Origin of the sequence: Streptomyces antnestii (genome assembly GCF_004005495.1) — a bacterium.
Lineage (GTDB): Bacteria > Actinomycetota > Actinomycetes > Streptomycetales > Streptomycetaceae > Streptomyces > Streptomyces antnestii.
The window spans coordinates 228575-343917 of the sequence record NZ_RZYA01000003.1 but is presented as its reverse complement, the minus strand read 5'-3'; the positions used below and the strand labels follow the sequence as shown (position 1 = coordinate 343917).

General features: G+C 71.0%; 100 protein-coding genes and 3 tRNA genes (2 of these 103 running past the window's edge). 53 read left to right on the top strand and 50 right to left on the bottom strand.

All coding sequences use genetic code 11. From position 1 onward, the window contains the following. Positions 1–556, bottom strand: partial view of an SDR family NAD(P)-dependent oxidoreductase gene (locus EOT10_RS09455; RefSeq protein WP_127827640.1) — the 5' portion only. 215 nt of this gene lie to the left of the window's left edge; only the first 556 of its 771 coding nucleotides appear in the window; the start codon lies at positions 554–556; its stop codon lies beyond the left edge, outside the window. Positions 557–690: 134 nt separating this feature from the next. On the opposite strand from EOT10_RS09455, the gene EOT10_RS09450 reads away from it, so the two are divergent. The 3 genes from EOT10_RS09450 (at position 691) to EOT10_RS09440 (ending at position 3604) form a co-directional block, all read left to right on the top strand. Further along, positions 691–1293 carry a TetR/AcrR family transcriptional regulator gene (locus EOT10_RS09450; RefSeq protein WP_127827639.1) on the top strand — a complete coding sequence of 201 codons (603 nt, stop codon included), beginning with the start codon at positions 691–693 and terminating at the stop codon, positions 1291–1293. 276 nt (positions 1294–1569) lie between these two features. Further along, on the top strand, positions 1570–2706 hold the full coding sequence (locus EOT10_RS09445) for an IS701 family transposase (protein WP_127827638.1): 1137 nt from the start codon (positions 1570–1572) through the stop codon (positions 2704–2706). Positions 2707–2803: 97 nt separating this feature from the next. Then, a complete protein-coding gene (locus tag EOT10_RS09440) occupies positions 2804–3604 on the top strand; it encodes an AfsR/SARP family transcriptional regulator (protein ID WP_127827637.1) in 801 nt (266 codons plus the stop codon). Between the two features lie 34 nt (positions 3605–3638). Here EOT10_RS09440 and EOT10_RS09435 read toward each other — a convergent pair whose 3' ends face one another. After that, on the bottom strand, positions 3639–4631 hold the full coding sequence (locus EOT10_RS09435; protein WP_223280892.1) for a LysR family transcriptional regulator: 993 nt from the start codon (positions 4629–4631) through the stop codon (positions 3639–3641). Positions 4632–4752: 121 nt separating this feature from the next. Between EOT10_RS09435 and EOT10_RS09430 the strand changes: the two genes are divergently transcribed. From EOT10_RS09430 to EOT10_RS09405, 6 genes are all read left to right on the top strand, one after another. Next, positions 4753–6252, top strand: coding sequence for an MFS transporter (locus EOT10_RS09430; RefSeq protein ID WP_127827636.1), 1500 nt, complete (start codon positions 4753–4755; stop codon positions 6250–6252). Between the two features lie 198 nt (positions 6253–6450). Further along, positions 6451–7239, top strand: a complete 789-nt coding sequence (locus EOT10_RS09425) for an MBL fold metallo-hydrolase (RefSeq protein WP_127827635.1) — start codon at positions 6451–6453, stop codon at positions 7237–7239. A 254-nt stretch (positions 7240–7493) separates the two neighbouring features. Next, the gene (locus EOT10_RS09420) at positions 7494–9029 is read left to right on the top strand and encodes an AMP-binding protein (RefSeq protein WP_127827634.1); all 1536 of its coding nucleotides are present in this window, start codon (positions 7494–7496) and stop codon (positions 9027–9029) included. 44 nt (positions 9030–9073) lie between these two features. After that, positions 9074–9811 carry a maltokinase N-terminal cap-like domain-containing protein gene (locus EOT10_RS09415; protein ID WP_127827633.1) on the top strand — a complete coding sequence of 246 codons (738 nt, stop codon included), beginning with the start codon at positions 9074–9076 and terminating at the stop codon, positions 9809–9811. Positions 9812–9882: 71 nt separating this feature from the next. After that, positions 9883–10680, top strand: a complete 798-nt coding sequence (locus EOT10_RS09410) for a DUF4389 domain-containing protein (RefSeq protein WP_127827632.1) — start codon at positions 9883–9885, stop codon at positions 10678–10680. A gap of 99 nt (positions 10681–10779) precedes the next feature. Beyond that, positions 10780–11076, top strand: a complete 297-nt coding sequence (locus EOT10_RS09405) for a DUF6401 family natural product biosynthesis protein (RefSeq protein ID WP_127827631.1) — start codon at positions 10780–10782, stop codon at positions 11074–11076. Between the two features lie 15 nt (positions 11077–11091). Here EOT10_RS09405 and EOT10_RS09400 read toward each other — a convergent pair whose 3' ends face one another. Continuing rightward, complete coding sequence (locus tag EOT10_RS09400) at positions 11092–11874, bottom strand: mechanosensitive ion channel family protein (protein WP_127827630.1); 783 nt, start codon at positions 11872–11874, stop codon at positions 11092–11094. Between the two features lie 355 nt (positions 11875–12229). Between EOT10_RS09400 and EOT10_RS09395 the strand changes: the two genes are divergently transcribed. The 3 genes from EOT10_RS09395 (at position 12230) to EOT10_RS09385 (ending at position 16129) form a co-directional block, all read left to right on the top strand. Then, positions 12230–13024, top strand: coding sequence for a ParA family protein (locus EOT10_RS09395; protein ID WP_127827629.1), 795 nt, complete (start codon positions 12230–12232; stop codon positions 13022–13024). Continuing rightward, complete coding sequence (locus tag EOT10_RS09390) at positions 13024–13878, top strand: ParB/RepB/Spo0J family partition protein (RefSeq protein ID WP_127827628.1); 855 nt, start codon at positions 13024–13026, stop codon at positions 13876–13878. The genes EOT10_RS09395 and EOT10_RS09390 overlap by 1 nt, the downstream gene beginning before the upstream one ends. A gap of 73 nt (positions 13879–13951) precedes the next feature. Then, entirely contained in the window at positions 13952–16129 is a 2178-nt protein-coding gene (locus EOT10_RS09385) for an IclR family transcriptional regulator domain-containing protein (protein WP_127827627.1), read from the top strand. A gap of 71 nt (positions 16130–16200) precedes the next feature. Here the strand turns inward: EOT10_RS09385 and EOT10_RS09380 are convergent, their stop codons facing one another. Then, a complete protein-coding gene (locus EOT10_RS09380; RefSeq protein ID WP_127827626.1) occupies positions 16201–16839 on the bottom strand; it encodes an NAD(P)-dependent oxidoreductase in 639 nt (212 codons plus the stop codon). Between the two features lie 119 nt (positions 16840–16958). Here EOT10_RS09380 and EOT10_RS09375 point away from each other — a divergent pair, with 119 nt between their 5' ends. The 8 genes from EOT10_RS09375 to EOT10_RS09340 all read left to right on the top strand — a co-directional run bounded on the left by EOT10_RS09375 (position 16959) and on the right by EOT10_RS09340 (position 26664). Next, positions 16959–17360, top strand: a complete 402-nt coding sequence (locus EOT10_RS09375) for a hypothetical protein (protein ID WP_127827625.1) — start codon at positions 16959–16961, stop codon at positions 17358–17360. Positions 17361–17554: 194 nt separating this feature from the next. Further along, entirely contained in the window at positions 17555–18466 is a 912-nt protein-coding gene (locus EOT10_RS09370; protein ID WP_223280911.1) for a hypothetical protein, read from the top strand. Then, on the top strand, positions 18459–18959 hold the full coding sequence (locus EOT10_RS09365) for a DUF7144 family membrane protein (RefSeq protein ID WP_223280891.1): 501 nt from the start codon (positions 18459–18461) through the stop codon (positions 18957–18959). The genes EOT10_RS09370 and EOT10_RS09365 overlap by 8 nt, the downstream gene beginning before the upstream one ends. Positions 18960–19074: 115 nt before the next feature. After that, positions 19075–21057, top strand: a complete 1983-nt coding sequence (locus EOT10_RS09360) for an FUSC family protein (RefSeq protein ID WP_223280890.1) — start codon at positions 19075–19077, stop codon at positions 21055–21057. Positions 21058–21206: 149 nt separating this feature from the next. Beyond that, positions 21207–23084 carry a VWA domain-containing protein gene (locus tag EOT10_RS09355; RefSeq protein ID WP_127827623.1) on the top strand — a complete coding sequence of 626 codons (1878 nt, stop codon included), beginning with the start codon at positions 21207–21209 and terminating at the stop codon, positions 23082–23084. A 164-nt stretch (positions 23085–23248) separates the two neighbouring features. Further along, the gene (gene adhP, locus EOT10_RS09350; RefSeq protein ID WP_127827622.1) at positions 23249–24262 is read left to right on the top strand and encodes an alcohol dehydrogenase AdhP; all 1014 of its coding nucleotides are present in this window, start codon (positions 23249–23251) and stop codon (positions 24260–24262) included. A gap of 139 nt (positions 24263–24401) precedes the next feature. Further along, positions 24402–26114, top strand: a complete 1713-nt coding sequence (gene metG / locus EOT10_RS09345; protein ID WP_127827621.1) for a methionine--tRNA ligase — start codon at positions 24402–24404, stop codon at positions 26112–26114. Between the two features lie 106 nt (positions 26115–26220). After that, positions 26221–26664 carry a hypothetical protein gene (locus tag EOT10_RS09340; protein WP_127827620.1) on the top strand — a complete coding sequence of 148 codons (444 nt, stop codon included), beginning with the start codon at positions 26221–26223 and terminating at the stop codon, positions 26662–26664. A 68-nt stretch (positions 26665–26732) separates the two neighbouring features. Here the strand turns inward: EOT10_RS09340 and aspS are convergent, their stop codons facing one another. Further along, positions 26733–28502, bottom strand: a complete 1770-nt coding sequence (aspS, locus tag EOT10_RS09335; protein ID WP_127827619.1) for an aspartate--tRNA ligase — start codon at positions 28500–28502, stop codon at positions 26733–26735. Positions 28503–28635: 133 nt separating this feature from the next. Here aspS and EOT10_RS09330 point away from each other — a divergent pair, with 133 nt between their 5' ends. Then, positions 28636–30873 carry a SpoIIE family protein phosphatase gene (locus EOT10_RS09330; RefSeq protein ID WP_127827618.1) on the top strand — a complete coding sequence of 746 codons (2238 nt, stop codon included), beginning with the start codon at positions 28636–28638 and terminating at the stop codon, positions 30871–30873. On the opposite strand, the gene EOT10_RS09325 is transcribed toward EOT10_RS09330, so the two are convergent. The 3 genes from EOT10_RS09325 to EOT10_RS09315 all read right to left on the bottom strand — a co-directional run bounded on the left by EOT10_RS09325 (position 30762) and on the right by EOT10_RS09315 (position 33543). After that, entirely contained in the window at positions 30762–31910 is a 1149-nt protein-coding gene (locus EOT10_RS09325; RefSeq protein ID WP_127827617.1) for an AI-2E family transporter, read from the bottom strand. The two genes, EOT10_RS09330 and EOT10_RS09325, sit on opposite strands and share 112 nt — an antisense overlap. Positions 31911–31986: 76 nt before the next feature. Continuing rightward, complete coding sequence (locus EOT10_RS09320; protein WP_127827616.1) at positions 31987–32955, bottom strand: pirin family protein; 969 nt, start codon at positions 32953–32955, stop codon at positions 31987–31989. A gap of 120 nt (positions 32956–33075) precedes the next feature. Further along, positions 33076–33543, bottom strand: a complete 468-nt coding sequence (locus EOT10_RS09315) for an SseB family protein (RefSeq protein ID WP_127827615.1) — start codon at positions 33541–33543, stop codon at positions 33076–33078. Between the two features lie 194 nt (positions 33544–33737). Between EOT10_RS09315 and EOT10_RS09310 the strand changes: the two genes are divergently transcribed. The 4 genes from EOT10_RS09310 to EOT10_RS09295 all read left to right on the top strand — a co-directional run bounded on the left by EOT10_RS09310 (position 33738) and on the right by EOT10_RS09295 (position 40972). Next, positions 33738–35564, top strand: a complete 1827-nt coding sequence (locus tag EOT10_RS09310; RefSeq protein ID WP_127827614.1) for an acyl-CoA dehydrogenase — start codon at positions 33738–33740, stop codon at positions 35562–35564. A gap of 175 nt (positions 35565–35739) precedes the next feature. After that, on the top strand, positions 35740–37074 hold the full coding sequence (locus tag EOT10_RS09305) for a M18 family aminopeptidase (protein ID WP_127827613.1): 1335 nt from the start codon (positions 35740–35742) through the stop codon (positions 37072–37074). A gap of 162 nt (positions 37075–37236) precedes the next feature. Beyond that, the gene (locus tag EOT10_RS09300; protein WP_127827612.1) at positions 37237–40134 is read left to right on the top strand and encodes an AfsR/SARP family transcriptional regulator; all 2898 of its coding nucleotides are present in this window, start codon (positions 37237–37239) and stop codon (positions 40132–40134) included. A 106-nt stretch (positions 40135–40240) separates the two neighbouring features. Next, positions 40241–40972 carry a DUF4232 domain-containing protein gene (locus tag EOT10_RS09295; RefSeq protein ID WP_127827611.1) on the top strand — a complete coding sequence of 244 codons (732 nt, stop codon included), beginning with the start codon at positions 40241–40243 and terminating at the stop codon, positions 40970–40972. A gap of 6 nt (positions 40973–40978) precedes the next feature. Here EOT10_RS09295 and EOT10_RS09290 read toward each other — a convergent pair whose 3' ends face one another. Both EOT10_RS09290 and EOT10_RS09285 read right to left on the bottom strand, forming a co-directional pair. Next, positions 40979–42772, bottom strand: coding sequence for an NHL domain-containing thioredoxin family protein (locus tag EOT10_RS09290; RefSeq protein WP_127827610.1), 1794 nt, complete (start codon positions 42770–42772; stop codon positions 40979–40981). Between the two features lie 15 nt (positions 42773–42787). Continuing rightward, positions 42788–43213 (bottom strand): cupin domain-containing protein, encoded by a 426-nt coding sequence (locus EOT10_RS09285; protein WP_127827609.1) that lies wholly within the window; start codon positions 43211–43213, stop codon positions 42788–42790. A 52-nt stretch (positions 43214–43265) separates the two neighbouring features. Here EOT10_RS09285 and EOT10_RS09280 point away from each other — a divergent pair, with 52 nt between their 5' ends. The 3 genes from EOT10_RS09280 to EOT10_RS09270 all read left to right on the top strand — a co-directional run bounded on the left by EOT10_RS09280 (position 43266) and on the right by EOT10_RS09270 (position 45765). Continuing rightward, positions 43266–44258, top strand: a complete 993-nt coding sequence (locus EOT10_RS09280; protein WP_127827608.1) for a GlxA family transcriptional regulator — start codon at positions 43266–43268, stop codon at positions 44256–44258. Between the two features lie 83 nt (positions 44259–44341). Continuing rightward, positions 44342–45217, top strand: a complete 876-nt coding sequence (locus tag EOT10_RS09275; protein WP_127827607.1) for a YhjD/YihY/BrkB family envelope integrity protein — start codon at positions 44342–44344, stop codon at positions 45215–45217. Positions 45218–45270: 53 nt separating this feature from the next. Then, a complete protein-coding gene (locus EOT10_RS09270) occupies positions 45271–45765 on the top strand; it encodes an LURP-one-related/scramblase family protein (protein ID WP_127827606.1) in 495 nt (164 codons plus the stop codon). Positions 45766–45788: 23 nt separating this feature from the next. Here EOT10_RS09270 and EOT10_RS09265 read toward each other — a convergent pair whose 3' ends face one another. Beyond that, the gene (locus EOT10_RS09265) at positions 45789–46586 is read right to left on the bottom strand and encodes a carbon-nitrogen family hydrolase (protein WP_127827605.1); all 798 of its coding nucleotides are present in this window, start codon (positions 46584–46586) and stop codon (positions 45789–45791) included. Between the two features lie 175 nt (positions 46587–46761). Between EOT10_RS09265 and EOT10_RS09260 the strand changes: the two genes are divergently transcribed. After that, positions 46762–47586 (top strand): maleylpyruvate isomerase family mycothiol-dependent enzyme, encoded by an 825-nt coding sequence (locus EOT10_RS09260; protein WP_127827604.1) that lies wholly within the window; start codon positions 46762–46764, stop codon positions 47584–47586. A gap of 61 nt (positions 47587–47647) precedes the next feature. On the opposite strand, the gene EOT10_RS09255 is transcribed toward EOT10_RS09260, so the two are convergent. Continuing rightward, positions 47648–48952: an MFS transporter gene (locus tag EOT10_RS09255; RefSeq protein WP_127827603.1), complete on the bottom strand. Its 1305-nt coding sequence runs from the start codon at positions 48950–48952 to the stop codon at positions 47648–47650. After that, complete coding sequence (locus EOT10_RS09250) at positions 48949–49617, bottom strand: GntR family transcriptional regulator (protein WP_127827602.1); 669 nt, start codon at positions 49615–49617, stop codon at positions 48949–48951. The genes EOT10_RS09255 and EOT10_RS09250 overlap by 4 nt, the downstream gene beginning before the upstream one ends. Positions 49618–49821: 204 nt before the next feature. On the opposite strand from EOT10_RS09250, the gene EOT10_RS09245 reads away from it, so the two are divergent. Continuing rightward, complete coding sequence (locus tag EOT10_RS09245; RefSeq protein ID WP_127827601.1) at positions 49822–50694, top strand: D-alanyl-D-alanine carboxypeptidase family protein; 873 nt, start codon at positions 49822–49824, stop codon at positions 50692–50694. 120 nt (positions 50695–50814) lie between these two features. Here the strand turns inward: EOT10_RS09245 and EOT10_RS09240 are convergent, their stop codons facing one another. From EOT10_RS09240 to pdhA (EOT10_RS09230), 3 genes are read right to left on the bottom strand one after another with little or no spacing between them, the layout of a single operon-like run. Continuing rightward, complete coding sequence (locus tag EOT10_RS09240) at positions 50815–52218, bottom strand: dihydrolipoamide acetyltransferase family protein (protein WP_127827600.1); 1404 nt, start codon at positions 52216–52218, stop codon at positions 50815–50817. Between the two features lie 10 nt (positions 52219–52228). Continuing rightward, positions 52229–53209 (bottom strand): alpha-ketoacid dehydrogenase subunit beta, encoded by a 981-nt coding sequence (locus EOT10_RS09235; RefSeq protein WP_127827599.1) that lies wholly within the window; start codon positions 53207–53209, stop codon positions 52229–52231. 2 nt (positions 53210–53211) lie between these two features. Further along, a complete protein-coding gene (gene pdhA, locus EOT10_RS09230; RefSeq protein WP_127827598.1) occupies positions 53212–54390 on the bottom strand; it encodes a pyruvate dehydrogenase (acetyl-transferring) E1 component subunit alpha in 1179 nt (392 codons plus the stop codon). A gap of 357 nt (positions 54391–54747) precedes the next feature. Between pdhA (EOT10_RS09230) and EOT10_RS09225 the strand changes: the two genes are divergently transcribed. From EOT10_RS09225 to EOT10_RS09215, 3 genes are all read left to right on the top strand, one after another. After that, a complete protein-coding gene (locus EOT10_RS09225) occupies positions 54748–55410 on the top strand; it encodes a response regulator (protein ID WP_127827597.1) in 663 nt (220 codons plus the stop codon). A 130-nt stretch (positions 55411–55540) separates the two neighbouring features. Continuing rightward, the gene (locus EOT10_RS09220) at positions 55541–56038 is read left to right on the top strand and encodes a pyridoxamine 5'-phosphate oxidase family protein (protein WP_127827596.1); all 498 of its coding nucleotides are present in this window, start codon (positions 55541–55543) and stop codon (positions 56036–56038) included. Positions 56039–56073: 35 nt separating this feature from the next. Further along, positions 56074–57084, top strand: a complete 1011-nt coding sequence (locus EOT10_RS09215) for a phosphotransferase (RefSeq protein WP_189491352.1) — start codon at positions 56074–56076, stop codon at positions 57082–57084. 24 nt (positions 57085–57108) lie between these two features. Here EOT10_RS09215 and EOT10_RS09210 read toward each other — a convergent pair whose 3' ends face one another. Beyond that, a complete protein-coding gene (locus EOT10_RS09210) occupies positions 57109–58764 on the bottom strand; it encodes a protein kinase domain-containing protein (RefSeq protein WP_127827594.1) in 1656 nt (551 codons plus the stop codon). 311 nt (positions 58765–59075) lie between these two features. Between EOT10_RS09210 and EOT10_RS09205 the strand changes: the two genes are divergently transcribed. Then, on the top strand, positions 59076–60641 hold the full coding sequence (locus tag EOT10_RS09205) for a protein kinase domain-containing protein (RefSeq protein WP_127827593.1): 1566 nt from the start codon (positions 59076–59078) through the stop codon (positions 60639–60641). 86 nt (positions 60642–60727) lie between these two features. Here EOT10_RS09205 and EOT10_RS09200 read toward each other — a convergent pair whose 3' ends face one another. The 9 genes from EOT10_RS09200 to pdhA (EOT10_RS09160) form a co-directional block, all read right to left on the bottom strand. Beyond that, entirely contained in the window at positions 60728–61270 is a 543-nt protein-coding gene (locus tag EOT10_RS09200) for a bacterial proteasome activator family protein (RefSeq protein WP_127827592.1), read from the bottom strand. Positions 61271–61495: 225 nt separating this feature from the next. After that, positions 61496–62218 (bottom strand): hypothetical protein, encoded by a 723-nt coding sequence (locus tag EOT10_RS09195; RefSeq protein WP_127827591.1) that lies wholly within the window; start codon positions 62216–62218, stop codon positions 61496–61498. A gap of 167 nt (positions 62219–62385) precedes the next feature. Then, a complete protein-coding gene (locus EOT10_RS09190) occupies positions 62386–63366 on the bottom strand; it encodes an NAD(P)H-quinone oxidoreductase (protein WP_127827590.1) in 981 nt (326 codons plus the stop codon). Between the two features lie 110 nt (positions 63367–63476). After that, the gene (locus EOT10_RS09185; RefSeq protein WP_189491350.1) at positions 63477–64583 is read right to left on the bottom strand and encodes a potassium channel family protein; all 1107 of its coding nucleotides are present in this window, start codon (positions 64581–64583) and stop codon (positions 63477–63479) included. Beyond that, complete coding sequence (locus tag EOT10_RS09180) at positions 64571–66355, bottom strand: molybdopterin molybdotransferase MoeA (protein ID WP_127827588.1); 1785 nt, start codon at positions 66353–66355, stop codon at positions 64571–64573. Before EOT10_RS09180 ends, EOT10_RS09185 begins: the two co-directional genes overlap by 13 nt. Continuing rightward, complete coding sequence (locus tag EOT10_RS09175) at positions 66352–67269, bottom strand: NTP transferase domain-containing protein (protein WP_127827587.1); 918 nt, start codon at positions 67267–67269, stop codon at positions 66352–66354. The genes EOT10_RS09180 and EOT10_RS09175 overlap by 4 nt, the downstream gene beginning before the upstream one ends. A 150-nt stretch (positions 67270–67419) precedes the next feature. Then, on the bottom strand, positions 67420–68856 hold the full coding sequence (locus tag EOT10_RS09170; protein ID WP_127827586.1) for a dihydrolipoamide acetyltransferase family protein: 1437 nt from the start codon (positions 68854–68856) through the stop codon (positions 67420–67422). After that, positions 68856–69884 (bottom strand): alpha-ketoacid dehydrogenase subunit beta, encoded by a 1029-nt coding sequence (locus tag EOT10_RS09165; RefSeq protein WP_127827585.1) that lies wholly within the window; start codon positions 69882–69884, stop codon positions 68856–68858. Before EOT10_RS09165 ends, EOT10_RS09170 begins: the two co-directional genes overlap by 1 nt. Beyond that, positions 69881–71017, bottom strand: a complete 1137-nt coding sequence (pdhA, locus tag EOT10_RS09160; RefSeq protein WP_127827584.1) for a pyruvate dehydrogenase (acetyl-transferring) E1 component subunit alpha — start codon at positions 71015–71017, stop codon at positions 69881–69883. The genes EOT10_RS09165 and pdhA (EOT10_RS09160) overlap by 4 nt, the downstream gene beginning before the upstream one ends. A gap of 173 nt (positions 71018–71190) precedes the next feature. On the opposite strand from pdhA (EOT10_RS09160), the gene EOT10_RS09155 reads away from it, so the two are divergent. Then, positions 71191–71826, top strand: coding sequence for an Lrp/AsnC family transcriptional regulator (locus EOT10_RS09155; protein ID WP_223280889.1), 636 nt, complete (start codon positions 71191–71193; stop codon positions 71824–71826). Positions 71827–71847: 21 nt separating this feature from the next. On the opposite strand, the gene EOT10_RS09150 is transcribed toward EOT10_RS09155, so the two are convergent. Together EOT10_RS09150 and EOT10_RS09145 are read right to left on the bottom strand one after the other, a co-directional pair. After that, positions 71848–72438 carry a TetR/AcrR family transcriptional regulator gene (locus EOT10_RS09150; RefSeq protein WP_127827583.1) on the bottom strand — a complete coding sequence of 197 codons (591 nt, stop codon included), beginning with the start codon at positions 72436–72438 and terminating at the stop codon, positions 71848–71850. Next, a complete protein-coding gene (locus EOT10_RS09145) occupies positions 72435–73958 on the bottom strand; it encodes a 3-hydroxyacyl-CoA dehydrogenase (protein ID WP_127827582.1) in 1524 nt (507 codons plus the stop codon). The genes EOT10_RS09150 and EOT10_RS09145 overlap by 4 nt, the downstream gene beginning before the upstream one ends. A 195-nt stretch (positions 73959–74153) precedes the next feature. Here EOT10_RS09145 and paaN point away from each other — a divergent pair, with 195 nt between their 5' ends. Continuing rightward, a complete protein-coding gene (gene paaN / locus EOT10_RS09140; protein WP_127827581.1) occupies positions 74154–75860 on the top strand; it encodes a phenylacetic acid degradation protein PaaN in 1707 nt (568 codons plus the stop codon). 76 nt (positions 75861–75936) lie between these two features. Here paaN and EOT10_RS09135 read toward each other — a convergent pair whose 3' ends face one another. Genes EOT10_RS09135 through EOT10_RS09125 form a run of 3 tightly spaced genes read right to left on the bottom strand, consistent with a single transcriptional unit; the run spans position 75937 to position 78771 of the window. Next, on the bottom strand, positions 75937–76719 hold the full coding sequence (locus EOT10_RS09135) for a TrmH family RNA methyltransferase (RefSeq protein WP_127827580.1): 783 nt from the start codon (positions 76717–76719) through the stop codon (positions 75937–75939). Positions 76720–76756: 37 nt separating this feature from the next. Continuing rightward, complete coding sequence (locus tag EOT10_RS09130; RefSeq protein WP_127827579.1) at positions 76757–77935, bottom strand: HTTM domain-containing protein; 1179 nt, start codon at positions 77933–77935, stop codon at positions 76757–76759. Further along, positions 77932–78771, bottom strand: coding sequence for a DUF5819 family protein (locus tag EOT10_RS09125; protein WP_127827578.1), 840 nt, complete (start codon positions 78769–78771; stop codon positions 77932–77934). Before EOT10_RS09125 ends, EOT10_RS09130 begins: the two co-directional genes overlap by 4 nt. A 262-nt stretch (positions 78772–79033) precedes the next feature. Here EOT10_RS09125 and paaA point away from each other — a divergent pair, with 262 nt between their 5' ends. The 6 genes from paaA (at position 79034) to EOT10_RS09095 (ending at position 84183) form a co-directional block, all read left to right on the top strand. Next, on the top strand, positions 79034–80080 hold the full coding sequence (gene paaA, locus EOT10_RS09120; protein ID WP_127827577.1) for a 1,2-phenylacetyl-CoA epoxidase subunit PaaA: 1047 nt from the start codon (positions 79034–79036) through the stop codon (positions 80078–80080). Beyond that, positions 80077–80367, top strand: coding sequence for a 1,2-phenylacetyl-CoA epoxidase subunit PaaB (gene paaB / locus EOT10_RS09115; RefSeq protein ID WP_127827576.1), 291 nt, complete (start codon positions 80077–80079; stop codon positions 80365–80367). Before paaA ends, paaB begins: the two co-directional genes overlap by 4 nt. Then, entirely contained in the window at positions 80364–81176 is an 813-nt protein-coding gene (gene paaC, locus EOT10_RS09110) for a 1,2-phenylacetyl-CoA epoxidase subunit PaaC (protein WP_127827575.1), read from the top strand. Before paaB ends, paaC begins: the two co-directional genes overlap by 4 nt. Beyond that, positions 81170–81826, top strand: a complete 657-nt coding sequence (gene paaD / locus EOT10_RS09105) for a 1,2-phenylacetyl-CoA epoxidase subunit PaaD (RefSeq protein ID WP_127827574.1) — start codon at positions 81170–81172, stop codon at positions 81824–81826. The genes paaC and paaD overlap by 7 nt, the downstream gene beginning before the upstream one ends. Beyond that, positions 81826–82884: a 2Fe-2S iron-sulfur cluster-binding protein gene (locus tag EOT10_RS09100; protein WP_127827573.1), complete on the top strand. Its 1059-nt coding sequence runs from the start codon at positions 81826–81828 to the stop codon at positions 82882–82884. The genes paaD and EOT10_RS09100 overlap by 1 nt, the downstream gene beginning before the upstream one ends. A 165-nt stretch (positions 82885–83049) precedes the next feature. Further along, positions 83050–84183 (top strand): acyl-CoA dehydrogenase family protein, encoded by a 1134-nt coding sequence (locus EOT10_RS09095; RefSeq protein WP_127827572.1) that lies wholly within the window; start codon positions 83050–83052, stop codon positions 84181–84183. A gap of 12 nt (positions 84184–84195) precedes the next feature. Here the strand turns inward: EOT10_RS09095 and EOT10_RS09090 are convergent, their stop codons facing one another. The 4 genes from EOT10_RS09090 to EOT10_RS09075 form a co-directional block, all read right to left on the bottom strand. Next, positions 84196–84525: a rhodanese-like domain-containing protein gene (locus EOT10_RS09090; protein WP_127827824.1), complete on the bottom strand. Its 330-nt coding sequence runs from the start codon at positions 84523–84525 to the stop codon at positions 84196–84198. Between the two features lie 139 nt (positions 84526–84664). Continuing rightward, positions 84665–85531, bottom strand: coding sequence for a J domain-containing protein (locus tag EOT10_RS09085; protein ID WP_127827571.1), 867 nt, complete (start codon positions 85529–85531; stop codon positions 84665–84667). Between the two features lie 143 nt (positions 85532–85674). Further along, complete coding sequence (locus EOT10_RS09080; protein ID WP_127827570.1) at positions 85675–87102, bottom strand: DUF2252 domain-containing protein; 1428 nt, start codon at positions 87100–87102, stop codon at positions 85675–85677. Between the two features lie 365 nt (positions 87103–87467). Further along, a tRNA-Leu gene (locus EOT10_RS09075) sits at positions 87468–87551 on the bottom strand. 613 nt (positions 87552–88164) lie between these two features. On the opposite strand from EOT10_RS09075, the gene EOT10_RS09070 reads away from it, so the two are divergent. The 6 genes from EOT10_RS09070 (at position 88165) to pknB (ending at position 96395) form a co-directional block, all read left to right on the top strand. Continuing rightward, positions 88165–89073 carry an FHA domain-containing protein gene (locus tag EOT10_RS09070; protein WP_127827569.1) on the top strand — a complete coding sequence of 303 codons (909 nt, stop codon included), beginning with the start codon at positions 88165–88167 and terminating at the stop codon, positions 89071–89073. 10 nt (positions 89074–89083) lie between these two features. Next, positions 89084–89608: an FHA domain-containing protein FhaB/FipA gene (locus EOT10_RS09065; RefSeq protein WP_127827568.1), complete on the top strand. Its 525-nt coding sequence runs from the start codon at positions 89084–89086 to the stop codon at positions 89606–89608. Positions 89609–89695: 87 nt separating this feature from the next. After that, on the top strand, positions 89696–91294 hold the full coding sequence (locus EOT10_RS09060) for a Stp1/IreP family PP2C-type Ser/Thr phosphatase (protein ID WP_189491405.1): 1599 nt from the start codon (positions 89696–89698) through the stop codon (positions 91292–91294). A gap of 26 nt (positions 91295–91320) precedes the next feature. Further along, entirely contained in the window at positions 91321–92769 is a 1449-nt protein-coding gene (locus tag EOT10_RS09055) for an FtsW/RodA/SpoVE family cell cycle protein (protein ID WP_127827566.1), read from the top strand. Continuing rightward, the gene (locus tag EOT10_RS09050; RefSeq protein WP_127827565.1) at positions 92766–94229 is read left to right on the top strand and encodes a peptidoglycan D,D-transpeptidase FtsI family protein; all 1464 of its coding nucleotides are present in this window, start codon (positions 92766–92768) and stop codon (positions 94227–94229) included. Before EOT10_RS09055 ends, EOT10_RS09050 begins: the two co-directional genes overlap by 4 nt. A gap of 171 nt (positions 94230–94400) precedes the next feature. Beyond that, positions 94401–96395, top strand: a complete 1995-nt coding sequence (gene pknB, locus EOT10_RS09040) for a Stk1 family PASTA domain-containing Ser/Thr kinase (protein ID WP_127827563.1) — start codon at positions 94401–94403, stop codon at positions 96393–96395. Between the two features lie 126 nt (positions 96396–96521). Here the strand turns inward: pknB and EOT10_RS09035 are convergent, their stop codons facing one another. The 6 genes from EOT10_RS09035 to EOT10_RS09010 form a co-directional block, all read right to left on the bottom strand. Next, positions 96522–97283, bottom strand: a complete 762-nt coding sequence (locus EOT10_RS09035; protein WP_127827562.1) for a class E sortase — start codon at positions 97281–97283, stop codon at positions 96522–96524. A 77-nt stretch (positions 97284–97360) separates the two neighbouring features. After that, positions 97361–98719 carry a class E sortase gene (locus EOT10_RS09030; protein WP_127827561.1) on the bottom strand — a complete coding sequence of 453 codons (1359 nt, stop codon included), beginning with the start codon at positions 98717–98719 and terminating at the stop codon, positions 97361–97363. After that, entirely contained in the window at positions 98716–99360 is a 645-nt protein-coding gene (locus EOT10_RS09025; RefSeq protein WP_127827560.1) for an aminodeoxychorismate/anthranilate synthase component II, read from the bottom strand. Before EOT10_RS09025 ends, EOT10_RS09030 begins: the two co-directional genes overlap by 4 nt. Further along, on the bottom strand, positions 99360–99518 hold the full coding sequence (locus EOT10_RS09020) for a hypothetical protein (protein WP_127827559.1): 159 nt from the start codon (positions 99516–99518) through the stop codon (positions 99360–99362). Before EOT10_RS09020 ends, EOT10_RS09025 begins: the two co-directional genes overlap by 1 nt. 31 nt (positions 99519–99549) lie before the next feature. Continuing rightward, positions 99550–100272, bottom strand: a complete 723-nt coding sequence (locus EOT10_RS09015) for a class E sortase (protein ID WP_127827823.1) — start codon at positions 100270–100272, stop codon at positions 99550–99552. Between the two features lie 63 nt (positions 100273–100335). Continuing rightward, the gene (locus EOT10_RS09010) at positions 100336–101115 is read right to left on the bottom strand and encodes a DUF881 domain-containing protein (protein ID WP_431313267.1); all 780 of its coding nucleotides are present in this window, start codon (positions 101113–101115) and stop codon (positions 100336–100338) included. 141 nt (positions 101116–101256) lie between these two features. On the opposite strand from EOT10_RS09010, the gene crgA reads away from it, so the two are divergent. Next, positions 101257–101514 (top strand): cell division protein CrgA, encoded by a 258-nt coding sequence (gene crgA / locus EOT10_RS09005; protein WP_127827558.1) that lies wholly within the window; start codon positions 101257–101259, stop codon positions 101512–101514. A 243-nt stretch (positions 101515–101757) separates the two neighbouring features. Here crgA and EOT10_RS09000 read toward each other — a convergent pair whose 3' ends face one another. Both EOT10_RS09000 and EOT10_RS08995 read right to left on the bottom strand, forming a co-directional pair. Continuing rightward, positions 101758–102651 carry a rhomboid family intramembrane serine protease gene (locus EOT10_RS09000; protein WP_127827557.1) on the bottom strand — a complete coding sequence of 298 codons (894 nt, stop codon included), beginning with the start codon at positions 102649–102651 and terminating at the stop codon, positions 101758–101760. A 71-nt stretch (positions 102652–102722) separates the two neighbouring features. Next, positions 102723–103250 carry a peptidylprolyl isomerase gene (locus tag EOT10_RS08995; RefSeq protein WP_127827556.1) on the bottom strand — a complete coding sequence of 176 codons (528 nt, stop codon included), beginning with the start codon at positions 103248–103250 and terminating at the stop codon, positions 102723–102725. 316 nt (positions 103251–103566) lie between these two features. Between EOT10_RS08995 and EOT10_RS08990 the strand changes: the two genes are divergently transcribed. Next, positions 103567–104283 carry a DUF5324 family protein gene (locus EOT10_RS08990; protein ID WP_127827555.1) on the top strand — a complete coding sequence of 239 codons (717 nt, stop codon included), beginning with the start codon at positions 103567–103569 and terminating at the stop codon, positions 104281–104283. A gap of 95 nt (positions 104284–104378) precedes the next feature. Here the strand turns inward: EOT10_RS08990 and EOT10_RS08985 are convergent. Beyond that, positions 104379–104451 (bottom strand) — tRNA-Ala (locus EOT10_RS08985). 184 nt (positions 104452–104635) lie between these two features. Here EOT10_RS08985 and EOT10_RS08980 point away from each other — a divergent pair. Next, the gene (locus tag EOT10_RS08980; protein WP_127827554.1) at positions 104636–105184 is read left to right on the top strand and encodes a helix-turn-helix domain-containing protein; all 549 of its coding nucleotides are present in this window, start codon (positions 104636–104638) and stop codon (positions 105182–105184) included. Positions 105185–105302: 118 nt separating this feature from the next. Beyond that, on the top strand, positions 105303–106871 hold the full coding sequence (locus tag EOT10_RS08975; protein WP_127827553.1) for a serine/threonine-protein kinase: 1569 nt from the start codon (positions 105303–105305) through the stop codon (positions 106869–106871). Here EOT10_RS08975 and EOT10_RS08970 read toward each other — a convergent pair. Then, positions 106858–108321 (bottom strand): hypothetical protein, encoded by a 1464-nt coding sequence (locus EOT10_RS08970; protein ID WP_223280887.1) that lies wholly within the window; start codon positions 108319–108321, stop codon positions 106858–106860. The genes EOT10_RS08975 and EOT10_RS08970 overlap by 14 nt on opposite strands. Positions 108322–108544: 223 nt before the next feature. Then, the gene (locus tag EOT10_RS41860) at positions 108545–108673 is read right to left on the bottom strand and encodes a DLW-39 family protein (protein ID WP_003999697.1); all 129 of its coding nucleotides are present in this window, start codon (positions 108671–108673) and stop codon (positions 108545–108547) included. A 315-nt stretch (positions 108674–108988) separates the two neighbouring features. Here EOT10_RS41860 and EOT10_RS08960 point away from each other — a divergent pair, with 315 nt between their 5' ends. Next, positions 108989–109327, top strand: coding sequence for a DUF6344 domain-containing protein (locus EOT10_RS08960; protein ID WP_127827551.1), 339 nt, complete (start codon positions 108989–108991; stop codon positions 109325–109327). 385 nt (positions 109328–109712) lie between these two features. Here EOT10_RS08960 and EOT10_RS08955 read toward each other — a convergent pair. The 4 genes from EOT10_RS08955 to gyrB all read right to left on the bottom strand — a co-directional run. Continuing rightward, positions 109713–109786, bottom strand: a tRNA-Ile gene (locus EOT10_RS08955). Between the two features lie 179 nt (positions 109787–109965). Then, positions 109966–110640 carry a DUF3566 domain-containing protein gene (locus tag EOT10_RS08950; protein WP_127827550.1) on the bottom strand — a complete coding sequence of 225 codons (675 nt, stop codon included), beginning with the start codon at positions 110638–110640 and terminating at the stop codon, positions 109966–109968. Between the two features lie 18 nt (positions 110641–110658). Beyond that, positions 110659–113280, bottom strand: coding sequence for a DNA gyrase subunit A (gyrA, locus tag EOT10_RS08945; RefSeq protein WP_127827549.1), 2622 nt, complete (start codon positions 113278–113280; stop codon positions 110659–110661). A 42-nt stretch (positions 113281–113322) separates the two neighbouring features. Beyond that, a protein-coding gene (gene gyrB, locus EOT10_RS08940; RefSeq protein ID WP_127827548.1) for a DNA topoisomerase (ATP-hydrolyzing) subunit B crosses the window boundary here: on the bottom strand, positions 113323–115343 show its 3' portion. 76 nt of this gene lie beyond the right edge of the window; 2021 of the gene's 2097 nt are visible here — the last part of the coding sequence; the start codon falls outside the window, past its right edge; it ends in the stop codon at positions 113323–113325.

The window sequence follows — 115343 nt, the reverse complement described above, 5'->3', positions numbered from 1 at the left end:
TGACGCGGATACCGCGTGTGCCGTACTCGGCGGCGGCCGCCTTCGTCAGGCCGATCACCGCGTGCTTCGCGGCGACATAGGGGGCGCCGACCCCGGTGGCGATGAGGCCCGCCGTGCTCGCCGTGTTCACGATCGAGCCGCCGCCGGTGGCCAGCATGGCCCTGATCTGGTGGCGCAGGCAGTTCCACACGCCCCGTACGTTCACGTCCATCACGGCGTCGAAGTCGTCGTCCGCCGTCTCGTGCAGGTCCTGTCCGAGCGTGGCGTGGCCCGCGTTGTTGAAGGCGGCGTCCAGCCTGCCGAAGCGTTCCACCGCGGTGGCGACGGCCCGCTCGACGTCCTCGGAGCGGCGCACGTCCCCGGCGACGGCGACGGCTCTGCCGCCGCCGGCCTCTATCTCCTCGACCAGCGCGTCGAGTTGGTGCTGTCTGCGGGCCATCAGGACCACGGGGGCGTTCCGGCCGCCGAACAGGCGCGCCGCTGCCGCGCCGATGCCCGAAGAGGCCCCCGTGATCATCACTACCCGGCCGTCCATGTCACGTACGTCCTTGGTCATGACGGGCAGTCAAGCAGGTGCGGGAGAAGGCCGGGAGACGGCGTCTCACGCCTCGGGCCGACCGACCTGCCAAGAACGTTCCGGGCTCGCTTCCGTGGAGTGTTCTTGGGAAAGTCTTGACCTACGGTAGGCCCATGGCACGCCAGGAGAGAGCAGAACAGACCCGGCGCCGGCTCATCGAGGCCGCTGCCGCCGAGTTCGCCGCGCACGGGTACGCCGGCACCTCGCTGCTCGGGATCGTCAAGTCGGCCGGGGTCACCATGGGCGCCCTGACCTTCCACTTCGCGTCGAAGTCCGCGCTGGCCGACGCCGTCCAGGAGGCCGGCGCCGCCGCCACCCGCGCGGTCCTTCACGACGACAGGCCCGGCGGCCGCACCCCGGGGCTCGAGGACGTGCTCGGCGACACCATGTCCCTCGCCGCCGCCCTGGAGACCACCCCCAGCATCAGGGCCGCCGCCCGCTTCACCCGCGAGGGCCGCGACGCCGACTCCAACTGGTACGCGGCCTGGGTCCCGCACGTGCGCGCGGGCCTGGAGCGCGGCTGGCCCGACGACTGCCCCGGCTCCGGCCTCACCCCCGTGTCGGCCGCGGCCCTGCTCACGTACGTCATGGCCGGGGTCGAGGCCACGACGGCGGCGCATGGCGCACTGCGGGAGGCGTCGGGCGGCGACGACCCCCGGGACGACCTCGCGCGGGCACTCCAGGCCCTGACCGCGCTCGCCGGCGCCGCCGGATAGCCCCCAGCCGGATCCCCCGACAGATCCACTGAACGCATCGTTCCGGGCACGCACCGTACGCGGGGTGCGTGCCCGTTCGCGTGCAGTCCCGCCGCTTCACGTAAATCTTCGGCGCCTCCCCCACATCCGAGGTCGCCCCCTCTTCCCAGCTCAGAGCGCCCGCGGGCCGCCCTCGCCGCTTCCCCCGCCCCCGACCTCCCGGAGAACCGGGCTAGAAAAATAGAGAACGTTCGCTATATTTTCTGGGCGGCCACGTCGCGGGAGAGGAGCCCACCCATGGACCGGACGTCCGACACCAGCACGCGCACCGTCTGCACGGCCTCCGCGCCGGCCGTGCACCGGCTCTTCGCCCACCTGCCACGCGCCGACCAGCGCCGGTGGGCCGAGGTCTATGTGAAGGGCCTGCTCACCACCCCCGGCAAGAAGTCCGTACGGCGGATGGCGGCCTCCGTCACCCCGTCCCCGACGGCCTCCCAGTCACTCCAGCAGTTCGTCAACGTCAGCCCCTGGGAATGGCGGCCCGTCCGCGCCGAACTCACCCGGTGGGTCGCCGCCCACACACCCGTACACGCCTGGACCGTGGCCCCCGTGGTCATCCCCAAGCGGGGCAGCCTCGCCGCCGGGGTCCACCGGCGCTTCGTGCCCGCACTCGGCCGCACCGTCAACTGCCAGCTCGCACTAGGGGCGTTCCTGACCACCGGACTCGGCGACGTCTCCGTGGACTGGCGGCTCTACCTGCCTCACCCCTGGGTCGGCGACAGCCGGCTGCGCGAGCAGGCCCGGATCCCGGACACCACCGGCTACACCGACACCGCCGGACTCTGCCTCGACCTGCTCGACCGGCTCGCGCGGACCACCCGCCGGGCCCCCGTCGTCATCGACCCCGAAGGCCACCTGGATGCCGAACCACTCGTCGCGGGCCTGGAGGAACGCGGCCACGACTGGATCGTCGCGGTCCCCGACACCCTCCGCCTCGCCCTCGCACCCGAGCACGGCCCGGCCCCCCGGCCACCCCTGGAGACCGTACGCACCCTCGTGCGCCGGCACGCCTCCCCCCGGAGCCGCGCGATGGACGACGCGGCGGGCCCGCGGCTCGGCGCCCTGTCCACCGTCGTCCCGCTGCCCGGCGGCGACCGCACCTGTCAGCTGGTCGGCGAATGGACGACGTCGTCCACGCGGCCCGACCGCACCTGGCTGACCAACCTGTCCGCCGACCGGCACTCCCAGGCGGCCGCGCTCATCACGTCGCGCGCCGCCGCACGGGCCGGCGCCGCCGAGACCGAACTGGGGCTGCACGACTTCGCCGGCCGCTCCTACGCCGGCTGGCACCGCCACGCGACGCTCGTCTCCGCCGCGTCCGCCCAGCGCAGGCTCTGCCACGACGCGGGCCCGCGCACCCATCCCGCACCGTAGGACCTCCCGCAGCGCCGCAGGAGTCCCGAGCGACCTGTCAGTCAAGCCACCCGCCGTCCGCCGACACGGACAGCGCGTCCATCACGAGGGAGGGGCAATGGAGTTCCGACTCCTTGGTCCGATAGACGTCACCGAGCAGGGGCACGACATCACGCCCACCGCACCCAAACAACGGCAGGTGCTCGCCCTGCTGCTGGCCAGAGCGGGGCGCCGCGTCTCCGTGCCGGCGCTCCTGAACGAGGTGTGGGGCAGCGAGCCGCCCCGTACCGCCACCACCGCGCTGCAGACCTACATCGGGTCGCTGCGCAAGACGTTCGCCACCGCCACCGGCACCACCCCACGGCACATCGCGGAACACCGCCTCGTCACCGACGGCAACGGCTACGTCCTCAAGCTCGCCGACAGCGAGTGGGACCGGCCCCGCTTCGAGCAGCTGGTCCTCCGGGCCCGCGGCCTGATGGAGGAACGCGACCCGCAGGGCGCCACCGACGTGCTCGGCGAGGCGCTCGCGATGTGGCGCGGCACCCCGTTCTGCAATGTGCAGCCCGGCAGTCAACTCACCGCGCAGATCCGGGTGTTGAACGAGGCGCACCTGGCGGCGTGCGAGGTCCGGGTCGACGCGCTGCTGTCGAGCGGGCGCTTCCAGGAAGCCGTGGGCGAGGCCGTCGCCCTCGTCGAGGAGCACCCGTACCACGAGAACGTGCACGCCCAGCTGATGCGCGCCCTGTACGCGTCGGGGCGAAGGGCCGCGGCCCTGGAGGTCTACCGGTCGCTGCGGGTCCGGATGAGCGACGACCTCGGCATCACCCCGTCGCCGACCACCAGGTCACTGCACCACGTGATGCTCCAGGACAAGCCGGACGACCGGTACCTGTCCAGTGCGGGAGCCGTCCGCTGACCTGACGACCCGCACCACCGCCTCCGGGGCCGGCTCAGCCGTCGCCCTCGGACTCCCACAGGGTCTCCAGCGCCCTGGTGGGGCCGCCCAGCGCGCGCACATGCTCCAGCGCTGCCCCCACGAACGCCCGCAGCCGCCCCGTCTCATGGTCGGCGGGCCAGACGAACGCGTACTCGATGCGGGGGGCGTCCCCGAACGGCCGGAACGCGAGGCCGGGGCGCGCGTAGTACCGCTCACCCGCCGCCGCCACCGGCGTCACGCCCTTGCCCGCGAGGACCAGCGACAGCGCGTCCTCCCAGTGCGTGATCGCCTGCCCGTGCGGAATGGGCCGCCCCGACGGCGTCTGCCGCGGGAAGTGATGGTCCAGCCAGTGGGCCGGCACCGGCCTCGTCACCGTCAGCAGCGTGGCCTCCGCCAGATCCTCCACGCTCAGCGTCTCGCGCCGCGCGAACGGGTGCGCGGCCGGCATCAACAGCACCCTCGGCTGCGACAGCAGCACCGGACCCGTCGTCAAGTCGGCTTCCGCCACCGGGAGTTCGGTGACCTGGAGGTCGATGTCGCCCGCGCGCAGCGGCCCGTACGGGTCGGATATCTGCACCTGGCGAATCTGTACGTCCACGCCCGGATGACGGCGCGCGAACACCGCGGCGACGCTGTGCAGCAGATGGCCCGTGAAGGCCCCCGAGAAGCCGATCCGCAGCGTGCCGGTGATCCCCCGGCCGGCCGCTGTGGCCTTGGCGATCTCCTCCTCGATACGGCGCTGGGCGGGGCCGATCCCGTCCCTGAGCTGCTCCCCGATGGCCGTCAGCGTCACCCGCCGGCTGGTGCGCTCGAACAGCTTCGCGCCGATGCGGCGCTCGACACGGGCGACGGTCTGGCTGACACGGCTCTGCGAAACGCCCACGCGCTCGGCGGTCCGGCCGAAGTGCAGTTCCTCCGCCAGCGTCAGGAAGATCTCGATCTCCTGGCGTTCCATGTCCTCCCCGTCCTCCCGGTACTCCCCGTCGTACCGCCTCGTGCCCCTCATCACCCCGCTCACCTCGAACGATGAGCCCGGCGAATCGATCGTTGCACAGATCGTCCTTGTTGCGCAGGTGCCCCGATCCGAAGCTGGTCAGGCCCGCTCAGATATCGAAAGGACATCCCTGATGGCTGTCACCGAGTCCTCTCCCCCCACCGATACGGCGACGCGCGACGTACACGCGACGGCCGCCCCCACGGCCGACGTCGCTGCCGGCGCCGCCGCCACCGACGGCTCGTTCAGCACGCGTGGCTGGCTGGTCCTGATCACGCTGTGCTGCGCGACGTTCATGTGCGGCCTGGACTTCTCCATCGTCACCGTGGCGCTGCCCGACATCGGCAGCAGCCTCGGCTTCTCCTCGGCCGGCACGCTCCAGTGGGTCGCCACCGCGAGCCTGCTGCCCTCCGCGAGCCTGCTGCCGCTGTTCGCCCGGGTCGCCGACCTGGTGGGCCGCAAGAAGCTGTTCACGTTCGGCGTGGCCCTGTTCACCCTGTTCTCGCTCGGCGCCGCCCTCGCGAACTCCCCCGGCGTTCTGATCGCCACCCGCGTCGGCCAGGGCACGGCCGCCGCGATGATCGCCCCCGCCGCCATCGCCCTGATGACCGGCTACTTCCCCGAGGGCCCGCAGCGCGCCCGCGCGCTCGGCCTCAACGGCGCCGTCATGTCCCTCGGCTTCGTGCTCGGCGCGCTCGGCGGCGGCGTCATCACCAGCGGGTTCAGCTGGCGCTGGACGATGGTCGTGCTGTGCGTCATGGGCGCCCTCGCCCTGGCCGGCGCGCTCGCGCTGCCCGCGATGCGGGAGGCCGCGGCCGCCAAGCGCATGGACATCCCCGGCGCGGTCCTCGCCACGCTCGGCCTGTTCGGTCTCGTCTTCGGCATCTCCACCGGCGGCGACAAGGGCTGGGTCCGCGCAGACTCGCTCGGCGCCATCGTCGGCGGCCTGATCCTGCTCGGCGCGTTCCTGCTGGTCGAGCGCCGTCACCCCGAGCCGCTGATCCCGCTGAGCGTGCTCGGCCGCCCCACGATCAAGTGGTCGGGCCTGTTCGGTGTCGTCACTTTCGGCATGTGCGCCGGCACGACCGTGCTGCTCAGCCTCTACATGCAGGACGTCCTCGGCTTCACCCCGCTGCAGGCCGGTCTGAGCTACCTCGGTGAGGGCGCGGCCGCGATGCTCGGCGGCATGTACGTCTCCAAGCTGCTCGGCCGGTTCGGCGGCGCGAAGGTGCTCGCGGCCGGTCTGCTGATCCAGGGCATCGGCACGGTCGCCATGTTCGCTCTGCCGCAGAGCGGCAACGTCGCGACGCTCATCGTCACGTCCTCGGTCATGGGCCTCGGCCACGTCTTCAGCGTCGTCTCCTTCATCACCGTGATGACGACCGGCGTCACGGAGGAGGACCAGGGCGTCGTCGGCGGCCTGTCCCAGCTCCCGCAGTACGTCGCGGCCATCGGCGTCGCCGGGCTCAGCGCCATCGCTGCCGCTCGGACGAACGCGCTCTCGGGCGGGTCGGCTCCGGATGCGGCCGCCACGCTCGGGGGGTTGCACGCGGGCATGGTGACGGCGGGGGTCGTCGCCCTTGTGGGCGCGGGCCTTGCGGCGGGTGCGCTGCGTAAGCGTTCGGGCGCCTGACCAGCTTCGCGGGGTGCGGGGTACGGCGACTGCGGGCCGGTTGTGGCTGGTCGCGCCCACGCGGCGGAGCCGCAAATCGACACAGCCCCGCGCCCCTACGGGGCGCCCCTTGGAGAGGGCGCCCCGTCTCTTTCGATCCCGCTAGGAGATCTCGCCGTGAACGACAGGCGACTGCGTAGACCCTCCGCCGTGTGTTCCGTGAACGTGGGTGATCTGAAGGTCAGTTACGTGCCCGACGGCGCCATGCTGCTCAAGCCGTCCGTGCCGCTGCCGCACGGCGCCGCGTACCTCAACGACACCGACCATCTCGTCGCCAACACCGGCGGGCTGCTCGTCCAGGCCGACGGGCGGGCGCTGCTGATAGACGCCGGGTTCGGACCCCACTCCGTCCCGGAGGACCCCTCCCACCCGTACATCGGCGCCGTCCACGGCGGTTCGCTGCTCGACAACCTGGCGCGGCTCGGCGCGCGGCCCGACGAGATCGAGGTCGTGGCCTTCACCCATCTGCACACCGACCACATCGGCTGGGCCTGCACCGATCCGCCCGTGTTCACGCGGGCCGCGTTCGCCGTGTCCAAGAGCGAGTGGGAGGGACGGCACGCGATTCCGGGGCTCACCCCGAAGGCGCTCGCCGCTCTGGAGACCCGGCTGCGGCTCGTCGTGCCCGGCGAGGAGATCTTCCCCGGCGTGCAGACCCTCGCGCTGCCCGGCCACACCGCGGGCCACACCGGCTTCACCATCACGTCCCGGGGCCGCCGGCTGCTCGCGTTCGGGGACGCGCTGCACTCGCCGCTCCAGGTGCGCCACCCCGAGTGGTTCACCACGTCGGACGGCGACCCGGCCCAGTCGGAGCGCCACCGCCGACGGCTGATCAGCGAACTCCAGCAGCCGGACACCCTCGGCTTCGGCATCCACTTCGCGGACGTCGTCTTCGGGCAGGTCGTCGCGGGCGGGGCGGGGGAGGCCGCCGACTGGCGACCCGTGTGACCGCCCCCGCGCCGCCCCTGCGAACCGGCTTGCCCGGCCTGCGCGTTGGTGGGTCGACCAGCCTCCGACGAGGCCGTCAGCAGAACCGGGGTCCGGAGCCCGGGCGGAGTGCGCCGCCCGGGTTCCGGATGCCTTCAGCGTGCCGGGCGGGCGGACGGGGGTCGATTACGCCGGAGGTAATGCCGGAGGCTCGTGGTTCGCCCATGCTGTGGACGGAGAGAAACGGTTCAACGTCTGTGCTTCGGGAGGCCAGGATGTACGTCCCGTTCGGGGCCCTAGATTTTCTGGAACGTGCCGCCACCGTCTACGGGGACCGGGTCGGCGTCGTCGACGAGCCGGACCAGCCGGCCGAACCCTGGAAGGACCTCACCTACCGGCGCGTGGCCGAGCTGGCGCGGGCCCAGGCCGCCGGGCTCGACGCGCTCGGCGTGCCGCTCGGCGCACGCGTCGCCGTCGTGTCGCCGAACAGCGCACGGCTCCTCACCTCGTTCTTCGGCGTGAGCGGCTACGGCCGGGTCCTCGTCCCGGTCAACTTCCGCCTCACCGCCGAGGAGGTGAGCTATGTGGTCTCCCACTCGGGCGCCGACGTCCTCCTCGTCGACCCCGAGCTGACCGACCGGCTGGCCGACGTACCGGCGAAGCACCGCTTCACCATCGGCGCGGCGGCGGACTCCGAGCTGTACCGCTTCGGCACGGACCCCGTCCCCTGGACGCCCGACGAGAACGCCACCGCCACGATCAACTACACGAGCGGCACGACCGCCCGCCCCAAGGGCGTCCAGATCACCCACCGCAACATCTGGGTCAACGCCGTCACCTTCGCCCTGCACGCCGGCGTCACCGACCGGGACGTCTACCTGCACACCCTGCCGATGTTCCACGCGAACGGCTGGGGCATGCCGTTCGCCATGGCCTCGCTCGGCGTACCCCAGGTCGCGCTGCGCAAGGTCGACGGCACGGAGATCCTGCGCCGCGTCGCCGAGCACGGCGTGACCGTGATGTGCGCCGCGCCCGCCGTCGTCAACGCCGTCCTGGACGCCGCCCGTTCCTGGAAGGGCGAGATCCCCGGCCGCGACCGGGTCCGCATCATCGTCGCCGGCGCCCCGCCGCCCACCCGCACGGTCGCCCGCGTCGAGTCGGAACTCGGCTGGGAGTTCATCCAGATCTACGGCCTCACCGAGACGTCGCCGCTCCTGACGGTGAACCGGTCCCGCGCCGAATGGGACGGCCTCGACGCGTCGGAGCGCGCGGAGAAGCTCGTACGGGCCGGGGCGCCCGCCCTCGGCGTGACGCTGCGCACCGACGAGGAGGGCGAGGTCCTCGCCCGGTCGAACGTGATCCTGGAGGGCTACTGGCAGCAGCCCGAGGAGAGCGCGAAGGCCCTGGCGGGCGGCTGGTTCCACACGGGCGACGGCGGCACGGTCGGCGAGGACGGCTACCTCACGATCAGCGACCGCAAGAAGGACGTGATCATCACCGGCGGCGAGAACGTCTCGTCGATCGAGGTCGAGGACGCCCTGTTCAGCCACCCCGGCGTCGCCGAGGTCGCCGTCATCGGCGTCCCGCACGAGAAGTGGGGCGAGACGATCAAGGCGCTCGTCGTGCGGGCGCCGGACGCGACGGTGACGGAGGCCGAGCTGATCCGGCACTGCAAGGAACGCCTCGCGGGCTACAAGGCGCCCACGTCGGTCGAGTTCAGGGACGAGCTGGCCCGCACGGCGACCGGCAAACTCCAGAAGTACAAGCTGCGCAAGCCCTATTGGGAGGGGCGGGGGCGGGAGGTGAACTGACCTCCCGTCGGGAACCGGGCGCGGGGCGCGGGAGTTCACGAGGCATGGCTGTCATCCACATGACCACGATGAATCCCGGCAAACTGGAGCTCCTCGCGCCCTGGCTTCCCGCGCAACCGTGGTACATCGGCACGGGGCAGGGTCCGGCGCTGACCAAGGCCGGGGGGTTCCGGCTCGATGACCCGCGAGGCGAGGTCGGCATCGAGTTCATGGTGGTCACGGACACGTCCGGCGGCCGGCCGTGTTCGTACCACCTGCCGCTCACCTACCGGGCGGCACCGCTCGACGGAGCCGGTCAGGCGCTGATCGGCACGTCCGAGCACGGGGTGCTGGGGCGGCGGTGGGTGTACGACGGGACCCACGACCCCGTTCTCGTCGCCCAACTGCTCGCCCTGCTCCAGGGCCGCGCCGAGCCGCAGGCCCAGAGCGTGACCGACACCCCCGACCCTTCCGTCACCAGTCACATCACCGATCACTTCACCGGTCACGCCACCGGAGCCGGCTTCCCGTCCGTGGTCGCGTCGGCGGCCGTCCACGACGGGCAGCACGGCACCGACGTCATGGTGGAAGTGGCGGGCGTGGCGGGAGGGGCGGGAGAGGCCGGAGGTGAGCCGCGCAGCGAGTCGGCGGAGCCGCTGACCATCGAGGTGACGCGCGTCCTGCGACCGGGCGGGCACACCGCTACGGCCGGGGCCCGCGGCCACGTCACCGCCGGCTGGCGCCTGCCGGACGGCGAGGAGCGCCGGGGCCCGTTCGCGGTCCTGCGGGACACGGCGCGCTGACCGAGCGGCCGATGCACCCGGCCGGACGACCCGGCGTGCTCAGCACCCCGCCTCTCGGCAGAGTTACCGGCATGGAACCCCACTACGGCACGGTCCCGCTGATCCCGGGCACCGAGCCCCTGCCCGAGCTGGACATCCCGCGCCCGGACCGGCAGAACCGGCTCGCCGTCCTCGTGCGGCTGCTGCTGCTCGTGCCGCACCTCGCCGTCCTGGCCGTGCTGTCGGTCCTGGCGTTCTTCGCGGTGGCCGCCGGCTGGTGCGCGGCGCTCCTCATCGGACGCCTCCCCGACCCGGTCGAGCGGTACCTCGCGGGGTTCCTCGGCTACGACACCCGCCTGAACGCGTACGCGATGCTGCTGACCGGCCGCTACCCGCCCTTCGAGCTCGGCGACCCCATGGGATACCCGGTGCGGGTGAGGGTGCGGCAGTCCGTGCGGCTCAACCGGCTCGCCGTGCTCTTCCGGCTCGTCCTGGTGATCCCCGCGGCGGTCGTCGGGTCCGTCGCCGCCGCCGGCTGGTGGGCCTTCTCGTTGTTCGGCTGGCTCGTCGTGCTCGTCCTCGGCTGGATGCCGCGGCCCCTGTTCGAGGCGACGGCCGCCGTCCTGCGCTACCGGATGCGGCTCGGCGCGTACCTGCTGCTGCTCACACCCGCGTACCCGAAGCGGCTCTTCGGCGACCAGTCCGCGCCGGACGCCGTCGTCGGCACGGTGTCGGGTCCCTCCGCGACGCGGCCGCTGTTCCTGGGCACGGGCGCCAAGGCGCTCCTCGGGGCGTTCCTCGTACTCGGTCTGCTCGGCGGCGCTGCCAACGCCTCCCGCTACGGCGCGGACGGCTCGGCCGCGGTCCGGGCCTCGCTCCTGGGCGAGTGACACCCGGGCCGGTCGGCCCCACATTCCCGGATACCTTGTGACGAAAGGCATGCCGAACGGCCCTCTTTCGGGGGCTGTCGCCGTTTTACGGTGGATTGCATGTCGCCCCTGTCCCGCATCAGCACCTCGTACGCCCCGCGCTTCGCGGAGTTCGCGTTCGAGCCCGGCTTCACGGCCGCCGTCGACCAGCACGTGGCGGAGCTGCGGGACAAGCTGGCGGCGGGCGGAGGCCTCCTGCAGCCGCAGGCCCCCGACCCGGAGATCCTCTCGGACTACGCGCTCGGGTTCCTCGACGCGCTCACCGAGAACGGCTGGCGCGAACCCGTCGGGCACGACTACGCAGTGTGCCGCCTCACCGCCATCTGCTGGCTGGTGAGGCGGCACGACCTCGCGTAGGAACCGCTCGGCGCGTCACATGTCGTCGGTGCGCTCACGCTCCTGGACCGGCTGGTTCGTCAACGCGTCCTCGCGGCCCGCCTGGTAGGCGGACAGACCGCCACGCGCCCTCGCCGTCTCCTGCTCGGCCGTGTTCAGCATGCGCTCCCAGCGCTGCCGCATCGGGGCGATGAGACCGCCGCCCACGCCCACGACGACGACGCCTGCGCCGGTCGCGAGCGCCGCGATCAGGACGGGCTGGGTGACCGACGTGGCGATGCCCGCCTGACCGAGCGCCGCGAACACGCCGAGCGCGACGATGCAGGCCCAGACGACGGTGCCGATGGTCCTGCCGTACGAGACGGACGACAGCGTGTTGGTGACGATGTCCCGTACGACGTTGGCGATGGCCATGGCGATGACGACCAGGACGATCGCCACGATGGCCCGCGGCAGCCAGGCCACGATGCCGGTGATCATGTTGCTGACGGGGTTCGGGCCGAAGACGCCGAGGGCGATCTGCAGGGTGATCAGCAGCAGGGCGAAGTACACGACCTTGCAGACGATCGCCGTCATGTCGTACTGGGAGCCCTCGAGCATGCGGGCCGCGCCGGCGCGTTCGGCGAGCTTCTCCGAACCGACCTTGCGCAGCACCCGGTCGAGGACGCGGACGATCACCTTCGAGATGAACCAGCCGATGGCCAGGACGACCAGGAAGCCCACGAGCTTCGGCACGAACTGGGCGACCTTCGACCAGGCGTCGTTGAGGCCCTGAGTGAAGTTCACGGCGAGTGTGGATGAGTCGGTGAGCTGGGGCATGAGTGGTCCTCCACTCGCTGGGGCCCGTGCGCGAGGCCGCGCCGGGCGGTCACCCCTCCATGTGCTGAGCGGTGCGTGTTGAGCGGTGTGCTCCTTCGTGGATATCAGCGCCCCGGTGGAGGCGGCCCGTGGGACGCGTCCATTCGCGTGACGCGCGCGCACGCCATCACGTGAAGTCTCGAACAAAAACTCGAATCATCGTTCTGCGCATCGCCGACCGGGCCCCGCCGTCCCCGGCGTGTTCGCTCCCCGCGCCCCCGTCCCCACTGCCACAGTGACCAGGTACAGAATCACCCGTTTCGCGCGTTTCACAGATTTCGCGTGTGATGCCGGTCTTCCAGGGAGTGTGGTGAGCATGGCCCACGTGCACGTGATCCTCAATCAGAAAGGCGGCGTGGGAAAGTCCACGCTCGCCGTCAACCTCGCCGCCGTGACCGCGGACGTGCTCGGCGCGGGGACCGAGGGCGGGCAGCCGCCCGTCGTGGCCGTGTCCATCGATCCGCAGGGGTCCGCCGTGTGGTGGTCCGAACGCGTCGGCGACGGCCTCCCCTTCGACTTCGTGCAGGCCCACGACGACCTCGCCGGACTCGCCGCGCTCTCCCGCATCCCCTCCGCCCAGCACGTCTTCGTCGACACCCCGGGCTGGCTCGACCTCGCCGAGTCCTCCGGCGAGGACCCGCTCGGCAAGGGCGCCGCCGCCGACGCGCTGCGCGCCGTCCTGTCCAACGCCCACGACGTGATCGTGCCGATCGAGCCGGAACCGCTCGGCTTCCAGCCCACGCAGCGCACCATCGAGCGCGTCGTGAAGCCGCGCGGGCTGCCCTACCGCGTCGTCATCAACAACTGGGACCCGCGCGACGGCAAGGCCGACCTGGAGCAGACCCGGGCGTTCGTCGAGGCCCAGGGCTGGCCGCTCGCCCGCACCGTCGTACGCCACTACAAGCTGCACACGCGCGCCTCCGCGGACGGCCTCGTCGTCACCCAGTACGGCGCGAACCGCGTCGCGCTCCAGGCCCGCGAGGACTTCTTCCGCCTCGCCCTCGAGGTGGGCCTCGCCGCGATCCCCGCCCCGGCGAAGCGGTCCGCCGGCACCCGGGCGAAGAAGAACACGCCGGCCGCCAAGAAGAGCACGAAGAAGGTGAACGTCTGATGGGGCGCCGTACCGATCTGTCCTCCCTTCTGTCGTCGGGCCCCGCGCCAGCACCCGCACCCGTGCCCGTGCCTGCGGCCGAAGCCGCGGAGCCCCCCGCGGCCCCGGCCGCCCCCGGCACCGCCCACCCCGTCACCACCCACCCCGTCACCGTTGCCCTCGCCGACCTCGCCGAGAACCCCGACAACCCGCGCCACGAGCTGCGCGACCTGGACGGGCTTGCCGAGACGGTGCGTGAACGCGGCGTGCTCCAGGCGCTCGGAGTGGTGCCCCGTGCCGTGTTCCTCGCGGCGCACCCGCACCACGAGGAGGCCGTGGGCCGCGCCCCGTACGTCGTCCTGCACGGTCACCGCAGGCTCGCCGCCGCCCGGATGGCGGGCCTGGACGAGGTCCCCGTCCTGGTGCGCGACGACGCCTCCCGTACGGACGAGGACGCCCTGGTCGAGAACGTCCAGCGCGACGACCTCACCGAACTGGAGCAGGCCCAGGCCATCCAGGGCCTCATCAGGAGTTACGGCTACTCGCAGCGCCAGGTCGCCGCCCGCATCGGCAAGACGCAGGGCTTCGTCTCGCAGCGCCTGTCCCTGATGAAGCTCCGTGAGGACATCCAGGAGGCGCTGGCCGACGGACGTGTCTCGGTGGAGGACGCCCGCCGCATCGCGCGCCTCCCCCAGGACGAACAGGCGCTCCCCGGCGACACCGGCACACCCCCGCCGACCGTGCCGAAGGCGCGGCGCGATTACGGCGTAATCAAAATCGACAGCCGGGGCACCCCCGAACAGGTCGTCGAGTCCCTCCGCCGCCATCTCGCTCCCGCGGCCCTCGACCGCGTCCTGGAACTCCTGGGGCGCTGAGGGCACCCGACCGGGAGGCGTTGGCCGAGAATACGGTTGCCCGAGCACGCGTCACGGAGAGCAGCCACCTCACATGTCCACTGGACCGGTTCCCACCCCCGAGCCCGGCGCCCCGGCGCCCGCGGAGGCCGTCGCGCCGCTGATGCGCGGCATCGACGTGCTGCGGCGGCTCACCGACGCCGACGGGTCGCTCAGCCTGAGCGAGCTCGCGCGGGCGACCGGGCTCGCCCGGTCCACGGTGGACCGGATCTGCGCGACCCTCGCGCACATGGGGTGCCTGCGTCTGGACGGCCGTGACGCCACGCTCGCGCCGCCGCTGATGGCCGTGGGCAACGCCTATCTGGGCGCCCTGCGGCTGCCCGCGCTGCTCGGCCCGCGCGCCGACCGGCTCGCGGACGAGCTCGACGAGTCGGTGTCCCTCGCGGTCGCGGACGGGGACGGGATCCGCTTCATCCACCAGGCGACGCGGCGCCGCGCCATGTCCCTCAGCTTCCGCATCGGCGACCTGCTCCCCGCCGAACGCACCGCTCCGGGACCGCTGTTCGCGCAGGCGTGGGACGGCGCCGCGTGGGAGCGGTGGCGGGCGCGCCGGGCCGCCGACCCGCAGGACCGCGGGTTCCCCGCGCTGCCGCCCCGCCGGGAGGCGGAACGGGAACCGTTCGAGGAGCGCGCGGCACGGGCCGGGTCGGCCGGCTGGGCCCTGGACGACCAGCTCATCGAGCCCGGCCTCGTCGCCCTCTCCGTCCCGGTACGGGACGCCGAAGGGGAGATCGTGTGCGTCGCCAGCGTCGTCAGCCACACGAGCCGCCACACGGCGGACTCACTGCACGACGAGATGCTCGGCCGACTGCGGACCGCGGTCGCGGAAATGGAGGAGGCACTGCGCCCGGCCCCGACACCGGACACCACCGCTACGGCTACGGCTACGGCTACGGCGGAACCGCCCTCGGCGGGACGGGACGCGGCGGGACCGGACGCGGCGGGACGGGCAGCGGCAGGACCCGACACGGCGTGGGCGGACCGGGCCCCGGCAAGACCCGACGCGGCGGGACCGGCAGCGGCGGAACCGCCCTCGGCGGGGCCGGACGCGGTGGGACGGGCAGCGGCGAAACCGGCAGCGCCACGACCTGACGCGGCGTGGACGGCCACGGCGGACGGGGCCCCGGCAGGACCGGACGCGGCGGGACCGGACGTGGCGAAACCGGCAGCGGCAGGACCGGACGCGGCGGGACCGGACGTGGCAGGACCGGACGCGGCATGGGCGGCAGCGGCGGGACGGACAGCAGCAGGCCCCGACGCCGCGGGACCGGCAGCAGCGAGACCGGCAGCGCCGCGACCCGACGCGGCATGGGCCGCCACGGCCGACCGGGCCCCCGCAGGAGCGGAGGTACCGGCCGCGCCGTCCCTCGCGGCACCGGCCGCGCCCGCCCTGGACGCCGCCTGGGCCGCCGAGGCGAAGCAGCGGCTCGGGCGGGACTTCGTCGAGTCGCTGGCGCGCGGGCTCAGCGTGCTGACGGCCTTCGGGCCCGGGCGGGCCGAACTCACCCTCACCGACATCGCCGCCGCGACCGGCCTGGCGCGGGCCACCGCGCGCCGCGCCCTGATCACCCTGGAACACCTCGGGTACGTCACCTCGCGCGGCCGCGGCTTCCGGCTCACGCCCCGTGTCCTCGCCCTCGGGTTCCCCCCGCTGTCCCGCCTGACCCTGGCCGACATCGCGACGCCCCACATACGGGCCCTCTCCAAGCGGCTGCGTGACTCGGTGTCCCTGGCCGTGCTCGACGGCGACGCCATCCGGTACACGGCGCGCGTCGCGACGAGCCATGTGATGAGCGTGCGCATCTCGCTCGGGACGCGCTTCCCCGCGTTCGCCACGTCCATGGGCCGGGTCCTGCTCGCGGATCTCGCCCCGGCGAGCCGTGCCGCGTACCTCGCCCGCGCGGACCTGACGCCGCTCACGCCGGGCACCGTCACCGGCGCCGACCGGCTCGGCCCGCTCCTGGACGACGTACGCGCGCAGGGTTACGCGCTTGTGGACGGGGAGCTGGAGGAGGGGCTGCGTTCGGTGGCCGTGCCGGTGCGCGACCGCGCGGGGCGGGCCGTCGCCGCGGTCAACGTGGCCACACACAGCAGCCGCCGCGACCTCGCCGGGTGCGTGGACGAGGTGCTTCCCGCGCTGCGCGAGACGGCGGCACGCATCGAGGCCGACCTGCACGTCGCGGGCCGGTTCGCCCGTATCCCCACGGCCTGAGACACCACCCTCGAACACACGTACGTATACGAGTGCGCACAACTGCCCTGACTCGCAGCCCTCGGCACTCCTCAGTACGCCACCGAAATGCGCGACCGCGGATGCGCCCCGCTCTCCAGCTCGTCGACGAACGCGATCGCGAAGTCCTCCGCCGAGACGCGCGAGTTGCCGAACTCGTCCGTCAGCAACTCGTCACCGCCGATCCGGAACGTGCCCGTGCGCTCCCCCGGCCCCAGCTCGGCGCCCGGCGACACATACGTCCAGTCCAGGTCGTCGGCCTCCCTGCGCAGATACGCGAGGAGGTCACGGTGCGCCAGCGCCTCGCCCCGGAAGGCGTCGGGGAACGCGGGCTGGTCGACGAGGGCCTCCCCCGGCGCGACCTCCAGGCTCCCGGCCCCGCCCACGACCACCAGGCGTGAGGTGCCCGAACGGCGCACGCCGGCGACCAGGGACTCGTTGAGCGCGAGGAAGGGGACCTGCGGGTCGGAACCGTCACGCGGCGGGACCAGCGCCGAGGCCACCGCGTCCTGACCGGTGGCGAGTTCACCGACCTTGACCGGGTCCGAGCAGTCCGCGGCCGCGGCCACCAGACCCGGCACCGGCGACCCGCCGGAACGGCTCACGGCCGTCACCCGGTGGCCGCGCGACACGGCCTCCGCCGCGATGCGGCTGCCGACCATGCCGGTGGCACCGAACAGCACGATCTTCATACGTCTCAGGGGAACACGGTCCGGTGCGGTCCGCATGTCCGCATGTTGCGGAACAGGCGGCGACGGAGGTCAATGGAAGGCGGGGGAAAGGCGGGGGAGGACAGCAGAAAGGAGCCGTCATGGCTCACGCGGCACCCGCCTCGGGAACCTCCGGTCCGCGCACCACGATGGCGGCCGGCTCCAGGCTCTCGATGGGCCTCTCACTCCTGCTCGGCATCGTCTACGGCTTCTGGGCGTCGGGCATCCGGCGCGACGGCGGCCCGATCACCGCGGGCAACGTCCTGTTCGGCGTCCTCACGGGCGTCATCGTCGCCGTGCTCTGCTTCGGTGTCCACCGGATGTCGTTCCGGCTGCCGCGCGAACTGCGTGCCACCGTCTGGGCGGCCTTCGCCGGTATCGCGTTCGGCTATCTCTACAGCCTGACCGACGCCACGATCCTGCGGTCCACGATCATGGCTCTGTGTGTCGCCGCCGGTGTGTTCGCCGCGATGTTCTACCGCTACTACACACACGAGAAGTGACGGACGCTCAGGGCCGGTGGCGCGCCGCTGACGCGCCACCGGCCCTGAGCGCGCCCTCGGCTCCTCCTCACGGAAAGCCTCGGCTCCCCCTCACGCAGGAAACACCCGTTCGGCCGAGTGCTCCAGCGCGGACCCCGCCATCTGACCTCCCCCCGCTGGCGCCCCCCGCCCCGCTCGCCTTGCCTTGAAGGGTGATGCGAAGAGCCCTGTCCGTCGTCCTGCTGGCCCTGGCCTGCCTGCTCGTGCCGCTCGGCACGCTCTCGGTGTGGGCGAAGTACGAGATCGGGGACAGCGACCGGTACGTCGCGACGATGGCTCCGCTCGCCTCGGAACCGGCCGTGCGCGGCGCGGTCGCCGACGCCGTCACGAACGCCATCGTCCCGCAACTCGACGCCGGGCCGCTGCGGCCGGCCGTCGAGACGTTCGTGCACGCCGCCGTGAAGTCCTTCACCGGCACCGACTCCTTCCGCGGGGCGTGGGACACCGCGAACCGGGCCGCGCACGACGCCGTCCAACAGGCCGTCGACGACGGCACCGACGGCCCGGTCACCCTCGACCTCGCGCCCGTCACCGCGCGGGTCAAGCAGCAACTGCTCGACGACGGCGTGCCGTTCGCCGACCGCATCCCCGTCACGCACACCACGATCACCGTGATGAGCGCGCGAGACCTCGACCGGCTGCGCCAGGTGCTGTGGCGGCTCCAACAGGCGGGCCTGTGGCCGCCGTTCGCCGCCCTCGCGTCCGGCGCCGCCGGGCTCGCGCTCGCCCGGCACCGGCGCCCCGCCCTCACCCTGACCGCCCTCGGCGCGGCCCTGGCCTCGGCCGCGCTCCTCCTCGCGCTCGCGACGAGCCGCTCCCTCACCCTGGACAACCTGCCCTCCGACGTGGACCGCTCGGCGGCGGGCGCGGCCTACGACGCCCTCACCGCGCCGATGCGGAGCACGTCCTGGGCGATCGCCGGCGCGGCCCTCGCGGTCGCCGCCTGCGCCTGGCTCTCCGGCCGTTTCCGCGGCGCCGTCCACGTTCACCCGCCGGCGCCTCCCGAGATGCGGACCGAGCCGGCCGGAGCGAGCATTCCCGTGAACCCAGGAGGCCGAAATGAGTGACACCCCGAACCCGACCCCCGAATCCCCCGAATCCGAGTCGCACCCCGGCGTCTGGTCGGCCAGGCACCGCGCTCCCGAGCCCGACCCCACCCTCGGGTACGGCGCCGGCAGCGGATGGTCGTCGGGCGGCACCGTGTTCGCCGGTGTCCTGATGGTGGTCAGCGGCATCCTGGGCATCCTCAACGGCATCGCGGGGATCGCCAGGGACGACGTCTACGCCCACATCGGCAACTACACGTACGCGTTCAGCCTCACCACGTGGGGCTGGATCCACCTGATCCTCGGCATCATCGTCACGATCGTCGGCTACGGCATCCTCAGCACCGCCGAGTGGGCACGCTACGCGGGCATCGCCATCGCCTCGCTGTACGTGGTCGCGTACTTCATGTTCCTGCCCTACGCGCCCATCTGGTCCGTCATCGCTATCGGCATCGGCGTCTTCGTCATCTGGGCGCTGGCCGGCGACAGCTCCAAGGGCGCCGCCCGCGCCTGAACGGGCACCCGTTTCGCCCCGCCGGGCCGTCTTCGGGGAGCCGCCTCGTGGACCTCGCCTCCCACCTGCCGAGAAGCCCCTGGCCCCGGACGTTCCGTAGCGTTCAATGGACGGCATGCCAGCCATGCGCCCAGAGTCCCCGGCTCGCCGTCTCAGCCCGCCCGACTGGCTGGTCAGGACGCTGCGCCCGCGCCCCGCCCCGATCCCGTGGGCGGCCGTGGCGCGCGCCGCCGTCGCCATGGCGCTGCCGCTCGCGATCGGGCTCGCCGTCGGGCAGCCCGCGTACGGGGCGCTCGCCTCGATGGGCGCCCTGTCCGGCGTCATCGGCGACACCGCCGACGCGTACCGGATGCGGATCCTCAACATCGCGGTGCCGCAGCTCTTCGGAGCGGTCGGCGTCACCATCGGCTCCCTCGTGTACGGGCACGGCTGGATCGCCGTCGCCACGGTCACCGGCGTGGCGCTGATCTCCGGGATGATCTCGACGATCGGCGCGGTCGCCTCCGTGTCGGGGCTGCTGCTCCTGCTCAACTGCGTGGTCGGCGCCGGCCTGCCGATGCCCGGCCCGTGGTGGCTCGCGCCGCTCCTGATGACCGCCGGCGGCCTCCTCGTCCTCCTGCTCGCGCTGCTCGCCTGGCCGCTGCGGTCCGGGGTGCCCGAACGCGCCGCCGTCGCCGCCACCTACCGCTCCGTCGCGAACCTGCTCGCCTCCGCGGGCGACGACGAGAACTACGTCGAGACCCGCTTCGCCGTCACCGAGTCCCTCAACCAGGCCTACGACCTCGTCCTCGCCCGGCGCGCCCTCGCCCACGGCCGCAACCCCGAACTGGTGCGCCTGCTCGCCCTGTTGAACGCCGTCACCCCCGTCGTCGAGTCCGCGCCCGCCGCCCACCAGTGCGGGGTGCCGCTGCCCGCCGCCGTCCCTGCCGCCGTGTACCTCCTGGCCGACGCCGTGGAGACCGGCCGCACCGACACCGCGCCCCTCGCCCTGCCCGAACCCGAAGGACCGGCCGCGCGCGCCGTCGACCAGGCCGTGCGGCACGCGGCCGCCCTCATAGCCGGGCAGCACCCGGCCCTGGGCCGCACCCTCTCCGCCACCGACCGTCTCGGCCGGCCCGCCGCCCTGCCCGTACGGGCCGCCCGCGCCGCCCGCACCGTGCTGCTCTCCGGGACCTCCTGGCGCTACGGCCTCCGCCTCGCCCTGTGCATCGGCCTCGCCCAGATCCTCGTGTCGACCGTGCCCGTACCGCGCTCCTACTGGGTGGCGCTGACCATCACCTTCGTCATGAAGCCCGACTTCGGATCGGTGTTCTCGCGGGCCGTCCTGCGCGCCCTCGGCACTGCGGCCGGGCTCGTGCTCGCCACGGTGATCCTCGCCGGGGTGCCCCGCGGCTGGTGGGAAGTGCCCGTCCTCGCGGTCCTCGCCACGCTCATCCCCGCGTTCACCCCGCGCGGCTACGGCTACCAGACCGCCGCCATCACCCCCGTCATCCTGCTGCTCTCCGACGTCCTCAACCACCAGGGCATCGCGCTCGTCCTGCCACGCCTCCTGGACAGCCTGATGGGCTGCGCCATCGCCCTCGTCGCCGGCTATCTGCTGTGGCCCGAGAGCTGGCACACCCGCATCGGGGACCGGCTCGCCGACGCCGTCTCCGACACCGCGACGTACGTGGGGTACGCGTTCGGCGACCCCGCCGACCCCGACGATCCCGGCGCACCCGCCGCCCGCGCCCGGATGCGCCGCCGCCTCTACCGCGACCTGTCGGTCATCCGCTCCGAGTTCCAGCGCGCCCTCACCGAACCGCCGCCCACCGGCCGACGCGCCGCCGCCTGGTGGCCTCTCGTCGTCGCCGTGGAACGCATCGTCGACGCGACGACCGCTGCGCGGGTGCGGGTCAAGCACGGGGCCGCGGCGCCGAGCCCCGCCGATGTCGCCCAGGCCGCCCGCCAGTTGCGGGAGCTGGCGGAGGGGCTGCGCGCGTCCGAGGTCCTGGAGGAGGTGCGGGCCGACTTCGGCGAGGCGGAGGATCCGGACGGCGTACTCGAACCGGTCCGCCAGGAGGTGGCGGCCGCCCGCGCCATCGCCACACCTCGCTGACGCGTCCGGGAAGGCGTTGTACGAGGGCAGTTGGCGGGCGTTCGCCCGGGTGGGCGACCCTCCCCAAGATCACCGAGCGTGGCGGCTAACCTTACGTGTCCGCCCTGGCCAGGGGTTACGGAAACCAACTCATGCGAAGGGTTGCGCACATGGGCATTCGGAATCTCCTGCGGAACGCGTTCGGAAGGCAGCGGAAGTCCTCGCCGAACCTGGAAGAGACGACTCCGACGGTGCCGCCCACCGCCGAACCCGAGGCGACGGCGGCTGCGCCGGCGGAGGTCAAGGAGGTCGCGGAGGTCGCTGAGGTCAAGGCGAAGGTGCCCGCACCTTCGACCGAGCGGACCCCCACGCCGTCGCTGGGCGAGGCGGACGCCCTGGTGGCCGCGGCGTTCGACAACGTGACGGTCCCGAGGCCGTCGTCACCGTCAGAACCGTCGACCAGGGCCGAGACCGAGCCGGCCACCAAGCCCGAGCCGGTCGTCGAGCCGGAGGCCGCGATCGCGCCGGAGGCCGTCGTCGAGCCCGAGCCGGTCGTCGAGCCCGAGGCCGTCGTCGCCCCGGAGCCCGAGGTCGAGGTCGAGGCTGCTGCCGCGCCCGAGCCGGCCGCCGAGGTCGCCCCCGAGCCCATCGCCGCCGAGGCCGAACCGGAGCCCGTCGCGGCCGCCGAGCCCGAGGTCGAGGTCAAGGTCGAGGCGGAGCCCGTCGTCGAGCCCGAGGTCGAGGTCAAGGTCGAGGCGGAGCCCGTCGTCGAGCCCGAGGTCGAGGTCAAGGTCGAGGCGGAGCCCGTCGTCGTCGCCGAGGTCGCGCCCGTCGTCGAGCCCGAGCCGGCCACCGAGCCGGAGGCTGCTGCCGCCGCCGAGCCCATCGCTGCCGAGGCCGAGGCCGAGCCGGAGGCCGTCGCCGTCGCCGAGCCCGCCGTCGAGCTGGAGCCCGAGGTCGAACCGGAGCCCGAGGCGGAGGCCGCGCCCGAGCCGGTCGCCGAGGTCGCGCCCGTCGTCGAGCCCGAGCCGGTCGTCGAGCCCGAGCCGGTCACCGAGGCCGAGCCGGAGCCCGTCGCGGTCGCCGCCGCCGAGCCCGAGGCCCAGCCGGAGCCCGTCGCGGTCGCCGCCGCCGAGCCCGAGGCCCAGCCGGAGCCCGTCGCGGTCACCGCCGAGGCCGAGCCCGAGGCCCAGCCGGAGCCCGTCGCGGTCGCCGAGCCTGAGGTCGAGGTCAAGATCGAGGCAGAGCCCGTCGTCGAGCCCGAGCCCGTCGTCGTAGAAGCAACCCCCGAGCCCGAGCCCGAGCCCGAGGCCGCCGAGGCCACCCCCACCCCTGCCGAGGCCGGCGAGGCCGAAGCCGTCGTCCCCGCCCTCACCCCCGCCCGGCTCAAGTCGCGGGCGCCGGGGCTTGGTGCTGCTTACAAGGCCGCCGGGAGTGTGCTGGAGAAGAACGGGATCGCCGGGGTCCGGGCGACCGTGTACCTCGTGCTCGACCGGTCCGGTTCGATGCGGCCGTACTACAAGGACGGCTCCGCGCAGGCGCTCGGTGAGCAGGTGCTCGCCCTTGCCGCGCACACCGACCCCGAGGCGACCGTGCAGGTCGTCTTCTTCTCCACCGACATCGACGGCACCGGCGAGCTCACCCTCGACGCGCACGAGGGCCGCATCGACGAGCTGCACGCGTCGCTCGGTCACATGGGCCGCACCAGCTACCACCGCGCCGTCGAGGAGATCGTCGCGCACCACGAGAAGTCGCAGTCGCAGACGCCCGCCCTGGTCGTCTTCCAGACGGACGGCGCTCCGGACGCGAAGGGCCCGGCGACCCAGGCCCTCGCGGAAGCGGCCCGGTACCCGCTGTTCTTCCAGTTCGTCGCGTTCGGCGAGCACGACGCCAAGGGCTTCGACTACCTCCGCAAGCTGAAGGCGCCCAACGCCGCGTTCTTCCACGCGGGCCCGGCCCCGCGTGAGCTCACGGACGCCGAGCTGTACGAGGGCCTGCTGGCGGACGTACCGCGGTGGCTGGAGTCGCAGGACAACGACCAGGCCTGACCCGCACACCGCGCACACCGCGCACATCTCCTGAGAACGGCGGTGCCCCCCCCGGGGCGCCGCCGTTCCGCATGCAGACGTCATGCAGACGTCCACAAATATGCCGTTCACCCCGAATCGGGAGAAGCTGGAACAGCCCCCGCATCGAGGGAAGGACGACGCAGATGAAGGCCGCCGTGGTCACCGACTTCAACCGGCCCCTGGAGATCCAGGACCGCGTGATCCCCCTGCCGGCCGCGCACCAGGTCCTCGTCCGTATGGAGGCGAGCGGGCTGTGCCACACGGACATCCACGCCGCCGCCGGTGACTGGCCGGTCAGGCCGGTCCCGCCGTTCGTGCCGGGTCACGAGGGCATCGGGATCGTGGAGGACAAGGGCGAGGGGACCGGCCACATCCACGTCGGCGACCGCGTCGCCATCGCCTGGCTCGCGGAGGCCTGCGGCCACTGCGACCACTGCGTCTCCGGCTGGGAGACCCTCTGCGAGCAGCAGCGCAACAGCGGCTACTCCGTCGACGGCTGCTTCTCCGAGTACGCCGTCGCGCACGGCGACTACGTCGTGCGGGTCCCCGGGGTCATCGACCCCCTGGACGCGGCCCCGCTGACCTGCGCGGGGGTGACGACGTACAAAGCGGTCAAGGTGTCGGGCGCGGGGCCCGGCAAGCGCGCGCTGATCTCCGGCATCGGCGGGCTCGGCCACCTGGCGCTCCAGTACGCGCGGATCGCGGGCGCGGAGACCGTCGCCGTCGACATCACCGACGACAAGCTGCGGCTCGCGCACGAGCTGGGCGCCGACCACGTCATCGACGCCCGCACCCAGGACGTCGCGCGGCAGGTGCGCGCGCTCGGCGGCGCCGACGTGGCGATCAGCCTGGCCGTCTCGAACGCGTCGCTGCGGGCCGCGTACGACGCGCTGCGCCGGCACGGCACGCTCGTCCTGGTGGCGCTGCCCGCCGACGCGAGCCTCGAGCTGCCCGTCTTCGAGCACGTGCTCGACGGCAAGACCGTGACCGGTTCGATCGTCGGCACCCGGCAGGACCTGGCCGAGGTCTTCCGCCTGCACCGCCTCGGCCGTACCCGTGTCATCCGCGAGCAGCGCCGGCTCAAGCAGGTCAACGAGTCGATCGAGGACATCCTGGCCGGGCGCGTGACGGGCCGCCTGGTCTTCGACTTGCGCTGACCACCCCGCGAGGCCGCCCCCTGTGGCCGCCCACCCCTTGATAACGGGGAGGGGCGGCCCCGCCGTGTCGGATACGATTCTTTGATTCGACTGACGTACACCGTCACCACCGCACGCAGCGACTTGGGAGCAGCCCCCGATGGCTCGACACCTCATCACCAGCGCCCTTCCGTACATCAACGGAATCAAGCACCTGGGCAACATGGTGGGGTCCATGCTCCCGGCGGACGTGTACTCCCGGTACCTCCGCCAGCGTGGCCACGACGTCCTGTACATCTGCGCCACCGACGAGCACGGCACGCCCGCCGAGCTGGCCGCGAAGGAGCAGGGCCTGCCGGTCGCCGAGTTCTGCGCGCAGGCGCACGACGCGCAGAAGGCCGTGTACGAGGGCTTCGAGCTGGCCTTCGACCACTTCGGCCGCAGCTCGTCCCCGGAGAACGCGGAGCTCACGCAGCACTTCGCGCGGAGGCTCAACGAGAACGGCTTCATCGAGGAGCGCGCGATCCGCCAGGTGTACTCGCCTGCCGACGGCCGCTTCCTGCCGGACCGCTACGTCGAGGGCACGTGTCCGCACTGCGGCTACGACAAGGCGCGCGGCGACCAGTGCGAGAACTGCACCCGCGTCCTCGACCCCACCGACCTGATCAACCCGCGCTCGGCGATCTCCGGCTCCACGGACCTGGAGGTCCGCGAGACGAAGCACCTCTTCCTGCTCCAGTCGAAGCTGCAGGTCGAGGTCGAGGAGTGGATCGCGACGACGGCGGGCGAGTGGCCGCAGCTGGCCTCCTCCATCGCCCGCAAGTGGCTGACCGAGGGCCTGCACGACCGCGCGATCACCCGTGACCTGGACTGGGGCGTGCCGGTCCCGGCCGACACGTGGCCGGAGCTGGCCGCCGACGGCAAGGTCTTCTACGTCTGGTTCGACGCCCCGATCGAGTACATCGGCTCGACGAAGGAATGGGCCGACCAGAACCCGGCGGAGCGCGACTGGAAGTCGTGGTGGTACAAGGCCGACGACGTGCGCTACACGCAGTTCATGGCCAAGGACAACGTCCCGTTCCACAGCGTCATGTTCCCGGCCACGGAGATGGGCGTGCGCGAGCCGTGGAAGAAGGTCGACTACCTCAAGTCCTTCAACTGGCTGACGTACTACGGCGGCAAGTTCTCCACGTCGCAGAAGCGCGGCATCTTCACGGACGCCGCTCTGGAGATCCTGCCCGCCGACTACTGGCGCTACTTCCTCATCGCGAACGCCCCCGAGTCGGACGACTCCTCGTTCACGTGGGAGCACTTCACGGCCACGGTGAACAAGGACCTCGCCGACACTCTCGGCAACTTCGTGAACCGCGTCCTGTCCTTCTCCCGCAAGCGCTTCGGTGACGAGGTGCCCGCGGGCAAGGAGGCCGGCGAGGCGGAGGCGAAGCTGGGCACGGAGATCTCCGCGCTGCTCGCCGAGTACGAGTCCCAGATGGAGGCCCTCCAGTTCCGCAAGGCCGCGGCCGCGCTCCGCGCCCTGTGGTCCGCGGGCAACTCCTACCTGGAGGAGAAGGCCCCCTGGCTGGAGATCAAGGCCGACCCGGAGGCCGCGGCCCTGACCCTGCGTACGGCGATGAACCTCATCCACCTGTACGCGGTCGTCTCCGAGCCGTTCATCCCGGCCTCGTCGAAGGCGATGCGCGGCGCGTTCGACCTGGCCGGCGACACGGCCACGTGGGTCACCGCCGAGCAGGCCACGGCTCTGAACACGGTGCCCGCGGGCACGGCCTTCACGGTCCCGCCGGTGCTCTTCGCGAAGATCACCGAGGAGGACCTGGAGTCCTACCGCGAGCGCTTCGGCGGCTCTCCGGAGTAACCAGGGCATGACTGTGAGAAAGGGGTGCGGGAGCCGGACGGTCCCCGCACCCCTTTCCCGTACCCCCTGCTGGCATGTCCACGACCTGCGATGAGAAAGTTTCGCCATGTCAGTTCCCGCGACGATCCCGATCGCCCACGATCCCGACCACCGCACCGCCACCATCGGCCGGTACGCGGACGGCCAGTTCCTGGCCACGGTCACCTACGCCTTCCCCGAGGGCTACCGCCCCGACGACGGCTGGGAGCAGCACAAGCGGCTCTACGCGGTGCTCCACACGTTCGACGCCGCGGGCAGGTACCGCGACTCGGAGATCTGGTGCGCGGGGACCTGGGCCGGCGGCGCCGAACTCGCCGAGGCCCACGCCCACTTGGACAAACTCCTGGCGGGCGTGCCCGGCCGCACCCTCGGCGACATCGCCGTCCGCCCCTTCCGGCGCGCCGTCGACGGCGTCGTGTTCGGCCTGATCGTCGAGGACGACGACTGGGTGGAGCTCTACCCGGACCGCCTCGGCTTCGGCGAGCCGTGGGACGGGTCGTACGACACGTAGCCCGCCGGGCAGACAGAAGGGCCGGAACCCGTGAACGGGTTCCGGCCCTTCCAGGTGCGCGGTGCGCGCTACTTCTTGTCGGCCACCGGCTTGCGGAGCTGGATGTTCAGCTCGCGCAGGCGGGTCTCGTCGAGCTCGGTCGGCGCGCCCATCATCAGGTCCTGCGCGTTGCCGTTGAGCGGGAACGCGATGGTCTCGCGGATGTTGGGCTCGTCGGCGAGGAGCATGACGATGCGGTCGACGCCGGGGGCGATCCCGCCGTGCGGCGGGGCGCCGAAGCGGAACGCGCGCAGCATGCCCGCGAACTGCTCCTCGACGGTGTCACGGTCGTAGCCCGCGATCTCGAAGGCCTTGAGCATGATCTCGGGCTCGTGGTTACGGATCGCGCCGGAGGACAGCTCCACGCCGTTGCACACGATGTCGTACTGCCAGCCCAGGATGTCCAGCGGGTCCTGGGTCTCCAGGGCCTCAAGACCGCCCTGCGGCATGGAGAACGGGTTGTGCGAGAAGTCGATCTTCCCGGTGTCCTCGTCCTTCTCGTACATCGGGAAGTCGACGATCCAGCAGAAGCGGAACACGCCCTCCTCGAAGTGCCCGGCGCGCTTGGCGGCCTCGACACGGACGGCGCCCATGATCTTGGAGACCTCGTCGAACTCGCCCGCGCCGAAGAAGACGGCGTGGCCGGCCTTGAGGGCGAGGCGCTCGGTGAGGACCTTGACGTTCTCGTCGGTGAGGAACTTCGCGATCGGGCCCGTGAGGGAGCCGTCCTCGGCGACGCGGACCCAGGCGAGGCCCTTCGCGCCCTGCTCGACCGCGTAGTCACCGAGGCCGTCGAAGAACTTGCGGGACTGCGACGCGGTGTCCGGGACGGGCAGCGCGCGCACGTGCTTCCCGGCGAACGCCTTGAACTCGGAGCCCTCGAACACGTCCGAGATGTCGACCAGTTCGAGCTGCACGCGCAGGTCCGGCTTGTCCGAGCCGTACTTGGCCATCGCCTCGCGGAACGGGATCCGCGGGAACGGCGACGTGACGTGGCGGCCGCCGCCGAACTCCTCGAAGAGCTCGGTCATCAGCTTCTCGATCGGCTGGAAGACGTCCTCCTGCTCGACAAAGGACATCTCCACGTCGAGCTGGTAGAACTCGCCCGGCGAACGGTCCGCGCGGGCGTCCTCGTCGCGGAAGCACGGCGCGATCTGGAAGTAGCGGTCGAAGCCGGAGATCATCAGCAGCTGCTTGAACTGCTGCGGCGCCTGCGGCAGCGCGTAGAACTTGCCCGGGTTCAGGCGGGAGGGGACCACGAAGTCGCGGGCGCCCTCGGGGGAGGTGGCGCTCAGGATCGGCGTCGCCATCTCGTTGAAGCCGAGCGCCGTCATCTTGTGGCGCATCGCGGAGATGACCGCCGAGCGCAGCATGACGTTCCTGTGCATGCGCTCGCGGCGCAGGTCGAGGAAGCGGTACTCCAGGCGCCGCTCCTCGTTCACCCCGTCGTCCGCGTTGATCGTGAACGGGATCTGCTGGGCCGCGCCGAGCACCTCGACCTCGGCGGCCTCGATCTCGATCTCGCCCGTGGGCAGCTCGGGGTTGACGTTGTCGGCGCCGCGGGAGACGACCTTGCCGTCGACGCGGACGACCGTCTCCTTGGTCAGCTTGTCGAGGGCTTCGGCGGCCGCGGTGCCGGGGCGGGCGACGAGCTGGGTGATCCCGTAGTGGTCACGCAGATCGATGAAGAGGATGCCGCCCAGGTCGCGCCGATTGTGCAGCCAGCCGCTCAGCCGGACGTCGGATCCGACGTCAGAGGCGCGGAGCTCGCCGCAGGTGTGGGACCTGTACCGATGCATCGTCGTTCATCCAGTCTTTGCGATTGGGGATTGGCCGGGCATGCCGGAATACCCCAGGGTACCGGCCGCCCCGTGATCGCTTGGCGAATAGTCTCGGTGGCCGTCCACGATCACCTCTTCTTAGAGTGGGGCCATGCGCACTGGTGACCCCCTGCCGCCCGTGGGGGACGTCCTCGCCGCCCTCGACACCGGTGTGTGGCGGTGGGACAACCGTGCCGGGCTGGTCACCTTCGACGCGGAGGCCGCCCGGCTCCTCGGCCTGCCCGAACGCCGGGTGACCCTGACGGAGGCCGCCGTACGGTCCCGCTTCCACCCCGTCGACTGGAACGAGATAGACGGCGTCGTACAGCTCGCCGTCGCCGAGGGCACCCTCGCCGAGGCGCGGCTGAGGATCATGGACGAGCACGGCCGGGTCATCAGGACCGTACGCAGCCGGTCCAAGCCCGTCGTGCACGGCGACTCACAGGCCTACGAGCTGATCGGCACACTCCAGGAGGTCAGCGAGCCCACGCCCGGCTCGGCGGCGCGCACGCCGGTCACCGGCGACTGGCGGCGCTCCCGCGAGGCGTTCCTGCTCGACGCCGGGCGGGCGCTCGCGGAGGCCGGGTCCACGGAGGAGGTCCTGCGGGTCGCGGCCGGGCTCTCCATGCCGGGGTTCTCACCGGACGGGCTCGCCGTCTTCGGCGCCGGCGGCGACCGGCTCACCGTCGTCGGGCACCACGGGCACGAGCCGGGCGAGGAGGGGCCCTTCATGGACATGCCCCTGGACACCGACTACCCGGCCGCCGAGGTGGTGCGCACGGGCCGCGCCGTCTACCTGTCCTCGCCCGAGCAGTACCGCCTGCGCTATCCCGCCGCGTGGCCGCTGGCCCAGCGCTTCCAGCGGCAGTCGTGGGCGTATCTGCCGCTCGTGGTGGCGGGCCGCACCATCGGCACCTGGATGGCGGGGTTCGCCTACCCGGTGTCGTTCACGCCCGACGAGCGTTCCGTGCTCACGACGGTGGCCCGGATGCTGGCGCAGGCCCTGTCGCGCGCCGGGATCACCGAGTCGGAGCGGGCGCTGACGGACGGACTCCAGCGCTCGATGCTGCCGACGCTCGGCCCCGAGATCCCGGGGATGACCGTCGCCGCCCGCTATGTGCCGACCGGCGGCGGCCTCCAGGTCGGCGGCGACTGGTACGACATGATCCCGCTGCCCAGCGGGCGGATCGCGCTCGTCATCGGTGACGTGCAGGGGCACGACGTGCGGGCGGCCGGCCTGATGGGACAGCTGCGGATCGCGCTGCGGGCGTACGCGGCCGAGGGGCACCGCCCGGACGCCGTCCTTTCCCGCACCTCCCGCTTCCTGTGCGGCGTCACCGACTCCCTCACCTACGGCTCCTCGGGCGGCCCCGGCAAGGACGTCGGCGCGGAGGCGGGCGACCCGCGCTTCGCGACCTGCCTGTACGTGGAGGCCGACCCGAAGACCGGCATCCTGGAGATCGCCCGTGCGGGCCATCCCGACCCCGCGATCCGGATGCCCGACGGGACGGTGCTGCTGCGGCCCACCGCGGGCGGGCTGCCCCTCGGGGTCGACCCGGACGCCGACTACCCCACGACCCGGCTCACCCTGGAGCCCGGCGAGACCCTGCTGATCTGCACCGACGGCCTCCTGGAGACCGGCGGGCACGACCTCGACACCGGCTGGAAGCGGATCCGCAGCATCCTGGAGGAGCAGGGAGCGGCCGGCGGGCCCGACCGCCTGGAGGAGCTGGCCGACGCGCTCGTCCAGGCCGTGCACGGGCCCACGTCGCACTACACGACGGGCCCGCTCGCCGACCGGCGCGAGGACGACATCGCGCTGCTGCTCCTGGCGAGGACGGGCCGGCCCGAGGCTCCCTTGCCCGCGCGCCGCACCGTGATGACCGTGGCCCAGGCCGAGCCGGAGCGGGTCGGCGCCGCCCGCCAGCAGCTGCGCCAGCTGCTGCACGACTGGGCCGACGCCGACCAGGTCGACTCGGCGGTCCTGATGATCTCGGAGATGCTCACCAACGTCCTGGTCCACACGGACGGCGACGCGCTCCTGGTCGCGGAGGTCTCCGGCGGGCCCGCCGCGCGCCGGCTGCGGGCCGAGGTCGCCGACGCCAGCGACGACCTGCCGCACAAGCGCCATCCCGGCGAGCTGGCCTCGTCCGGGCGCGGCCTCGTCCTGATGGAGCTGCTCGCGGACCGCTGGGGCGTGGACCCGCGGGGCGAGGGCAAGAGCATCTGGTTCGAGCTCTACGAGCCGTCGGCCGACGGCTCGGGAGCGTCCCCCGACGGCTCGGGCGAATCCCCCGACGGCTCGGGTGAGTCCTCCGGCGGCGCCGACGGGCCCCCGCCCGCCGAGTAGCGCCCCCGCAGCTCGCCGATCACCCCGAAGGCCGCCGCCGTCACCGGTACCGCGAGCAGCATGCCGAGGATGCCCGCGACGGAGGCGCCCGCCGTGATCGCCAGCATCACCATCGCGGGGTGTATCTGCACGGTGCGGGACTGGATCATCGGCTGGAGGATGTGGCCCTCCAGCTGCTGCACGGCGAGGATGACGCCGAGCGTCCACAGGGCGATCACCAGGCCCCGGTCGGCGAGCGCCACCAGGACGGCCACCGCGCCCGAGAGCGTCGCTCCCAGGTAGGGGATGTACGCGCTGACGAAGACGAGGGCGCCGAGCCCGACCGCGCCGGGCACCCGCAGGATCAGCAGGCCCACGGTGATGCAGACGGCGTCGATGAGCGCGATGAACGTGGTCCCGCGCATGAAGCCCTCGACGGCTCCGAAGGCGCGCCGTCCGATCGCCTCCAGGGTGTCCCCGGCGGGGCCGGGCGCGATGCTGTGGGCGAGGCCCGCGGCGCGGTCGGAGTCCTTGAGGAAGAAGAACGTGAGCAGCAGGGAGAGCACGCTGGTCGCGAGGAGCGAGCCGAGGACGGAGAGCCCGGCGAGCACCCCGCTCGCGGCCTTGGCGCCCCATTTGGCCACCAGGTCCTTGAGGCTGCCGGCGGCGGATCCGAGGTCGTCGGCGGCGGTGATCCCGAGGTGCTGCTTGATCCAGTCGCCGGACTGCTGCACCGAGTCGACGATCTGCTCCGCGGAGTCGATGAGCGCCTTGACGACGATGTAGCCGGCGCCGCCGACGACGGCGACGAGGGTGACGCAGGTGAGGACGGCGGCGAGGGCGCGGCTGAGCTTCCTGCGGACCAGCCAGCCGTGCACCGGGCCGAGCAGGGCCGTGCCGAGCAGGGCGAGCAGCAGGGGTGTGACGGCGGTCCTGAGGACGATGCACAGCCAGACGGCAACGGCCGCGACCCCGGTGACGAGCAGCGCGACGGCGCACCAGGCGGCGGCGCGGCGGGCTGGTTCGGGAAGAAGCGGCTTACCAGTACCTGTGTGCACCCGACCAGGCCATCACGCGCGCGTGGCCCCGACCTTCCGGACGGGGCCACGCGGGTGACGCTGCATCAGATTCGGCTCAGCCGCCGGTGTGCGGGATCCGCTCACCGGGGATGACGCCGAGGCGTCCCGCCTGGAAGTCGTCGAACGCCTGCTGGAGTTCGTCGCGGGTGTTCATGACGAACGGACCGTAGTGCGCCATCGGCTCCCGGATGGGCCGGCCGCCGAGGAGCACGACCTCCATGTCCGGGGTGTGGGAGTCCTGCGTCTCGTCCGCGCGGACGGTCAGCGAGGAGCCCGCTCCGAAGACGGCGGTCTGGCCCATGTGGACCGGACGGCGGTCGGTGCCGACGGTGCCGCGTCCGGCGAGGACGTACGCGAGACCGTTGAACTCCTCGCGCCAGGGCAGCGTCAGCTCGGCGCCGGGGCGGACGGTCGCGTGGACCATCGTGATCGGCGTGTGCGTGATGCCGGGGCCTTCGTGGCCGTCGAGCTCACCGGCGATGACGCGCAGCAGGGCGCCGCCGTCGGCGGTGGTGAGGAGCTTGACCTGGCCGCCGCGGATGTCCTGGTAGCGGGGGTCCTTCATCTTGTCGGCGGCGGGGAGGTTCACCCACAGCTGGAGGCCGTGGAAGAGCCCGCCGGACATGACGAGCGCCTCCGGCGGCGCCTCGATGTGCAGGAGGCCGCTGCCGGCCGTCATCCACTGGGTGTCGCCGTTGGTGATGGTGCCGCCACCGCCGTTGGAGTCCTGGTGGACGAAGGTTCCGTCGATGATGTAGGTCACGGTCTCGAAGCCGCGGTGCGGGTGCCACGGGGTGCCCTTGGGCTCTCCGGGCGCGTACTCCACCTCACCCATCTGGTCCATCATGATGAACGGGTCGAGGTGCTTGTAGTTGATCCCGGCGAACGCGCGACGCACCGGGAATCCCTCACCCTCGAATCCGCTCGGCGCCGTCGTCACGGCCAGTACGGGGCGTGCCACGGCATCGGCGGACGCGGCCACACGGGGCAGGGTCAGCGGGTTTTCTACGGTCACTGCAGGCATGTCGGGACCTCCTTGTGCTTCGACTTTAGTTGAACGTAGAACTTTCTGCCACCCGGAACGCAGAACGCCCGGAGGGAATTCCCTCCGGGCGTTCGTGATGCCTGTGCGTACCGGCGGCATCTAGCCGTACATGCGGCGCATCGCGAAGTCGACCATCTGCTCGACCGCCTTGGCATCGAAGACCATCCGGTGCTCGCCCTCCATGTCGAGGACGAAGCCGTACCCGGTGGGCAGGAGGTCGATGACCTCGGCGCCGGTGATCACGAAGTACTTGGACTCCTTGCCGGCGTACCGGCGCAGCTCCTTGAGCGAGGTGAACATCGGGATGACCGGCTGCTGCGTGTTGTGCAGCGCGAGGAATCCCGGGTTGTCGCCGCGCGGGCAGTAGACCTTGGACGTGGCGAAGATCTGCTGGAAGTCCTCGGCGGCCATCGAGCCCGTGGTGAACGCGCGGACCGCGTCGGCGAGGGACGGCGGCGACGGCTCCGGATAGAGCGGCGGCGCCTGCTGGCCGTACCCGCCCTGCATGCCCTGCTGCGGAGGCGCGTACTGCTGCCCGGGTCCCGCGGTCTGGTCGTAGCCGTACATGGGGGCCAGCGTACCGAGCGGGGACGGCCCGGTGGGCTTTCCCGGGTGTCCGGGGTAGACCCTGCTCACATTGACCCGTCAGGGGTTGCGTCTTATTACCGGCGGGTAGCATCATCGTAGGTGCTTGCTACTTGCTAGTAGTGCGTGTTTACGAAGATCCAGATTCCGCTTCCCAGCCAAACGGAGCCGTCGCCATGGGGCACTACAAGTCGAATCTCCGCGACATCGAGTTCAACCTCTTCGAGGTGCTCGGGCGCGACAAGCTGTACGGCAGCGGCCCGTTCGCGGAGATGGACGTCGACACCGCCAAGAGCATCCTCGACGAGGTCGCGCGCCTCGCGGAGAACGAGCTGGCCGAGTCCTTCGCGGACGCCGACCGCAACCCGCCGGTCTTCGACCCGAAGACCAACACGGCGCCGGTCCCGGCCACCTTCAAGAAGTCGTACCAGGCCTTCATGGACTCCGAGTACTGGCGTCTGGGCGTCCCCGAGGAGATCGGCGGCACCACCTCGCCGCGCTCCCTCATCTGGGCGTACGCGGAGCTGCTGCTCGGCTCGAACCCGGCGATCTGGATGTACTCCTCGGGCCCGGCGTTCGCCGGCATCCTCTTCGAGGAGGGCAACGAGGCGCAGAAGAAGGTCGCCGAGATCGCCGTCGAGAGGCAGTGGGGTTCGACGATGGTCCTGACCGAGCCGGACGCCGGTTCGGACGTGGGCGCGGGCCGCACGAAGGCCGTCCAGCAGGAGGACGGCTCCTGGCACATCGAGGGCGTGAAGCGCTTCATCACGTCCGGCGAGCACGACATGTCGGAGAACATCCTCCACTACGTCCTCGCCCGCCCCGAGGGCCACGGCCCCGGCACCAAGGGCCTGTCCCTCTTCCTCGTCCCGAAGTTCCACTTCGACTGGGAGACCGGCGAGCTGGGCGAGCGCAACGGCGTCTACGCGACGAACGTCGAGCACAAGATGGGCCTCAAGGCGTCCAACACCTGCGAGATGACGTTCGGCGACCAGCACCCCGCCAAGGGCTGGCTGATCGGCGACAAGCACGACGGCATCCGCCAGATGTTCCGCATCATCGAGTTCGCCCGCATGATGGTCGGCACGAAGGCGATCTCCACGCTCTCGACGGGCTACCTGAACGCCCTCGAGTACGCCAAGGAGCGCGTCCAGGGCCCCGACCTGGCCCAGTTCATGGACAAGACGGCGCCCAAGGTCACCATCACGCACCACCCCGACGTGCGCCGCTCGCTCATGACGCAGAAGGCGTACGCGGAGGGCATGCGCGCGCTCGTCCTGCACACCGCCGCCGTCCAGGACGACATCCAGGTCAAGGAGGCGAACGGCGAGGACGCGTCCACGCTGCACGCCCTCAACGACCTGCTCCTGCCGATCGTGAAGGGCTACGGCTCGGAGAAGGCCTACGAGCAGCTGGCGCAGTCGCTCCAGACGTTCGGCGGCTCGGGTTACCTCCAGGAGTACCCGATCGAGCAGTACATCCGCGACGCCAAGATCGACACCCTGTACGAGGGCACCACCGCGATCCAGGGCCAGGACTTCTTCTTCCGGAAGATCGTCCGCAACCAGGGCGCCGCGCTGAACGGCCTCGCCGAGGAGATCAAGCAGTTCCTCGCGGTCGGCACCGGCGGCGAGGCCCTCGCCCCGGCCCGCGACGCGCTCGCCAAGGCGGCCGTCGAGCTCGAGGCCATCGTCGGCGTCATGCTGACCGACCTCGCGGCCACCGAGCAGGACACCAAGAACATCTACAAGGTGGGCCTCAACACCACCCGCCTGCTCCTCGCCTCCGGTGACGTCGTCGTCGGCTTCCTGCTGCTGCGCGGCGCGGCCGTCGCCGCCGAGAAGCTGGAGACCGCCTCCGCCAAGGACGTGCCCTTCTACCAGGGCAAGATCGCCGCCGCGAAGTTCTTCGCCGCGAACGTCCTGCCGGGCGTCGGCCTGGAGCGCCGCCTCTCCGAGAAGGTCGAGCTCGACCTGATGGAGCTGGACGAGGCCGCGTTCTAGTCCTCCGCACGCTGAGAACCAGAGCCGCCACCCGACCCGTTCGGGTGGCGGCTCTGTCGTCCACCCCTACGGGCCCCGCAGCGACCTCACCGGGATCGACCGCCTTTGACCTGGGCTCGCCCGGTTCCGCTCAGCGCCGCGCGTCCGGCCGGAAACGCTCGTTAGGCTGGCCCGCATGAGCGCCCTCCCGTCTACCGACCCCGCCCTGTCGGCGAGCGCCACGAGCGCCCGCTTCGACCGCGGCCACACCGACGACCTCATGTCCTTCCTCGCGGCCAGCCCCTCGCCGTACCACGCCGTGGCGAACGCCGCCGCGCGCCTGGAGAAGGCCGGCTTCCGCCAGGTCGCCGAGACCGACGCGTGGGACGGGACGACGGGCGGCAAGTACGTGACGCGCGGCGGCGCGATCGTGGCCTGGTACGTCCCCGAGGACGCCGCGCCGCACACCCCGTTCCGTATCGTCGGCGCGCACACCGACTCGCCGAACCTGCGGGTCAAGCCGCTGCCCGACATGGGCTCCCAGGGCTGGCGGCAGGTCGCCGTCGAGATCTACGGCGGACCGCTCCTCAACTCCTGGCTCGACCGGGACCTCGGCCTCGCCGGCCGGCTCACCCTGCGGGACGGTTCGACGCGGCTCGTGAACGTCGACCGCGCCCTGCTGCGCGTACCGCAGCTCGCCATCCACATGGACCGCTCGGTCCACACCGACGGCCTCAAGCTCGACAAGCAGAAGCACATGCAGCCCATCTGGGGCCTCGGCGACGACGTCCACGAGGGCGACCTGATCCGGTTCCTGGAAGAGGAGTACGGCCTCGACGAGGGCTCCGTCGCCGGCTGGGACCTGATGACCCACCCCGTCGAGGCGCCCTCCTACCTCGGCCGCGACAAGGAACTCGTCGCCGGACCCCGCATGGACAACCTGCTGTCCGTGCACGCGGGAACGGCCGCGCTCGCCGCCGTGTCCGCCACCGGCGGCCTCCCCTACATCCCGGTCCTCGCCGCCTTCGACCACGAGGAGAACGGGTCCCAGTCCGACACCGGCGCCGACGGCCCGCTGCTCGGCGGCGTCCTGGAGCGTTCGGTGTTCGCGCGCGGCGGCTCGTACGAGGACAAGGCGCGCGCCTTCGCCGGGACCGTCTGTCTGTCCTCCGACACCGGGCACGCCGTGCACCCGAACTACGCCGAGCGCCACGACCCGACCCACCACCCCCGCGCCGGCGGCGGCCCCATCCTCAAGGTGAACGTCAACAACCGCTACGCCACGGACGGTTCGGGCCGCGCCGTGTTCGCCGCCGCGTGCGAGAAGGCCGGCGTGCCCTTCCAGTCGTTCGTCTCCAACAACTCCATGCCCTGCGGCACCACGATCGGCCCGATCACGGCCGCCCGGCACGGCATCAGGACCGTCGACATCGGCGTCGCGATCCTCTCGATGCACAGCGTCCGCGAACTGTGCGCCGCCGACGACCCGTACCTGCTCGCGAACGCGCTGGTGGCGTTCCTGGAGGGGTGAATTCCGGGCGGGTTCGGGGCTGGTTCAGGGGCTGGTTCAGGGGCGGGACACCCTTTCGGCCAGATCGTGGACCGCTGACCTGGCGCCCCTCTCCGGCCCCGTAAAATCGCGCTACGGGCGTGCGCGATCAAGGGGGTCGGGGGCCGGGGGAGGGCACCGGGCGTGGAGTTCAGGATTCTCGGTACCGTCGCCGTCACGACAGAGACCGGCGAGCTGCCGCTGGGCCCCGCCAAACGCTCCGGGCTCCTCGCGATGCTGCTCCTGCGACCGGGCGGCGTGGTCCGCGTCGAGCAGCTCATCGCCGCCCTGTGGGAGGACGAGCCGCCCCTCCACGCCAAGGCCGTCCTGCAGAGCCACGTCTCCCGGCTGCGGGCCCTGCTCGCCGCGCACGACGCCGAGATGTACGGGGTGCGGCTGACCACCCAGGGCTCCGCCTACTCGCTCCAGCTGCCCGAAACCCTCCTCGACGCCCACCGCTTCGAGGAACTCGTCGCCCTCGCCCGGCTCCAGCACCGGCCCGCCGACACCGTCCAGATGCTGCGCGAGGCCCTCTCCCTGTGGCAGGGCCCCGCCCTCACCGGCACGGTACGCAGCGCGCCCCTGGAGGCCGCCGCTCTCGCCCTCGAAGAACTGCGCATCGCCTCCGTGGAGGGCCTCGCCGAGGCGTACGGGCAGCTCGGCGAGCACGCCCGGGCCGCGGCCGTCCTGCGCCCCGAGGCGGTGGCCCACCCGCTGCGCGAGTCACTGGCCGCCGCCCTCGTCCTCGCGCTCGGACGCTCTGGGCGCCAGTCCGACGCCCTCGACCACTACCACCGCACACGCCGGCTCCTCGCCGACGAACTGGGCGTCGATCCGGGGCCGGTCCTCGCGGGGGCGTACCGGACGATCCTGGGTACGCCGTCGGTGCAGCCGCCCCCGCAGGCCGCGTTCGCGGGGCCCGCGCGTCCGGTGCCCGTCGCGGACGCGTTGACAGTGACGGTGCCGGTGACGGACGAGCGGCCCGAGGCGGAGACGGCGGCGGAGGCGGAGGCGACGGCTGACGCGGCGTCACGCTCAGCGGCCGAACCCGTACCCGTAGCTGGACCCGTATCCGTATCCGTACCGGATTCCGCCCCCGGCCCCGACGCAGCCGTCGCCGACGCCCCCGCGCCTCCCACCGGCAGTCTCGTCCCCTCGCCCCATCTCCCCCCGCCCAATCTCCTCCCCCGGCTCCCCCGCGGCTTCACCGGCCGGGAGGCCGAACTCGGCGCCCTCGACCGGGTGCTGACCGGCGACGACGCGCCCGTGTGCCTGCTCGCCGGGCCCGCCGGCGTCGGCAAGACCGCCCTCGCCGTGCACTGGGCGCACCGCCGCCACGCCCGCGAGACACGGTTCCCCGACGGAGTCCTCTTCGCCGACCTGCGCGGCTTCAGCGACACCCCCGCCCCCGAGACCCCCGCCGTACTGCGCGAGTTCCTCCTCGCGCTCGGCGTCCCGTCCCGGAGCATCCCCGAGACCACCGCCGCGATGGGCGCCCTCTACCGCTCGCTCGCCGCCGGGCGCCGCCTCCTCGTCGTCCTCGACAACGCCCGCACCTCCGCCCAGGTCCGCCCCCTGCTCCCCGGCGGCGACCACTGCGCCACCCTCATCACCAGCCGGGACCGGCTCGGCGGCCTCATCGCGTCCGACGCCGCCACCCCCGTACCCCTGCACCCGCTGCCTCCCGGCGACGCCGCCGGGCTCCTCGCCGCCGTACTCGGGGACGAGCGCGTCGCGGCCGAACCCGTCGCCGCGGAACGACTCGCCGGCCTGTGCGACGGGCTGCCGCTCGCCCTGCGCGTCACCGCCGCCCGCCTCGCCGAACGCCCCCGCGCCGCCCTCGACGCGATGGCCGGTGAGCTCGCCGACGAACACCGCCGCCTCGGCCTCCTCGACATCGAGGACACCGGCGTCTCCGCCGCGCTGCGCCTGACCGTCCGTCACCTCCCGGCGCCGGCCGCCGAACTGTTCCGCCTCATCGGCCTGCACACCGGCACCGGCCTCGACCGCCACACCGCCGCCGCCCTCACCGGCACCACCCCCGACGAGGCCGACACCGCCCTGTCCCGGCTCGCCGCCGCCCACCTCGTCACCGAATCGGCCGAAGGCCGCCGCACCCCCCACGACCTGGTCCGCCTCTACGCCCGCACCCTCACCCCCGAGCCCGCCGCCGAACCCCTCGGCCGCCTGCTCGACCACTACCTGCACTCCGCCCTCGACGCGGCCGCCGCCGCCCACCCCGAGAGCAAGCCCTGCTGCGCCTTGCCCGCCGACGTCCGTCCCCCGCACGCCGTGAGGGAGTTCACCGACCGGGCGGCCGCGCTCGCCTGGTACGAGGCCGAACGGCCGGGCCTGGAAGGCGCCGTCACCGCGGCCGCCGCCGCAGGACTGCACGACCGGGCCTGGCGCATCGCCCTCCTGCTGTGGCCGGTGATCCTCCAGAAGGTCGGCGACGGCTGGGTCCCGCTGCTCGAACAGTGCCTCGCCTCCGCCGAGCACGAGGACGACCCGGACGCCCAGTCACGCGCCCGCGCCCTGCTCGGCTGGGTCCTCCACGAGGAGGGCAGGGACGACGAAGCCCTCGTCCACCTCGAAGAGGCCCCCGGACTCGCGGCCCGCGCCGGCGACGTGACCAGCGAGGCCATCGCCTGCGTCAACCTCGCGGTCGCCCTCAACGGCAACGGCGCGCACGAGCGGGCCGGGCTGCTCCTGTCCCGCGCCGTCACCCTCGCCGTACAGGTCAAGCACCCGCCCACGGAGGCGCTGGCGTTGCACCACCTCGCCCGGCACTGCCTCGACACGGGCGCCCACGAAGCGGCCCTCTCGCACGCCGTACGGGCCCTCGACCTGACCTCGCCCGACGAGGCCGCCCGGCGGGTACTGCTGCAGACCGCGAGCGGCGAGGCGCTGGCCGCGCTCGGACGGCCCGACGAGGCCGCCGACCTGCTCGGACAGGCACTGCGGACGGCGGAGAAGGAGGGGTTCGAGCAGGGTGCGGCGGCCGCGCGGAAGGTCCTCGAACGGTTGCCAGCGGATCGTTAGCGCGGCGCAAGCCGATCGACAGAGGCACCCCCGAAGCTGAAGTCAGCACCGAAACGGCGCAGACCACGCTGACCACACAGCAGACCGCAACACGGGGAGCCCCACCATGACCGCCCACCGCAACCGTTCCCGCACCGCCCTCGCCGTCGCCGCCCTCGCGGCCCTGAGCCTGTCCCTCACCGCCTGCAACGGCAGCGGCTCCGGCACCAAGGACGAGGGCGCCGCCTCCTCGGGCAGGACGGCCACGGACTCCGCCGCGAAGAACACCGGCGGCTCCTCCGACGCCGGTTCGTCGAAGACGTCCGGCGGCACGGACGCCTCCGCGGCCGGCGCGAAGGATGCCACCACCGGCAAGAGCTCCACCGGCGGCTCCGGCTCCGGCGCGAAGGGCGGCACGGCGTCGAAGGCGGCCCCCGAGTGCAAGGTCGGCTACCTCGACTACTCCCTCAAGCGCGAGAACCCCGAGCAGCAGGGCGACCACCTGCTCATCACGGCCGAGAACCGCTCCGCCACCGCGTGCACCGTGCAGAAGTTCCCGGTCGTCACCCCCGGCGACGCCAACGGCGACGTGCCGCTCGCCAAGGACGACCAGCAGCCCGCCCAGCCGATCCTCGTGCAGCCGGGCGGCCGGGTCTACTCCGCGATCGCCGTCATCCAGGACGTCAAGGCGGAGGACGACTACTTCAAGTCGATCCGCCTGTCCCTCCAGATGAACAACTCCGACGACTCGCTCGAGAACGTCAAGCTGGTCACGCCCGGCGAGGTCGAGTACGCCGGCAAGATGGCCGACGGCATCGAGGTGCTCTCCTGGAACACCCGCCGCCCGTACGCCAACTGACCCGCCCTAGGCCTCATCCATACCGGCCAGCACCAGCGGCAGCCGGTCCGCGCCACCCTCGGTGAGCCGGACCGGCACGCCCCAGTCCTGCTGGTGGACGTGGCAGGCCGGGTACTCGTTGGCGGGGTCGTCGTCACACGAGGCGGCCATCGCCGACACATGCAGGACGCCCTCCGGCACATTCGCGTCGAGGACCAGCTCACGCGCGAGATCCGTGCCCGCCCCGTCACCCGACACCAGCAGCTCGGGCGGCGTGGAGGAGACGAGGAGCCGGGTCGAGGGCCCGTAGCGCGTGTCGAGCTTCTGCCCGGCCGGCGCCTGGAAGATGACATCGAGCCGGAGCTTCCCGCCCGCCACCTCGGTGGCGGCGCGCTGCGTCCGGTGGGCCACGGACTCGACCCGCACGGCCTCCTCCGGCAGCCGAAGCCGCGTCAGCCGGTGCCGCGCCGACTCCACCACGACGATGTCGTCGCCCACGAGCACCGCGTCACTGGGCTCCCGCAGATCCGTCGCCAAGGTGGTGACCTCACCGGTCGCCGGGTCGAAGCGGCGCAGCGCGTGGTTGTACGTGTCCGAGACGGCGACCGAGCCGTCCGGCAGGGCCGTGACACCCAACGGGTGCTGGAACAGCGCCTGTCCGGCCGCCCCGTCCCGGTGCCCGAAGTCGAACAGACCGGTGCCGACCGCCGTGTGCACGACGCCGTCCACATCCACGTACCGCAGCGCCGACGTCTCCGAGTCGGCCACCCACAGCCGCTCCTCGGTGGCCGCGAGCCCGGACGGCTGCGCGAACCAGGCCTCCGCCCCCGGCCCGTCGACCAGACCCTCGTTCGTCGTCCCGGCCGCGACCTCGACACTCTTCGTCTCCGGGTCGTACGTCCACAGCTGGTGGACGCCCGCCATGGCCATCCACACCTTGCCGCCGAACACGGCGACGTCCCACGGCGACGACAGGTCGACCTCCAGGGCGGGGCCGCTGGTCGGCGCCCCCTGCCACCACTGGCGGCCGGTGCCCGCGAGCGTCGTGACGTCACCGCTCGCGAGGTCCACGGCCTTCAGGGAGTGGTGCACCGTGTCGGCCACGACGACGGTCGCGTCGTCGAGCAGGGCGAGCCCCTGCGGCTCGTTGAACACCCCGGGCCCGCCGATCCGCCGCACGACGGTCTCACCATCGGCCCCCATCTCGACGAGCTGGTGCCGCGTGGTGTCGGAGACCAGCAGATTTCCCGACGGCAGCAGAAGCGCCTTGCCGGGGAACCGCAGATCCGTCGCGACGGGCTCGGGCGCCACGTACGGGCCGTCGCCGCGGCGCAGCGTCCCCTTCGCCTCGTGCTCGGCCTCCAGCTGCTCGACCAGCTTCTCGATGGCGTGGGCGTGCCCCTCGCCGGCGTGCTGCGCGACGACGTACCCCTCGGGGTCGATCACCGCGAGCGTGGGCCAGGCCCGCACGGCGTACTGCTTCCAGGTCGCGAGCTCGGGGTCGTCGAGAACGGGATGCTCGACGTTGTACCGCTCGACGGCGTCGACCACGGCGGCGTGCTCGGCCTCGTGCACGAACTTCGGCGAGTGCACACCGATGATCACGACGGTGTCCCGGTGCTTCTCCTCGAGCTCACGCAGCTCGTCGAGAACGTGCAGGCAATTCACACAGCAAAATGTCCAGAAATCCAGAATGACGATGCGTCCCCGCAGGTCAGCGAGGGTGTATTGCTTGCCGCCCGTATTGATCCAGCCACCCTTGCCGATGAGTTCGGGGGCGCGGACGCGGGCGCGACGGGGTGCGGGGGCGACATCGTTCATGGGTCAAGGGTGCCACTAGCCGAGAGCGTGTCCTGTGGTGGCGTCCACATGATCCGGCACCTCGTCGTGGCGGTCGCCGACCGTGGGCGTGCCGGTCGGTTCCAGGAGGAGGATCGCGGCGCCCTTCGGGGAGCGCGGCTTGTGCCAGGTGCCGCGCGGGACCGTGAAGACCGAACCCCGGGGCAGGACGACGTCGCGCTCGCCCGCGGGCTCGCGCAGGGCGATGGTCAGCTCGCCGTCGACCACGAGGAAGAACTCGTCCGTGTCGTCGTGCACGTGCCAGACGTGGTCTCCCTCGACCTTCGCGACGCGGACGTCGTAGTCGTTGACGCGGGTGACGATGCGAGGGCTCCACAGGGCGTCGAAGGAGGCCAGGGCCTCACCGAGGTCGATCGGGGTGTTCTCGCGGACGGGCGTCGGGGTGTTCTCGCGGGTGGTCATACGCCGATCCTGTCCCCGGTCCCGACACCGGCACGAGTGCTAGAAATCGCACATGGCGAAAGAATCCTCGCAGCAGTCGCACGCACGGCCACCGCACCGCGTCGTCGTGATCGTCGACGAGAACTCCAACCCCTTCGAGCTGTCCTGCGCAATCGAGGTCTTCGGCCTGCGCAGGCCCGAACTCGGGCGTGAGCTGTACGACTTCCGGCTCTGTTCGCCGGGCAGGCGGACGGTGATGCGGGACGGGTTCTTCACGCTCACGGACGTGGCCGGCCTCGACGCGGCCGACTCCGCCGACACCCTGATCGTGCCCAACCGGCCCGACACCGACGTGCCCCGGCGGCCCGCCGTCCTCGACGCTGTGCGGCGGGCGCACGCGCGGGGCGCCCGGCTCGTCGGGTTCTGCTCCGGTGCCTTCACCATCGCCGAGGCGGGCCTCCTCGACGGACGCCGTGCCGCGTGCCACTGGATGTGGGCGGACTCCTTCCGCGCCCGCTTCCCCGAGGTGCGCCTCGAACCCGACGTGCTGTTCGTGGACGACGGGGACATCCTCACGGCGTCCGGCAGCGCGTCCGCGCTCGACCTGGGGCTGCACGTCGTACGGCGTGACCACGGCGCCGAGATCGCCAACGCCGTGTCCCGGCGGCTCGTGTTCGCCGCTCACCGGGACGGCGGGCAGCGGCAGTTCGTGGAGCGGCCCGTGCCCGCGGTACGGGACGAGTCGCTGGCGCCGCTGCTCGTGTGGGCGCAGGAACGGCTCGGGGAGCCGGTGAGCGTGGCGGATCTCGCGGCGCGGGCGGCCGTCAGCCCGGCCACCCTGCACCGCCGCTTCCGCACCGAACTCGGCACCACCCCGCTGGCCTGGCTCACCGGCGAACGGGTCGCCCTGGCCTGCCGCCTCATCGAACGCGGCGAGGAACGGCTCGACGTGGTCGCCGCCCGCAGCGGGCTCGGCACCGCCGCGAATCTGCGGGCGCGCCTGCGCCGCGAGACCGGCCTCAGCCCGTCGGCGTACCGCAGGAGGTTCGGCCCGGCATCGCGCTGACCCGCAACGGCCCTCACCCGTACGGCCCACCCCGCCGCCCGGCAACGTGTCCCAGGGCCGTGCGTGGCCGACGCTTGGCAGCTATGACGGACGACAGTTCACGCGGCGGCCTCGCCGGCAAGCTGGCCACGGTCGCGCGGTGGGGGAGGGCGTGGGCCGCCGGGCTGCGGGAGCAGCTGCCGTTCATCAGCCGCATGATGCGGCAGATGGTGGACGTGAGCCTCCTGGACTCCTCGACGCGGCTCGCCGCGCAGGCGTTCCTGACGGCGATCCCGGTGCTCTTCGTCTTCGCCGCGTTCGCCCCGTCGTCCGTACGCGACCAGCTCGTCGCCTCGGCCACGTACGCGCTCGGGCTCTCCGGGTCGGCGCTCGACCAGGTGCGGAAGGTCCTCGGGACGACCGACCAGACGGCGCGCGAGACCTCGGGGTCCGTCGGCGTGGTGGTCACGCTGCTGTCGGCGACCGCGTGCAGCCGCGCCCTGCAGCGCGTGTGCGAGCGGTCCTGGCACGTGCCGCCCGCGGGTCTGCGGCTCATCGCGTGGCGGTGGGTGGTGTGGCTGCTCGTCTGGCTGTCCGCGCTCGTGGTCCAGGGGCTGCTGCGGGACGGGTTCGGGGCGGGTGCCTGGCTGGGGCTGCCGCTGTCCGCCGTGTCGAGCACCCTGCTGTGGTGGTGGACGCAGCATCTGCTGCTGGGCGGCCGGGTGACGTGGCTGCCGCTGCTGCCGGGCGCCGTCCTGACCGGCGTCGGTGTGGTCGCCCTCGCGTGGGCGTCGCGCTTCTACATGCCGCGCACGCTGGACCGTTCGCTGTCCGCGTTCGGCCCGTTCGGCATGGTGCTCACTCTGCTGTCGTGGCTCATCGCGCTGTTCACGGTCGTCTGCCTGGGGATCGCCGCCGGGTACGTCCTCGCGCACGAGCCGCCGCTGGCGCGCCGGCTCGGGACACCGCCGCCCGGGTGACCGGGCGAGTTCCGGCAGGAGTTCCGGCGCGCGGTCCGGGCACGCTACGACGTATGAGATACGAGGTTCGAGAGCGGCTCTTCGCCGTGGGCGAGGACTACTGGATCGAGGACGAGCAGGGCCACAAGGCCTATCTCGTCGACGGCAAGGCGATGCGGCTGCGGGACACCTTCCAGCTGAAGGGGCCCGACGGGCGGGTGCTCATCGACATCCACGAGAAGATGTTCGCCCTGCGCGACACGATGGTCATCGAACGGGGCGACGAGGCCCTCGCCAGGATCAAGCGCAAGCGCCTGTCCCTGCTGCGCAACCACTACCGGGTCGAGCTGGTCGACGGCACCGTACTCGACGTCAGCGGCAAGATCCTGGACCGCGAGTTCGTCGTCGAGTACGACGGCGAGATGCTCGCCCACATCTCGCGGCGCTGGCTGCGGGTGCGGGACACGTACGGCGTCGACGTCATCCGTGAGGACGCGGACCCCGCGCTGCTCATCGCCGTCGCGGTCTGCGTGATCCACCTGGCGGAGAAGGAACGCGGGGACGACTGAGGCGTAAAGGGCCCGACAAGGCGTCAGCGGCGGGGCGGGTCCAGGCCCAGGAGGCGGTCCTTGAGTGCCGGGAAGCGTTCGCGGGTCCCGGCGACGGCCGTCGCGTCGAACTCGACGGTGAGCACCTCCTCGCCGGCGCCCGCCTCCCCGAGCACCTCGCCCCACGGGTCCACGACGACGCTGTGCCCGGCCTGCTCCACCCCCGCGTGCGTACCGGCGGTGCCGCAGGCGAGCACGTACGCCTGGTTCTCGACGGCGCGGGCCCGGGCGAGCAGGGTCCAGTGCTCGCGGCGCCGCTCGGGCCAGCCCGCGGAGACGACGAAGGTTTCGGCGCCCCGGTCGACGAGGCCCCGGTACAGCTCGGGGAAGCGCAGGTCGTAGCAGGTGGTGACGCCGAGGACGGTCTCCGGCAGGCGTACGGTGACGAGTTCGCCGCCCGCGCTCATCAGGACGGCCTCGCCCTTGTCGAAGCCGAAGCGGTGGATCTTGCGGTAGGCGGCGGCGAGTTCGCCGTCGGGCGAGAAGACGAGGGCGGTGTTGTAGAGCGGGCCCTCCGGGTCACGCTCGGGGATGCTGCCCGCGAGCAGCCAGACGCCCGCGTCGCTCGCGGCCTTCGCCATCGCCTCGTACGTGGGGCCCTCCAGCGGCTCCGCCTCGGCGGCGAAAGCCTCGTAGGCGAAGGCGCCCGTGGTCCAGAGCTCGGGGAGGACGACGAGGTCGGCCGACCCGGCCTGATCCCGCACCATCGAAGCGGCGCGCAGCCTACGGGAATCGACCGATTCGTCAGCGTCTACACGGATCTGGATGAGCGAGGCGCGCACACTACCACCGTCCTGGCATTCGAGCCGTCTCTACGGGCCTACGATCGTCACACGAAAGCACTGCCGGGGTGCCTGCTGGCAGCGTACTGTGCATTTCCGGGGGAGCCCCCCGGACCCCCAGAACGTTCCAAGACACCCACTGCCCGCGACACAACCGCCCGAGGGGTCCCGTTCCGTGAGTCTCCACCCCAGTCTTCAGTCCTACGCCGATGCCTGGACCCATTCCGTCGAAGCGATATCCGAGCTGGTGACGCCCCTGGTGGAGGGCGAGTGGAACCGGGCCACCCCATGCCCCGGCTGGTCGGTGCGGGACATCGTGTCCCATGTCATCGGCGTGGACTGCGAGATGCTGGGTGACCCCCGGCCCATCCACAGCCTGCCCCGCGACCTGTACCACGTGAAGACCGACGCGCAGCGTTACCAGGAGGTCCAGGTCGACGTGCGCCGCCACCACACGGCGCCGGAGATGGTCTCCGAGCTGGAGTACACGATCATCCGCCGCTCCCGTCAGCTGCGGAACGAGACGCGCGCCCCCGACACGATCGTGCGCGGCCCGCGCGCCGTGGAGGAGACCCTCGAATACGCCATGCGCAGGCGCGCGTTCGACATCTGGGTGCACGAACAGGACCTGCGCGTCGCGCTGAACCGGCCCGGCAACATCGACTCCCCCGGCGCGTACGTCACGCGCGACATGCTGCTCGCCGTGCTGCCGAAGATCGTCGCCAAGGACGCGTCGGCGCCGCCGAGTTCCGCGGTCGTCATCGATGTGCACGGCCCCGTCGAGTTCCTGCGCACGGTCCGCGTGGACGCGGAGGGGCGCGGCACGATCGACGGCGCGCCCTCGCTCGGCCCCGCCGTGACGCTCTCCCTCGACTGGGAGACGTTCGTCCGGCTGGCCTGCGGGCGGATCACGCCGGAGGGCGCGGGGGACAGGGTGAAGATCGAGGGCGATCCGGACCTGGCGGCGGCCATCGTGAACGCGATGGTCGTCACGCCGTGAGTCGGGGGCGGGGCCACGGCCCCGCCCCGCCCCTCCCCGGAACCTCTGGGCGCGGGCGCGCTCAGGCCGGGACGTGCACCGCCTCGACCCGGCTGGCGACCAGGCGTTCCCGCTCGCGCCGCACGGCCCGCCTGCGCAGCCGCAGGATCTGGCTCACGCCGAGCGCTTCGAGCACGAAGACCGCACAGAACGCCACGCGGTAGTTGTCGCCGGTCGCGTCCAGCAGGACGCCGATCGCGAACAGGGTCGTCATCGAGGCCACGAACCCGCCCATGTTGACGATGCCGGACGCCGTTCCCTGCCGCTCCGGCGGGTTCGCCGGGCGCGCGAAGTCGAACCCGATCATGGACGCGGGCCCGCACGCGCCGAGCACCGTGCAGAACATGACCAGGAGCCACATCGGGGCGTGGTCGCCGGGGTAGGCGATCGTCACGGCCCACATCAGCGCCGTACCGGCCACCGTGCCGAGCGCGAGCGGCAGACGGGCCGCGTGGTGCCGGGCCACGATCTGTCCGTAGACGAGCCCGATCACCATGTTGGACATCACGACGAGGGTGAGCAGCTCGCCGGCGGTGCCGCGGGACAGGCCCTGCGCCTCGACGAGGAACGGCAGGCCCCACAGCAGCAGGAACACCATGGCCGGGAACTGCGTCGTGAAGTGCACCCACAGGCCGAGCCGCGTGCCGGGCTCCCGCCAGGACGCCAGGATCTGGCCGCGCACGAAGGCCGCGCCCCTGTGCAGCACGGGCTCCGGCTCGAAGCCCTCGGGGTGGTCCTTCAGGAAGAGCAGCAGCAGGACGAGGACGACGACTCCGGCGAGCGCGCTGCCCGCGAAGGCGGCCTCCCAGCCCACGCCGTGCAGCAGGCGGGCGATCACGAGCGTGGAGACGAGGTTGCCGGCCATGCCGACGAGCCCGGCGAGCTGCCCGACGAGCGGCCCGCGGCGGGCGGGGAACCAGCGGGTGCCGAGCCGCAGCACGCTGATGAACGTCATCGCGTCGCCGCAGCCGAGCAGCGCGCGCGACACGAGGGCCGTCCCGTACGAGGGCGAGAACGCGAAGCCGAGCTGGCCGAGGGTGAAGAGGACGACGCCGATCGTCAGGACGCGCTTCGTGCCGAGCCGGTCGACCATCAGGCCGACGGGTATCTGCATGCCCGCGTAGACGAGGAGCTGGAGGATCGAGAAGGTGGACAGCGCCGAGGCGTTGATGTGGAAGCGGTCGACGGCGTCGAGCCCTGCCACGCCCAGCGAGGTGCGGAAGATGACGGCGACGAAGTAGACGGCGACGCCTGTGCACCACACGGCGACGGCTCTGCGGCCGCCGGGCGGGTCCCCGGGCAGTGCCGTGCTGCCGGCGGAGCTCATCGGACCTCGCCCCGGGCCAGGTTCGAGAACCAGCCGACGTGCCGGCGGACGACGGCGACGGCCGCCTCCGTGTCGCCGGAGCGCAGCGCGTCGAGGATCTCCTTGTGCTCGGTGAGCGTCTTGGCGATCCGGTCGGGGTGCGAGTGCATGACGGCGACGCCCATCCTCAGCTGGCGGTCGCGCAGCTGGTCGTAGAGGCGGGAGAGGATCGCGTTGCCTCCGCTGCGGACGATCTCGGCGTGGAAGCAGCGGTCGGTGCTCGCCGCGTCGGCGAAGTCGCCGGCCTCGGCCTGCGTCCGCTGGAGGGTGAGCAGCTCCTCCAGGCGGGCGATGAGGCTCGCGGGCGCGGGGACCGCCTTGCGCACGGAGTGCTCCTCGACGAGGAGGCGGGTCTCGACGACGTCGGCGATCTCCTGCGCGGAGACGGCCAGGACCAGGGCGCCCTTCTTCGGGTAGAGCTTGATCAGCCCCTCGACCTCCAGCTTGAGCAGCGCCTCGCGCACCGGGGTGCGGGACACCCCGACGGCCTCGGCGAGCTCGCCCTCGGTGAGCAACGTCCCGCCCTCGTAACGGCGTTCGAGCACGCTGCGCTTGATGTGGTCGTAGACACGGTCGGCCGCTGGTGGCCGCTTGACGGCGAGGGGGGACGGGGGCACGGAAGGCATGCGCACATCATAGATACAACACGTACGCATCGTCGGCGGCTGTCCAGGATTCGGACGGAGATACGCGCCACAATTTCTCCTCGCTCCAGTACATCCATCCGGCGCTCTCAGGAGTCTCTTCAGCGGGCCACACCCTCATGTGGCCGCATTCCAGGGGCATTTGGAGCGTTTAACTTGAAAACCCGCATCAAGGGCATCTCAGGCATGCGCCGCGTAACCGCCGCCGCCACCGTGACCGCCGGCGCGGTCCTGGCGAGCGGGGTCTTCGCCACCTCCGCGCAGGCCGCCACGCTGCCCACTCCCACGATCGTCGCCGCGGGCGGCTACGTGATGAACAACGGGACCGGTACGAGCCTCTACACCAAGGCCGCGGACACCCGCCGTTCCACCGGCTCCACCACCAAGATCATGACCGCGAAGGTCGTCCTGGCGCAGTCGAACCTGAACCTGGACTCCAAGGTCACGATCCAGAAGGCGTACAGCGACTACATCGTCGCGAAGAACGCCTCGTCGGCCCACCTGATCGTCGGTGACAAGGTCACCGTCCGCCAGCTCCTGTACGGGCTGATGCTTCCGTCCGGCTGCGACGCCGCGTACGCGCTGGCCGACAAGTTCGGCTCCGGCACCACCCGCTCGGCCCGCGTGACGTCCTTCATCGGCAAGATGAACAAGGCCGCCACGGACATGGGCCTGAAGAACACGCACTTCGACTCGTTCGACGGCATCGGCAGCGGCGCGAACTACTCGACGCCGCGCGACCTGACGAAGATCGCGTCGTCCGCGATGAAGAACTCCACGTTCCGCACGGTCGTGAAGACGACGTCGACGAAGCAGAAGGTCACGACGTCGAGCGGCGGCTACCGCTACATGTCGTGGTCCAACACGAACAACCTGCTCGGCTCCTACGCCGGCACCATCGGCGTGAAGACCGGCTCGGGCCCCGAGGCCAAGTACTGCCTGGTCTTCGCCGCGACCCGCAACGGCAAGACGGTCATCGGCACCGTCCTCGCCTCCACCTCCGTCACGAACCGCACGGCGGACGCGAAGAAGCTCATGGACTACGGCTTCAAGAAGTAACGCGCGACCTTGCACATACGCAGTTCCCCGCGCCCCTTAAGGGGCGCGGGGCTGTATCGAAATGCGGCTCCGCCGCGCGGGCGCGCTCAGCCACAAACGACCCGCGGACGAGCGCCGGTCCTACGCCCAGGTGATCAACCGCTTCGGCTGCTCAAGGATCGCGGCAACATCCGCAAGCACCTTCGAGCCCAGCTCGCCGTCGACCAGTCGGTGGTCGAACGACAGGGCCAGCGTGGTCACCTGACGAGGCTTCACCTTGCCCTTGTGCACCCAGGGCTGCAGCTTGATCGCACCGATGGCGAGGATCGCCGACTCGCCGGGGTTCAGGATCGGCGTGCCCGTGTCGACGCCGAAGACGCCGACGTTCGTGATGGTCACCGTGCCGCCCTGCATGGCGCCGGGAGAGGTCTTGCCCTCGCGGGCCGTCGAGACCAACTCACCGAGCGCCGTGGCCAGTTCGGGCAGGGTCTTGGCGTGCGCGTCCTTGATGTTCGGCACGATCAGCCCGCGGGGCGTGGCCGCGGCGATGCCCAGATTCACGTAGTGCTTCTGGACGATCTCCTGGTTCACCTCGTCCCAGGCGGCGTTCACCTCGGGGTTCCGCCTGATCGCGACGAGCAGCGCCTTGGCGATGAGGAGCAGGGGGTTCACCCGCAGCCCCTGCATCTCCTTGTCGCCCTTCAGCTCCTCGACGAGCTTCATCGTCCGCGTCACATCGACCGTCACGAACTCGGTGACATGCGGGGCGGTGAAGGCGGAGCCGACCATCGCGGCCGCCGTCGCCTTGCGGACACCCTTGACGGGGATGCGGGTCTCGCGCGCTTCGGCGGAGACGACGGGCTGCGGCACGGCGGCGGGCGCCGGGGCCTCGGTCACGGCCGGTTCCGGCGCCGGTGCCGGGGCCGCGGCCGCGTACACGTCCTCGCGCGTGATCACGCCGTCGGGGCCTGAGGGCGCGAGCGAGGCCAGGTCGACGCCGAGGTCCTTGGCGAGCTTGCGCACGGGGGGCTTGGCGAGCGGGCGGCCGGTGCCTCCACCGCTGGGGGCAGCTGGCCCGGGGAGGGTGGGCACAGCCACCGGCTCCGTGATCGTCACAGGGGCCTCGACCACTGATCCCTTACGGGGACGTCGCTTGGTCGACGCCTCGGAAACCCCGTACCCCACGAGAACCGGCTGCCGCCCCTGCGGTGCCTCCTCCTCGGGCGCCGCCTCCGGAGCCGCAGGCTCCGGTACGGACACGGGTGCCGCGGCGGAGCCGGCCCCACCGGCCACGTCCACCGCGATGATCACCTGCCCCACGTCCACGGTCGTCCCCTCGGGGAACCGCAGCTCGCGCACCACGCCGTTGAACGGGATCGGCAGCTCGACGGCCGCCTTCGCCGTCTCCACCTCGCACACGACCTGCCCGTCGGTGACGGAGTCACCCGGCTGTACGTACCACTTGAGAATCTCGGCCTCGGTGAGCCCCTCGCCCACGTCGGGCATCTTGAACTCGGCCAGCGCAGCGTCAGTCATCGTCGTCACGGCCCTCTCCTCAGTACGCCAGCGAGCGGTCGACGGCATCGAGCACCCGGTCGAGGCCCGGCAGGTACTCGTCCTCGAGGCGCGCCGGCGGATAGGGCACGTGATAGCCGCCGACCCGCAGCACGGGCGCCTCCAGATGGTAGAAGCACCGCTCCGCGATGCGGGCGGCGATCTCCGCTCCCGTACCGAGGAAGACCGGGGCCTCGTGGACGACGACGAGACGGCGGGTCTTCTCGACGGACTTCTGGATCGCGTCGAAGTCGATGGGCGACATGGAGCGCAGGTCGAGGACCTCCAGGGACTTGCCCTCCTCCTGGGCGGCCGCGGCCACCTCGAGGCAGACCTTGACCATCGGCCCGTATGCGACGAGCGTCAGGTCCGTGCCCTCGCGCACCGTGCGCGCGCCGTGCAGCGGTCCGGGGATCGCCTCGGTGTCGACCTCGCCCTTGTCCCAGTAGCGCCGCTTCGGCTCGAAGAAGATCACCGGGTCGTCGCTCTGGATGGCCTGCTGCATCATCCAGTACGCGTCCGACGCGTTCGAGGGAGAGACCACTTTCAGACCCGCCACGTGCGCGAACAGCGCCTCGGGCGACTCGCTGTGGTGCTCGACCGCGCCGATGCCGCCGCCGTACGGAATGCGCACGACGACGGGCAGCTTGATCTTGCCGAGCGCGCGGGCGTGCATCTTCGCGAGCTGCGTGACGATCTGGTCGTACGCGGGGAAGACGAAACCGTCGAACTGGATCTCGACGACCGGCCGGTACCCGCGCAGGGCGAGGCCGATGGCCGTGCCGACGATGCCCGACTCGGCGAGCGGGGTGTCGATGACCCGGTCCTCGCCGAAGTCCTTCTGCAGCCCGTCGGTGACGCGGAAGACACCGCCGAGCTTGCCGACGTCCTCGCCCATGACGAGGACCTTGGGGTCGGTGTCGAGCGCCATGCGCAGCGACTCGTTGATCGCCTTCGCGAGCGGAAGCTTCTGTACGGCCATGATCAGTTGCCTCCCTCTGCATCGGTGAACGACGCCTGGTAGGCGGCGAACTGGGCGCGCTCCTCGTCGACGAGCGAGTGCCCGTCCGCGTACGCGTTCTCGAAGATGGCCATCCGGTCCGGGTCCGGCATCGCCCTCACCGCTTCACGTACTCGAAGACCCAACGCTTCGCTCTCGGTCTCGAGTTCCGCGAAAAATCCCTCGTCCGTGTCAGTTTGGGATTCGAGGTAGGTGCGCAGGCGCAGGATCGGGTCCTTGGCCTCCCACGCCTCGCGCTCCTCGTCGGCCCGGTACTTCGTCGGGTCGTCGGAGGTGGTGTGCGCGCCCATGCGGTACGTGAACGCCTCGACCAGCGTCGGCCCCTCGCCCCTGCGGGCCCGCTCCAGGGCCCACTTGGTGACGGCCAGGCAGGCCAGGACGTCGTTGCCGTCGACGCGGACGCCGGGGAAGCCGTAGCCCTGCGCGCGCTGGTAGAGCGGCACGCGGGTCTGCTTCTCGGTCGGCTCGGAGATCGCCCACTGGTTGTTCTGGCAGAAGAACACGACGGGCGCGTTGTAGACCGCGGAGAACGTGAACGACTCGGCGACGTCGCCCTGGCTGGAGGCGCCGTCACCGAAGTACGCGATCACGGCCGAGTCCGCGCCGTCCTTGGCGACGCCCATGGCGTAGCCGGTGGCGTGCAGGGTCTGCGAGCCGATGACGATCGTGTACAGGTGGAAGTTGTTGCTGTTCGGGTCCCAGCCGCCGTTGTTCACGCCGCGGAACATGCCGAGCAGGTTCGTCGGGTCGACGCCGCGGCACCAGGCGACGCCGTGCTCGCGGTAGGTCGGGAAGACGTAGTCGTCGTCGCGGGTGGCGCGGCCGGAGCCGATCTGCGCGGCCTCCTGGCCGAGCAGCGAGGCCCACAGGCCCAGCTCGCCCTGGCGCTGCAGCGAGGTGGCCTCGGCGTCGAAGCGGCGCGTGAGGACCATGTCGCGGTACAGGCCGCGCAGTTCCTCCGCCGTGATGTCCTCGACGAACGCGGCGTACTCGGCGTGCGCTGCGTTCTCCACGCGCTCGCCCTCGGGGCTCAGCAGCTGGACGAGGTCCGGCGTCCCCGCACCGGGGGACTTCTTCGCAGACTTTTTCGCAGCGGTGCGCTTGCGCGGCGTACGCGCTGCGGCAGTGCTGTCCACGGTCACGTGTGCTCCTCCGTCGGTCCGGTCCCCGGGGTTGCCGGGTAACCAGTGCGGCTCGCCTGTCCCCGTCCTGTGCGCACGGGGTGGGTGCGGCTCGGCCGGAACAGGCGTGACAGGTGCCCCGGCGAGCGCCCTGCACCATGCACGTTACCCAGTGCTTCACATATCTGCGAAACCCCACCTGACCTGCGATTTTGCTTGGATATCCAAGTAAATTCGAGCAAGTGGGAACACTCGCTGGTCAGACGTGGTGACAGCATGCATCGGAACACTGGTCACAGCCTGGCAGGCGGCCGGAACACCGGCACGTTATCCCGGTCACCTCGGGCACGGGAAGAGTTCGTATGTGAGACTGACCGCGTGGCCGAAGCCGGAAAAATTCGCGTATTTCTCCTTGATGACCATGAAGTCGTACGTCGCGGCGTGCACGAGATGCTCTCCGTGGAGGAGGACATCGAGATCGTCGGAGAGGCTGGCACGGCAGCCGACGCGCTGGCCCGCATTCCGGCCACCCGCCCCGACGTCGCGGTCCTGGACGTACGGCTCCCGGACGGCAGCGGCGTCGAGGTCTGCCGGGAGATCCGCTCCCAGGACGACACCGTCAAGTGCCTGATGCTGACCTCGTTCGCCGACGACGAGGCCCTCTTCGACGCGATCATGGCAGGCGCCTCCGGTTATGTACTGAAGGCCATCCGGGGAAACGAGCTGCTCAGCGCCGTGCGTGAGGTGGCCGCCGGGAAGTCGCTCCTCGACCCCGTCGCCACCGCCCGCGTCCTCGAACGGCTGCGCGACGGCGGCCGCAGCAAGGAGGACGACCGGCTCGCGAACCTGACCGACCAGGAGCGCCGGATCCTCGACCTGATCGGCGAGGGCCTGACCAACCGCGTCATCGGCGAGCGTCTGCACCTCGCCGAAAAGACGATCAAGAACTACGTGTCCAGCCTCCTGTCGAAACTGGGCATGGAACGCCGCTCCCAGGCCGCCGCCTATGTCGCCCGCCTCCAGGCCGAAAAGCAGCGCTGAGAACCGCTGAAATTCGCTGAAAAGAGCGACCGCAAGAACCGCTGAATAGCCTGCCTAGGGACTTACGTCCTTGTTATATGGGGGCAGGCGCCTCTTTTCCGGCACCGGGCCGAGGCGCACAGTTGAAGCCATGCCTTCCGAACCCTCCGAACCTTCCACACCCTCCGCACCCTCCGCACCGGAAGAAGCACGGGCCGACGCACAGCGTGCCATCGAGCTGATCGGCAGCGTGGACTACGGCCGGGTGGCGACCAGCATGCGCGCCCTCCCCTTTCTCGCCGCCGCCCGCCACATCGTGGTGGACGGCCGCCTCCTTCTGCGCATGCACCAGGGCTACGGCTACCACCAGGCCTGCTCCGGCAGCGTCGTCGCGTACGGCGCCGACAATCTGCACGCCGCAGACCCCACCGACCCCGCCGACGGACAGTGGTCCGTCCAGTTCGTCGGCACCTGTGAGGCCGTCGAACCGACCCCCCGCGAGCTCGAACTCTTCGGCCCCGCGCCGCTCCTCGTGGACGGGAAGCCGTACACCCCGGTCTATCTGCGGGTCGAGCCCCAGTTCGTGACCGTGCACGAGCTGACGGGCGGCGCCCGTCACCCGAAGCGGGGCCTGCGCCACTTTCTGTAGCCGACCGCTACCCAGGGTGCCCTAACATCTGGCGGGTGCCGCGCTCATCTGCTCACTCCGCCCCGCCGCTGCGTGCCCTGCTGCGGCAGTACGACGCCGGCTCGCCCCTGGCCTGCGAACCCGTCGACCAGGGACTCCTCAACCGCGGCTACCGCCTCGCCACCACCCGCGGCCGCTACTTCCTCAAGCACCACTTCGACCCCGAGACCGCCGACCCGGCCGCCATCGCCCGCCAGCATCACGCGACCGAACGCCTGGCCGCCCTCGGCGTCCCCGTCGCCCCGCCCCTGCCCGCCGCCGACGGCCGCACCGTCACCGTCGTCGACGGCGCCAGCTACGCCCTGCACCCCTGGATCGACGGCCGCCACCGGGGCGGGGCCCAGCTCACGCCGGCGCAATGCCGCACGCTCGGGGCGCTCCTGGGACTCGTACACGCCTGTCTGGAGAAGGTCATGGGGGCGGCGCCCGCGCGCGGGCGGGCCAGCGCGGACCCCCTGGACACCCTCGCGCGCATCGACACGCTGCTGGACCGCGTGCGCCGTCACCGCCCGCACGACGCGTTCGACGAGCTCGCGCGGCACCGGCTCCTGGAGCGCCGCTGCCTGCTGGAGTCCTGCGCGGGGCGGCGGCCTCCGGAGGCTTCGGCTACCGGCTGGGTGCACGGCGACTTCCACCCGTTCAACCTGCTCTACCGGGGCGGCGTACCGGCCGCGATCGTCGACTGGGACCGGCTCGGGGTGCACCCGCGCGCCGAGGAGGCCGTGCGCGCCGCCGTGATCTTCTTCGTGCGGCCCGCCGGCACCCTCGACCTGGCGAAGGTGCGGGCCTACGCGCGGGCCTACCGCCGTGCCTCGGGCGCCGGGCCCGACGAGCTCGCGGCCGCCGTCCACCGCGTGTGGTGGGAGCGGCTCAACGACTTCTGGATGCTGCGCTGGCGCTACGAACGCGGCGACCACCGCGCCGACTCCCAGTTCCCCGCCGCGTCGGCGCTGGCCGTGTGGTGGACGAGGGAGTACGGGGCGGTGCGGGACGCGTTCGCGGGGTGACGGGACCTGAGCCTGACGCGTGAGTCAGGCGGGGTCGCCCGTGGAGACCTCGAGCTGGATCGAGTCCGGGTGCTTCGGGTCGATCTCCGTGCCCGCCTTCGGGTACTGGTTCATGACCGTGTCCTGGCCGAACGTGTTCTCATCGACCTTACGGATGTCGTACTGCCACCCGGCGGCCTGGAGGCAGGCCTTGACCGACGTGATGTTCTTGTAGGTGAAGTCGGGGAGCCGGACCTTGTTCGGGTCGTTGTAACCCGCCTCCGGCTCCTTGCACGCGTCCGTCTCCATCGTCTTCGTCAGGTCGGGACCCTTGTGCTCGGCGGCGACCGACGGCGACTTCTTGGCGCCGGAGCCGCCCTTGTTGCCGTTGTTGCTGTCACCGCCGTTCAGCGCGAGTGCCGTGATCAGGCCGCCGACCGCGACCAGCGCGACGACGACCGAACCGACGATCACCGCGGTGTTCCGCTTACGGCCACCACCGCCGGCGGCCGAACTCGGCGTCGTCTGCGGCGAGATGGTGTACGGCGGAGGCGTCTGCGCGTGCGGCGCCTGGTGCTGCTGGTGCTGCTGAGGCGCGTACGGGGAGGCGGGCGCCGGGGTCTGGTAGCCCTGCTGCGGGTATCCGTAGCCCGGAGTGGCCGGAGCCGGCGTGGGCGCCCCGTACGGGCCCGGCTGGTACGGCGTCTGCACCGGGCCGGTCGGCGCGGGCGTCGACTGGTCGACCGGCGGGAAGACGGCGGAGCCGACACCCGCGCCGCTGGACGTCTGCGCGCCCGGCACGATGCTGGGCGCGGCCGCCTGCAGCGACTGGGCGACGCGCAGGCACTCGTCCCGCATCGCCTCGGCGCTCGGGAAGCGCTCGTTCGGGTTCTTCTTCAGCGCGCGGGCGACCAGGGCGTCCACGGCCGGGGGGACCGACCGGTTGATCGACGAAGGAGCCACCGGCTCCTCCTGGACGTGTGCGTACGCTATGGCCAGCGGCGAGTCCGCCTCGAACGGCAGCCGCCCGGTGACCAGTTGGAAGAGCATGATGCCGACCGAGTACAGGTCGGAGCGGGCGTCCACGCCACGGCCCAGTGCCTGCTCGGGCGACAGGTACTGCGGGGTGCCGACGACCATGCCGGTCTGCGTCATGGACGTGACGCCGGACTGCATGGCGCGGGCGATGCCGAAGTCCATGACCTTGACGACGTTCCGCTTCGTCATCATGACGTTGCCCGGCTTTATGTCGCGGTGGACCAGGCCCATCTCGTGGCTGATCTCGAGCGCGGCGAGCACATCGGCCGTGATCTTGAGGGCCTTGTCGGTCGGCATCGCCCCGTAGTGCGCGACGTCCGCGTCGAGCACGGAGCCGAGCGGCTGGCCCTCGACGTACTCCATGACGATGTACGGAGTGGTCATCCCGTCGAGATCGTCCTCGCCGGTGTCGAAGACCGAGACGATGTTCGTGTGCGTGAGCTTCGCCACGGACTGGGCCTCGCGCCGGAACCGCTCACGGAACGCCTGCTCGCGCCCGAGCTCGGTGTGCAGGGTCTTGATCGCCACCTGCCGGTCGAGCACGGAGTCGTACGCGAGGTGGACCGAGGCCATGCCGCCCTCGCCGAGCAGATCACGCAGCTGGTAGCGACCGCCGGCGACGGCACGCCCTGCGTACCGGCCCTGTGCGCCGTCCTGGCTCATGTTTCTACGTCCCCCATCGGCGCGGCCGGTGATCGATTGCCACTATTCCCGGCCAAGTCTGCCCCAGGGCACTGACACGTCAAGCTCGGTGCCCGTTCCGTGACCGTACGGGCAAGAAGCGTCGCGGAAGCGTTACAGGAACCGCCCACGCGATTTGCAAGGCATTGCCCCAGGAAGGTTTGATGGCCGGTCCATCTCGGATCGGGGCGCATGGCGAAGCCTGTAGCGTGGCCCGACGGAGACCGTAACGACCACCGCGCGTACATCCGACAGTGCGGACAGGACGCGGACAGAAACGACGGCGAGGACTGATGGCACAGACGCAGCGCGCTCAGGGCCCGTCCGACCCCGAGACGGCTGGCGGCGGTATGTCAGATGCGCCGGAGTTGTGGGGAAACGGCGGACTTGTCGGTGACGGCCGTTACCGGCTGACCCACAGACTCGGCCGGGGCGGCATGGCGGAGGTGTTCGCCGCCGAGGACGTACGGCTCGGCCGCACCGTCGCCGTCAAGCTCCTGCGCTCCGACCTCGCCGAGGACCCGGTCTCCAAGGCCCGCTTCACGCGCGAGGCCCAGTCGGTCGCCGGCCTCAACCACCACGCGGTCGTCGCCGTGTACGACTCCGGCGAGGACCAGGTCGGCCGCCAGGTCGTCCCCTACATCGTCATGGAGATCGTCGAGGGCAACACGATCCGCGACCTCCTCCTGAACGCCGAGGCGCCGGGCCCCGAGCAGGCCCTGATCATCGTCTCCGGCGTCCTGGAAGCCCTCGCCTACTCGCACCAGCACGGCATCGTGCACCGCGACATCAAGCCGGCGAACGTGATCATCACGAACACCGGCGCGGTCAAGGTCATGGACTTCGGCATCGCGCGCGCCCTGCACGGCGCGCAGTCGACCATGACGCAGACCGGCATGGTCATGGGCACGCCCCAGTACCTCTCCCCGGAGCAGGCCCTCGGCAAGGCCGTCGACCACCGCTCCGACCTGTACGCGACCGGCTGCCTGCTCTACGAGCTCCTCGCGCTGCGGCCCCCGTTCACCGGCGAGACGCCGCTGTCCGTCGTCTACCAGCACGTCCAGGACACCCCGGTGCCGCCCTCCGAGGTCCTGGACGCGGTACCGCCGGAGCTCGACGGACTCGTCATGCGCTCCCTCGCCAAGGACCCGGACGACCGGTTCCAGACCGCCGAGGAGATGCGCGGCCTCGTCCAGTACGGGCTGCAGATGCTGCACGACCACGGCGGCCACACCGGCACGTGGAACACCGGCCCGGTCGACGCCGCCATGCACCAGGGCGGCAACACCCCGGCCATGGGCGTCGCGGGCACGACGGCGCTGCCGCACCCGAACCACGGCGGTACGGCGGCCCAGCCGATGCTGCGGCCCCTGGGCGACGACGACGGCGGCTACGACGGCGGGAACCGCGGAAGCGGTCGCGGCGGCCGCGGCAAGATGTGGATCCTCGCGGTCCTCGCCGTGATCGCCATCGCGGGCGGCGCCGCCTGGGCGCTCAACGCAAACGACGGCAACAAGGGCGGCCCCAACACCACTCAGTCGCCCACGGCGACGCACTCGCAGAAGCAGAAGGAGCCCACGCAGAGCTCCGACAGCGGGACGACGCAGGAGAACACGACGGACCCGGGCGCCGGGACCGGCGGCCACTCCGAGTACTCGCCGTCCTACACCCCCAGCACGGGCGCGGCGACTCCTACGCCGAGCGAGCAGCAGCCGACGGACCAGCCGACCCCGACGCCGTCGAACAACACCCCGACGTCGGACAATTCGTCGCCGGTGCAGCCGAGCACTCCGGCGGAGACAGCCACCGACGGCACCGGCGGCCCGGTCGGGGACGTGGCGGGTACCACCGGCGGCTGAGCCGGTCTCGTCGACAGACACACGACGGCGCCCGGCCGGTCACCATGACCGGCCGGGCGCCGTCGTCTCTGATCGGTCCGCCACTCCTACAGGTACGGGCCTCCGGAGCGGCCCGCCGCCCGCGGGTCGTCGCCGTCCTCGTGCCCGCCCACACCGGGAGGCAGCGCGCGGCGCATCTGCTCCAGCTGGGCCCGCGCGGCCATCTGCTGCGCGAACAGCGTCGTCTGGATCCCGTGGAACAGCCCCTCCAGCCAGCCCACCAACTGGGCCTGCGCGATCCGCAGTTCGGCGTCGCTCGGAATCACCTCGTCGGTGAACGGCAGGGAGAGGCGCTCCAGCTCCTCGACCAGCTCCGGCGCGAGACCGTCCTCCAGCTCCTTCACCGAGCTGGCGTGGATCTCCTTGAGCCGCACCCGGCTCGCCTCGTCCAGAGGAGCCGCGCGCACCTCCTCGAGCAGCTGCTTGATCATGCTGCCGATGCGCATCACCTTGGCGGGCTGTTCCACCATCTCCGTCACCGGGACCTCGCGGGAGTCATCGTCTCCACCGCCACCGAGCGCCATACCGTCCTGGCCAACAACCAGGACCTGGGGGCTCTCCGGCGACCTTTCGTTCCTCGGCATCTCCATGCCGCCATTCTCTCGCACCGGACTCTCACACCTCCGTAGTGCCCCCTCCGAAGGGTGATCCACCGTGTTCGGTCGTGATCCCACGGTGAACGAGGGTGCTTCAGACGCGTACGGGCCTGGGCGCGGCGGGCGGGGGCCTGCGGGGCGGCCGGGGCGTCGAGCGGGGACCCCGGGCCGGCCGGGAACGGGAGGGGCCGGCGGTCTGCTTCATGTGCGGCTTCATGTTCATGTGCGGCGCAGCCTCAGTGCGAGGAAGGCGACGCCGAGGCCGACCAGGACGAGGCCGGAACCCAGCGGCAGGACGCCCACCACGGGGACCGCGGGTTCGGCGACGGCCTGCCGCGGGGTGTGGCCCGCGGTGTCCACGGGGGCGCCGCTCGGCGGGGCCGGCCGGACCTCCTGATCGTCCGGGAAGTCGCCGGGCGGGACGACGGCGTGCGCCGAGTGCGTGCGGGAGGGCGAGGCCGCGGGGGTGCGGGGCCGCTTCGGCGCCGTCGCGGACGCCGAGTCCGAGTGCCCGCCGGGGGAGGCGGTCGGAGTGTCGGTCCCGGCCGGGGAGGTGCCGGCCGACGCGGCATCCGTGGCCGACGGGTCCGCGGTTCCGGCCGTCCGGGACGGTTCGCGGCCGGGGTGGTCATCGCGCGGGTGCTCCGCGGGCCGGGTCTTCGCCGGGTGGCGGGGACGGTCCGGGTGGTGAGGGCGGTCCGGGTGGTGGGGACGGTCCGGGGGCTCGGAATCCGTGCGCCCCGGCGGCGTACGCCCCTCGCCGGAATCGCTGCCGGCCCGGGACTCGTCGGCGGCGGGGTGCGTGGGCGCGGGTTCGGCGGCGTACGCGGACGAGCCGGTGGCGGCCGGGCCGAGCAGGAGGGCCAGGAACAGCAGCGCCCGCAGGCAGAAAAGGGGCCGTGGACACAGCGGACGGCCGGTGGTGCGGAGGCGTGGAGTCATTCCGCGCGCCCCTCCCGGAATCGAGTCACCAAGATCGGAGGAATCCCGGAATCAGCGTCACATAACGCAACAATTCCGGCACCTTGGTGTCACCCGGTTACCGCCCGGCCGCCTGTCGCGTGCCACCTGCCGTGTACCGCGTGCCGCCTACCGCCTGCCTCTGCGGTCTACTTCAGCGTGAGCAGCACCTTCCCGATGTGTCCGCCCTCTTCCACCACCCGGTGCGCCTGCGCCGCGTCGCTCATGGGGAGCTTCCGGTCGACGATGGGCCGGACACGTCCCGTCGCGATCAGCGGCCAGACGTGTTCCCGTACCGCCGCGACGATCGCGGCCTTCTCGGCCAGCGGGCGGGCGCGCAGCGAGGTCGCCGTGATGGCGCCGCGCTTGTTGAGGAGCGTCGCGATGTTCAGCTCGCCCTTGACGCCGCCCTGCATGCCGATGATGGCGAGACGGCCGTTGGTGGCCAGGGCCCGGATGTTGCGGTCCAGGTACTTGGCGCCCATGTTGTCGAGGATGACGTCCGCGCCCGCGCCGTCCGTGGCCCGCTCGATCTCCTCAACGAAGTCCTGCTCGCGGTAGTTGATCAGGATGTCGGCGCCGAGTTCCGCGCAGCGGTCGAGCTTCTCCTTGGTGCCCGCCGTCACCGCGACCCGGGCGCCGACGGCCTTCGCCAGCTGCACGGCCATCGTGCCGATGCCGCTGGATCCGCCGTGGACCAGGAAGGTCTCGCCGGGCCGCAGGTGGGCGATCATGAAGACGTTCGACCAGACCGTCGCTGTCACCTCGGGGAGCGCGGCCCCCGTGACGAGGTCGGTGTTCTCGGGCACCGGCAGGAGCTGACCGGCGGGGACGACGACCTTCTCGGCGTAACCGCCGCCCGCGAGCAGCGCGCACACCTCGTCGCCGACGGACCAGCCCGAGACACCCGGGCCGAGCGCGGCGACGCGTCCCGAGCACTCCAGACCCGGGACCTCGGTGGCGCCGGGCGGCGGGTTGTAGAAGCCCTGGCGCTGGAGCAGATCGGCCCGGTTGACGGCACCCGCCACCACCTCGACCAGCACTTCGCCCTCGCCGGGTACGGGATCGGCGACCTCCGCCCAGACGAGCGCCTCAGGTCCACCGGGTTCCGGAATCGTGATCGCATACATGCCGGCGAGGCTACTCCTCGACGTGATCACCGGGACTGATCACCGGGACGTGATCACCGGAGGGGCGATACGGGTGCGTCGAAAGGCTTCCGCGGGGCGTTGCCTCCCGGTCAGCCCTGCGGCAGCCGTCGCGTGTCCGGGACGGACTGGGTGCCGGGGCTCGCCCGCACGATCGTGATCAGGCGGTCCGTCAACTGGAGCGTGCCGATGGCCTGGTCGTCGTAACCCAGCACGCGGTGCCCGCGCACCACGCTCACCACCAGGTCCTCCGTCTCCCGGACCTTCAGCCCCACCTCGGCCTTTATGACCGGCCGTTCGACGAGGTCGAGGCCACTGCCCTGCTGGATGAGGTCCTCCATGACCATGCCCGCGCTCGGGCTGAGCACGGAGAGCCCGAGCAGCCGGCCCGCCGCGCTGGCGCTGGTGATGACGGCGTCGGCGCCCGACTGCCGCAGCAGCGGGGCGTTCTCCTCCTCGCGGACCGCCGCCACGATCTTCGCCGTGCGATTGAGCTGACGTGCGGTCAGTGCGACCAGGACCGCGGTGTCGTCGCGCTGGGTCGCGATGATGATCTGCCGCGCCTTCTGCACCTCGGCGCGCAGCAGCACGTCGCTGCGGGTCGCGTCACCGACGACCCCGGCGTAACCGTGCGCCGTCGCCGACTCGATGACCTTGCCGCTCGGGTCGACGACCACCACCTGGTCCGCCTTCAGACCCGTCGCACAGACGGTCTGGACCGCCGACCGGCCCTTCGTGCCGAATCCGACGACGACGGTGTGATCACGCAAGTTGGACCTCCAGCGGTTCAAACGCCACTCCTCCCGGGTGCGCTCGGTGAGCACTTCGAGAGTGGTGCCGACCAGGATGATCAGGAACAGCACACGCAGGGGCGTGATGACGAGGATGTTGACGATCCGGGCGCCGTCGCTGACGGGCGTGATGTCGCCGTATCCGGTGGTGGAGAGGGTGACGGTCGCGTAGTAGAACGCGTCCAGCAGGTCGACACTCGTGTCGGAGTTGTCGTGGTAGCCGGAACGGTCGGCCCAGACGATGAACGCCGTGGCGACCAGGACGGCGAGCGCAATGAGCAGTCGTTTGGCGACCTGCCGCAGCGGCTTCTCGACGACACGCCTCGGCAGCTTCACCTGACGTGCGACGAGCTTCTCGTCGGCCTGGCGGGCCATCGCGTCCTGGCCGGGGAGTTTCACGTGAAACATCCTTCGGCTGCGCCGCCCTTGCCGCTTTCCTTGCCTCTGCCCTTATCGGCACCCTTGCCGGCGCTGTCCTGGCCGTAGCCATGGGCGTCGCTGCCCGACGGGTTCCACGACCAGGGCAGGTCCAGGATCTCCAGTTCCTGCCCGGCCCGCGCACCGCCGGGCGCCACGACGGCGAGCCCGTCGGCCGCCGCGACGCCGCGCAGCATGGCCGGCCCGTTGTAGTGCAACGGCACGGCCTCGTCCCCGCGCAGCGCGACAGGGACGAGCCGGGTGTCGTGCGGGTGCCCGTGCACAGCACTCCGCAGCGGCGCGGTGTACGCCTCGTGGACCGGCCGCCCCGCCAGCACGCGCAGCATAGGCTCGGCGAGCGTGAGCAGCCCGGACACGGCGGCGAGAGGGTTGCCGGGCAGACCGACGAGGTACTGGCCCGGCTTGGTGCGGGCGAGCAGCATCGGGTGTCCCGGCCGCACCGCGACGCCGTCGACGAGCAGGTCGGCGTCGATACGGCTCAGGGTCGGGTGCACATGGTCGACGGGGCCCGACGCGGTGCCGCCGGTCGTCACGACGAGATCGGCGTCCGAGGACCGTACGGCCTTCAGCAGCGCCTTCGGATCATCGCCCAGGCGTCGTACGGAGACGACCTCGGCGCCCAGCGCCCTGAGCCAGTGCGGCAGCATCGGGCCGAGCGCGTCCCGGATGAGGCCGTCCCGGGGGAGGCCCATGGTCAGCAACTCGTCGCCCAGGACGAACACTTCGGCGCGCGGCCGGGCCACCGTCGGCAGTTCGTCGTACCCGGCGGCTGCGGCGAGCCCCAGCACCGCCGGGGTCACCAGGGCGCCGGGGGGCAGGAGTTGGTCCCCGGAGCGGCACTCCTGGCCGCGGGGGCGGATGTCCTGGCCGTGGCCGACGTCGCGCAGCGGAAACAGCCGGCCCTTGGCGTCCGTGCGGCCGTGCTCGCTGCGGATGACTGCGGTCGCTTCCCGCGGGACGCGGGCGCCGGTGGCGATCCGGACGGCCTCGCCGTCGGACAGCGGCTCGGGCCCGTCCTGCCCGGCGAGGATCCCCTCGGCGCGTACGTCCCAGGGACCCGGGCCCGCGACGACCCAGCCGTCCATGGCGGACGTGTCGAACGACGGGAGGTCGCACAGGGCGACGAGGGGTTCGGCCAGCGTCAGCCCGAGCGCGAGGTCGAGCGGTACGCGGCGCTCGGCCGTACGCCCCCGGAGCGCGGCGGCGTCCCGCCCGGCGCGCTGGGCGACGGCCCGCGCGGCGGCCCAGGCGGCGGCTCGGTGACGGGGGCGCTCTACGGGAGCTGTACTGGCTGCCTGGCGCTCGGGGCTTGTGTCGTGTGCGGGGCTTGTGTTGTGTGCGGGGCCCGTGCTGTGTGCGGGGCCCGTGCTGTGTGCGGGGCCCGTGCCGTGTGCGGCGCCTGGGCGAGCCTCACGGCCTGGGCGGTCTGCGGGGGCTGTCTCGTCCTGACGGTCGTTGGGGTCCCAGTGATCCAGAAAGTCGCTGGAATCCGTGCCGTCCGCCGATGGGCGACCCAGGCGGTCCGAACTCCCGGCGGCAGTCGCGGCTTCGGCCTGGAGAGGCTGGAGTGGGTGGTGTTCCGACCCCCCGTGTGGTTCGCGCGGGCGGCCCCCTCCGGGACGGCCCGCACCGAAGGCCCCCGCCCGGCGGCCCTCGTTGACCAGCGCGAGCGCCTCGTCGACGGCACTGTCCTCGGCCGCGCGCGCCTGCGCGGCCAGAGACTCGGCGCTCTGTCCGCTCATCCCGCGCCCGGCCCGTCGGCGTCGGGGGCACCCGCGCGGTCCCCGGACGCCTCCTCGGCCGCCGCCTCCTTCGCCCATCGGTCGGCGAGCGCGACGGCCTTCGCGGCGGCCTCGGCGACGGCTTCCTTGCCTCCCCCGGCGGCCGCGGCCGCGTACCCGACCAGGAAGGTCGTCAGGGGAGCGGCCGGCCTGGCCACACCGTGCGCGGCGTCGCGGGCGAGGTCGAGGAGGACGCCGGTGTCGACGTCGAGTTCGATGCCCAGTTCGTTCTTGGCTGCGGAGATCCATTCATCCAACACGTGCCCATGCTCCCTGATACGTGAACGGGCGGCGGCGATGTCGTCCCAGGTGTCGCAGTCGAAGGACGCGACGGGGTCGGTGATGCGGGTGAGTTCGAGTCGCCCGACGAGCAGCCGCAGGGGCAGCCCGGAGAGGCCGCCGTCGTGCGCGGCGGCGATGTCGTCGAGGTGGTGGCGCAGGGGCGCGCTCCGGTAGGCCGCGACGAGGGGCTGGTCGCGGCCGTCGGCGTCGGTGAGCAGCACTCCGTCGGCCGTTCCCCCGTACAAGGCGTTCAGGAGGCGTCGTACGGTGCGGTCGCTGAGGAAGGGCAGGTCGGCGGAGAGGACGAGGACCGCGTCGGCCGTGGTGGCGCGCAGGCCGGCGTCGAGGGCGGCCAGTGGTCCGCCGCCGGGCGGGTCCTCCCGGGTCCAGCGCACGGGGTACGCGGTGGGCCGGGGTGCGGCGACGACGACGGTGGTGCCGGCCGTGGCGCAGGCGGCCAGGACCCGGTCGAGCAGCGGTCTGCCGCCGACGCGGACCGCGGGCTTGTCCGTGCCGCCGAGCCGCCGGGCGGCGCCGCCCGCGAGCACGACGGCGTCGTGGGCGCGGGGGCTCGGCGCGGGAGCAGCGTTCATCCCCCGAGTATGGGCGCACGAAGGATCATTGCCACCCCCGGAAACGGCCCGCGCCCGCAGGGATCTGCATCACACCGGGGGAGGTGGGCGCGGGCCGCTCGTCATCGCAGGGTGCGCGGCGGCATCGTCACAAGGCGCGCGGCGGCGGCGTCACAAGGTGCGCAGGAGCACCGCCGGCTGCTCGACGCAGTCCGCCACGTAGCGCAGGAATCCGCCCGCCGTGCCGCCGTCGCACACGCGGTGGTCGAACGTGAGCGACAGCTGGACGACCTGCCGGACGGCCAACTCCCCTTGGTGCACCCAGGGTTTGGGGGTGATGCGGCCCACTCCGAGCATGGCGGCCTCGGGGTGGTTGATGATCGGCGTCGAACCGTCGACGCCGAAGACGCCGTAGTTGTTCAACGTGAAGGTGCCGCCCGTGAGTTCCCCCGGGGTGAGCCGACCGGCCCGCGCCGATTCCGTGAGGCGGGCGAACTCGGCGCTCAGGGACTCGGCGTCACGCGCGTGCGCGTCCCGCACGACGGGGACGACGAGTCCGCGCTCGGTCTGGGCGGCGAACCCGAGGTGCACCTCGTCGAGCTGTACGACCTCGCGGGCGGCGAGGTCGACCCGGGAGTTGAGCTCCGGATAGCGGGCCAGGGCGGCGGTGCAGATGCGGGCGAGCAGGGCGAGTACGGAGATCTTCTGCCCGCCGGCCGCGTTCATCGCCACGCGCGCGTGCATGAGTTCCGTGGCGTCGGCGTCGACCCAGCAGGTCGCGTCGGGGATCTCACGGCGGCTGCGGCTGAGCTTGTCGGCGACCGCGCCCCTGATGCCGCGCAGCGGGACGCGGATGCCTCCGGTGCCGACGCCCGGCGCGGTCGGCACGGTCGGCACGGGGGCCAGGAGCTCGGCTTCGAAGGGTTCCCGTTCGGTGCCGACTCCGGCTCCGACTCCGGCTCCCGCTACGGCTCCGGTTTGCGCCCCGGTCGCGCCCGCGGCCCGCACCTGAACGCTCTCCCGCAGGGCGTTCTCGACGTCGGACCGCAAGATCAGGCCGTCGGGTCCGGACCCGGACAGCTCGCGCAGGTCGACGCCGTGCTCGCGGGCGAGTTTGCGGACGAGGGGGGAGATCACCGGGACGGGTCCGGTCCGGGTCTGCGCGGGCTGCGTCTCGGCAACGGGCGCGGGCTGCTGTGCCTCGGCCTCCCGCGCGGGCTGCGACGCGGCTTCCCGCGCGGGCTCGACGGGCGGGGCCGTAGGGGTGTCGTTCCGTCGGCTGACCCTGCGGCGGCGCGCGGGGGCGGCCGCGGTCCCGTAGCCCACGAGGACGTTCCCGGAGCCCTCGTCGGTCTCGGACGGTGTGCCCACGGCGACGGTCAGGAGGGGGGCGCCGACGGGCAGTTCGGTGCCTTCCTCGCCGAAGCGGGCGGTGACCACGCCCGCGTAGGGGCACGGGACCTCGACCATCGCCTTGGCGGTCTCCACCTCGACGACCGGCTGGTCCACCACCACGACGTCGCCGACCTGCACGAGCCAGGTGACGATCGACGCCTCGGTGAGGCCTTCGCCCAGGTCGGGCAGTTTGAATTCAAAAACCTGTGCCATCAGCTGCCCGCCTCCCACTGCAGCCGGGCGACCGCGTCGAGGATCCGGTCCACGCCCGGCAGATGGTGCCGCTCCAGCATCGGCGGCGGATACGGGATGTCGAACCCGGCGACGCGCAGGACAGGCGCCTCCAGGTGGTGGAAGCAGCGTTCGGTGACCCGCGCGGCGATCTCACCGCCGGGGCCGCCGAAACCGCCCGACTCGTGCACGACGACGGCTCGCCCGGTGCGCCGCACGGACGCGCTGACCGTCTCGTCGTCGAACGGCACCAGGGAGCGCAGGTCGACGACTTCGAGATCCCAGCCCTCGGCCCGCGCGGCCTCGGCGGCCTCCATACAGACGGGCACCGAAGGCCCGTACGTGATGAGCGTGGCGCTGGTGCCGGGGCGGCGCACCACGGCACGGCCGATCGGCTCCACCTCGGTCGGGTGCTCGGGGTTCCAGGAGTCCTTCGACCAGTACAGGCGCTTGGGTTCGAGGACGACGACGGGGTCGTCGGAGGCGATGGCGGCGCGCATCAGGCCGTACGCGTCGGCGACGGTGGCGGGCGTGACGACGTGGAGGCCCGGGGTGGCCATGTAGTAGGCCTCGGAGGAGTCGCTGTGGTGCTCGACGCCGCCGATGCCGCCGCCGTAGGGCACGCGCACGGTGAGGGGCAGCGGCATCGCTCCCCTGGTGCGGTTCCGCATCTTCGCGACGTGCGAGATCAGCTGTTCGAAGCCGGGGTAGGCGAACGCGTCGAACTGCATCTCGACGACGGGCCGCAGTCCATACATGGCCATGCCGACCGCGGCGCCGAGGATGCCCGCCTCGGCGAGCGGTGTGTCCGTGCAGCGGTCGTCGCCGAACTCCTTGGCGAGCCCGTCGGTGACCCGGAAGACGCCGCCGAGCGTGCCGACGTCCTCGCCGAGGACGTGCACGGAGGGGTCTGCGGCCATGGCGTCGCGCAGGGCGCGGCCGAAGGCCTGTGCCATGGTGGCCGGCTTGGCCGGGTCGGCCGTCCTGGCGGTGGCGGCGACGGTGGTCATCGGTCCGCTCCGTCCGACTCGGCGTCGAGCTCGGCACGCAACTGGGCGGCCTGCTCGCGCAGTTGCGTCGTCTGCTCGGCGTAGACGTGGCCGAAGAGGTCCATGGGGTCGAGCACCGGGTCCTGGTTCATGCGCTCGCGCAGGTCGGCGGCCATGGCCTCGGCTTCGGCGCGCACCGCGCGCATGCCTGCCTCGTCGAGGAGCCCACGCTGCGTCAGCTCCCGCTCCAGGAGCAGGATCGGGTCGTGGTCGCGCCAGGCGTCGACCTCGGCGTCGGCCCGGTAGCGCGTCGCGTCGTCCGCGTTCGTGTGGGCCTCCATGCGGTACGTCACGGCCTCGACGAGGGTCGGACCGCCCCCTTCGCGCGCGTGGCGCACGGCTTCGGCGAGGACCTCGTGCACGGCCACCGCGTCGTTGCCGTCCACGAGCCGGCCCGGCATGCCGTACCCGACGGCCTTGTGGGCGAGGGAGGGGGCGGCGGTCTGCTTGGCGAGCGGGACAGAGATCGCGAAGCCGTTGTTCTGGACGAGGAAGACGACCGGGGCCTGCCACACCGCGGCGAAGTTCAGCGCCTCGTGGAAGTCGCCCTCGCTGGAGCCGCCGTCGCCGACCATGGCGAGCGCGACCACGTCGTCGCCCTTGAGCCGGGCGGCGTGCGCGAGGCCCACCGCGTGCGGGAGCTGGGTCGCGAGGGGCGTGCACAGGGGGGCCGTGCGGTGCTCGCGCGGGTCGTAGCCGGTGTGCCAGTCGCCGCGCAGCAGGGTCAGCGCCTGCACGGGGTCGAGGCCGCGGGCGACGGCGGCGAGGGTGTCGCGGTAGCTGGGGAAGAGCCAGTCGCGCTCCTCCAGGACGAGGGCGGCCGCGACCTCGCAGGCCTCCTGTCCGGTGCTGGAGGGGTAGACCGCGAGCCGGCCCTGCTTCGTCAGGGCGGTCGCCTGCGCGTTGTACCTGCGCCCGCGCACCACCTCCGCGTACAGCTGGTGCAGAAGCCGGGCGTCGGCCTTGGCCGCGGCGTCGGTGCCGAGAACCCGGTACGGCTCGGCGTCGGGCAGCAGCGGCGCGGGATCCGTGCGCGGCTGCCAGGCGGGCGGCGGGGTGGGCCGGTAGGCGTCCCGCTGCTCCATGACCGTCATGACGGCACCTCCTCGTTGGAAGCGGCTGAGAGACGCGACGGTGTGATGCGCCTCACCTACCGATTGTTCGGTCGTCGGCACATTTTGGCTACAGGCACCTCCAGGCTGTGGACAAACGGTTCTCCACAGCTTGGGATGGACGCAGTACGTCCATGGTAGGGAGGCGGGGGGACATGGCATCTGAACGAATGGCCGACGACGCGGGCGGCGACCGTCCCGACAGCCCGCCCTGTCCGCCGGACAGCTGTCCCGGCCCCGCCCCCCGCCCGCACGACAGCCGCCCCGGTTCCTCGCCCCGGCCGCCCGACAACCGGCCGGACTCCCAGCCGCGCCCGCCCGACGGCCGCCGTCCCGAGTACCAGCCGCGCCCGCTGGACGCCATCGACCGAGACATCCTGCAGATGCTCCAGATGGACGGCCGCGCCTCGATACGCTCCGTCGCCGAGCGCGTCCACGTGTCACGGGCCAACGCCTACGCGCGTATCAACCGGCTCATCGACGACGGCGTCATCCGGGGCTTCGGCGCCCGCGTCGACCACGAGCGGGCCGGCCAGGGCGCCTCCGCGTACGTCACCCTCAAGATCGTCCAGAACTCCTGGCGCACCGTGCGCGAGCAGCTGCGACGCCTCCCTGAGGCGTCGCACATCGCGCTGGTCAGTGGCGACTTCGACGTGCTCCTGATGGTGCACACGCAGGACAACAGGGCCCTGCGGGAACTGGTGCTCACCAAGCTCCAGTCCATGCCGGAGGTACTGAGCACGCGCACGCTGCTGGTGTTCGAGGAGGAGGACCTGGAGCCGGACTCCTGACGCGACCGCGCCCGGGGTCCGTCAGTCCTCCTTGCGCAGGCCCCCGAAGATCAACTGCGTGACGGCGTCGGCCACTTCGCGGTCGTCCATGCCCCGGCCGCCCGGCCGGTACCACTCCGCGATCGAGTTGATCATGCCGAACACGAGGCGGGTCGCGAGCCGTACCTCGATGTCGCCCCGCACGTCCCCGTCGGCGGCGGCGGCCTTCAGGAGATCGGCCACCTGGTGGTCGAACTCCCTGCGCCGCTCCATCGCCCAGCGCTCCGTGTCGGTGTTCCCGCGCACGCGCAGCAGCAGGGTCACGTAGGGCAGCTCGGATATCAGGACCTGGACCATGCGCCGGGTGACGTACTCCAGGCGCTCGACGGCACGCCCTACGCGCGCGTGCTCCTCGCCGAGGATGCCGAAGAGGCCGTCGAGCGCGCGGCTGACCGCGCGGCGCAGCAGCTCCTCCTTGCCGGACACGTGGTGGTAGATCGACGACTTGGAGATACCGGCGGCCTTGGAGAGGTGCTCCATGGACGTGCCGTCGTAGCCCCGCTCGTTGAAGACCTGCACGGCGACCGAGAGGAGGGTCTCGGGCGTGTAGGTGTCGCGTCGTGCGGTGGTCATGCGGAGCCCTCCCGCTTGTCGGAGGCGTACGAGTGGCGGTAGAGCGCGAGCGAGGGGGCGTAACGGCCGGACGGGTCGCGCAGGTGCAGGTCGTCGAGGAGGGAGTACGCCCAGTTCTTGCCGAGCTTCCTGCTCCATTCGACAGGCCCCAGCGGGTAGTTGACGCCCAGGCGCATCGCGGTGTCGATGTCCTCCGGAGTGGCCACTCCCTTGGCGACGGCTTCGTGCGCGAGGTCGATGATCCGGGCGACGGTGCGGGCCACGATCATGCCGGGCACGTCGCCGATGACGCTGACGTCCTTGCCGATGGCCTGGAACAGGCCGGTGGCCTCGCGCAGGGTCTGCGGGGACGGTTCCTGCGAGGTCGCGAGGGCGATACGGGTGGCGGCACGGTAGTCGAACGAGAGGTCGAAGTAGACGACGTCCCGGTACTCGACGGAGGTCTGGCCGTCCGCGAGGGCGAGCTGACCGCCGCCCGGCAGGACCAGACGGGTGCCGTTGTCCTCGTCCTCCTCGCGCACCTGGATGCCCGCCTCGCGGATCAGCGTCAGGAGCTCGGCGGCGGGGCCCAGGTCCCCCTCGGCGACGACGTAGGCGGGCGCCGGGGCGGGCTGTGCGGTGTGCGGCTCCGGGCGCTCCTCGCCGTCCCCGTACGTGTACCAGCCGCGGCCCGCCTTGCGTCCGAGCATGCCGGCCTCGACCAGGCGCCGCTGGGCCAGGGACGGCCGGAACTTCGCGTCCTGGAAGAAGGCCTCCCACACGGAGCGCGTCACCGCTTCGTTGACGTCCTGGCCGATGAGGTCCGTCAGTTCGAAGGCGCCCATCTTGAAACCGCCGCACTCGCGCAGGACGGCGTCGATGGTGGCGGGCTGGGCGCCCTGCTCCTCGTAGACCGCGAACGCCTCCGCGTAGAAGGGCCGCGCGATGCGGTTGACGATGAATCCGGGGGTGTCGGCGCACACGACCGGGGTCTTGCCCCAGCCGCGGGCCGTCTCGTACGCGCGCGTGGCCGCCGTGACGTCGGTCGCCGCGCCGGAGACCACCTCGACCAGCGGCATCAGCGGGGCGGGGTTGAAGAAGTGCAGGCCGACGAGGCGCCCCGGCAGGCGCAGCGCGCCGCCGACGGCCGTGACGGACAGGGACGAGGTGTTGGTCGCGAGCAGACAGTCGTCCGCGACGATCTCCTCCAGTTCGCCGAACAGCCGCTGTTTCACGTCGAGGCGCTCCGCCACGGCCTCGACGACGAGGGCGGCGCCCGCGAACTCCCCGAGGGTCTCGGCGGGGCTCAGGCGCGCGCACGCGTCGTCGCGCGCGGCGGCGTCGAGCCGGCCCTTCTCGACCAGGCGGCCCAGGCGCGCGGCGATGGCGTCCGCGGCTTCCCTGGCGCGTCCCGGCACGGCGTCGTAGAGCCGCACGGGGTGTCCGGCGGTCAGGGCGACCTGGGCGATGCCCTGGCCCATGGTGCCGGTGCCCACCACGCCCACGAGGCGTTCGGGACTGCCGGGCTCGAGTGCTGTCATGCTCGCGATCCTCCCGCACAAGACCACGGCCGGGGCCCCGGGGGTCGGGGCTCAGAAGACGGACGGGAAGTTTTCCACAGGTTCGACGGACCCCCTTGTCCCGACCGATCGTTCGGTTACTCTAGCTCTGTCCGCCTGTTCCTGCCCAGCTCGCCGGCTCGACGAAGAGCCGCCCCGACGAGGAGTTGGTCCGCCATGGCCGCCGAAGCCTCCCCACACGACCTGATCGCCAAGCACCGGCCCACCCTCGACCAGGCGCTGGAGGCGATCCGCACCCGCGCGTACTGGTCGCCGCACCCCGAGCACCCCAAGGCCTACGGGGAGCACGGAAGCCTGAGCATGTCCGACGGCAAGTCCGCCTTCGACGCCCTCGTCGGCACCCGCTTCGACCTGGACCAGCCCGGCACGGACGACTGGGTGGGCGGCGAAGTGTCGCCGTACGGAATCGAGTTGGGCGTGACCTACCCGCACCCCGACATCGACGCGCTGCTCCCCGCCATGCGCGCGGGCATGCGTGCGTGGCGCGAGGCCGGCGCCGAGACGCGTGCCGCCGTCTGTCTGGAGATCCTGGCCCGCATCAGCGCCCGCACGCACGAGTTCGCGCACGCGGTGATGCACACCAGCGGCCAGGCCTTCATGATGGCGTTCCAGGCGGGCGGCCCGCACGCCCAGGACCGCGGCCTCGAAGCGGTGGCGTACGCGTACGTCGAGCAGGTGCGCACCCCGGACGCGGCCGAGTGGACGAAGCCGCAGGGCAAGCGCGACCCCCTCGTCCTCGGCAAGCGGTTCACCCCGGTCGGACGCGGCATCGCGCTCGTCGTCGGCTGCAACACGTTCCCTACGTGGAACGGGTACCCGGGCCTCTTCGCCTCCCTCGCCACCGGCAACGCCGTCCTCGTGAAGCCCCACCCGCGCGCGGTGCTGCCGCTCGCCCTCACCGTCCAGGTGGCCCGCGAGGTCCTCGCCGAGGCCGGCTTCGACCCGAATCTGGTGGCGCTCGCCGCCGAGGCCCCCGGCGAAGGCCTCGCCAAGACGCTCGCCCTGCGCCCCGAAATCAAGATCATCGACTACACGGGGTCCACGGCCTTCGGCGACTGGCTGGAGACACACGCCCGCCAGGCGCAGGTCTACACGGAGAAGGCGGGGGTCAACACGGTCGTCATCGACTCGACCGACCGCTACCAGGGAATGCTGTCGAACCTCGCGTTCTCCCTGTCCCTGTACAGCGGCCAGATGTGCACCACCCCGCAGAACCTCCTCGTGCCGCGCGACGGCATCACCACGGACGAGGGCCCCAAGTCGTACGACGAGGTGGTCGCCGACATCGCGGCGGCCGTCGGCGGCCTCCTCGGCGACGACACCCGGGCGAACGCCCTGCTCGGCGCCCTGGTCAACCCGGACGTGAAGGCCCGCCTGGAAGGCGCCTCCGGCCTCGGCGAAGTCGCCCTCGCCTCACGGGAGATCACCAACCCGGAGTTCCCGGGCGCCGTCGTCCGCACGCCGGCGATCGTCAAGCTGGACGGCGCGCGGAAGTTCTGGGACGGGGCCGAGTCCGAGGCCGCGTACCTCGCTGAGTGCTTCGGCCCGGTCTCCTTCGCCGTCGCCGTCGACTCCACGGCGGACGCGCTCGACCTGCTGCGCCGCACGGTCCGCGACAAGGGCGCGATGACGGTCGGCGCGTACACGACCTCCGACGAGGTCGCCGAAGCCGTCGAAGAGGTCTGCCTCGACGAGTGCGCCCAGCTCTCCCTCAACCTCACGGGCGGGGTGTATGTGAACCAGACGGCGGCGTTCTCCGACTTCCACGGCTCGGGCGGCAACCCCGCGGCCAACGCGGCCCTGTGCGATGGAGCGTTCGTGTCGAACCGCTTCCGGGTGGTGGAGGTACGCACGGAGGCGTGATGTCTCCGACGGCGGCTGTTTGATCGGACGGCTGGGCGGGCGCCGGGCATGGCACGACACCCCGCCCGGCGTCCGGTCAGGCAGCCGGGCGGCCCTCGGGAGCGCCCGGTGTGCCGCAGGTGCTCCAGTGGAAGAGCGTCATGCCGACGCTCGTCGCCAGGTTGTAGCTGGAGACCTGCGCCCGCATCGGCAGCGACACCAAGTGGTCCGCGCGGGCGCGCAGTTCGGGGGAAAGCCCGCTGCGCTCCGAGCCGAAGGCGAGCAGCGCATCGTCCGGCAGCGCCGTCCCCCGGATGTCCTCGCCCTCCGGATCGAGCGCGTAAACGGGCCCCGGCGGCAGTTCGTCCACCGTCAGGCGCTCGACGGCCGTCGCGAAGTGCAGGCCCGCGCCGCCGCGTACGACGGTCGGATGCCAGGGGTCGAGGCTGCCGGTCATGACGACGCCCGTCGCCCCGAAGCCGGCCGCGAGCCGGATGACGGCGCCCGCGTTGCCGAGGTTGCGGGGGTTGTCCAGGACAATGACGGGCGCGGTGCGCGGCAGACGTGCGATGGCGGCCAGGTTCGCCGCCCGGTCCGGCCGCACCGCCAGCGCGGCCACCCCCGTGGGGTGCAGACGCGGCACCAGGGCGCGCAGGGACGCCTCCGGAACCTCCACGAGGAGCCCGTCCAGCGCGTCCCGCACGTCGGGGGCGAGTTCCTCCGCCAGGGCGATTGCGGCGGCGCGACTCGTCGCCAGGGCCACCGGCACGCGCGCGCCGAAACGCAGCGCGTGCTTGAGGGCGTGGAACCCGTCGAGAAGGACCGACGCCTCGGCGTGGGCGCGCCACGCGTCGACGCCGACGGCATCCGCCCTGCTCATACCGCCCTCTTCATGCTGTTCGCCCGCACCGCTCCGCTCATGGCGTGAAGCCTACGTGGGCCTGTTCGGGGCTCTCCGCGGCGCGAGGCCCGGGCACGGCACGTGCACGTGCCGTACGGGAAAACAGACCTCCACGCGCGCGTGCCACCCATCCGCCCAGCCGCTTCAGGAACGACGTGGGCAGGAACACGGCGTCGGCGGCGATCATCGCGAGCGAGAAGAACGGCAGTCCGAGCAGCACCGCGATCACCGCGTGTTCGCACATCATGGCGACAAGCAGCACGTTCTTGACGCGCCGGTTGAACAGCGTGAACGGAAAGGCGACCTGCACGACGACCGTCCCGTACGACACGAGCATGATCATCAGCCCGTGCGAGGCGAGCAGGTCGCCGAGGGCGGGCCAGGGCGAGAAGTAGTCCAGGTGCAGTGGGTAGTAGACCGCGGTCCCGTCCTGCCAGCGATTGCCCTGGATTTTGTACCAGCCGGCGGTCGCGTAGATCAGACAGGCCTCCGCCATGATCACGAAGAGCGCGCCGTTGTGCGCGAGGTTCGCGATCACGTCGAACAGCACCCGGGGCTCTCCGTACGGGTCCCTCCGGTTCACCGCCCACCACAGGCCCTGCACGGCCCACAGCCCCCAGAAGGCGACCAGCCAGCCCCCGCTCACCACGCCCATGAAGGTGATCGCGGAGAGCCCGAGCCCGGCGAGCCACCACAGCAGGGGCCCCACCCGGTCCGGCCGCCCGGCACCGCCCTCCTCACGCGCGCGTGCGGCCCGTCGCGCGTCCAGCGACCAGACCTGCCCGCACCGCGTGAGTACCAGGTAGATCGACATCAGATGGATGACGTTGTCGCCGCCGTCGCCCATGAAGATGCTGCGGTTCTGCAGCGACAGCACGCCAATCATGAACAGGACGGACATGGTCCGGGTGCGCCAGCCCAGCATCAGCAGCGCGGCGGTCACGACCGCGGCGGCGTAGACGATCTCGAACCAGGCGCGGCCGTCCGACCACATCAGCGCGGTGAACGCGCCGTTGCCCGCGATGAGCTGCTGCGCCATGTCCCAGCTCCACGGCCCGTCGGGCCCGTACAACTCATGGCGGTGGGGGAACTCGCGCAGCAGGAACAGCAGCCAGGTCGCGGAGAACCCGATGCGGATCACGGCGCTCTGGTACGGGCCGAGGGCGAAACCGGTGACGCGGTCGATGCGGTTCACCGGGCGCCCGCCTCCTCACCGGCGGCACGCGCGCGCGTGCCGCTGTCGAGTGCCCTGTCCGCGACCGTCACCGTCCACCAGGGAACCTCCCGGTACACAGGCTTGGGATCGACTTTCTCGCCGCTCCACGGGGGCGGCGCGACATTGGTGGTCCGGGAACGGACCTGGACGCGCGTGATGCCGCCGGCGCCGCCGTCAGCCCTGTCGCCATCCGCCCCCTTACCGTCAGCCCTTTCACCGTGGGCCGCCACGTCCTTCTCATCGGACAGGCGAAGGACGACGATGCGGCGGATGTAGCGCTCGGACAACTGGCCGCGCAGCCCGTTCGGACGGTTCTCGCTGTCGTGCGCCGACAGGTAGAAGTCCCAGGCGCGGCGCAGCTCGTTCTGCTGCGTGTGGCTGGGCAGCAGGTTCCCGTCGATGGCGGTGCCGTCCTGCGCCGACAGGTCGTACCAGCCGGTGGTGTGAGTACCGCCGCCGGCCGTACGGACCTCGGCGCGGGCCTGCACGGCGATGTTCTGCTGGAGCGGGTTGGGCGCGAACAGCTTCCAGTTCTGCTCGAACTCCGGGTAGATCCAGCCGTCGACGGTCCGGCCGTACTCCTTGGAGGCGGTGTTGGGCGGAGCGACGTGCAGGAACACCATCGCCATATGGACACACGCCCCGGCGGCGACCACGACGAGCGCGAAGGCACCGGCGATCTGATAGCGAAGGGAGAGGGCGGAGAGCCCGACGCGGGGCGGACGGCGCGTCCCCGCACCGGGCTCCGGCCCCCTCCGCGTACTCGGCTCCGGGTCGGAACGCCGGGCCGTCGAGCCCTTGTCGTACGCGTCCATGCGCCCCGTCTCCCGAGTCTCCCGCTGCCGTCGGCCCGCGCTTCTGCCGAACCGATTCCTCGCCGCACGGCCCACTCCCGGCACCGCACCGGCACGGTACTCAGCCGCGCATGCGAGGCACAGGGTCATGGACTTATCCACAGGGACTTATCCACAGGCAGGACCTCGCAGGGTTGACACCCTACGGCGCCGCGTCCCACCATTGAATCCGAGGAACCGAACGATCGGTCGGGAGATTCGCTCAAGGTCGAGGGAGACCGGGATGGCGACAGCAGCTGCGCACCAAGCGGCGGGGACACCGGCGGCTCACGCCACGTCCGACGCCATCGGCACGGCCTCGGGCCCGGACTCAGGCCCCGACTCGGGCACCGCCGCGTACCAGGCAGCGTTCGACACCGCCGTGGCGGCGGAGGAGCGCATCGAGCCCCGCGACTGGATGCCCGACGCCTATCGCGCGACGCTCGTGCGCCAGATCGCCCAGCACGCCCACTCCGAGATCATCGGCATGCAGCCGGAGGCGAACTGGATCACGCGCGCCCCCTCGCTACGACGCAAGGCGATCCTGATGGCGAAGGTGCAGGACGAGGCCGGCCACGGCCTGTACCTGTACAGCGCCGCCGAAACGCTCGGCACGGGCCGCGACGAGCTCCTCGACAAGCTGCACAGCGGCCGCCAGAAATACTCGTCGATCTTCAACTACCCGACGCTGACCTGGGCGGACGTCGGCGCCATCGGCTGGCTCGTGGACGGCGCCGCGATCACCAACCAGGTCCCGCTGTGCCGCTGCTCGTACGGTCCGTACGCGCGCGCCATGGTCCGGATCTGCAAGGAGGAGTCCTTCCACCAGCGCCAGGGCTACGAGCTGCTCCTCGCCCTGAGCCGCGGCACCGACGCCCAGCACGCGATGGCGCAGGACGCCGTCGACCGCTGGTGGTGGCCCTCACTGATGATGTTCGGCCCTCCCGACGACGAGTCGTCCCACTCGGCGCAGTCCATGGAGTGGAAGATCAAGCGCCATTCGAACGACGAGCTGCGCCAGCGCTTCGTCGACATCTGCGTACCGCAGGCCGAATCGCTCGGGCTCGCCCTCCCCGACCCCGACCTCCGGTGGAACGAGGAGCGCGGGCACCACGACTTCGGAGCCATCGACTGGACGGAGTTCTGGGAAGTCCTGAAGGGCAACGGACCGTGCAACGAACAGCGGATCACCCAGCGCAGGCGGGCACACGACGAGGGCGCCTGGGTCAGGGAAGCGGCAGCGGCCCACGCGGCCAAACACTCCGGGGCGAGCGGGAAGGCGACGGCATGAGCGACACGAAGGACTGGCCGCTGTGGGAGGTCTTCGTACGCTCCCGGCGTGGACTGTCGCACACCCACGCGGGAAGCCTGCACGCCCCGGACGCCGAGCTCGCCCTGCGGAACGCACGCGACCTGTACACACGCCGCGGCGAAGGCGTCTCGATCTGGGTCGTCCCATCCACCTCGATCACCGCCTCCTCGCCCGATGAGAAGGACCCCTTCTTCGAACCCTCCGCCGACAAGCCGTACCGCCACCCCACGTTCTACGAGATTCCTGAAGGGGTGAAGCACCTGTGACCGCCCACGCGACCAGCCCCACATCCGGGACACCCGCCACGCCCGCCACGCCGGCAGCGCCCCCGAGCGTCGCCGCCACGGCGCTCGCCCTGGGTGACGACGCGCTCGTGCTGTCGCACCGGCTGGGGGAGTGGGCCGGACACGCCCCTGTCCTCGAAGAAGAAGTCGCCCTGGCGAACATCGCGCTCGACCTCCTCGGCCAGGCCCGCGTCCTGCTCTCCCTCGTCGGCGACGAGGACGAACTGGCCTACCTCCGCGAGGAACGCGCCTTCCGCAACGTCCAGCTGGTCGAACAGCCCAACGGCGACTTCGCCCACACCATCGCCCGCCAGCTGTACTTCTCCACCTACCAGCACCTGCTGTACGAACGCCTCGCCGCGTCCGACGGCCCGCTCACCGGCCTCGCCGCCAAGGCGGTCAAGGAGGTCGCGTACCACCGGGACCACGCGGAGCAGTGGACCGTACGCCTCGGGGACGGCACCCCCGAGAGCCACGACCGGATGCAGCGGGCCTGCGACGCCCTGTGGCGCCACACCGGAGAGATGTTCCAGCCCATCAACGGCACCGCCGACACCGACAGCACCGACGGAACCTCCGGCATCGACGTCGACTGGCCGGAGATGGAGGCCAGTTGGACCGCGTCGGTCACCGCCGTCCTCGACCGGGCGACCCTGAAGGTCCCCGAAGGGCCGCGCACCGGGGCCTGGAGCGCCGGCGCCGGGCGCCAGGGCCTGCACACGGAACCGTTCGGACGGATGCTCGCAGAGATGCAGCACCTCCACCGCAGCCACCCGGGGGCGACATGGTGACCAAGACCCCCCGGGCAACCCCCCAAGCCCAACCCACGGCCTCCCCCCAGGACGCCGCCGGCCGCACGGAGACACCGCTCGAGGCGGAGCTGCGCAGGCTCGCCGGCTCTGTGCCCGACCCCGAGCTGCCCGTCCTCACCCTCGCTGAACTGGGCGTACTCCGCTCCGTTCGTTGCCTCACCCCCAGCAGCGTCGAGGTGGAGCTGACCCCCACCTACACCGGCTGCCCCGCCGTCGAAGCCATGGCCACGGACATCGAGCGGGTCCTGCACGACCACGGCATGGCGGACGTCACCGTCCGCCGCGTCCTCACACCGGCCTGGACCACGGACGACATCACGGACGAAGGCCGCCGCAGGCTCAGGGAGTTCGGCATCGCGCCACCCCGCGCGGTCCGAACGGACCAGGGACCGGTGCCCGTCACCCTGAGCCCCACACGCACCACGGCACCCGCGCGCACGGCCACCGAACCCGACACCGCCGCCGCCACGCTCCTCGGCGCCCCCGAGCCCGGCGACGCCCCCCTGCGCTGCCCGCACTGCGGATCCACCGACACCGAACTGCTGAGCCGCTTCTCCTCCACCGCCTGCAAAGCCCTGCGGCGCTGCCTCGACTGCCGCGAACCCTTCGACCACTTCAAGGAGTTGTGATGGCCCGCTTCCACCAACTCCACGTAGCAGCGGTCGACCGGCTCACCGACGACTCCGTGGCACTCACCTTCGACGTGCCCGAAGCACTGCGCGAGGAATACCGCCACGCACCCGGCCAGCACCTCGCCCTGCGACGCCCCGCCGACAACAGCGAGATCCGGCGCACCTACTCGATCTGCTCACCCGCCCCGGGCCCCGAAGGCCCCCGGACCCTCCGCGTCGGCGTCCGCCTCGTCGAAGGCGGAGCGTTCTCGACGTACGCCCTCAAGGAGATCTCCGTAGGCGACGTCATCGAGGTGATGATCCCCGCCGGCCGCTTCATCCTCGAACCCACTCCCGGGCGGTACGCCGCCGTGGTCGGGGGCAGCGGCATCACCCCGGTCCTGTCGATCGCGGCCACCTTGCTCGCCCGGGAACCCCGGGCCCGCTTCTGCCTCATCCGCAGCGACCGCACGGCGGCGTCGACGATGTTCCTGGACGAGGTGGCCGATCTGAAGGACCGCTATCCCGACCGGTTCCAGCTGGTCACCGTCCTGTCCCGGGAAGAACAGCAGGCCGGCCTCGACTCCGGCCGCCTCGACCAGGAGCGCCTGACGAAACTCCTGCCCGCGCTGCTCCCCGTGGACGACGTAGCCGGCTGGTACCTGTGCGGCCCCTTCGGTCTCGTCCAGGAAGCCGAACGGACCCTGCGTGCCCTCGGCGTACGAAGAGCCCGCATCCACGAGGAGATCTTCCACGTCGACGACGGAGCGGCACCCGCACGCCCCGCACCGAGCCTCGCGCATTCCACGGTCACCGCCCAGCTCGACGGCCGCTCCGGCACCTGGCCCGTCGACGACGGCGAATCACTCCTGGAGACCGTGCTGCGCAACCGCCCCGACGCCCCCTACGCCTGCAAGGGCGGAGTCTGCGGGACCTGCCGCGCGTTCCTCGTCTCGGGCGAGGTGCGCATGGACCGCAACTTCGCGCTCGAACCCGAGGAGACCGACGCCGGCTACGTACTCGCCTGCCAGTCCCACCCGGCCACGGAGACGGTGGAGCTGGACTTCGACCGCTGACCGGGGCAAGCACCCTCAACGGGCCCAACGGGCGCACCACGCATGCCTACTTGCCCTCGTATTCCCTTCTCGTAGAACCTGTTCTATCTTGACGCACCGTCAGATCGCGCCGTCGCCAGATCACGGCGGTCGTCACGATGAACCGGTGCACGGGAGGACAGGGCAGTGGACTTCACCTTCACCGAAGAACAGCAGGCGGCCGTCGAGGCGGCCAAGGCCGTATTCGGCCCCGTCGCGCCCGACAGCGTGCCGAGCCCGGCCCTCACCCCGGGTGCCGTTGCCGACGACTTCGACCGAGCCCTCTGGTCGAAACTCGCCGACGCCGACCTCCTCAGCCTCCTGCTCGACCCCGAACACGGCGGCGCCGGCCTGGACGCGATCGCCCTCTGCCTGGTCCTCCGGGAATCCGCGAAGGTTCTCGCCCGCGTCCCCCTCCTCGAACACACCGCGACCGCCGTCGCCGTACAGGCGTACGGCAGCGACGAGTTGAAGAAGCGGATCCTCCCCGGAGCAGCCAACGGCGAACTCATCCTCACGGCCGCCTCCGCGGGCCGCACCGGACACGACCCGGCCGAACTCGCCGTCAGCGCACACCACGACGCCGGCACCTGGATCCTCGACGGCACCCAGACCGCCGTTCCCTGGGCCCACAACGCCGACCACATCGCCGTACCCGCCCACACCCCACAAGGAAGCACCGTCATCGCCGTGGTGCCCCGCCCGCACCAGGGCCTCACCCTCGCCGAACAGATCTCCACCAGCGGCGAACGCCTCGCCGAACTCCACCTCGACGCCGTACGCCTCGACGCCCACCACATCATCGAGACCGACGAAGCCTGGGACCGGCTGCACCAGCTCCTCACCACCGGAACCTGCGCCCTCGCGCTCGGCCTCGGCGAAAGCGTCCTCCGCATGACCGGCGACTACACGGGCAAGCGCGAACAGTTCGGCCACCCCGTGGCCACGTTCCAAGCGGTCGCGGTCCAGGCCGCCGACCGATACATCGACCTGCGCGCCATGGAAGCCACCCTCTGGCAGGCCGCCTGGCGCATCGGCACCCGAGAGGGCGGACCACTCCCCGCGTCGGGCGACATCGCCGTAGCCAAGATCTGGGCATCGGACGGCGTACGACGCGTCGTCCAGACCGCACAGCACCTGCACGGAGGATTCGGCGCCGACACCGACTACCCGCTGCACCGCTACCACGCCTGGGCCAAACAACTGGAACTGTCGCTGGGCCCCGCCGCCGCTCACGAGGAGACCCTCGGCGACCTCCTGGCCGCCCACCCCCTCGGCTGACCCACGCAAGGGTCAGAGCACGAAGCCCGCCTGGCCCTTGCCGTCCACCACGGGCCGCCCCGCGGCGGCCCACACCTGCATGCCACCGTCCACGTTCACCGCGTCGATGCCCTGCTGCACGAGATACATCGTCACCTGCGCGGAACGCCCACCGGACCGGCAGATCACATTGACCCGGCCGTCCTGAGGAGCGGCCTCGGTCAGCTCGCCGTAACGCGCCACGAACTCACTGATCGGGATGTGCAGCGCACCCTCGGCATGGCCCGCCTGCCACTCATCGTCCTCACGGACATCAAGGAGAAAGTCCCCGTCCACGAGCTCGCCGACCTCAACCGTGGGCACACCAGATCCGAAATGCATACCCCCGACGCTACCCGACCCCACCGGCCCCAGCGGCGACCCCTCAGCACGTCGACGAAAGCCCGAGGGCACGCCCAGGACACGACCGCACGACCGGGCCAACCGGGCCGAACCATTCGGCTCAGCTACCGGCAGCCTGCTCGCCCACCAGCCGCTGCAGCTCCGCCTCACGCTCGGCGACCTGCGCGAGCAGCTGCTCCGCGATCTCCTCGAGCAACCGGTCGGGGTCGTCCGGAGCCATCCGCAGCATCGCGCCGATCGCGCTCTCCTCCAGCTCCTGCGCGACGGCCGTCAGCAGCTCCTTGCGCTGCGCCAGCCACTCGAGCCGCTCGTAGAGCTCCTCGCTCGGGCTCGGCTTACGCGCCTCAGGCACAGGCCCCGCGGCCCACTCGTCGGACAGCTCCCGCAGCATGGTCTCGTCACCGCGTCCGTACGCGGCGTTGACCCGCACGATGAACTCGTCACGCCGAGCGCGGTCCTGCTCGTCCTGCGCCAGATCGGGGTGCGCCTTGCGGACGAGTTCCCGGTAGAGCTTGCGCGCCTCGTCACTCGGCCGAACCCGCTGCGGCGGCCTCACCGGCTGATCGGTGAGCATCGCGGAAGCCTCCGGCGACAGCCCGTCCCCGTCCATCCACAGGTCGAACAGTTCCTCGACCGCCGGCATGGGCATGACGCGCGCCCGGGCCTCGTCCGCCTTACGCAGATCCTCCGGATCACCACTGCGCGCGGCGACCGCCTCGGCGATCTGCGCCTCCAGCTCGTCCAGACGCGTGTACATGGGGCCGAGCTTCTGGTGGTGCAGCCGGGAGAAATTCTCCACCTCGACCCGGAACGTCTCCACCGCGATCTCGTACTCGATCAGCGCCTGCTCGGCGGCGAGCACAGCCCGCTCAAGCCGCTCCTCGGGCCGCCCCCCACCAGCGGACTGCCCCTGCGGCTCTGCAGCAGGGGCCTCGGACGGGGTCGACTCGGCTTCCGGGGTCGTCACCCGTCCAGCCTAGGGCACGGGCCGACCGGGCCAGCTCAACGCACACCTTCACGCAGTTCTGGGGGCTCCCCCCTCCCCCCTCCCCCCCAGCCCCTGAGCCCTCAACCCTCAACCCTCAGACCTCAGACCTCAGACCTCAGACCTCAGACCTCAGACCGCACCCTCCCCTCCCGCACGGCCTTGACCAGTGCCGTGTGGTCCTGTTCCGTGCGGTCGGCGTAGGTGACTGCGAACTGGGCGATGGCCTCGTCCAGTTCCTCGTTCTTGCCGCAGTAGCCGGCTACCAGTCGCGGATCCGCGCTGTGTGCGTGGGCGCGGGCGAGGAGCGCGCCTGTCATACGGCCGTAGTCGTCCATCTGGTCGGCGCCGAGTGCCGCCGGGTCGACGCTTCCCTTGCGGTTTCTGAACTGCCTTACCTGGAAGGGCCGTCCGGCGACGGTCGTCCAGCCGAGCAGGATGTCGCTGACGACCTGCATCCGCTTCTGCCCGAGGACCACGCGCCGCCCCTCGTGGACGACCGGCGGCGTCTCGAATCCGGCCGCGGGCAGGTGCGGCAGCAGGGCGGAGGGCCGCGCTTCCTTCACCTGGAGCACAAGTGCTTCTCCCCGGTGGTCGAGGAGCAGCACCACGTACGACCTCGTGCCGACGCTTCCGGTGCCGACGACGCGGAAGGCGACGTCCTGGATCGCGTACCGGCCGAGCAGGGGGAGGCGGTCTTCGGAGAGTGTCTGCAGGTAGTCGCCGAGTGAGGCGGCGACGGCGGATGCCTCCTCGTCGGGTATGCGGCGCAGTACGGGTGGTGCGTCGACGAAGCGGCGCGTGCCGTCCTCGGCGAGCTCGGTGGACTTGGCGGCGAATCGGCCGCTGGTGTTGTTGCGCGCCTTCTCGGATACGCGTTCCAGCGTGCCGACGAGGTCGTGGGCGTCGGTGTGGGAGACGAGTTCCTCGTCGGCTATCGCGTTCCACGCGTCGAGTGCGGGCAGTCGGGCCAGCAGGCGCATGGTGCGGCGGTAGGCGCCGACCGCGTCGTACGCGGCCTGGCGGCAGGTGTCCTCGTCGGCTCCGGCTTCGCGCCCGGCGAGAACGAGTGAGGTGGCGAGTCGCTTGACGTCCCATTCCCAGGGGCCGTGCGCGGTTTCGTCGAAGTCGTTGAGGTCGATGACGAGTCCGCCCCGGGCGTCGGCGTATAGGCCGAAGTTCGCCGCGTGGGCGTCTCCGCAGATCTGGGCGCCGATGCCGGTGACGGGTGTCCCGGCGAGGTCGTGGGCCATGAGGCCGGCGGATCCTCGGAGGAACGCGAACGGGGTCGCCGCCATCCTGCCGACGCGTATCGGGGTGAGTTCTTCGATGCGGCCGCGGTTGGACTCCTCGACCGCGGTGACGGCGTCGGGGCGGGCGGGGTGCAGGGTGAGGGTCGCGTGGGCGGAGCGCGGTACGCGGTCGCGCAGGGCCTTGCCCTCTTGTCTGGGTGATCCGGAGGAGGGCCGTACAGCGAACCCCTGGACGGTCGGCAGCCGCCGTGCCGTGGGCTCCTCTCCCTGGACCGGCACCGTCGTGTCGAGCTCGGTCACGTGGACCGCCTCCCCCGTGTCTGACGTCTGTGAACATCAACTGGCCACGACCGTACCGTCGTCGGCCGAAGCCCGTCAGAGCCTGTGGACAACCTCGCGACTGTGGAAAACCGAGCGACCCCGGGCCCGGGCGCGACCACCCGTCAAACAATCACTGTGATTGTCCTCACGGAGCCGCCACCCACCACGCCCCGCGCCCCCACCCCGACAGACCGACCCGCAGACCCCACCCACAGACCTCATCCGACCCGATCCGGCACCGTCCGACCCGATCCGGCACCGTCCGACCTGATCCGGCACCGTCCGACCTGATCCGGAAAACGCAGAAGCCCCGCAGATCTGAGATCTGCGGGGCTTCTGACTTGTGCGCGAGGGGGGAGTTGAACCCCCACGCCCTTTCGGGCACTGGAACCTGAATCCAGCGCGTCTGCCTATTCCGCCACCCGCGCATTGGGTGTGCCTTCCGGCCCCTCGCCCTTTCGGGGTGAGCGCCTTCCGACATCCAGAAGATTAGCACGCTGCAGAGGGTGGATTCACATCCGTTTCCTCGGGCGCCTGCCGGGCAGCCGCACCCGAGCCCCACCCCCGCTGACCTCGCAACCCGCGCGTCCAACGACGTCAGAGCGCATCCGGCACATCTCGACGGAACGGCTCCGAGACATGACGAACCGCCCAGCCCTCATCCCCCTGCCCGCCTCCTCTCCCCATCCCCCCTTTCGCCGGCCCCTCCCTGCCCCGCCCCGCCCTCACTCCCTCTTCACCCCTTTCCTGCCCTTTCCTCACCTTCAGCCCGCCCCCGCGTCCCCCACGCCGCCCCACCGCTCCGCGCCCCGCCACTCCCCGACGATTCCCGCCCCTCACGGATCCGCTTCCGATCCGCCTTCCCCGTCCCCTCACAGGTCCACCGCCGCGTGCGGGACACTGTCCAGGGGCCCCCTCTACGATCCAGCTGTGAGGGTCGACACTCGTCGACCGGGCTGACAGGGGGAACCAGCCGATTTCCCGGCGCGTGGATACGATCAGTAAGCAGTACCAGGACGAAAACGAAGGAGGAGGTGCCCCATGGGAGTCCTGAAGAAGTTCGAGCAGCGTCTTGAAGGTCTGGTCAACGGCACCTTCGCCAAGGTGTTCAAGTCCGAGGTCCAGCCCGTCGAGATCGCCGGCGCTCTCCAGCGCGAGTGCGACAACAACGCGACGATCTGGAACCGCGAGCGGACCGTCGTCCCCAATGACTTCATCGTGGAGCTGAGCGCGCCGGACTTCGAGCGCCTCAGCCCGTACTCGGGTCAGCTCGGCGACGAGCTGTCCGGGATGGTTCGCGACTACGCGAAGCAGCAGCGCTACACCTTCATGGGACCGATCAAGGTCCATCTGGAGAAGGCGGAAGACCTGGACACGGGTCTGTACCGGGTGCGCAGCCGAACACTCGCGTCGAGCACGAGCCAGCAGCAGTCCTCACCACAGTCGCCGCATGCGCAGTCGCAGCCGCAGCCCGGCCGGGGTCCCGCTTCGGCGCCCCCGGCGGCGGGCGGAGGCTACGGTTACCCGCCGGCGGCGAACGCGGCCGCGGGATACTCCCAGCCGCCGGCGGGCGCTCCGCCGATGCCTGCGGGGCCGCCTCCGGGACGTCCCGGGCAGGCTCCGGCGGGTGCGCGGCCGCGGGGCGGCGCGAGTCCGCTGCCCGGCGCGCAGGTGCGTCACTGGATCGAGATCAATGGCACACGCCACCAGATCTCGCGTCCCACGCTGGTCCTCGGCCGCAGCACCGAAGCCGATGTGCGGATCGACGACCCCGGCGTCTCTCGCCGGCACTGTGAGATTCGGACCGGAACGCCCTCGACGATCCAGGATCTCGGGTCCACCAACGGCATCGTGGTGGACGGGCAGCACACCACCCGCGCTACGCTCCGCGACGGCTCGCGGATCGTCGTGGGCAGCACCACCATCATTTACCGGCAAGCCGAAGGGTGAAGCGGGGGCAATGTCAGAGCTGACCCTGACGGTCATGCGGTTGGGTTTCCTGGCCGTTCTGTGGCTGTTCGTGATCGTGGCCGTCCAGGTCATCCGCAGCGACCTGTTCGGTACGCGCGTCACCCAGCGGGGGTCGCGTCGTGACAGCGGGCGGCAGCAGACCGCTGCCCGCCAGGCCGCACCGCCGCAACAGCGCGCCCAGCAGAACAGCGGCGGGGGTGGCGGGCGGCAGCGCCGTGGCGCCCCCACGAAGCTCGTCGTCTCCGAGGGGACCCTCACGGGCACCACGGTGGCGCTGCAGGGCCAGACCATCACGCTGGGCCGTGCGCACGATTCGACGATCGTGCTGGACGACGACTACGCGTCGAGCAGGCATGCCAGGATCTACCCGGACCGGGACGGCCAGTGGATCGTGGAGGACCTCGGGTCCACCAACGGCACGTATCTCGACCGGTCCCGGCTGACCACTCCGCAGCCGATTCCGCTGGGCGCGCCGATCCGCATCGGCAAGACCGTCATCGAGCTGCGGAAGTAGTACGACAATGAGCGAGCGGAGCGAGCGAGCCGACGCGGTCACCCAAGACCTGAGCGCGCTCCCGACCGGAGGGTGGGCACCGTGCGGATGTACCCGGAGCCGACGGGCGAGGTGCGCATGAGTCTGTCACTGCGCTTCGCCGCCGGATCGCACAAAGGCATGATCCGCGAGGGGAACGAGGACTCCGGTTACGCCGGTCCGCGGCTGCTCGCGATCGCCGACGGCATGGGCGGTCAGGCCGCCGGAGAGGTCGCCTCGTCCGAGGTGATCTCGACGATCGTCGCGCTCGACGACGACGTGCCCGGATCCGACATCCTGACCTCGCTCGGCACCGCCGTGCAGCGGGCCAACGACCAGCTGCGGATGATGGTCGAGGAGGATCCCCAGCTCGAGGGCATGGGGACGACCCTGACCGCTCTGCTGTGGACGGGGCAGCGCCTCGGTCTCGTGCATGTCGGTGACTCGCGCGCGTATCTGCTGCGCGACGGTGTGCTGACGCAGATCACGCAGGACCACACGTGGGTGCAGCGTCTCGTCGACGAGGGCCGCATCACGGAAGAGGAAGCCACCACGCACCCGCAGAGGTCCCTCCTCATGCGCGCGCTGGGCAGTGGCGATCACGTCGAGCCCGACCTGTCGATCCGTGAAGTGCGGGCCGGCGACCGGTACCTGATCTGCTCCGACGGCCTGTCCGGCGTCGTCTCCCACCAGACGATGGAGGAGACGCTCGCCAGTTACCAGGGCCCGCAGGAGACGGTTCAGGATCTGATCCAGCTGGCGCTGCGCGGCGGTGGCCCGGACAACATCACGGTGATCGTGGCGGACGTCCTGGATATCGACAGTGGTGACACGCTCGCGGGTCAGCTGTCCGACGCTCCGGTCATCGTGGGCGCGGTCGCGGAGAACCAGCAGCACCAGCTGCACGACGGCGGCGCCATGCAGACGCCGGCGGGCCGTGCGTCGGAGCTCGGCCGCGGGGCGGGCAGGCAGGTGCCGGGGCAGGGCGGCGGCGAGTTCGGGCCGCCCGGCAGCGGGGATCCGGCCGGTTACGCTCCTGAGGGGGGTTTCGGCGCGTACGGGGACGATGACTTCGTCAAGCCGCGGCGTGGCCGTAAGTGGCTGAAGCGGTCCTTCTACACCGTGCTGGCGCTGGCCGTCGTGGGCGGCGGTCTGTACGGCGGGTACCGCTGGACGCAGACGCAGTACTACGTCGGTTCGAACGAGTCGCATGTGGCGCTGTACCGCGGGATCAGCCAGGACCTGGCGTGGGTGAGTCTGTCGAAGGTCGAGAACGACCACCCCGAGATCGAACTCAAGTACCTGCCGCCGTATCAGCGCAAGCAGGTCGAGGCGACGATCACCGAGGGCAGCTTCGGTGAGGCCAGGGACAAGGTCAGCGAGCTTTCGCTGCAGGCTTCGGCCTGCAAGAAGGACGCGGAGCGCCGTCAGGCGGAGAACGAGCAGAACGCGAAGACCGGCGAGGGTCAGGCGGGTGGCACCACTGGTGCCACGAAGACGTCTTTCACCACGTCGCGCGGCTCGGCGAAGACAGCGCCGAGTCCGACAGCCACGCCGACACCCACGCCGTCCGGAACGGCCAAGTCCAAGACCGCACCGACGCCCACACCTGGCCCCAGCCTCTCGGAGGAAGAGCAGAAGCTGGTCCCGCTGTGCGGTAAGCAGTAAGCAGCCGTGAGGGGCCCAGACACACGATGAGCAGTACTACCAACCCGTCGACGAACCACACGTCCACGATCGGTTCGATCGGTGCGCCCAGCCGCCGCAACACCGAGCTGGCGCTGCTGGTCTTCGCGGTCGTCATCCCGGTGTTCGCCTACGCCAACGTGGGCCTGGCCCTCAACAACGAGGTGCCCGCCGGATTGCTGAGCTACGGGCTCGGCCTCGGCCTCCTCGCCGGCGTCGGCCATCTCGTCGTGCGCAAGTTCGCGCCGTACGCGGACCCGCTGCTGCTGCCGCTGGCCACGCTCCTCAACGGACTGGGCCTGGTGGTGATCTGGCGGCTCGACCAGTCGAAGCTGCTCAAGTCGATCCACCAGGCAGGCAGCGCGGCGCCGCGCCAGCTGCTGTACACCGCGCTGGCCATCGGCCTCTTCGTCGTCGTACTGATCTTCCTCAAGGACCACCGCGTCCTGCAGCGCTACACGTACATCTCCATGGTCGGCGCGCTGGTCCTGCTGCTGCTCCCGCTGGTCCCGGGCCTCGGTGCCAACATCACCTACGGCGCCAAGATCTGGATCTCGGTCGCCGGCTTCTCGATCCAGCCCGGTGAGTTCGCGAAGATCGTGCTGGCGGTCTTCTTCGCCGGCTACCTGATGGTCAAGCGGGACGCGCTGGCCCTCGCCAGCCGCCGCTTCATGGGCATCTACCTGCCGCGCGGCCGCGACCTGGGCCCGATCATCGTCGTATGGATGATCTCGATCCTCATCCTGGTGTTCGAGACCGACCTCGGTACGTCGCTGCTGTTCTTCGGAATGTTCGTCATCATGCTGTACGTCGCCACCGAGCGGACCAGCTGGATCGTCTTCGGTCTGCTGATGTCCGCGGCCGGCGCGGTCGGCGTGGCCAGCTTCGAACCGCACGTCAAGACGCGTGTGCAGGCCTGGCTCGACCCGATGCGCGAGTACACGCTCAGCCGGTCCGGCGTCCACGACGGCGTCGTCCACTCCGAGCAGGCCATGCAGGCACTGTGGGCCTTCGGCTCCGGCGGCACCCTCGGCACCGGCCTCGGCCGGGGTCACTCCGAGCTCATCCGGTTCGCCGCCAACTCCGACTTCATCCTCGCCACCTTCGGCGAGGAGCTCGGCCTGGCCGGCATCATGGCGATCCTGCTGATCTACGGCCTGATCGTGGAGCGCGGCATCCGCACCGCCCTTGCCGCCCGCGACCCGTTCGGCAAGCTCCTCGCCGTCGGCCTGTCCGGCGCCTTCGGACTCCAGGTCTTCGTGGTCGCCGGCGGTGTCATGGGTCTGATCCCGCTGACCGGTATGACCATGCCGTTCCTCGCTTCCGGCGGTTCCTCCGTCATCGCCAACTGGGCTCTGATCGCCATCCTGATCCGCATCAGTGACACCGCGCGCCGTCCGGCGCCCGCTCCCGCCCCCAGCCCCGACGCCGAGATGACCCAGGTGGTCCGACCGTGAACAAGCCCCTGCGCCGGATCGCGATCTTCTGCGGGCTCCTCGTCCTCGCCCTGCTGATCCGCGACAACTGGCTCCAGTACGCCCAGGCCGACAAGCTGCAGTCCGACAAGCAGAACCCGCGCGTCGCGATCCAGCGTTACGCGCAGCCGCGCGGCGACATCATCGTCGACGGCAAGTCGATCACGGGTTCCGTGGCGACGGACGGCACCGACCTCAAGTACAAGCGGACCTGGAAGGACGGGCCGATGTGGTCGCCCGTCACGGGTTACGCCTCGCAGCTGGTCGGCGCGAGCCAGATCGAGTCCATCGAGGACGGCATCCTCACCGGCAACGACGACCGGCTGTTCTTCCGCCGCACCCTCGACATGATCACCGGCAAGAAGAAGGAGGGTGGCAATGTCGTCACCACCCTCGACGCCGCCGCGCAGAAGGCCGCGTACGACGGTCTGAAGAACCGGGGCAAGGGTGCCGCCGTCGCGATCGACCCGAAGACGGGTGCGATTCTCGCGATGGCGTCGACGCCTTCGTACGACCCGTCGTCGTTCGCCGGCATCATGCAGAAGGACGGCAACACCTTCGGGAAGCTCGACAAGGACAAGGACAAGCCGCTCACGAACCGCGCCCTGCGCGAGACGTACCCGCCGGGTTCCACGTTCAAGATCGTGACGGCGGCGGCGGCCCTGGAGCACGGCAAGTACACGAACGCCGACGAGAAGACGAACACCCCGCTTCCCTGGATCATGCCCGGCACGACCACGCCGCTGAAGAACGAGGGCAACATCCCTTGCAAGGACGCGACGCTGCGGGTGGCCCTGCGCTACTCCTGCAACACCGTCTTCGGCAAGATCGGCGCGGACCTCGGCAAGGACAAGATGCTGGAGACCGCGGAGAAGTTCGGCTTCAACAAGGAGCAGTTCACCCCGGTCCGTTCGAACCCGTCCGTGTTCTCCAAGGACATGAACACGTCGCAGACCGCGCTGTCCTCGATCGGCCAGTACAACACCGCCGCGACGCCGCTGCAGATGGCGATGGTGGCCGCCGCCGTCGCCAATGACGGCACGCTCATGGAGCCGTACATGGTCAGCCAGCTGCAGGCCCCGAGCCTGGATGTCATCGAGCAGCACACCCCGAAGAAGATGAGCCAGCCGCTGTCGCAGAAGAACGCCCAGATCCTTCAGTCGATGATGGAGACGGTCGTCAGCGAGGGCACCGGTACGAACGCGCAGATCCCCGGCTACACGGTCGGCGGCAAGACGGGTACCGCCCAGCACGGCCTCAACAACAGTGAGAAGCCTTACGCCTGGTTCCTCTCGTACGCGAAGGCCAAGGACGGCAGCTCGCCGGTCGCAGTGGCCGTCGTCGTCGAGGACGGCAGCGCCAACCGTGGCGACATCTCCGGTGGCGGCCTGGCCGCGCCGATCGCCAAGAGCGTGATGGAGGCTGTCCTCGCCAAGAAGTGAGACCGCTCACGTCTCCTTCACAACGGTGCACGTTGCGATACCGGTCCTGTATCGGGTGACGGTCTCGGGCAGGTCAGCCAGGACAGGCCGGGTACGGTATGCCCGGACAGCACACCGCCCGACCCCACACGGGTGACGGTCGGGACCGACGGAGAGGGCTGGTAGGTAACCATGGAAGAGCCGCGTCGCCTCGGCGGCCGGTACGAGCTGGGCCAGGTGCTCGGCCGTGGTGGCATGGCGGAGGTCTATCTCGCCCATGACACCCGGCTCGGACGCACCGTGGCGGTGAAGACGCTGCGCGCGGACCTCGCGCGTGATCCGTCGTTCCAGGCCCGGTTCCGCCGGGAGGCCCAGTCGGCCGCCTCGCTCAACCATCCCGCGATCGTCGCCGTGTACGACACAGGCGAGGACTACATCGACGGGACCTCCATCCCGTACATCGTGATGGAGTACGTCGACGGGTCCACGCTGCGTGAGCTGCTGCACTCCGGGCGCAAGCTGCTGCCCGAGCGCTCCATGGAGATGACGATCGGCATCCTCCAGGCTCTCGAGTACTCGCACCGGGCAGGCATCGTCCACCGCGACATCAAGCCGGCGAACGTCATGCTGACGCGGACCGGCCAGGTCAAGGTGATGGACTTCGGCATCGCCCGCGCCATGGGCGACTCCGGCATGACGATGACGCAGACGTCCGCCGTGATCGGCACCGCCCAGTACCTCTCCCCGGAGCAGGCCAAGGGCGAGCAGGTCGACGCGCGCTCCGACCTCTACTCGACGGGCTGCCTCCTCTACGAGCTGCTGACCGTGCGGCCGCCCTTCGTGGGCGACTCCCCGGTCGCGGTCGCGTACCAGCACGTGCGGGAGGAGCCGCAGCCGCCGAGCGTCTTCGACGGTGAGATCACGCCCGAGATGGACGCGATCGTCCTCAAGGCCCTCACCAAGGACCCGGACTACCGCTACCAGTCCGCGGACGAGATGCGGGCCGACATCGAGGCGTGCCTGGACGGGCAGCCCGTCGCGGCGACCGCGGCGCTCGGCGCCGTCGGCTACGGCGGCCACCCGGACGACCAGCAGACCGCGATGCTGCGCCCGCAGAACGGCGGCGGCGCTGCTACGTCGATGCTGCCCCCGGTCAACCCGGACGACGGCGGCTACGGCTACGACGACCGCCCCGACCGGCGCCGCTCGAACCCGGGCAAGAACCGCACGTCGACGATCCTGCTCGCTCTTGCGGGCCTCCTCGTCCTGGTCGGCGCGATCCTGATCGGCAAGTTCTTCATGGAGGGGAGCAGCGGGGGCAACGACCCGTTCAAGGCGCCCAACTTCGTCGGCAAGACGGTCCCCGACGCCAAGCTCTCCGCCGACAACGTGAACCTCAAGATCGACGCCTCCAAGAAGGGGCCCTGCGAGAAGTACCCCAAGGGCCAGATCTGCTCGCAGAACCCGGCCGCGGGAACCGACGTCAACAAGAACGACACGGTCACGGTGACGGTGTCCACGGGGGCGCCGAAGGTCGACGTGCCCGACGTGCGGGGCCTGGACTTCAGCGAGGCCGAGACGCAGCTCACCGACAAGGGCTTCCAGGTCACGAAGGAGACCAAGGAGTCGAACCAGACTCCCAACGTCGTGATCAACCAGGACCCGCACGGCGGCAAGGTCCAGAAGGGGAGCACCATCACCCTGACCGTCGCCAAGAAGAAGACGGTCGTCACGGTCCCGGACGTCTCCGGCAAGACGTGTGCCGAGGCCACGGCGCAGCTCGAGGCGAGCAACCTCAAGGCCAGCTGCACCGAGGAGGCGAACGCCACGGTCGAGGCCGGCAAGGTCTTCTCGCAGAGCCTCGCGCCGAGCTCGGAGGCCGAGCCCGGCTCCACGGTCGCCCTGAAGATCGCCAAGGCCCCCGAGCAGATCACGGTGCCCGGTGACATCGCCGGCAAGCAGCTCAAGGACGTGCAGAAGGAGCTGCAGGACCTGGGCCTCAACGTGGCGCTCGCGCCCGGCTCGTCGAACGACCCGAACTCCACGGTCGTCACCAGCCAGCCCGCCCCCAACTCCCCGGTGAACAAGGGAGACACCGTCAACCTGTTCACCACCCAGCAGGGCGGCAACGGGAACGGCGGTAACGGGAACGGCGGCGGAATCTTCGGAGGCCTCACCGGCCAGTAGCGCCACCGAAGCAGGCACCACGAGAGAGCCCCGGCACCGCGTCTGCGGAACCGGGGCTCTCTTCTTTTACGCGGTTGCGTGGGCGCGTCTATGTGGTGCGTGGGCCCTGTTCGATGCGTGGGCTCGTCAGCGCAGCTCCGGCGGAGGCGTCCGCTTGCTGTCGACCTTGTCGATCCGCTCCAGCTCGCCCCACACCACGTAGCGATACGTGGACGTGTAGACGGGCGTGCACGTCGTCAGCGTGATGTAGCGGCCGGGCTTCTTCACGCCCGACTCCTTGGGGACCGCGCTGAGGACCTTCACGTTGTACTTCGACGTCTCGGGGAGGATGTCGTACACCTTGTAGACGTACCACTTGTCCTTCGACTCGAAGACGATCGGGTCGCCCTTTTTGATCTTGTCGATGTTGTGGAACTTCGCGCCGTGCCCGTCCCGGTGGGCCGCGAGCGCGAAGTTGCCCTTCGCGTCCGCCGGCAGAGCGGACTTGACCGGGTCGGTGTAGTAGCCGGCGACACCCTCGTTGAGGATCTCCGAAGAGGTGCCCTTCTCGACGAGCACCTCACCGTTCTTCATCGACGGCACGTGCAGGAAGCCGATGCCGCCCTTGGTGTCCAGCGCGCCGGGGCCCGGGTCGGACCACTGGTGACGCACCTTGTCGCCCTCCTTGTGCGCGGCACGGTCCGCGAGCACGTTCGTCCACCACAGCGAGTAGGCCACGAACAGGCCCAGTACCAGGCCCACCGTGATGAGGAGCTCACCGAAGACGCTGACGGCGGCGGCGATACGGCCGCGGCCCCTGCGTCGTCGTGGCGCGGGCGGGGCCTCGCCGGTCCGCTCAGCCCCCTTGTCCGTGTCGGTCTTCGCTGCCACTGATCGTGCCCCGTCCATGTCCTGTCCTGTGCCGTGCCTGCTGCCCCTGCGTGTCCCGCTGCCTCACGTCCGCACCGCCGGCGCTTCCGCTCCCGCTACTGCACGAGCGCGTCCGGCTTCCCCTTGCTGCGCGGCCGTTCCTCGACCATCTTGCCCCAGACGATCATTCGATACGTGCTGGTGAATTCGGGCGTACACGTGGTCAGCGTGATGTACCGGCCCGGAGCGGTGAACCCGGAGCCCTGCGGCACCGGGTTGAGGACGGACGTGTTGCTCGGCGGGGTCTGCGGAAGGATGCTCGTCATCTTGTACACGTAGTACGTGTCCTGCGTCTCGACGACGATCGGATCGCCCGGCTGAAGGCGGTTGATGTAGCGGAACGGCTCGCCGTGCGTGTTGCGGTGCCCGGCGACCGCGAAGTTGCCGGTCTTCGCGTCCGGCATCGCCGTCTGGATGCTGTCCTTGCCGTAGTGGCCCACCATGCCGCGGTCCAGGACCGTCGTCTTGCTGATGCCCTCGGCGATGGGCACGACGACGTCGAGCTTCGGTATGTGCATGATCGCGAAGCCCTGGCCCGGCGCGAACTTGTCCGGCTTGCGCTTGCCGTTCGCCCAGTCGTCCTGAAGGTGGTGCGCGGCGCTGCCCGCCTGCTCGTGAGCCCGTATGTTCGACCACCACAGCTGGTAGGTGACGAAGAGCAGCATCAGCAGGCCGATGCTGATGAACACCTCGCCGATCGCCCGGCTGGCGACCTCACCGGTGCTGGGTCTGCGCGCGCGTGCGGCACGGCGCGCCTCCAGACGGCTGAGGGGCGGAGAGTCGTCGGCCTCACCGGCCTCGGCGTCCTCACCGGCCTTGGTGGTCTTGGTGGCTTGTGTGGCGCGTCCGGCGTGCGCGGCCTGGGTGGCTGCCGCCGAGTGCCGGCCGCCGTGCTTTGCGGCCCTCCTGCGGGCGGCCCTGCCTCCGATCACCACAGGCTCCGGGTCCGCCGCGGGCTCACTTGCCGCTGCTCGCCGGGTGTCCGAGGTCCTCAGGGCGATGGTCTCGTCGTCCGCGACAAGCTGCGGGGGCGGCTCCGCGTAAGTCTGGGGCTGCGGCTGGGGCTGGGGGTCGTACCACTCCCGCACCAGCGGCTGCTGAGGCTGGAGTTGGGGCTCGGGCTGGGGTTGGGGCTCGGGCTGGGGTGGGGTCTGATGGGTGGGCCGGAGTTCCTCTGCGGCCGCCTGGGGCGCGGCGTCGCCGGCACGGAACCACGGCGAGGGGTGCTGCCCCTCCTGCCCCGGCTGACCCGGCTGCCCCATCTGACCCGCCTGCGCGGCCTGCGCGGCCTGCCCCGGCAGGGGATCGTTCAGCGGGTCGTCGAGCCGCTGGACCGCCGCCTCGAACGCACCGGCAGCCTCGTACGGTTCCTGCTCGTACGAGGCTCCCTCGCGCTCGGGGCGCAGGGCGGTCACGCCGAGGCCCTGCCCACGACCGGGGCGAGCCCGGCCGATCGTGCCACCGCGGTCTTGTCGCCACAGGCGGCCAGCCAGTTGGCCAGCATCAGATGGCCGTGTTCCGTGAGGACGGACTCGGGGTGGAACTGCACGCCCTCGACCGGCAGTTCACGGTGGCGCAGGCCCATGATGATGCCGTCCTCGGTACGCGCCGTGACCTCGAGCTCGTCGGGGACGGTGTCCGGTTCGGCGGCGAGCGAGTGGTAGCGGGTCGCCGTGAACGGGTTCGGAAGGCCCGCGAAGACGCCCCTGCCCTCGTGCCGCACCAGGGACGTCTTGCCGTGCAGCAGCTCGGGCGCGCGGTCCACGACACCGCCGTACGCGACCTGCATCGACTGCATGCCGAGGCAGACGCCGAACACGGGCACGCCGGTCGCGGCGCAGTGGCGCACCATCTCGATGCAGACACCGGCCTGTTCGGGGGCGCCGGGTCCGGGGGACAGCAGCACGCCGTCGAACCCGTCCTGGGCGTGCCGGGTCTCCACCTCGTCGTTGCGCAGGACCTCGCACTCGGCGCCGAGCTGGTAGAGGTACTGGACGAGGTTGAAGACGAAGCTGTCGTAGTTGTCGACCACGAGAATGCGGCTGCTCGCGCCCACTAGTTGTTCACCGTCACATCGTTGAAGGGCAGCAGGGGCTCGGCCCACGGGAAGACGTACTGGAACAGTACGTAGACCACCACGAGGACGAGCAGCAGCGAGATCAGTGCTCTGATCCACGTGTTTCCCGGCAGATGCCGCCAGATCCAGCCGTACATGCCGTCCCTTCCGTCGCGGTACGGCAACAGACTAACGGCGCAGGGCCTCCGGTTTCCCGGCCTCCGCGGGCTGGGTGGCGTCAAGGTGCGCCCAGACGATCAGCCGGTGACTGTGGCCCCACTCCGGCTCACAGGTCGTCAGCGTGAGGTAGCGGCCCGGCTCCTTGTATCCGGACTTGCGCGGCACCGGGTCGATCACGGCGACATCGCCGGGCACGGTCTTGTACGGCTTGGTGTCGATCCGGTACGTGAACCAGGTCGTGCCGTCGGTGAGGACGACCGCGTCGCCGGGGCGCAGCTCGGGGAAGTCCTTGAACGGGTCGCCGTAGGTGCGACGGTGGCCGGCGACGGCGAAGTTCCCCTTCTGGCCGAGCTGGGCGGTGCCGGCGTAGTGACCGAGGCCCTTCTTGAGGATGTCGACGCCCGTGCCCTGGAGCACCGGTTTGTTCCACGTGAAACCGAGCCGCGGGATGTACATGACGGCAAAGGGCTTGCCGTCCTTGTAGGGGGCGGGCGGATCGACCGCGGCCTTGTCGTCACCCGTGTCCGTAGCCGTGGGCGCCGGCTGGGGCTGCTGGGGCTGCTGGACCGCCACCGCGCCCTTGGACCACTGGCTCTGGAGGCTGTCGATCTGGTGGTCCATGGCACTGTCGGCCTTCACCCCGGTCCAGAACAGGACGTAGGCGACGAAGAGCACGATCAGGGCGCCGACCGTGATGCACAGCTCGCTGAACGTCCTCACGACCACTCGCACCGACACAGGCCCCCTCCCCAGCGGGTACTCGCGGCTACTTCGCGGGCTTCTACTTCATGGCCTCTACTTCACGGGCTTCGCGTAGTGGAGATCCACTGTGCCCGAGTAACCGGGAAGAGTCACCGCCCCGTCGTCCTCGACTTTCCAGCCGAGCCCGTACGCGTTGACGTAGAGCATGTAGTTCTGGATCTGGGGCGAGACGGCGACGGCCTTCTTCAGCTTCTCCGGGTCCCCGACGGCGGTGATCTTGTAGGGGGGCGAGTAGACGCGGCCCTGGAGGATCAGGGTGTTGCCGACGCAGCGCACGGCGCTCGTGGAGATGAGCCGCTGGTCCATGACCTTGATGCCGCGCGCGCCGCCGTCCCAGAGGGCGTTGACGACGGCCTGGAGGTCCTGCTGGTGGATGACCAGGTCGTTGGGCTGGGGCTCGGGGTAACCGGGGAGCTTGGCGGTGGCGTTCGGCGGGGCGTCCATGAGGGTGACCGACACGGCCTGGCCGCGCAGCTTCTTCGTGCCGGACGCCTTCTCCAGGGCGGCCAGCTTGGCGTCGTCGGCCTTGCTGCTGCCGCCGCGCTCGGTGAGGGACTCGACGTCCTCGCGGATCGCGCTGTTGGACTCCTCCAGCTGGCCGTTCTTGTGGCTGCGCTCCTGGATGAGGTCGGAAAGCTTCAGGAGCGAGGCGTCCGTGCGGATGTTGGTGCCCTTGGCCGTGTTGAAACTGGTGAAGAAGATCAGCCCGGCCAGGGCGAACACGGCCACGGTCAGCAGGCGCACAGGGCGCAGGCGCATGCGGGGGCGGCCCCCGCCAGGGGGCTCTTCCCGGGAGTCGGCAGAATTGCTCAACGTACCCTTATCTCCTTCAGCGCCGCGGAAGCACTACGCTAACGGACGCCCGGGGGAGCGCCGAGATTCCCCTTGTACGCTGCCCGGAGCCAGCCCACGTTCCCTGCGCGGCCACGCAGCGCATCGACAGGAGAGACCCTCGTGCCGAAGTCACGTATCCGCAAGAAGGCCGACTACACGCCGCCTCCGGCGTCGAAGCAGGCGGCGAATATCAAGCTGACCAACCGCGGCTGGGTCGCCCCGGTCATGCTCGCGATGTTCCTGATCGGGCTCGCCTGGATCGTCGTTTTCTACGTCACCGACGGCACCCTGCCGCTGAACGCGCTCGGCAACTGGAACATCGTCGTGGGCTTCGGCTTCATCGCGGCCGGGTTCGGCGTTTCCACGCAGTGGAAGTAGCTCTGCCCCTAGCTATCCACTGAGTTATCCACAGCTGTTTCCACACTGGGGAAAAGGTCGGAAGATCTGTGGATAACCCACTGGGTGTTGACGCCGGTGTGACTGACTCATCGCGGCTCGCCCACATGTTCGCCCCTTGCCCTGGCTGGGAAAACCCTGGTCAGCGACAAGGGGCACGCTTGTTCCCCACGGGGTGCACAAGATCCTGTACGCGCTGTGGACAACGTCGGCCACAGAACGGGCTCAAGTGAGCTGGAACGTCCTCACAAGCACAGTGACGACGACCACTGCGAGGACCGCGGCGCTGACGCCGTACTGCACGAGAGAGCGGTGCTCCCGGGGCGCGTGGACCATGGCGTACCCGACGATCACACCCGCGACCAGACCGCCGACGTGGGCCTGCCAGGCGATGTTTCCCCACGTGAACGTGAAGAGCAGGTTCAGCGCGAGCAGGCCGACGACGGGCCGCATGTCGTAGTTGAGGCGCCGCACCAGCACCGCGGTCGCGCCCATGAGTCCGAAGATCGCACCGGACGCCCCGAGAGACTGTTCACTCGGTCCTGCCAGGGCGTAGGTCAGCGCACTGCCGGCCAGCCCCGAGACCATGTACAGCGTGATGTAGCGGGCCCGGCCGAGCGCCGCTTCGAGGGGAGCGCCGAGCCACCACAGGCCCAGCATGTTGAACGCGATGTGCCACACCGCCTGGTGCGTGAACATCGACGTCACCAGGCGATACCACTCACCGCCCGCCACACCCTGTGTCGGGGCGTACGGCGCGGGGGGCCAGGCCCCGATCAGGATCAGGTCGGAGAGCAGCCGGTCCCACACGTGGACCGCGATGAACACGGCCACATTGATCCCGATGAGGATCTTCGTGACCAGGCGCGGATCGGCCGCGATCGTGCCACCGGTGATCGTCCGCGGCCGCGCCGCCATGGGCCCGTGCCCCGTACCGGATCCGCCCCGTACACAGTCCGGGCACTGGAAGCCCACCGAGGCGCTGACCATGCACTCCGGGCAGATGGGCCGCTCGCAGCGGGCGCACCGGATGCCGGTCTCGCGGTCGGGGTGTCGGTAGCAGCCGGGCAGGCCCTGCGCGTCCTGCGGGCCCTGCGGACTGCCTGGCCTCTGTTCCATACCGATCCCCTAGGTCTCGACGCACACAGCCCCGCCCATCCATACGGACGAGCGGGGCGAAATGGTTCCCGTCAGCGGGTCTCGACGACGACCGATTCGATGACCACGTCATTGACCGGACGGTCCGTACGCGGGTTGGTCTGCGAGGTCGCGATGGCGTCCACGACCTTCTGGCTGGCGCCGTCGACGACCTCGCCGAAGATCGTGTGCTTACGGTTCAGCCAGGCGGTCGGCGACACCGTGATGAAGAACTGGGAGCCGTTCGTACCCGGGCCGGCGTTGGCCATGGCCAGCAGGTACGGCTTGTCGAAGGCGAGGTCGGGGTGGAACTCGTCCTCGAACTGGTAGCCGGGGCCACCCGTGCCGTTGCCGAGCGGGTCGCCGCCCTGAATCATGAAACCGCTGATCACCCGGTGGAAGACCGTGCCGTCGTAGAGCTTGTCAGTGGACTTCTCGCCCGTCTCCGGGTTGGTCCACTCCCGCTCGCCACGGGCGAGCTCGACGAAGTTCTTGACCGTCTTGGGCGCGTGGTTCGGCAGCAGCCGGATCTCGATGTCGCCTTGGTTGGTCTTCAGGGTGGCGTAGAGCTGCTCAGCCACGATCTGCCTTCCGTTGCCTTCTGTGACGGACCGATCCTCGCACGCCCCGGCTGGGCCGTCGCCCGACGGCGGCCGCAAAAATGCCGGTCGAGTCGCCCCCGGGGAGGCGCATCGCGCGGGGATCCGTGGCATTGTCGACCGCAAGCCCCCCTTGCACCGTTTTGATCAGCTATTGCCCCGGAGTACCGCGGTACGTCCGATGGCGGATCTGATGCCCCGGATGCCCGCCCTCGCATGCCGCACTGCCGTCCGGCAGGCATGATCCGAAAAAGGGTGGAAAGGTGAAAACCTGTACGCCACCGAGGAGGAGGATCCCGTGACCCGCATCGACAGCGTGCGCGCCGCGACCGGATCGGCGAAGGACAGCGTGCTGCACGCCGCGGAAGTGGTGGCGCCCTACGCCGAGACGGCCAAAGACCGGGCCGCACTGTACGCACACGAGGCGCGCGTACGGCTTGCGCCCGTCGTGTCGCAGGCCGCACAGCAGACCCGCGACCAGTACGACACATACCTCGCACCGCATCTCGAACAGGCCCGTACGCATGTGCCGCCGAAGGTCGACCATGCCGCGCAGGAGGCGGCGGTCCGCACCCGGAAGGCCGCACGGCAGGCCGCCGTCTACGCCAGGCCTCGGATCGAGCAGGCTGTGGCCGCCGCCCAGCCCGTCGCCGAGGAAGCGACGGCCCGCAGTGTCGCGGCGCTCGCCGCCCTGCGCGGACAGGTCACGCCGAAGGAGATCAAGAAGCTCGTGCGCAAGCACGACCGGCGTGCGCGGGCGGGCCGGGTCGCCAAGGGCCTCCTTGTGGTCGGCATCCTCGCCGGCGGCGCCTTCGCCGCCTGGAAGTGGTGGGACAAGCAGGCCAACCCGGACTGGCTGGTGGAACCGCCGGCCGCGACCGAGGTCCCGGACACCGCTCCTCTGTCTTCGGTGGACGGCAGCGGACAGACGTCCCTCGACCCCGAGGTACAGGCCAAGCAGGCCGAAGCCGAGGCGGAGGCAGAGACGGACGCCGACGGCAACGACCGCGGCTGAGGCTGAGGCTGAGCGTCGAACGAGCGTGAACGCCGTAGGGCGGGAGACCAGTGGTCTCCCGCCCTACGGCGTTCACGTGTTTCACGTGGAACCTGTGGAGCCTAGGGGAGTCGAACCCCTGACATCTGCCATGCAAAGACAGCGCTCTACCAACTGAGCTAAGGCCCCGGAAAAATGATGCGTCGAACCGGAAGAAGTGCGATCCGGTACGCATCGCAGACCAGAGTACCGGGTCACCCCCCGGATCCCGCAAAAGGATTGGGGGTCCCGGTCCACGACCACTCTCCGTAAGATGCCCCACGTGGTTCGCGGCAGCGAACCGCCGTATTTGGGGAAGCGATGGGGAGACGCGATGGACGCCGCACAGCAGGAAGCGACCGCAAGAGCCAGAGAGCTCCAGCGGAACTGGTACGGAGAGCCGCTGGGGGCGCTCTTCCGTCGACTGATCGATGATCTGGGTCTCAATCAGGCCCGGCTCGCGGGGGTTCTCGGTCTGTCCGCGCCCATGCTGTCCCAGCTGATGAGCGGCCAGCGCGCCAAGATCGGCAACCCGGCCGTCGTCCAGCGGGTCCAGCTGCTTCAGGACCTGGCGGGCCAGGTCGCCGACGGAAGCGTCAGCGCCGCCGAGGCCACCGAGCGGATGGACGAGATCAAGAAGTCGCAGGGCGGCTCGGTCCTCTCCAACGCCACGCAGACGACGACCAGTTCGGGAGCGCCCACGGTCAAGCGCGTGGTCCGCGAGATCCAGTCGCTGCTGCGCTCCGTCTCCGCGGCCGGGGACATCATCGATGCGGCGGACAGCCTCGCCCCGAGCCACCCGGAACTGGCAGAGTTCCTCCGGGTCTACGGCGCCGGCCGCACCTCCGACGCCGTAACGCATTACCAGGCTCACCAGAACTGATCCCGGCCGCACGGAGCGACATCGGGCCGGCCGCACATCCCGCGGCCGGCCCACGGCCGCAGGACGATCCGAGAGGCCGGACGCGTCGTGACGGCCGAGGGGGGAGCGACGCAGCACGATGGGTGAGGTCTTCGCGGGGCGCTACGAGCTGGCCGACCCGATCGGTCGCGGGGGAGCCGGCGCCGTGTGGCGCGCCTGGGACCACCGGCGCCGCAGGTATGTGGCCGCCAAGGTCCTGCTGCAGAGCGACGCGCACACGCTGCTCCGCTTCGTGCGCGAGCAGGCCCTGCGGATCGACCACCCCCACGTCCTGGCGCCGGCCAGCTGGGCCGCGGACGACGACAAGGTCCTGTTCACGATGGATCTGGTCGCCGGCGGCTCGCTGGCGCATCTGATCGGGGACTACGGGCCGCTGCCGCCGTCCTTCGTGTGCCTCCTCCTGGATCAGCTCCTGGCCGGGCTCGCCGCGGTGCACGCGGAGGGGGTCGTGCACCGCGACATCAAGCCCGCCAACATCCTTCTCGAGGCGACCGGCACCGCCCGGCCTCATCTGCGCCTCTCGGACTTCGGCATCGCGATGCGCAAGGGGGAGCCGCGCCTCACCGAGACCGACTACGTGGTGGGCACGCCCGGCTACTTCGCTCCAGAACAGGCCATGGGCGGTGAGCCCGACTTCCCCGCGGACCTGTTCGCCGTGGGCCTCGTGGCGCTGTATCTGCTCCAGGGCGCCAGGCCCGATTCCAGGGCGCTCATCGAGCACTTCACCGACCACGGAACTCCCGGTGCGCCGCAGGGCGTCCCCGGCCCCCTGTGGACGGTCGTGGCCGGTCTCCTGCAGCCGGACCCCGAAGCGCGCTTCCGCTCCGCGACAGGCGCACGCAAGGCCCTCCTGGCGGCGTCGGAACTGCTTCCCGAGCCCGGCCCCGACGATGAACACGTCGAGGTTTTCGACCAACTCGGAGCACTCCCCCCTGGCTTCGCCCCGGACGGCCCGACCACCACGTCCCGGCAGGTCGCCTCAGAACTCGTACGTGACCGGCTCCCCGGCACGACCGGCCGGTCCACAACCCGGAATCCCCAGCCGGGTGAAGCACTGCCATCCACGCCACCGACGCCCCCGACACCACTGCTGCCGCCGGCACCGCAGGGACCTCTGGTCGCGCCGGCCTCCCCGACCACCCCGGCCTTGGTGCCAGGGCCGCCGCCTTATGCGCCTGCGGTACCCGATGCCCGTGCGGCCGGGCCAGATATCAGCATGTCGGAGACCAGCACCGCGGAGACCGGCACCGCGAAGACCAGCATGTCGGAGACCGGCAGCTTCCACCTTCCGCCGCCACCTCCCGCGCAGCCGCCCACATCCCCCACCCCGCCACTCACGCCGGCTCCTCCCACGCCCGGGCAGACAGCCACCCCCGCCACCGCTCCCCCTTACGCGAGCCCGCCCCATCCCCCAGCTCCACAGGCGCCGCCACTCCACACCGCGACACCAACGCGCCCGCACCCCTACGAGCCCTCCCTTCACGCCCACGCCCCGGCGTCACCAGCCCCAGCCCCCGGACCGCGCCCGAGCCCGCATCGTCGTGCCCGGCGACGACGACCGGGACCGCCCGCGAAGGTGGCGATCCCGGTGTTGTTCGTCGCTCTGATCAGTTTCGCCGTGGGCATCTGGGCACTCACCCAGGCCTGACGGGCGCCCGCCGGCGGGCGACGTACGTCCACACGCCGAGCCCGAGCACCAGCACGGACCCCGTCCCGATCCCGGCGATCCCGACCACCGTCATGCGATTCGACCGCCCGATCCCGCCCCGAGCCTCCGCCTGCTGCCCCGGCCCGCCCCCGATCGGCCCCGACCCGCGTTCAGCGGCCGCCAGGTCGGACTCGGTGACCTGGAACGCACCCGGATCCCGCACATACGCGGGCGCCGGCGCCGCATCCCCCCGCACCGTCAGACGGAGCGTCAGCCCGGACTCCTGGTTGCCGAACGTCCCCGTCATCTCAGGCGTGAGAGAGACCTTTAGGTAGTACCAGCCGGCGAACCGCACGCCCGCCTCGTCCGCGCGTGACAGATAGCGGTTCTCGTAGGCGACCGGAGGCAGGGAGTCCAGGGCCGCCGTCGAGGGTTCGCCTCCGTACGAGGCGTCCTTCGAGGTGACCGGCGTCCGTGCCGGGTTGTACAGCGCCACGCTCAGCGCGTTCGGCACGAAGCCCGTACGCGACGCGTCCCCCGCCGAACTGCCCAGCTCGACCTCGGTGAAGAGCTGCTGCCCCCAGTCCAGCGGAACCCGGTAGAAGAGCGTCTGCCCAGGCCGGATCCGGTCGTTCCACACACCCTGGCGCAGGCTCTGCGCATCGTTGAAGCCCGTGCCACCCCGGCGTTCGGACGGGATACCGGCGGGCGGCCGCGGCGACGCCGACGGCCAGGCCCCGGGCCCTGCGGTGGCAGGCGGCGACTTGAGCGCGGGCTCCGCCGCGACATTCAGCTCGAGATCCCAGCGCTCCCGCGTGGAATCCGCCGCCGTCCGGCGCTGGACGACCACGTCATACGTGCCCGCGTCCTGACAGCGCCCGCCACTCTCCCGTACGAGCCGCTCCGCCGTGGCGGCGATCGGCCTCGGGTACTCGTCGGAGCGGAACGCCGCGGTCTCCGCGTCACAGCGATTGCCCTGTTGGTCCTGGAGGGTCACGGAAATGCTGTCGTTGAAGGCGACTTTCACGTCAGCGCCGGCTTTCGGCACCGCCACGACCGAGACGTACGTGTCGGAGGATCCGTCGAGGTCGACGCGGTAGTAGCGCGTACCGGCCGATTCCTTCGCACGCGCCCCGCCGACGAGGCCACCGACAAGGCCCGTGCCCCTGACCCCGGCCTCGACGGAGCTGCGATAGGTCTCCCCGGTCTTCAGCTCCGTCGCATCCGTACTGGTCAGCGCCCCCTGAACGGTCTTCGCACCGTGTGCGAAGACATACGGCGCCGGGTCGGCCGCCGCGGACCCCGGAAGCGCCACCACTGCCGCCGGAACGGCCGCCGCACACATCGCCACCGCGAGCGCCGACATCGGCCGCCCGCGCCGGCCCGGGCCTGCGCCCAGCCGCCCCACGCCCAGCCGGCCCAAGACCCGCCGCCCTACGCGCCGACTCATCACGCGCCCCCTCGCTGCCCCCGCCATCGCCCTGCCGTTGCCTCCGCGTCGGACGACCATCCTGCCTCTCGTGCCCCACGCACCCCTCGGTTATTCACGGAAGCAAGCGAACTATTTACCTAAGCAAACCATTCATCCAGGAGCCTCCCTCTCGCCACCCCCGGACAGCACAAAGCCCCGACCGCGAATGCGATCGGGGCTTTGAAGAGACTGTCGTCGATACTCACGAACCCGTGGGCACGGAGTCAGTCGCCTCCGTCCACAGATCCTGCTCGGCGCGATCCGCCTGGATCTGGCGGTACACGAGGAGCCCGCCGATGGCGGCCAGTGCGACCAGGAGAAGCTTCTTCACCGCGCGACCTCGTCCTTCATTGACGTAGGGGACCTCTGGCGCCCGACTATACACACCGACCGAGACCGATCGGTGACCTGCACCCAGGCCCAACTCTCGCACCCCGCCGACCAGTCGATGCGGATCACGGACCTCCGATCACACTTCGCAGAATGTGACATTCAGCGTGATTCGCCGCCTTACGGGGCACTTAAGGCCATCCGGGTGGTGTTCATCGGAAGATCGACGCGCCACGGGCGTCGGTCCCCCACTCCGGAGGCCACATACACATCATGAGGAAAGTACGCAAATCGCCCAACCTGAAAGTGAGGGGTCATGGCCACCAACAGGGTCATCAAGCTGTGGACCGTCATCATCACCGCCTTCCTCGCGGTTCTGACCGCGATGGGTCTCACCTCCCCGGCCGCCGCGGCCACGCCCGTACAGCAGACCGAGGGCATCCGCAACGCGGCGGTGAGCACCCCCGCCGCCACCTCCGTCCGGGCACCCTGGGCCTTCAAACGATCCCTGCCGCCGACGATGAAGCAGCGCATCCGCGCCGAGGCGCACGGTTCCTCTCCGAGCTGCCGCCACCGTCTGCCGGCCGAGACTGAGCCCGGGAACGAGTTCGACGAGACAGCGGCAGGAATCAACGCACTCCATGCGCAGGCATGAGGACAGCGGTAGTAACGACTCTGAGTCCCTCTGCACAAAACGCTCCACCTGCATAAAACGCTCCACCGCGAGAAGCGCCGGCGAGGAAGACCGACAGGTACCGCCGGCAGGCACCATCAGTAAGTACTGCCACTGCCTCACACAGGACGAGCGCAGAACCAAGGCACCGCCTTACAGGCCCACTGCCTCACCGCTCCCCGCAGCCCCCAGCCCCACAGCGCCCTCCCGCGCCCCAGAGCCTTCACGCACGCCCCGTCACGACCACGACCCCGGCCAGCACAGGCTGAGGGTCTTCTCGGCGTGTGCCCGCGCCACCCTCAGACGCCAAAGCCCCAAGACGCCAAAAACCCCCAACCACCATGGGTTGAGGGTTCTTGTGCTGCTGTGGGGCTAACAGGATTTGAACCTGTGGCCTCATCCTTATCAGGGATGCGCTCTAACCAACTGAGCTATAGCCCCGCCGCGCTTTGCGGTGTGTGTCCCGCGCGCTGACCTCTGAAGATTAGCGCACGACCCGGCCAGTCCCAAAATCGATAGCCGGGAGCCGGTCCGACCGGCCCGAACAACAGTGGAGCGCACCCCCGTCAGGGAATGCGCTCCACCGGTGTCACGACGTTCTGAAGGCCGTTACCCGTCCTCTACTCGTCCTCGGCGAGGGTCAGCTCGACGCCGCCCACGAAGCCCGCGGAGAGGTTGTAGATGAACGCGCCGAGCGTGGCCAGGGCCGTCGCCAGGACGACGTCGATGACCGCGATGATCGACGTGAACAGCAGGACGTGCGGCAGCGACAGGAACGACTGCAGGTCGAAGCCGTTGGACTCGTTCGAGCCCGTGGCCTCGGAGATCGTGCCGCCCACGGTCGAGAAGACACCCATGGCGTCCATGACCATCCACAGCACCGCGGCCGCGACGATCGTGCAGATGCCGAGCGCGATGGAGAGCAGGAAGCTGACCTTCATCACCGACCACGGATCGGCCTTGGCGACCCTCAGGCGCGCCTTGCGAGTGCGGGGCGTCGTCCGTGCCCCGGTGCGCGGCTTGCGGACCGCACCGGACGGCGGAGCCGCCTGGTAGGCCTGCGGCGGGTGGTACGGCTGCTCGGGCTGCTGCGGCTGCGGCCTCTCCCCGGGCAACGGGCCGGCCTTGTCGGCCGCGTACTGCTGCGTCTGCGGACCTCGGGTGTCCGTCACAGTTCCCCCCTGGGATCCATGAGACTCGTGCGAGTCGTTCGAGTCAGTGGCGGGGCCACGGCCGCCGTCCGTTTCCGTACCGGTGGATGTTCCGGTAGAGCCGGCACCCGTGGCTCCGCTCACGATGACTCACTCCTCGCGCTACTCGGCCGTGGACTCCGTGCCCTCGTCCGTTCCGACAGCCGTATCGGCCTGCGCGGACTCGTCGGCGATGTCGTCACCGTCGACCTCCTCCGCCTCGCGACCGGCCTCGGCGTTACGAGCGATACCGACCACGGCATCGCGCTTGCCCAGGTTGATCAGTTGGACGCCCATGGTGTCACGGCCCGTCTCCCTGACCTCGTTGACTCGCGTACGAATCACACCGCCCGACAGCGTGATGGCGAGGATCTCGTCGGTCTCCTCGGTCACCAGCGCGCCGACCAGCGAACCACGGTCCTCCACGATCTTGGCGGCCTTGATACCGAGGCCGCCGCGGCCCTGGACGCGGTACTCGTCGACAGCGGTCCGCTTCGCGTACCCGCCGTCCGTTGCGGTGAACACGAACGTACCCGGCCTGACGACATTCATCGAGAGCAGCTGGTCGCCCTCGCGGAAACTCATGCCCTTCACACCGGACGTCGCGCGGCCCATGGGGCGCAGCGCGTCGTCCGTCGCGGTGAAGCGGATGGACTGCGCCTTCTTACTGATGAGCAGCAGGTCGTCCTCGGCGGAGACCAGCTCGGCCCCGATCAGCTCGTCGTCGGAGCCGTCCTCCGTCTCGCGCAGGTTGATGGCGATGACGCCGCCCGCGCGGGGCGAGTCGTAGTCCTTGAGGGGCGTCTTCTTTACGAGGCCGCCCTTCGTGGCGAGGACCAGGTAGGGGGCCGCTTCGTAGTCGCGGATCGCGAGGATCTCGGCGATCGCCTCGTCCGGCTGGAAGGCCAGCAGGTTGGCGACGTGCTGGCCTCGCGCGTCACGCCCGGCGTCCGGGAGTTCGTACGCCTTGGCGCGGTAGACGCGGCCCTTGTTCGTGAAGAACAGCAGCCAGTGGTGCGTCGTCGACACGAAGAAGTGGTCGACGATGTCGTCTTCCTTGAGCTTCGTGCCGCGTACGCCCTTGCCGCCGCGCTTCTGCGAGCGGTAGTCGACGGTCTTCGTGCGCTTGACGTAGCCACCGCGCGTGATGGTGACGACGATGTCCTCTTCGGGGATCAGGTCCTCGATGGACATGTCGCCGTCGAAGGGCACCAGCATGGAGCGCCGGTCGTCGCCGAACTTCTCGACGATCGCCGCCAGTTCCTGGCTGATGATCTCGCGCTGCCGGGCCGGCGAGGCCAGGATCGCGTTGTACTCGTTGATCTTCTGCTGCAGTTCGTCGTGCTCGGCGACGATCTTCTGGCGCTCCAGGGCGGCCAGCCGGCGCAGCTGCATCTCGAGGATCGCGTTGGCCTGGATCTCGTCGATCTCCAGGAGGCCCATGAGGCCCTCTCGGGCGATCTCGACGGTGTCGCTGCGCCGGATCAGCGCGATGACCTCGTCGATGGCGTCCAGGGCCTTCAGGAGGCCGCGCAGGATGTGGGCGCGCTCCTCGGCCTTGCGCAGGCGGAACTTCGTACGGCGGACGATGACCTCGACCTGGTGGCTCACCCAGTGGCGGATGAAGGCGTCCAGGGAGAGGGTGCGCGGCACACCGTCGACGAGCGCCAGCATGTTGGCGCCGAAGTTCGTCTGCAGGTCGGTGTGCTTGTAGAGGTTGTTCAGGACGACCTTGGCGACGGCGTCGCGCTTCAGGACGACGACGAGGCGCTGGCCCGTACGCGAGGACGTCTCGTCGCGGACGTCGGCGATGCCGCCGACCTTGCCGTCCTTCACGAGGTCGGCGATCTTCTGCGCGAGGTTGTCCGGGTTGACCTGGTAGGGGAGCTCGGTGACCACCAGGCACTGGCGGTTCTGGATCTCCTCGACCTCGACGACCGCGCGCATCGTGATGGAGCCACGGCCCGTGCGGTACGCCTCCTCGATGCCCTTGCGGCCCACCACGAGGGCGCCGGTCGGGAAGTCGGGGCCCTTGATGCGCTCGATGAGCGCGTCCAGGAGCTCCTCGTGCGAGGCGTCCGGGTTCTCCAGGTACCACTGGGCGCCGGCGGCGACCTCGCGCAGGTTGTGCGGCGGGATGTTGGTCGCCATGCCGACCGCGATACCGGCCGAGCCGTTGATCAGCAGGTTCGGGAAGCGGGCCGGCAGGACGGTCGGCTCCTGGGAGCGGCCGTCGTAGTTGTCCATGAAATCGACGGTTTCCTCGTCGATGTCCCGGACCATCTCCATGGACAGCGGCGCCATCTTGCACTCGGTGTAGCGCATGGCGGCCGCGGGGTCGTTACCCGGAGAGCCGAAGTTTCCGTTGGAGTCCACCAGCGGCATGCGCAGCGACCATGGCTGGGCCAGGCGCACCAGTGCGTCGTAGAGCGCGGAGTCGCTGTGCGGGTGGTAGTTACCCATGACGTCACCGACGACGCGGGCGCACTTGTAGAAGCCCTTCTCGGGCCGGTAGCCGCCGTCGTACATGGTGTACAGGACACGGCGGTGGACGGGCTTGAGACCGTCGCGTACGTCGGGCAGCGCGCGGGACACGATGACGGACATCGCGTAGTCGAGGTACGAGCGCTGCATCTCGCTCTCGAGCCCGACGGGCTCGATGCGCTGAGCGAATTCCCCGCTCTCGACAGCCACGGTGATCTCGACGCCTTCTTCAGGCGTGGGAGGCGTGTTCTCGTCGGTCATTGCTGGTGAAGATCCTTTCTGTGGCGGTCAGCTGAGACCGACTCAGATGTCGAGGAAGCGGACGTCCTTGGCGTTGCGCTGGATGAACGAGCGGCGTGCCTCGACGTCCTCGCCCATGAGGACCGAGAACAGGTCGTCGGCCTGGGCGGCGTCGTCGAGCGTGACCTGGCCGAGGACGCGGTGTTCCTGGTCCATGGTCGTGATGCGCAGCTCCTCGGCGTTCATCTCGCCGAGGCCCTTGAAGCGCTGGATCGAGTCGTCACGGATGCGCTTGCCGTTCTGCTTGCCCAGCTCGACGAGGGCGTCGCGCTCGCGGTCCGAGTACGCGTACTCGAAGTCGTCCCGGCCCCACTTGATCTTGTAGAGCGGCGGGCGCGACAGGAAGACGTGTCCGGCCTCGACGAGGGGGCGCATGAAGCGGAACAGGAACGTCAGCAGGAGGGTGTTGATGTGCTGGCCGTCGACGTCGGCGTCCGCCATCAGGACGATCTTGTGATAGCGGAGCTTCGCGATGTCGAAGTCCTCGTGGACTCCGGTGCCGAAGGCGGAGATCAGTGCCTGGATCTCCTGGTTCTGCAGGATCTTGTCGATCCGCGCCTTCTCGACGTTCAGGATCTTGCCTCGGATGGGCAGGATGGCCTGGTACTGCGGGTTCCGGCCGGACTTGGCCGAGCCGCCGGCGGAGTCACCCTCGACGATGAAGATCTCGCACTTGGTGGGGTCGTTCGACTGGCAGTCCGAGAGCTTGCCCGGCAGGGAGGCCGACTCCAGGAGGCCCTTGCGACGGGTCAGGTCGCGGGCCTTGCGGGCCGCCACGCGCGCGGTGGCCGCCTGGATGGACTTGCGGATGATGTCCGCGGCCTCGTTCGGATTGCGGTCCAGCCAGTCGTTGAGGTGCTCGTAGACCGCCTTCTGGACGAAGGTCTTCGCCTCCGTGTTGCCCAGCTTGGTCTTGGTCTGGCCCTCGAACTGGGGCTCGCTCAGCTTGACCGAGATGATCGCGGTCAGACCCTCGCGGATGTCGTCGCCCGTGAGGTTGTCGTCCTTCTCACGCAGCAGCTTCTTGTCGCGCGCGTACTTGTTGATCAACGAGGTCAGCGCCGCGCGGAAGCCCTCCTCGTGCGTGCCGCCCTCGTGGGTGTGGATGATGTTGGCGAAGGAGTACACGCCCTCGCTGTAGCCGCTGTTCCACTGCATCGCGACCTCGAGGGACAGGCTCTTGTCCTTGTCCTCCGCCTCCAGGTCGATGACGGTGGGGTGCACCGCTTCTCCCTTGCGGGAGTTGAGGTACTTCACGAAGTCGACGATGCCGCCCTCGTAGTGGTACGTGACGGTCTTGACCTCGTCGGCCTCGTCCGCACCCGCCTCGTCCGCCCCGGCCGTGGCCTTCGCCGACTCGCGCTCATCAGTGAGTTTGATCGTCAAACCCTTGTTGAGGAACGCCATCTCCTGGAAGCGCCGCGAGAGCGTCTCGAAGGAGTACTCCGTGGTCTCGAAGATGTCCGCGTCGGCCCAGAAGGTGACCGACGTTCCGGTCTGCTCGATGGCCTCGTGCTTGGCGAGCGGGGCCGTCGGGACGCCCAGCTTGTAGTCCTGCGTCCAGCGGTGGCCGTCGGTCCTGACCTCGACGGCGACCCTCGCCGACAGCGCGTTGACGACGGAGACGCCGACGCCGTGCAGACCGCCGGAGACCGCGTAGCCGCCGCCGCCGAACTTGCCGCCCGCGTGCAGGACCGTCAGCACGACCTCGACGGCCGGCTTGTTCTCGGAGGGGACGATGCCCACCGGGATGCCTCGGCCGTTGTCGATGACGCGCACGCCACCGTCGGGAAGAATCGTCACGTCGATGGTGTCCGCGTGCCCGGCCAGCGCCTCGTCGACGGAGTTGTCGACCACTTCGTAGACGAGGTGGTGCAGGCCCCGCTCACCGGTCGAGCCGATGTACATGCCAGGGCGCTTGCGGACCGCGTCCAGACCCTCGAGGACTGTGATGGCGCTGGCGTCGTACGACGAGGTGACCTCGCCGGAGGTCTTGAGCGCCTCCGCGGGGGCCTCACCGACGG

Excerpts from the sequence above, each read along its gene's own strand:
- EOT10_RS09450 (WP_127827639.1), top strand. The coding sequence starts at position 691 with ATGGCACGCCAGGAGAGAGCAGAACAGACCCGGCGCCGGCTCATCGAG.
- EOT10_RS09445 (WP_127827638.1), top strand. The coding sequence starts at position 1,570 with ATGGACCGGACGTCCGACACCAGCACGCGCACCGTCTGCACGGCCTCC.
- EOT10_RS09440 (WP_127827637.1), top strand. The coding sequence starts at position 2,804 with ATGGAGTTCCGACTCCTTGGTCCGATAGACGTCACCGAGCAGGGGCAC.
- EOT10_RS09435 (WP_223280892.1), bottom strand. The coding sequence starts at position 4,631 with ATGAGGGGCACGAGGCGGTACGACGGGGAGTACCGGGAGGACGGGGAG.
- EOT10_RS09430 (WP_127827636.1), top strand. The coding sequence starts at position 4,753 with ATGGCTGTCACCGAGTCCTCTCCCCCCACCGATACGGCGACGCGCGAC.
- EOT10_RS09420 (WP_127827634.1), top strand. The coding sequence starts at position 7,494 with ATGTACGTCCCGTTCGGGGCCCTAGATTTTCTGGAACGTGCCGCCACC.
- EOT10_RS09415 (WP_127827633.1), top strand. The coding sequence starts at position 9,074 with ATGGCTGTCATCCACATGACCACGATGAATCCCGGCAAACTGGAGCTC.
- EOT10_RS09410 (WP_127827632.1), top strand. The coding sequence starts at position 9,883 with ATGGAACCCCACTACGGCACGGTCCCGCTGATCCCGGGCACCGAGCCC.
- EOT10_RS09405 (WP_127827631.1), top strand. The coding sequence starts at position 10,780 with ATGTCGCCCCTGTCCCGCATCAGCACCTCGTACGCCCCGCGCTTCGCG.
- EOT10_RS09400 (WP_127827630.1), bottom strand. The coding sequence starts at position 11,874 with ATGCCCCAGCTCACCGACTCATCCACACTCGCCGTGAACTTCACTCAG.
- EOT10_RS09395 (WP_127827629.1), top strand. The coding sequence starts at position 12,230 with ATGGCCCACGTGCACGTGATCCTCAATCAGAAAGGCGGCGTGGGAAAG.
- EOT10_RS09390 (WP_127827628.1), top strand. The coding sequence starts at position 13,024 with ATGGGGCGCCGTACCGATCTGTCCTCCCTTCTGTCGTCGGGCCCCGCG.
- EOT10_RS09385 (WP_127827627.1), top strand. The coding sequence starts at position 13,952 with ATGTCCACTGGACCGGTTCCCACCCCCGAGCCCGGCGCCCCGGCGCCC.
- EOT10_RS09380 (WP_127827626.1), bottom strand. The coding sequence starts at position 16,839 with ATGAAGATCGTGCTGTTCGGTGCCACCGGCATGGTCGGCAGCCGCATC.
- EOT10_RS09375 (WP_127827625.1), top strand. The coding sequence starts at position 16,959 with ATGGCTCACGCGGCACCCGCCTCGGGAACCTCCGGTCCGCGCACCACG.
- EOT10_RS09370 (WP_223280911.1), top strand. The coding sequence starts at position 17,555 with ATGCGAAGAGCCCTGTCCGTCGTCCTGCTGGCCCTGGCCTGCCTGCTC.
- EOT10_RS09365 (WP_223280891.1), top strand. The coding sequence starts at position 18,459 with ATGAGTGACACCCCGAACCCGACCCCCGAATCCCCCGAATCCGAGTCG.
- EOT10_RS09360 (WP_223280890.1), top strand. The coding sequence starts at position 19,075 with ATGCCAGCCATGCGCCCAGAGTCCCCGGCTCGCCGTCTCAGCCCGCCC.
- EOT10_RS09355 (WP_127827623.1), top strand. The coding sequence starts at position 21,207 with ATGGGCATTCGGAATCTCCTGCGGAACGCGTTCGGAAGGCAGCGGAAG.
- adhP (WP_127827622.1), top strand. The coding sequence starts at position 23,249 with ATGAAGGCCGCCGTGGTCACCGACTTCAACCGGCCCCTGGAGATCCAG.
- metG (WP_127827621.1), top strand. The coding sequence starts at position 24,402 with ATGGCTCGACACCTCATCACCAGCGCCCTTCCGTACATCAACGGAATC.
- EOT10_RS09340 (WP_127827620.1), top strand. The coding sequence starts at position 26,221 with ATGTCAGTTCCCGCGACGATCCCGATCGCCCACGATCCCGACCACCGC.
- aspS (WP_127827619.1), bottom strand. The coding sequence starts at position 28,502 with ATGCATCGGTACAGGTCCCACACCTGCGGCGAGCTCCGCGCCTCTGAC.
- EOT10_RS09330 (WP_127827618.1), top strand. The coding sequence starts at position 28,636 with ATGCGCACTGGTGACCCCCTGCCGCCCGTGGGGGACGTCCTCGCCGCC.
- EOT10_RS09320 (WP_127827616.1), bottom strand. The coding sequence starts at position 32,955 with ATGCCTGCAGTGACCGTAGAAAACCCGCTGACCCTGCCCCGTGTGGCC.
- EOT10_RS09315 (WP_127827615.1), bottom strand. The coding sequence starts at position 33,543 with ATGTACGGCTACGACCAGACCGCGGGACCCGGGCAGCAGTACGCGCCT.
- EOT10_RS09310 (WP_127827614.1), top strand. The coding sequence starts at position 33,738 with ATGGGGCACTACAAGTCGAATCTCCGCGACATCGAGTTCAACCTCTTC.
- EOT10_RS09305 (WP_127827613.1), top strand. The coding sequence starts at position 35,740 with ATGAGCGCCCTCCCGTCTACCGACCCCGCCCTGTCGGCGAGCGCCACG.
- EOT10_RS09295 (WP_127827611.1), top strand. The coding sequence starts at position 40,241 with ATGACCGCCCACCGCAACCGTTCCCGCACCGCCCTCGCCGTCGCCGCC.
- EOT10_RS09290 (WP_127827610.1), bottom strand. The coding sequence starts at position 42,772 with ATGAACGATGTCGCCCCCGCACCCCGTCGCGCCCGCGTCCGCGCCCCC.
- EOT10_RS09285 (WP_127827609.1), bottom strand. The coding sequence starts at position 43,213 with ATGACCACCCGCGAGAACACCCCGACGCCCGTCCGCGAGAACACCCCG.
- EOT10_RS09280 (WP_127827608.1), top strand. The coding sequence starts at position 43,266 with ATGGCGAAAGAATCCTCGCAGCAGTCGCACGCACGGCCACCGCACCGC.
- EOT10_RS09275 (WP_127827607.1), top strand. The coding sequence starts at position 44,342 with ATGACGGACGACAGTTCACGCGGCGGCCTCGCCGGCAAGCTGGCCACG.
- EOT10_RS09270 (WP_127827606.1), top strand. The coding sequence starts at position 45,271 with ATGAGATACGAGGTTCGAGAGCGGCTCTTCGCCGTGGGCGAGGACTAC.
- EOT10_RS09255 (WP_127827603.1), bottom strand. The coding sequence starts at position 48,952 with ATGAGCTCCGCCGGCAGCACGGCACTGCCCGGGGACCCGCCCGGCGGC.
- EOT10_RS09250 (WP_127827602.1), bottom strand. The coding sequence starts at position 49,617 with ATGCCTTCCGTGCCCCCGTCCCCCCTCGCCGTCAAGCGGCCACCAGCG.
- EOT10_RS09245 (WP_127827601.1), top strand. The coding sequence starts at position 49,822 with ATGCGCCGCGTAACCGCCGCCGCCACCGTGACCGCCGGCGCGGTCCTG.
- EOT10_RS09235 (WP_127827599.1), bottom strand. The coding sequence starts at position 53,209 with ATGGCCGTACAGAAGCTTCCGCTCGCGAAGGCGATCAACGAGTCGCTG.
- EOT10_RS09220 (WP_127827596.1), top strand. The coding sequence starts at position 55,541 with ATGCCTTCCGAACCCTCCGAACCTTCCACACCCTCCGCACCCTCCGCA.
- EOT10_RS09210 (WP_127827594.1), bottom strand. The coding sequence starts at position 58,764 with ATGAGCCAGGACGGCGCACAGGGCCGGTACGCAGGGCGTGCCGTCGCC.
- EOT10_RS09205 (WP_127827593.1), top strand. The coding sequence starts at position 59,076 with ATGGCACAGACGCAGCGCGCTCAGGGCCCGTCCGACCCCGAGACGGCT.
- EOT10_RS09200 (WP_127827592.1), bottom strand. The coding sequence starts at position 61,270 with ATGGAGATGCCGAGGAACGAAAGGTCGCCGGAGAGCCCCCAGGTCCTG.
- EOT10_RS09195 (WP_127827591.1), bottom strand. The coding sequence starts at position 62,218 with ATGACTCCACGCCTCCGCACCACCGGCCGTCCGCTGTGTCCACGGCCC.
- EOT10_RS09190 (WP_127827590.1), bottom strand. The coding sequence starts at position 63,366 with ATGTATGCGATCACGATTCCGGAACCCGGTGGACCTGAGGCGCTCGTC.
- EOT10_RS09185 (WP_189491350.1), bottom strand. The coding sequence starts at position 64,583 with ATGTTTCACGTGAAACTCCCCGGCCAGGACGCGATGGCCCGCCAGGCC.
- EOT10_RS09180 (WP_127827588.1), bottom strand. The coding sequence starts at position 66,355 with ATGAGCGGACAGAGCGCCGAGTCTCTGGCCGCGCAGGCGCGCGCGGCC.
- EOT10_RS09175 (WP_127827587.1), bottom strand. The coding sequence starts at position 67,269 with ATGAACGCTGCTCCCGCGCCGAGCCCCCGCGCCCACGACGCCGTCGTG.
- EOT10_RS09170 (WP_127827586.1), bottom strand. The coding sequence starts at position 68,856 with ATGGCACAGGTTTTTGAATTCAAACTGCCCGACCTGGGCGAAGGCCTC.
- EOT10_RS09165 (WP_127827585.1), bottom strand. The coding sequence starts at position 69,884 with ATGACCACCGTCGCCGCCACCGCCAGGACGGCCGACCCGGCCAAGCCG.
- pdhA (WP_127827584.1), bottom strand. The coding sequence starts at position 71,017 with ATGACGGTCATGGAGCAGCGGGACGCCTACCGGCCCACCCCGCCGCCC.
- EOT10_RS09155 (WP_223280889.1), top strand. The coding sequence starts at position 71,191 with ATGGCATCTGAACGAATGGCCGACGACGCGGGCGGCGACCGTCCCGAC.
- EOT10_RS09150 (WP_127827583.1), bottom strand. The coding sequence starts at position 72,438 with ATGACCACCGCACGACGCGACACCTACACGCCCGAGACCCTCCTCTCG.
- EOT10_RS09145 (WP_127827582.1), bottom strand. The coding sequence starts at position 73,958 with ATGACAGCACTCGAGCCCGGCAGTCCCGAACGCCTCGTGGGCGTGGTG.
- paaN (WP_127827581.1), top strand. The coding sequence starts at position 74,154 with ATGGCCGCCGAAGCCTCCCCACACGACCTGATCGCCAAGCACCGGCCC.
- EOT10_RS09135 (WP_127827580.1), bottom strand. The coding sequence starts at position 76,719 with ATGAGCAGGGCGGATGCCGTCGGCGTCGACGCGTGGCGCGCCCACGCC.
- EOT10_RS09125 (WP_127827578.1), bottom strand. The coding sequence starts at position 78,771 with ATGGACGCGTACGACAAGGGCTCGACGGCCCGGCGTTCCGACCCGGAG.
- paaA (WP_127827577.1), top strand. The coding sequence starts at position 79,034 with ATGGCGACAGCAGCTGCGCACCAAGCGGCGGGGACACCGGCGGCTCAC.
- paaB (WP_127827576.1), top strand. The coding sequence starts at position 80,077 with ATGAGCGACACGAAGGACTGGCCGCTGTGGGAGGTCTTCGTACGCTCC.
- paaD (WP_127827574.1), top strand. The coding sequence starts at position 81,170 with ATGGTGACCAAGACCCCCCGGGCAACCCCCCAAGCCCAACCCACGGCC.
- EOT10_RS09100 (WP_127827573.1), top strand. The coding sequence starts at position 81,826 with ATGGCCCGCTTCCACCAACTCCACGTAGCAGCGGTCGACCGGCTCACC.
- EOT10_RS09070 (WP_127827569.1), top strand. The coding sequence starts at position 88,165 with ATGGGAGTCCTGAAGAAGTTCGAGCAGCGTCTTGAAGGTCTGGTCAAC.
- EOT10_RS09065 (WP_127827568.1), top strand. The coding sequence starts at position 89,084 with ATGTCAGAGCTGACCCTGACGGTCATGCGGTTGGGTTTCCTGGCCGTT.
- EOT10_RS09060 (WP_189491405.1), top strand. The coding sequence starts at position 89,696 with ATGTACCCGGAGCCGACGGGCGAGGTGCGCATGAGTCTGTCACTGCGC.
- EOT10_RS09055 (WP_127827566.1), top strand. The coding sequence starts at position 91,321 with ATGAGCAGTACTACCAACCCGTCGACGAACCACACGTCCACGATCGGT.
- pknB (WP_127827563.1), top strand. The coding sequence starts at position 94,401 with ATGGAAGAGCCGCGTCGCCTCGGCGGCCGGTACGAGCTGGGCCAGGTG.
- EOT10_RS09035 (WP_127827562.1), bottom strand. The coding sequence starts at position 97,283 with ATGGACGGGGCACGATCAGTGGCAGCGAAGACCGACACGGACAAGGGG.
- EOT10_RS09020 (WP_127827559.1), bottom strand. The coding sequence starts at position 99,518 with ATGTACGGCTGGATCTGGCGGCATCTGCCGGGAAACACGTGGATCAGA.
- EOT10_RS09000 (WP_127827557.1), bottom strand. The coding sequence starts at position 102,651 with ATGGAACAGAGGCCAGGCAGTCCGCAGGGCCCGCAGGACGCGCAGGGC.
- EOT10_RS08980 (WP_127827554.1), top strand. The coding sequence starts at position 104,636 with ATGGACGCCGCACAGCAGGAAGCGACCGCAAGAGCCAGAGAGCTCCAG.
- EOT10_RS08975 (WP_127827553.1), top strand. The coding sequence starts at position 105,303 with ATGGGTGAGGTCTTCGCGGGGCGCTACGAGCTGGCCGACCCGATCGGT.
- EOT10_RS08970 (WP_223280887.1), bottom strand. The coding sequence starts at position 108,321 with ATGAGTCGGCGCGTAGGGCGGCGGGTCTTGGGCCGGCTGGGCGTGGGG.
- EOT10_RS08960 (WP_127827551.1), top strand. The coding sequence starts at position 108,989 with ATGGCCACCAACAGGGTCATCAAGCTGTGGACCGTCATCATCACCGCC.
- gyrA (WP_127827549.1), bottom strand. The coding sequence starts at position 113,280 with ATGACCGACGAGAACACGCCTCCCACGCCTGAAGAAGGCGTCGAGATC.